The following is a 108070-nucleotide window of genomic DNA, read 5'->3' as shown; positions in this document are numbered from 1 at the left end:
ATGATGCCGCGCGGGCGGGAGTACTTGAAGCTGCGGCCCACGACATCGACGCCGTTGGCAAGCAGGGCCGAGGCGAGCGTGTCGCCGGCGAAGCCCTGGTAGTCGACGCCGTTGAAGCTGAAGCGCAGCGGGCGGCTGCGGTCGATGCGCCCGCCCGTCCCCAGTCGATTGCTCTGGCTCATTTTGCCGCCCCCTTGTCTGCGGACTGGCCGGCGACCACCGAAGGCTTCTGGCCGACCTTGTAGGTTTCGAGGATCTGGTAGCTCACGGTGTCACGCGTGACGTTGAAGAACTTGCGGCAGCCGGCGGCGTGGTACCACAGCTCGTGGTGCAGGCCGCGCGGGTTCTTGCGGAAGAAGAGGTAGTTGCCCCAGTCCTCGTCGCTGGTCGCTTCCGGCTCCACCGGGCGGGCGATGTGGGCCTCGCCCTTGGGGCGGAATTCTTCTTCCTCGCGGGTTTCCGCGCAGTGCGGGCAGTAGATGTGCAGCATGGTGTCCTGCTCCTCCTCAGTGCGCGACGCCCGCGGCGCCGTGTTCGTCGATGAGTTTGCCGCTGATGAAGCGGTCGATGGAGAACGGCGCCGCGAGCGGATGCGCCTTGCCCGCGGCGAGCGTCGCCGCAAAGACGTTGCCCGAGCCCGGGGTGGCCTTGAAGCCGCCCGTGCCCCAGCCGCAGTTGAAGAACAGGCCGCCGACGGGGGTGGCCGAGATGATCGGGCAGGCGTCCGGGCAGGTATCGACGATGCCGCCCCACTGGCGGTTCATGCGCACGCGCGAGAACATCGGGAAGAGCTCGACGATGGCCTGCAGCGTGTGCTCGATGGTCGAGTAGCTGCCGCGCTGGCCGTAGCCGTTGTAGCCGTCGATGCCGGCGCCGATCACGAGGTCGCCCTTGTCCGACTGGCTGACGTAGCCGTGCACCTTGTTCGACATCACGACGGTGTCGAGGATGGGTTTCATCGGCTCGGACACCAGCGCCTGCAGCGGGTGCGATTCGATCGGCAGCTGGAAGCCGGCCATCTTGGCGAGCACGCCGGAGTTGCCGGCGGTGACCACCCCCACGGTGTCGGCGGCGATGAAGCCGCGGTTGGTCTCGACGCCCACGACCTTGTTGCCGTTCTTGCGGATGCCGGTGACTTCGGTCTGCTGCAGCATGTCGACGCCCAGCGCATCGGCGCCGCGCGCAAAGCCCCAGGCCACCGCGTCATGACGGGCGACACCGCCGCGCGGCTGCCACGAGGCGCCCAGAACCGGGTAGCGCGTGTTCTTCGACAGGTCCATGATCGGCACGATCTCCTGGATCTGGTTCACGTCCAGCACCTCGCCATCGATGCCGTTCAAGCGGTTGGCATTGACGCGGCGGTGGATGTCGCGCATGTCCTGCAGCGTGTGGCCGAGGTTCATGACCCCGCGCTGGGAGTACATCACGTTGTAATTCAGGTCCTGGGAGAGGCCTTCCCACAGCTTCATCGCGTGCTCGTACAGCCACGCGGCCTCGTCCCACAGGTAGTTCGAGCGCACGATGGTGGTGTTGCGCGCGGTGTTGCCCCCGCCCAGCCAGCCCTTCTCGACCACGGCGACGTTGGTGATGCCGTGTTCCTTGGCGAGGTAGTAGGCGGTGGCGAGACCATGGCCGCCGCCGCCGACGATCACGATGTCGTACTTCTTCTTCGGCGTCGGATTGCGCCACGCGCGCTGCCAGTTCTCGTGGTAGGTGAGCGCGTGCTTGACGAGCCCGAATCCCGAGTAATGCTGCATGTCCTATCTCCTCGTCTTCAGCATTCGATGACGTTCACGGCGAGTCCCCCGCGCGACGTCTCCTTGTACTTGTCCTTCATGTCGCGACCGGTGTCGCGCATGGTCTTGATCACCTTGTCGAGCGACACGAAGTGCTTGCCGTCGCCCCGCAACGCCATGCGCGCGGCGTTGATCGCCTTGATCGAGCCCATCGCGTTGCGCTCGATGCACGGCACCTGCACAAGCCCGCCCACGGGGTCGCAGGTGAGCCCGAGGTTGTGCTCCATGCCGATCTCGGCGGCGTTCTCGACCTGCTCGGGGGTGCCGCCCATGACTTCGGTCAGCGCGCCGGCGGCCATCGAGCACGCGACGCCGACCTCGCCCTGGCAGCCCACTTCGGCGCCCGAGATGGAGGCGTTCTCCTTGAACAGGATGCCGATCGCGGCCGCGGTGGCGAGGAAGCGCACGACGCCGTCCTCGGTCGCGCCGGGGATGAAGCGGTAGTAGTAGTGCAGCACCGCGGGGATGATGCCGGCCGCGCCGTTGGTGGGGGCCGTCACGATGCGCCCGCCCGCGGCGTTCTCTTCATTCACCGCCAGCGCGTAGAGATTCACCCAGTCCATCGTGGTGAGCGGGTCGCGCAGGCTCGCTTCGGGGGCGTTTGCGAGCTTGCGGTACATCTCGGCGGCGCGGCGCTTGACCTTCATGCCGCCGGGCAGCGTGCCTTCGATCTCGCAGCCGCGGCGCACGCAGGCCTGCATCACCTTCCAGATGTGCAGCAGGCCGTTCCGCGTCTCGGCTTCGCTCCGCCACGCCTTCTCGTTCTCCAGCATCAGCTGGCTGATCGAGAGTTCGTTCACGGCGCACTGGGTGAGGAGCTGGTCGGCGCTGTGGAAGGGGTACGGCAGCTCGGTGGCGTCCTCGACGATGCGGTCCGCACCGGCGGCTTCCTCATTGACGACGAAGCCGCCGCCCACCGAGTAGTACACGCGGCTCGCGAGCTCCGCCTCGCCCTCGCCGAAGGCCGTCAGGCGCAGGCCGTTGGGGTGGTAGGGCAGTGTCTGGCGGCGCAGGAAGACGAGATCGGTCTTCTCGCAGTACTCGACCGGGTGCAGGCCCAGCAGCGTGAGGCGCTTGCCCTCGCGGATGCGCGCGAGCCGCGCCTCGATGGTGTCGGGGTCGACGAGATCGGGCGCCTCGCCTTCCAGGCCCAGCAGCACCGCCTTGTCGCTGCCGTGGCCCTTGCCGGTGGCCCCCAGCGAGCCGTACAGCTCGGCCTTCACCCGCCGCACGCGCGGCAGCAGCCCCGCGTCCTTGAGGCCGGACGCGAAGGTCAGCGCGGCACGCATGGGACCCACGGTGTGGGAACTGGACGGGCCGACGCCGACCTTGAACATCTCGAATACGCTGATCGCCATGACGGGTCGCTCCGGAGGCCGGTTCAGCGGGTGGCCGGATAGACCGGGAAGCGCGCGCACAAGGCCGAGACCTTCTCGCGCACCGCGGCGCTCACGGACTGGTCGTCGATGTGGTCGAGCACGTCGCAGATCCAGTGGGTGAGCTCCTTGGCTTCGGCTTCCTGCAGGCCGCGCGTGGTGATCGCCGGCGTGCCGATGCGGATGCCGCTGGTGACGAAGGGCGACTGCGGGTCGTTGGGCACGGCGTTCTTGTTCACCGTGATGTGGGCCGCGCCGAGGGCCGCGTCGGCCGCCTTGCCGGTGAGGCCCTTGGCGACGAGATCGACGAGGAAGAGGTGATCATCCGTGCCGCCGGAGACGATCTTGTAGCCGCGCTCGATGAAGACGCCCGCCATCGCGCGGGCGTTCTTCAGCACCTGCTGCTGGTAGGCGCGAAACTCGGGCTGCAGCGCTTCCTTGAGCGCGACCGCCTTGCCCGCGATGACGTGCATGAGCGGGCCGCCCTGGATGCCGGGGAACACCACGGCGTTGAGCTTCTTCTCGAGATCCGGGTTGGCGCGGGCGAGGATCAGGCCGCCGCGCGGGCCGCGCAGGGTCTTGTGGGTGGTGGTGGTGACGACGTCGGCGAAGGGGATGGGGTTGGGATACAGGCCCGCGGCGACGAGGCCCGCGACGTGGGCCATGTCGACGAAGAGATACGCACCCACGGCATCGGCGATCGCGCGGAAGCGCTGCCAGTCGACCACGCGCGAGTAGGCCGAGAAGCCGGCGACGATCATCTTCGGCTTGTGCTCCTTCGCGAGCTGTTCGACCTGGGCGTAGTCGATCTCGCCGGTCGCTTCATCGAGGCCGTACTGGATGGCGTTGTAGAGCTTGCCGGAGAAGTTCACCTTGGCGCCATGCGTGAGGTGGCCGCCGTGGGCGAGGCTCATGCCCAGCACGGTGTCGTGCGGCTCGAGGAGCGCCATGTACACCGCGGCGTTGGCCTGCGAGCCCGAGTGCGGCTGGACATTGGCGAAGTCGGCGCCGAAGAGGAGCTTGGCGCGGTCGATCGCGAGCTGCTCGACCACATCGACGTGCTCGCAGCCGCCGTAGTAGCGCTTCGCCGGGTAGCCCTCGGCGTACTTGTTGGTGAGCACGCTGCCCTGCGCTTCGAGCACGCGCGGGCTGGTGTAGTTCTCCGAGGCGATCAGCTCGATGTGCGATTCCTGGCGCTCGAACTCGCCCTCCATCGCCGCCTGCAGTTCGTCGTCGAAATCGGCAATGCGGTCGGTCAGTGCAAACATTCGTATTGTCTCCTCGGTTTTGGACTGTCGTTGCCGACAGCGGCCGCAGCGGATGGCGGCTTCATGGGAAGAGATGTTAGGAAGTTCGCCCGCGGCGCTTTTGCCTGTATCCGTCACGCGTTTGCTTGATATGGACCGTCGGGGAGGAACGGAATCCCCGCCCCAGGCGCCCTGCCGTTTCAGCCCGCCGCGAATTCCTGGGGTGGATGTGCCGAAGGCGACATGCGTCGCATGTGGCCATGCAAGGGGGGCGGAAGCATTCGGGAATGGCTCCGGGCACAAGGAATGCTGTATCGTCCGGGCCACCCGACACAGCCCCTTGAATGCCGACATGCACTGTCTGTCACCCCCCGGCACGATCCGCCCCCTCCGCCGTGCTGGACAGAGAGCCGGCACCGATGGCCATACACGTTCATGACCTGGATTACGGCCCTGAGCAGCCTCTTCGTATTGATCGGCGCGGCGATGCTGATTGCCGGCGGGCGACAGTTCTCACGGACGCGCGTATTCGTCCGGCAGTCGGTCGTCGCCCCGGGTACGATCGTCGCGCTGACCGAAAACCGTGAGCGGGATGAGGTCAGCTACTTCCCGACCGTGAAGTTCAGGATTGTCACGGGGCGTGAAATCACTTTCCAGTCGGCAATGGGTAGCAGCCAGGATGCCGGACGGATCGGGGACAGCGTCGTGGTGCGCTACCGCGCCGACCAGCCGCACATCGCCGCGATCGACCGCTTCATGCCGCTGTGGGGGCAGGCGCTGCTGTTCGGGGGACTTGGCCTTGTGTTCCTCGTGGTGGGCCTTGGGATCCTCGCCGGCCTGTTGCCCGTCTGAAAGCCGGCCGGGTGACAGCGGCCCACCTTCGTGCCTCCACCCACGACCGGCATTCAATCGCGTCCGCGAATACTTATTCCTGCGGTGACCGAGCGTGCAGCCGCCGGCTCGACTCCGAATGCGCCCACCCGCGGCGAAACTGCAAGGTAATCACTGCCCCCACCGCCAGCAAGCCTGCGATCAGATACAACCCATTCTCCAGGCTTCCCGTCGTCGTCTTCACCCAGCCGAGCATGGTCGGGCTGGCGAAACCGCCGATCAGGCCCAGGCTGTTGATGAAGGCGATGGTGCCCGCCGCGGCCTTCGTGCCGCCGAGGAAATCCGTCGCGATCGCCCAGAAGAGCGGTTGCAGCGTGAAGATGCCGGCCGTGGCGATGCTCATCACCAGCAGCGATAGCGGCAGGTTTCCCGCGGTCTGCGAGATGGTGGCGAGCGCGGCGGCGCCGATCAACGCGCAGGCAACGGTGTGGCGACGGCGCTCGCCGCTGCGGTCGGAGTGGCGGCACACGAGGATCATCGTCAGCACCGCGACGCCGTAGGGGATCGCCGAGTACAGGCCGATCGAGAGCACGTCGGTGACGCCTGCGCCCTTGATCAGGGTCGGCAACCAGAAGCTGATCGCATACACGCCGCAGATGAAGGTGAACCACGCGAGCGCCATCGCATACACGCGCGGCGACTTCACGGCGTCGCCGAAGGAGTGGTTGTGGAAGAAGGGGCGCGCGGCGTGGTCGCGCTTCAGTTCGGCGACGACGACGGCCTTCTCCTCGGCGCTGAGCCACCTCGCCTGCTGCGGCCGATCGTCGAGGTAGAAGTACGCGATCACGCCGAGCAGGCAGGACGGCAGGCCCTCGATGAGGAACATCCACTGCCAGCCACCCAGCCCGTTGAACCCGTCGAATGTCCGCATGACCCAGCCCGACAGCGGGCCGCCCACGACGCCGGCGGTGGCCACCGCGGTGAGGAACAGCGCCATCACGCGCGCCCGCCGGTTGGCGGGGTACCAGCAGGTGAGGTAGAAGATCATGCCGGGGAAGAAACCGGCCTCGAACACGCCGAGCAGGAAACGCAGCACGTAGAAGACGGCCGGCGAGGTGATGAACATCATCGCCGCGGACGTGAGCCCCCACAGCACCATGATGCGCACGAGCGTCTTGCGCGCGCCGATCTTCTCCAGGATCAGGTTGCTCGGAACCTCGAACAGGAAGTAGCCCGCGAAGAAGATGCCGGCGCCCAGGCCGTACACCGCGTCGCTGAAGCCCAGCGCGTCCTTCATCTGCAGCTGCGCGAAGCCGACGTTGATGCGGTCGAGGTAGGCGGCGACGTAGCAGATGAACAGGAAGGGCATCAGGCGCCAGGTTATCTTGCGATAGGTCGCGTCCACCCTCTGCTCCAGCACGCCCTCACGAGGCCCCGCGGCGCAGGGCATCTCCAGTACCGTTGTAGTCATTCGTGTCTCCTCGTTCGAATATTTTTTCGAATCGGTGTGGATCGACGGTGCGCCGGTGATGGCCGGCACGTCCGCCGGTGCTGCGGCTCAGTTCGGTTCCGCCCTCCCTTCAGTCCTTGACGGCGCCGAACAGCAGCGCCGCGTTGGTACCGCCGAAGCCGAAGGAGTTCGACAGCGCGGTGCGCACCGTGCGGCGCTTCGCGACACGGGGGACGAAGTCCATTCCGGCGAATTCCGCCGGCGGTTCGGCAAGGTTCAGCGTCGGCGGCACGATCTGGTCGCGGAGCGCGAGCATGCACACGATGGCCTCGACGGCGCCCGCGGCGCCGAGCAGATGCCCCATCGCCGACTTGGTCGAGGATACCGACAACCCGCCCTCCCCGCCGCGCGTGGCATGTTCCCCGAAGACCTCGCGCAGCGCGCGCAGCTCGACGAGATCGCCGAGCGGGGTCGAGGTCGCGTGGGCGTTCACGTAGTCCACCTCCTCCGCAGCAACGCCCGCCCACGCGAGCGCGGCGCGCATCGCACGCAGGGCCCCGCTGCCGTCCTCGGGCGGCGCGGCAATGTGATAGCCGTCGCCCGACAGGCCGTAGCCCAGCACCTCGGCGTGGATGCGCGCGCCGCGCGCCCGTGCGTGCTCGTAGTCCTCGAGCACGACGATGCCGCTACCCTCGCCGATGACGAAGCCGTCGCGCGCGGCGTCCCACGGGCGCGAGGCGGCCTGCGGGGTGTCGTTGAAGCCGGTCGACAGCGCGCGGGCGGCGCAGAAGCCGGCGATGCCCAGGCGCGACACCGCAGCCTCGGTGCCGCCGGCCACCATCACGTCGGCATCGCCCAGCATCACCATGCGCGCGGCGTCGCCGATCGCGTGGGCGCCGCTCGCGCAGGCGGTCGCGACGCCGTGCGTGGGCCCCTGCAGGCCGTGACGGATCCCGACCTGGCCGGCGGCGAGATTCACCAGCGCGGACGGAATGAAGAAGGGCGAGATGCGCCGTGCGCCCTGGCGTTCCAGCGTCAGTGCGCCCTCGGCGAGCGCCGGCAGGCCGCCGATGCCCGAGCCGATCAGCACGCCGGTGCGCTCGCGTGCGCGCGTGGTCGTCGGATGCCAGTCCGCATCCTGCAGCGCCTGCTCGGCCGCGCACAGCGCGTACATCGCGAAGCGGTCCATCTTGCGCTGGTCCTTGGGCGGCACCCATTCGTCGGCATTGAAACCGCCGTCGTCACGTGGCCCTTCGGGCAGCAGGCCGGCGATGCGCGAGGGCAGATCCGCGACCTCGAAGCGGTCGATCGCGCGGATGCCCGACTCGCCCGCGAGGAGCCGCGCCCATGTGTGCTCCACGCCGACACCGAGCGGGGTCGCAAGCCCCCAGCCCGTCACGACCACGCGCCGCAGCGCCCTGCTCCCTGCCCCTGCTCCCGCCATCTTACTTCCTCATGCAAGTCTGCCGCGCGACCGCAACTGCAGCCGCCCCGATGTGTGAATCCTAGTCGACACTATTTCCAATATTATTTACAGTTGATGCGCGATTATTGCCTTCAGCAATCACTATCCACTCACCCGAGCCCCGCCCATGCGCTTCGAAATCCGCCACATGCGCGCCTTCATCGCCGTCGCCGAGGAGTTGCAGTTCCGCCCCGCCGCGGAGCGCCTGCACATGACGCAGTCGGCGCTCACGCGCACGATCCAGCACCTGGAGGAAGCCGTCGGCGCGGAGCTGCTGTCGCGCACGACGCGCGTCGTGCAGCTCACCGAGGCCGGGCGCACCTTCCTCTACGAATGCCGCCTCGCGCTCGGCCACATCGAGAAGGCCTCGCTGCTGGCGCAGGCCGCCGCCGACGGCAAGGTGGGTTACCTGCGCATCGCGTACATGGACTTCGCGATCAACGGCAAGCTGCCGATGATCATCGAGAAATTCCTGCACACGCATCCGGGCATCAAGGTCGAGCTGTTTCACATCCCGAGCTCGAAGCAGAAGGAGGCGCTGCTCGAGTCGCGCATCGACATCGGCTTCCTGCTCGGCCCCTTCGAATCGCCCACCGTGAGTCAACTCCTGGTCGCGCGCGAGGAACTGGTCGTGCTGCTGCCGGCCACGCATCCGCTCGCCGAAAAACCGTCGATTTCGATCCGCGACCTCGCAAACGAAAAATTCATCCTCGGCTCGAAGGAGTCGTGGGAAGCCTTCCGCTCGCACTTCTTCGCCCTGTGCCACGCCGCCAACTTCTCGCCCCTCGTGGCACAGGAGGCCTCGACCAGCGACGGCATCTTCGGGCTGGTCGCCGCGAACATCGGCGTCGCGCTGTACGCGCGCTGCGCGGAGAACATCCAGCGCAAGGGGCTGGTGATCCGTCCGCTCGCCGGTCGGCAAAAGCCGCTGGAGACCCTGGTGTGCTGGCGCAAGGACATTCCGACTCCCACCGTGGACCGCTTCGCGCAGTTCCTGCACGACAACGCCGAGGAATTCGGCATCGCGAGCGAAGCACGAGAATAGCCGCGCACCGCGCCGGAACTGTTGCCGCTTGCGGGGCGATTGTTGTTTCAACGCGCAATAATCGCCATCACTCCTCACCCGCATGAAAAAAGCGACCCGCAGGCCTGGAGTACCTGCGGATCGCCAAGGGGGAGGACGGTGAGCGCGATCAGAAGAAGCGGTTGGGGACGAAGGTCACGATCTCCGGGAAGGCCGTGAACAGCCCGATCACGCCGAGCATGATCAGCCAGTAGGGGACGGTCGCCCACGACGCCTCGCCCAGGCTCACCTTGCGCCTGGAGATCGTCACCAGCACGAAGAGGTTGAGCCCCACCGGCGGCGTGATCATGCCGACCTCCATCAGGATCGTGACGACGATGCCGAACCAGATGGGGTCGAACTGCATCGACATCATCAGCGGGAAGGCGATCGGCAGCGTCATCAACAGCAGCGAGATGCCGTCGAAGAAGCAGCCCAGCACCAGATACACGAGCACGATCGCGAACAGCACCTCGTAGCGGCTGAGGCCCATCTTCGCGACCCAGTCGACGAGCTCCTTCGGCAAGCCAAGGACGCTGATCGCCTGCGCGAGGATTAGCGTGCCGAGCAGCACCATCGCGATCGTGCCGAACATCAACACCGAGGTCTTGAACGACTGCCACAGCTTCGGCAGCGTCAGGTCGCCCCACACGAAGCCCAGCACCGTCGCCGCGACCACGCCCAGTGCGGCGGCCTCGGTGGTCGTCGCGAGCCCCATGTAGATCGTGCCGAGCACGAAGAAGATCAGGATCGGCAGCGGCCAGATCGCGCGCAGGCCGGTGAAAATCTCGCCCCAGCTCGGGCGTTCGTCCTCCTTCGGCGCCAGATCCTTGCGGAAGTAGCACAGGCCCGCGATGTAGGCCGAGAACAGGCCGGCGATGAGCAGCCCCGGCACGATGCCGGCGAGGAAGAGCTTGCCGATCGACACGTCCTGCGTGGCGCCATAGATCAGCAGCGACAGACTGGGCGGGATCAGCAGGCCGAGCGTGCCGCCGGCCGCGAGCGAGGCGATGACGGTCGCCGGATCGTAGCCGCGCTTCACCAGTTCGGGATAGCCGACCGAACCGATCGCCGCCGCTGTCGACGAACTCGAGCCGCTGACCGCGCCGAACACCGTGCACACCGCGATGTTGGTGTGCAGCAGCTTGCCCGAGAAGCGATGGAACAGCGGCGTGAGGCCGTTGTAGATGCGCCCGGAGATGCCGCTCGCCATCAGGATATCGCCGAGGAAGATGAACAGCGGCACGGCGCTCAGGGTGAAGTCGGTGAAGGTGTTCCACACCGCCTGCACCGCGAGCGAGGTCGCGTCCCCCACCTGGAACTGCAGCAGGATCAGGCCGGTGAGCCCGAGCGCTGCGCCCAGCACCGCGCCGGTCACCATCAGCACGAGCATGCTGGTCGAAAGGATGCCCCAGGTCATAGCACTTCCTCCTCGCCAGCGAGGGAGAACAGCGACGGGCGGCCGGCAAGCTGGCGCAGGCTGTCGAAGAGCTGGCCGAGGCTGACGAGCACCATCACCACGGTGCACAGCGGCAGCATCGCCATCCACGGCCACAGCAGCATCGAGCCGATGTCCGAGCGCGCGTCGAGCAGGCGCGAGAAGTCGGCGAAATCGTAGGAGAGCGCGAGGAACCACACGCAGAAAGTCGTGAGGATCACGGTGGCGCCGATGTCGACGAAGTGGCGCAGCGGCCCCTGCAGGCCGCGCGTGACGATGTCGAGGATGATGTGACGGCGCATGACGAGGCCCAGCGGCATCGCGAGAAAGGCCATCGTGGCGAACAGCAGGCCGATGAATTCATCGGAGAAGGCGAAGGGTGCGCCGACGAAGTAGCGCATCACGACGCCCAGGAACACGAACAGGCTCATCAGCACGGCGGCCACGGCAGCGAGCCGGTTCATGCCGAGCGCGAGCCTTTCCAGGCAGCGGATCAGGAAGTGCATCAGGGTCTCCAGCGATTGATTCCGGAACGATCCGGGCGTCCGCAACACGTTGCGGACGCCCCTGCGACGCCGCTCAGGGCGTCAGCTTGGCGATCGCCTCCCTCATGCGCTGGTAGTACTCGATACCCTTCGGCCCGGCCGACTTCGCCATGTCGGCCCAAGCCTTGTCGGATGCGGCGACGAAGGTGCTGACGTCACCCTGCGAGAAGGGCTGCAGCATCGTGATGCCGAGCGCCTTGCGCTCCTCGATGGCGGCGCTCTCACGATCGGGGCTCACCGCGGCGTCGCGCGTCTTCGCCCACATCGCCTCGCCGGCCTCCACGAGCACCGACTGCAGGTCCTTGGGCAGGCGCGACCAAGCCTTGTCGCTGACGCCGAACATCCACGGCACCGCTGCCCACGGATGCATGTAGGCCTCGTACTTCGCCACCTCCTGGATCGACACGGTCTTCGCAACCGTCGACAGGTAATAGGCGCAGTCGACGACACCGGTCTGCAGCGCCATGTACATGCTGTTCTGCGGGATCACCTGCGCGGCGACGTCCAGGCCCTGGAAGGTGCCGACGAGGTGGCTGCCCCACACGCGCAGCTTCTTGCCCTTCAGTTGCGCGAGGCTGTTCACCGGCTCCTTGCAATGCACGCCGACGTTGAACACGGGGCTGACGACGCCGCCGACGGTGTGGATGCGCCACTTCGAGTAGCCCTCCTCGTAGATCGCGCGCATCGTTGGCAGTAGCTGCAGGTGCTGCTGCGGGTTGCGGATCGCGCCCTGCACGTACACGACGCCCAGCTCGGGCGCATCGCGCGTGAAGTACTCGCCGTACAGCATCGCCATGTCGACGGCGCCCGCCTGCATGATGCGAAGCAGGTCCGCGTCCTTCAGCCCGAGCGAGCCGGCATGGAAGACGTTGATCTTGAGCCGCCCGTTGGAGCGCGCCGCAACGTCCTCGGCGAACTGTTGCAGGTACTTCGCCTCGGGGCGGGATTCGACGATCTGGCTGTGCATCTTCAGCTCGATCGTCTCGCTCGCCACCGCGCCGCCGGCCACGACGCACAGCGCGCCGAGCAGCAGCTTCCTGAAAATCGACAAACCACTCATGACAAACACTCCTTTGGTGATGGGCGCGCGCCGATCGCGCGCACCTGCCGCCACGCGTCGGTCGTCGCTTGTTTTCATTGTTACGGGTCCCGGCTCGCGGGCGGGTGAAGCACGGTGGGGTCGGCGGGGGCCTGCGCACCCCCGCCGTATGCCCGATCAGCCCTTCATCGAGTACAGGTAGTCGACGCAGCGGTCGACCGACTCGACGTCGGCGAACTTGGCGTCGATGTCGAACAGGTTCCACTCGACGGCACCGGGCACGCGGTCGCCGATGCACTCGCGCACGGCGATGGTGCGGAAACCTTCGGCGAGGCCGTCGCACAGGGTCGTGCGCACGCAGGCCGAGGCGGTGACGCCGGTCACAAGGATGGTGTCGACGCCGGCCGCACGCAGGAAGCCCGCGAGATAGGTGCCGTGGAAGGAGCTCGCGCGCTTCTTGATCAGCACCTGCTCACCGGCGATCGGCGCGATGCGCGAGTCGATCGCCCAGATGTTCTCGTCTTCCTGATTCACGACGTCGACCGGGATCTTGTTGTGCCACAGGCCCATGTCGGTGTGCGGATTCTTGCGGTCCGTGACCTGGTAGCAGGTCGTCACGTGGATCACCGGGTGATTGTTCTCGCGGCAGGCTTTCAGCAGGCGCTGCACGCCGGGGATGATCTCGTCGTCGATCTTCTCGCAGGTGAAGGGATTGCCGGGGCGGGTCCAGGCGTTGGCGAGGTCGACGTTGATCAAGGCCGGCTTCTTGCCGAAGCCCACGCGGCGCTGGAAGCCGCGTTCCTGGTACAGCTTGGTGGCTTCGGCGAAGGCTTGCTTGAGCATGTCGTTGAGTTGGCTTTCCATGTGATTCGTCTCCAGACAATGGTGGTTTCGGTTGGCGACAAAGGCGTCTTTGTCTGGAGGAATACTAGCCAATACTATTGATCTGAATATTTACAATTGACGATCTATTATTGTCCTTTACGCACATAAAGCGATAGACACGGTCTCGTATGCCCCTGCCCGGCACGGAACGAGCACCGGGCGTCGCGGCGAGTCAGCGCGGAGCATCACCGACCACATTGCAGAGCGCGCTGCAGCCGAGATGTAAAGCGGGAAGTGACAAGCCATCACAATTCTGCACAAACGCTCGAAACCCCGTTTACAAGTGCTTGCTAGCCTCCGTATCGACAGCGAAAAAATCCAGCTGTCCTCGACGGTCCCGGACGATCGTCGGGTCATATATTCGGAGACAAAACAATGAGTGATCTGCGCACCGAGAGGCCCTCGCTCGGCCTCGCCCTGCTGCCCATCGTCCTCACGCTCGGCGTACTGGGCGTGCAACTCTTCTACTACAAGGACTTCACCCCCCACGTGCCGCTGGCGATCGGTCTTGCGATCACCGCGGCGATCGGCTGGCTGCAGGGCCATCGCTGGCAGCAGATGGAACAAGGGGTGCTGCACATCGTCAGCATCGGGCTGCAGTCGATTGCGATCCTGATTGTCGTCGGCATGATCATCGGTACGTGGATCGCGAGCGGCACGGTGCCCTACATCATCCACGCGGGACTCAACCTCCTGACCCCGCAGTGGTTCCTTGCCGCGGGGATGCTGCTGTGCTCCCTGGTGTCGGTATCTCTGGGGACGTCCTGGGGTACGACCGGCACGGTCGGTCTCGCACTGATGGGCATCGGGGCGGGTTTCGACATTCCGCCATACTGGACTGCCGGCGCCGTGGTGTCGGGCGCGTTCTTCGGCGACAAGGTATCGCCGCTATCGGACACGACAAACCTCGCTCCCGCCGTAACCGGCGTAGGCCTGTTCGATCACATCCGCAACATGATGCCCACGACGGTCCCGTCGATGCTGATCGCATTCGCGCTCTACCTCGTCGCGGGCTTCAGCCTGATCGGGGGCGAAGGGGCGGATTTCAGCAAGATCGAGACGATCACGTCCGGTATCGAGAAGAACTTCACGCTGTCGTGGACGGTCCTGCTGCCCGCCGCCCTCGTGCTCTTCCTCGCGCTGCGCAAGATGCCCGCGATTCCGTCCTTGTTCGCCGGCGCCATCGCCGGAGCACTGGTCGCGATGGTCGTGCAAGGCGCCAGCGTGCATGACGTGTTCGCCTACATGCAGGACGGCTACAAGCTCAAGTCCGGGGTGAAGGAGATCGACAGCCTGCTCAACCGCGGCGGCATCCAGTCGATGACCTGGGTCATCACGCTGGTCATGATCGCGCTGGGTTTCGGTGGCGCACTCGAACACACGCGCTGCCTCGAAGTGATCGTCGACGCGATGCTCAAGCGTACGCGCCGCTTCGGCTCGATGCAGGCCGCTGCAACGGGCACCGCGATCGCGACGAACCTGGTTGCGGGCGACCCCTACCTTTCGATCGCCCTGCCCGGCCGCATGTACGCCCCCGCATATCGCGGCAAGGGTTATTCGACGCTGAACCTGTCGCGCGCGCTCGAGGAGGGCGGCACCCTCGTGTCCCCGCTGGTGCCCTGGAACGCGGGCGGCGCCATCGTCATCACCGCGCTCGGCCTGGGCGTGGCCGAAGGCAACTTCGAGAACCTGCTGTATATTCCTCTGTCGTTTGCATGCTGGATGTCGCCGGTGATCGGCATCTTCTACGGCTACATGGGCTGGTTCTCGCCGCGCGCCAGCGAGGCGGAAAAAGCGCGCTGGCACGCTGAAGGCGAAGCGATCCAGACCTTCGACCACGATGAATCGATGGGCGGCCTGAAGCCGAGTCCGGCGGCGGCCTGACGTCTATCTGGCAAGGCGGCGCCCCGATGCGCCGCGAAGCCCCGGGCACGGCCCCTCCTCGAGGGGCTCGTGCCCTTATAATTTGATCTTCCAGCAGACAAAAGCCTCGACACGACGGGACCGGCATGGCTGACAAACCGCTTCAGAATCAGCGCAAGTTCGACAGTCGCCTGCGTCACAGCAATCAACCCCACCTGCCCGGACAGCCGGCCGAAGGCATACCCACGACGATCCACAGGCGCATCGGTTTCCTGCTGCTCGAACATTTCTCCATGATGGCGTTTACCGGCGCCGTCGACGCGATCGTCACCGCCAACCTCGTCAGCGGCAAGCCGCTATACAGCTTCGAGACCTACAGCCTCGAAGGGTCGACAGTTCGCAGCGACCTCGCGATCAATATCTCGGTCGATGGCGACTTGCGATCCATCCCCGTGAAGACGCTCGACGTCCTCATCGTATGCGGCGGCTACCGCTCGAAGCTCGAGCCCGCGCGTCCGACAGTCGAGAAACTCCGCGAGGCGGCGCGGCATCGCGTCATGCTGGGCGGCCTGTGGAACGGCAGCTATCTGCTCGCGCACGCGGGGCTCCTCGACGGCTACGCCTGCACGGTGCACCCCGACAGCCGCGCCGGGTTGGAGGAGGTGTGTCCGCAGGTCAAGCTCCTGGCGCAACCATTCGTCATCGATCGCGACCGCATTTCATCTGCCGGCGCCAACAGCGCCCTGAGCATGATGCTGGCCGTGATCCGCAACCATCACGGCGAGGAGGTGGTGCGCGGCGTGGAGGAGATCCTCTCCTGCGACCGGACCCTCGATGACCTGCCCGACCTTCCGATGACGGCGCTGGCGGACGACCCCACGCTGCCCGCTGCGCTCAGCACGGTGCTGCAGCTGATGAAGAACAACATCGAGGAACCCCTCAGCATCGACGACCTGGCGCAGCACGCACAGGTGTCGCGCCGCCAGATCGACAGGATGTTCCAGCGCTACATGAATACCACGCCGGCACGCTACTACCTCGAGACCCGCATCACGCGCGCCCGGCGCCTCCTGCAGCAGACGAACGAGCCGATCACCAGCATCGCGATCGCCTGCGGCTTCAGCGGCGCGCCGCACTTCAGCCGTTGCTACCGGGAATTCTTCGGCGTCTCCCCGTCCCAGGTCGGCGCGCGGCGGCGCCGCCCCTGACGGGATTCACGCTGCCCGGCCCTGCGTCTCGTCCCGGCCGGCCGGAGCCGGGGCGGGCTCGTCGGGCTGCAGGCAAGCGCCCGCCTCCTCCAGCTCGCGCGCCAGGATGACCCCAAGCCCGTCCTGCGTGCCACGGCAGCCGACGACGTCGTCCGCCCCTGCCTTCGCCTCCAGCGTGCGCAAGCGCTCGCTGCTGTCGATCAGGCCCAGCATCTCGCATGCGCCGGCGAGTTTGTGCGCCAGTTCCTGCACTTCGAACAGATCCCCCTGCTCGAGCGCCTCGGTGATTTGCGGCAAGGTGGCGTCTGCCTGCTCGTGCAGCAGCGCCACCAGGCTCAGGACACGGGCACAGCCGAACACCCGCGCGTGAGCCACCAGCAGGCGCCTGTCCACCGTGACATTGCGCTCAGCCTCGTTCTCGCGCATCGGGGCCGGGATGTGTGGCTCCTTCGGCCCGAGCACTTCGGCAAGGGTCTGCAGCAGGTGCTCGATCCGGACGGGCTTGGCCACGACGGCGTCCATGCCGTGGTCGAGACAGTGCCGGATGTCTTCGGGGCTCACGCTGGCGGTCAGCGCGATGATCGGCGTGGTCCCGTTCAGATTCCCGGGATCGCTGCGGATCTCCCGGCTCACTTCGCTGCCGCTCATGATCGGCAGGTGCATGTCCATGAGGATCGCGTCGAACCCCTGCTGCCTGCAGATATCGAGCGCCTGCCGGCCGTCCACGGCCGTGCACACCAGGTGTCCGGCATGTTCGAGCAGGCCGCACAGGACCAGACGATTCACCTCGACATCCTCGACGAGGAGCAGGCTCAGGCTCGGCAGGTGCGCCGGCGCCACCGACGGGATCACGGACGCCTCCGGCGGCAAGGCCCGTACCGGGACTTCGACCCGGAAGCGGCTCCCCTCCCCCGGCACGCTCGCGACGCCGATCGTTCCGCCCAGGCCCTCCACCAGCTTCCGGCATATCGCCAAGCCGAGGCCGGATCCGCCGAAACGCCGTGTGATCGTGTCGTCGGCCTGGGTGAAGCGCTCGAAGATGCGCGCCTGCTGGGTTTCGTCGATACCGATGCCGGTGTCGCAAACCTCGAAGCGCAGGCGGCTCGCAGCTCCCGCCTTGTCGTCGGCGTCGACACGCAGCCTGACCTCGCCCTCGAGGGTGAATTTGATCGCATTCGACAGCAGGTTGCCGAGGATCTGCCGCAGGCTCCCCGCGCCGCCGATGTAGCGCCCCGCCAGCCCCGGCGCGATGTCGGCCGCAAGCGTCAGCCCCTTTGCACCGGCCGAGCCGGCCACGAGCAGGAGCTGATTGTCGACCAGCTCCTGAAGGTCGAAGGCCTCCTCCTCCGGCATCTCCCCACCCTCCTCGATGCGGGCGTAATCGAGGACGTGGTTGAGCGTTGCGAGCAGCAATTCGCCCGACCGCTGCAGGACATCGAGCTGGTTCCGCGACGTCTCAGGCATCTCGCTGTGGCGCAGGAGTTGCAGCATCCCGAGCATGCCGTTCATCGGCGTGCGGATCTCGTGGCTCATCGTGGCGAGGAAGGCGGATTTCGCGCGGTTCGCCGCCTCGGCCGCATCCTTGGCCGCCTGCAGGCTGCGTGTGCGCTTCTCGACCATTTCCTTGAACTGGTCGCGGCTGTACAGCAGCCGATCGTGAGCAAGCTGGCGCCGGCTGATGTCCTGGCGGATCGCCAGCTGCATGTCGTTGAGGGCCGCGACCACGGCGTCGAGCTCGTCGGGCACCGCCGAAGGCGGACGCGCCAGCTTCAGCGGCGCATCCAGGCGTCCTTCGCCGAGCAGCCGGGCGAAGCGCGCCATGCCCTCGAGGTGGCGCGTGACGAACCACTGGAACACCACGACCAGCGCCGCCGCGATCAGCAGGACGGTGAGCGTCTGGCTCAACAGGATGATGAGCCCGCTCCAGCCGAGCCGCGCGAACACCGCCCCGCGATCGGTCTGCACCACCAGTCGCCCCAGGCTTCGGTCGCCTTCGGGCGCGGGATAGATGAGCTCGAAGCTGTGCTCGATCGGCGCGATCACGCGGCGGCGGGCGGGAATCTCGAACGGAGTCACGAAGCCGGCGCCATCCAGCCGCAGGCCGCCGATGTCGGGAAAATCGGAGATCCCCTGCAATTGCAGGCGCAACTGCTCCTCGTCGAGGTCCCACACGCTGCGCGCGAGACTCGCGAGATAGCTGCTGCGGATCAACTCGATCCGTTCCTCGATCGAACGCATCTCGCGCCGGTACTCGATCGCGACCTGCAGGGCGGTCGACAGCAGCGCGAAGCCCAGGCTGCAGGCCAGCACGTAGATCGTCACGCGATGCGCGAGGGGATGCTCGCGCCGGTAGCCGGGAAGGCGCCTTAGCCAGCGTTCAGCGGTACGCAGCATCCGGTTCCGTTCCTTTGAGTTCCGCCAGGTAGGCGTCGGCGTGCGCGCGCTCCAGTCGCTGCAGGCTGCCGTCCGCATGCATCTCGGCGAGCCGCCGGTCGATGTACGGGAGCAGCGATTCGAGCGGCGAGCCCCGGCGCACGGCGACGTAGTAGTGCTCGGTGACCAGAGGTTCGGGCAGGCGCATGATCTCGTCACCGTAGCCCAGACGCTGACCCTGCAGATGCCAGGTGCGGAGCCCGACGGGCATGAAGTCGATACGCCCGAGCGCGAGCTTGCGCACGTTCTGCTCGCTGCGCGACACCCGCTCGACCTTCAGGCGGGCCTCGGCGAACCGGTCGAAGCGCTCGCCGAAGCTGTCGCCGAGCAGCAGGCCGACGGTCTTGCCCTCCAGGTCGCTCCAGCGCGAGAAGGCGAATTGCCGGTCGCGCCGGACGAATAGGACGATAGGGTCGGCGACGAGGTATTGCGTCGAGAACGCGAGCCGCCGCTCCCGCTCCGATGTGCGGTAGGCCGCGACGACGACGTCGATGCGCCCCTCCTGCGCTTCCAGCAGGCAGCGCTTCCAGTTGCCCAGCGGCTCGGTACGCAGCTCGTGCCCCATCTCGCGGAAGATCCCGCGTACGACCTCGGGCGCGAGTCCGCGCAACTGGCCCTGCGTGACCCACGACACCGGCGGATAGGCGGGATGGCCGCAGGCGCTGAACGTTGCTCCCTGCGCACCGGCGGCGAGCCCGCACAGGGCCAGCGCCACGCTCGCGCGCCTCATGGGCGTTCGCGTGGAACCGGAGTGAAGCGGTATCCGGCCCCGTGCACGGTCAGGATGACTTTCGGGCTCGCGGGGTCGTCCTTCAGCTTGCGGCGCAGGCGGCCGACCAGCACGTCCACGGTGCGGTCGCTCGGCACCCATTCGCGGTTGCGGATCTGGTCGAGCAGCTGGTCGCGGCTCATCGTCTGACCGGGATGACGGAGAAACGCCCTCAGAAGCTGGAACTCGCCTTCGGTGAGCTCGGCCTCGACGCCCGACGCATCGACAAGCTGGCGGCGGTCGGGGTGCAGCGTCCAGGCGCCGAACGCCACCTCCTTCGCGCGCGCGGTGCCGGGAGACATCGACCTGGACTGTTTCACGCGCCGGATAAGGTTCTTCGCCCGCGCGAGAATCTCCCGCGGGTTGAAGGGCTTGGTCACGTACTCGTCCGCCCCGCACTCGAGGCCGACGATGCGTTCGATCTCGTCCTGCTTGCCCGACACGAGGATGATGCCGACTTCGCTATTCACGCGGAGCTCGCGCGTCAGGGTCAGCCCGTCCTTGCCCGGCAGCCGGATGTCGAGCAACACGAGGTCGATGTTCTCCCCCGCGATAAGGTCCTCCGCCTCCTCTGCGGTCGCCGCGCACAGGACACCAAAGTCCTCGGCCGCGAAGTACTCCGCCAGGCAGTTTCTGGTCACGGGGTCGTCATCGACCACCAGCACGATTGCTTCACCGGCCACGCCTTCGCGCTCCTACATTCGCGATGTCCTGCGTGCGTTCATGACGACATCCACCGGACGGCAGCGTCAACCAAGGACCGCAATCGCCTCGATCTCGACGCGCACATCACGCGGCAGCTTCGCCACCTGCACCGTCGAACGCGCCGGACGATGCTCGCCGAACGCCTCGGCATAGACCGCGTTCATGTCGGCAAAATCGCCCAGATCCTTCAGGAACACGGTCGTCTTGACGATGTTTGGAAGATCTGCGCCGGCCTGCGCAAGCACCGCCTTGAGGTTCGTAAACACCTGACGGGTCTGCGTGCCAATGTCCTCGCCGGCAATCGATCCGTCGGCCGCGAGCGGGATCTGGCCGGAAACGAACAGGAGGTTACCGCTCTGGACGGCAGGAGAGTACGGTCCGGCCGGGGAGGCTGCGGACGAAGCAGTGATGAACTTCATGAACAGGTGTCTCTTTATGATTCGACTGTCACCGTCTGTTGACCGGTGACTTGTATCGAGAATAGGCACAAAGGTGTCGCGTCATTTGCCGGACGGCGCCAAGTCCTTATCTGTACGCGCCAATACTGGTGCGTCGCTCGGCCACGCGACGAAAGAGTCCCGACCAGCGAAGCCGCACTCGCGCACGCTGGCCGGGAGGCCCTCAAGGAGATCGAAGATCAGTGGCCTGCCGCTGACGCGGCAGGCCTGTCACTGATGGATTAGCGACGGATGATGTTGTGCTCCGGCCCGTACTTGAAGCCGGTGATGTTCTCGGCGCCGTTCTCGGTCACGACCAGGATGTCGTGCTCGCGGTAGCCGCCGGCGCCGGGCATGCCTTCGGGCAGCATGATCATCGGCTCGATCGACACGACCATGCCCGGCTCCAGCACCGTCTCGATGTCCTCACGGAATTCGAGACCGGCCTCGCGGCCGTAGTAGTGCGACAGCACGCCGAAGGAGTGGCCGTAGCCGAAGGTGCGGTACTGCAGCAGGCCGTGCTCGGCGAAGATCTCGTTCAGTTGGGCGGCCACGTCGCAGCAGCGGATACCCGGCTTGACCAGCTTGAGGCCGGCTTCGTGCACCTTGACGTTGACCTCCCACAGCTTGAGCGAGGCGTCGTCGCAGTGGTCGAAGAACATCGTGCGCTCGAGCGCCGTGTAGTAGCCCGAGATCATCGAGAAGCAGTTCAGCGACAGGATGTCGCCCTTCTGCACCTTGCGCGTGGTCACCGGGTTGTGCGCGCCGTCGGTGTTGATGCCCGACTGGAACCAGGTCCAGGTGTCCATCAGCTCCGAATCCGGGAAGCGCTTGGCGATCTCGCGGATCATCGCCTGCGTCGAGGCCAGCGCCACCTCGTGCTCGGGCGCGCCCTCATGCACCGCCGCCGCGAGCGCCGCACCGCCGACGTCGCACACCTGCGCGCCGTGCTTGATCAGCGCGATTTCCTCGTCCGACTTGATCATGCGCATGCGCATCGTCGGCGCGCCGATGTCGGTCAGCGTGACGTTGGGCAGTGCGGCCTTGAGCTTTTCCAGGCGCTCGACAGGGATGTGGTCGTATTCGACGCCCACACGGCCCTTGTTGGCGATCTCCTGCTGGATCGCGCGGAAGTAGTTGTCGCGGCGCCAGTCGGTGTAGACGATGTTGTAGTCGCCCACGGTACGGCGCCACGGCTGGCCGCCGTCGATGTTGGCGCTGATCGACACGACCTTGTCCTGCGTCACCACCAGGCCGTAGGGGCGGCCGAAGGAGCAGTACAGGAAGTCGCTGTAGTAGTTGATGTTGTGCATCGACGTGAACAGCACCGCATCGATATTGTTGTCGGCCATGTACTTGCGCAGCTTGGCCTGGCGGTTGTGATACTCCTGCTCCGAGAAGGTGTGCTTCACCTTCTCGCCGTTCTCGATGCGCAGCAGGTCCTTCATCTCCGAAATCGACTGAATGCCGGTAACCAGATTCGTCATGTCCATCCGCTCCTGTTTGTTGTGGGGTGTTCCGATAACCATCGCCGACCGCTTGAAGATTCGCGCAGCAGCAACGTGAGTCCATGCTAGAGAAGGGGCCGGGGCGCCGGTTTCCGCACTTCGACGGGCGTTTTCGTGAAAACGACGACCGCCGAAATCGCAGGTGAATGCGCCCCGACGAGGTCAGGCCGCGCCTCCGAAAAAGTGCGCGGCAGCAGCGGGCCAGGACGCCACGACCGAGTCGCCGGGCTGCAGGCCGAGGCAGTCGTATGTCCTTTCGGGCAGGATCACCTTGAGATCGTCATCCATGCCGGGAACCTCGAGGAATAGCGTGACCATGTTGCCGATGAACTTGTGGCTCAGGAAACGCGCACGCACGTGGTTCTCGTGCCGTGGTTCGTCGCCGATCACGATCTGGTCGGCGTTGACGTAGAAATCCGCCTGGGCACCGTGCGAACCGGAGAAGTTGCCGCGCGACACACTCATGCCCCCGTTGGCCGTGTTGAGCCGCACGGACTGCTCCCCGACATCCGCCACGCTGCCGCGCAGGATCGTCACGTTGCCGATGAATTCGGCCACGAAACGGTTCGCGGGATGACGGTAGATCGCCTGCGGCGAACCAATCTGCTCCACCTTGCCGCGGCTCATGATCACCACGCGGTCCGCCATCGAGAAAGCCTCGGTCTGGCTGTGCGTGACGTACACGAATGTGATCCCCAGTTCGCGCTGCAGCGAGCGCAGCAAGGCCTGCATGCGCACGCTGAGGTGAGCATCGAGTGCACTCAGGGGCTCGTCGAGCAGCAATACCTTGGGTTCGGTGACGAGGGCCCGCGCCAACGCGACCCGCTGCCGCTGGCCGCCCGAGAGTTGCATCACGTTGCGGCTCGCGAACTCGCCCAGCTCCAGTTTTTGCAGCCAGGCAAGCGAGCGCCGGTCCCGCTCCGGCTTCGCGACACCGCGCATCTTCAGTCCGAAGCCGACGTTGTCGAGCACACTCAGGAAGGGGAACAGCGCGAGGCTCTGCCACACCAGCGGCAAATCACGCCCCCACGGCGGCAGCCCCTTCTGCGAACGGCCTTCGAGACGGATCTCCCCGGCGCTCGGCTCCTCCAGCCCGGCGAGCATGCGCAGCATGGTCGTCTTGCCGCAGCCGCTCGAACCCATGATCGCGAGGAACTCGCCCTGCCCGATGCTGAACGAGGTCTCGGTCACCGCCGTGTAGTCGCCGAACCTCTTCGATACGCGATCGATCTCTACCAGTGCTTCACTCATGGTCGTTCTCACAAGGACAAACCGTTGTTGGATACCAGCGTGCCGCACGCTGGCTGCGCGGGAGCGTCGGCGGCAGCGCGTTTCGCCTTGCCCATGCCGGAAAACGCCATCCCGATCGCGACGAGGAGGATCGAGGAGGTGAATACCGCCGTGCCGATGGCATTGATCACCGGACTGACCTGCCCCTGCAGGAACACCAGCACGCGCACCGGCACCGTCTCGTTGAGGCCCGACACGAACCACGCGACCGCGAACTCGTCGAACGACACCGCGGCGGTGATCAGGAACGCGGCCACCAGGCTCTGCTTGCAGAATGGAAGGACCACGTACCACAGCGTCTGTACGGGCGTGGCGCGGAGATTCCACGACGCCTCCTCCAGTGCGCTGTCCATCTGCGCGAGACGCAGCCGGATCATCGCCATCGCGAAGGGCAAGGCGATGACCACATGGCTGATCAGCACGGCCCAGATCTCGCCAGCGAGGCCGATGCGCGAGAGGTAGGACAGCATCCCCAGGCCCATGATGACGGCGGGGATCGTCGGCGGCAGCAGCATCAGCAGGCTGAACAGCGACTTGCCGCGAAAATCGAAGCGGAAGTCGCAGTAGGCCGCGCAGAAGCCGAGAATGGTCGATATCAGTGCCACCGGGATCGACACCATCACGCTGCGCTGGAACGACTCGATCACCAGCGGATCGGTGAAGGTGCCGCCGTACCAGTCCGTCGTGAACCCTTGCAGCGGCAAGGACGGGAAGCGGTCCGCGTTGAACGAGAAGACGAGGCTGGCGACGATGGGCGCCATGATGAAAATGAAGGTGTAACCCGTGTAGGCCCACCCGAACCAACGACCAAGTCTGAGCATCATTTGCGCCTCCCGTAGGCAAGCCGCACCGCCGCGAGGGACGTGAGGACGAGGGTCAGGATCATCATGATCGCGACCACCGCGGCCCTCGGCCATTGCTGGCCGGACTTCGTGGTATCGATGATCAGGTTGCTCAGGGTCGGCGGAGCGCCGCCGCCGAGATAGGTCGGCGCGACGAAGTCGCCGAAGGCGAGGATGAACGCGAACAACGCGCCGACGACCAGCGAAGGCTTGGCCAGCGGGATGATCACCTCGAACAAGGTGCGCACCGGCCCCGCGCGCAGGTTATGCGCCGCCTCGATCAGGTTGCGGTCGATCTGCGCCAAACCCATCGTCTGCACCAGCGTCACGAGCGGCAGCGCCAGGGTCACGTAGCCGACCAGCGAGCCGAAGTCCGAATTGAGCATCGGCAGACCGTCCAGGCCGAAGAGCCCGAGCAAGGCATTGACGATGCCGTTATCGGACAGGAAGGCCTGCCACGAATACACGCGCACGAGATAGCTGGTGAAGAACGGCACCACCAGGAACATCAACGCCAGCTTGCGTGTGCGCTCCGACACGGTGAACGCCAGACTGCAGGCGGCAGGAAAGGAACAGCAGGTCGTGACGACCGCCGCCCCCAGGGCCAGCGCCCAGGTGTGGCTGTATGCCGACCAGAAGGAGCTGCGACTGAGCATGAAGTCCCAGTTCTTCAGGGTCATGTCCGGCTCGAGCCGGAAATTGACGACGCTCCAGAACGAAATGACGAAAAGGAAGAGCAGTGGCAGCAGGAAGAATGTCAGCTGCCACAGCAGGGGAGGCAGCAGCAGCGGCCACCTCCTACGGCTGGTGTTCGACGACATGGCGATGGCTCCGGGATGTCGCCGGACGGACGCGGGTCCGCCCGGCGTTGCGGGAAGGCTTAGGCCTTTTCCTTGTACTCGGACCAGAAGTCGTTCCAGTCCTCGATGCTCTGCTGCACGGGCAGTTGGCGGAAAGTGATCTTCCCGGAGCGGATGTCATCCATGACGTTGTGCCCTTGCAGCACCATCCCCTGGCGGCGCGCCTCGGCCGGGTCGCTCTGCCCCAGCAGCTCCCAGCCCTTGCGGTTCGGGATCAGCGCCGGATACGCCGCCATCTTCGCCGACTTCACCTGCCCCTGTGCGGAGGTGATGTACTGGATGAAGGCCTTGGCAAGATCGGCGTTGCGCGTGCCCTTGCCGATCGACAGCGACTCGGTCCATTGCAGGCCGCCCTCGTCGGGAACGACCGAATTGACCTTGGCTCCCGAGCGCGCCAGCGTGCCGGTGATCCAGTCGCCGATGCCGCACACCAGCTGGAGCTGCCCGTTCTTGAGGCCGCTGAAGGTGCCGCCGTAGTCGAAGAAGCCCGCGACCTGCGGACGCAGCGACTTCATGACGCTCTTGAGCTTGGCGAATTGTTCCCCTTCCAGCTTATAGGGCGCCTTGTGGCCGGCGTAGAGGCTGATCTCGCCCATGTTCGGCAGATACCAGTCGAAGTGCCCGACCTTGCCCTTGTACGCCGGATCCCAATACACCTTGAACGAGCGCGCCTTGCTCTCCGGCACCGCATCCGTGTTGTACGCGACCCCGAGGAAGCCGAAGCGGACCATCACCGCGTAGAGGTCGTTGCCGTCCCAGTGCCCGGGGAACTTCTGGAACTCGGGGAAATAGTCGTCGAACGCATAGTCCTTCGCGTCGAGGCGCTCGAGGTAGCCCGCCTTGCGCAGCTGCGGCACGTACTCCGCGTCGGACAGGATCAGGTCGTAGGTGCCGGCGGGCGACTGCGAGATCAGCGCCAGCATGTTGTCGCCGCCCGTGTAGTACTTCGGCTTCACCTTGCAGTTATGCTTGGCCTCGAACTCGGCAACGATGTCCGGTTCCGCGTGGCCGTACCACGCGAGCATCGTCAGGGTGCGCGGCTGGCCTCCCGCTTGCGCAAGGCTGTTCGCGGAAACGAGCGACAGCGGCAATGCGCCGCCCACTGCGAGGGCGCCGCTGCCCTGCAGGAAGCGGCGGCGGAACGGCGACTGCAGGTTCTTGTCTTCCTCTTTCATTTTGGTCTCCTTTGGCACGAACGGTTCGGCGGCCATGGCTGCTATTGCAGCTCTCTTGATCCGCCGGAAATGTTTGCAACACGATCGCGACCAGCCGCGCACGCCCTTGCGGGCGGGCGCCGATCACGAATTGCGGGAAGTCAGAAATTCCAGCGCACCAGCAGCGTCGGAGTCGTGCGCGAATAGGTGCCGCCGCCCTCGCCCGCAGTCTTGCTGTAGGTCGCGTATTCGTGGCGGTAACCGACGTCAAAATGCTTGTTGAGCTTCAGCCATAGGTCAGGCTGAACGAAGACGGTGTTGTCGCGCTGCTTGTTGTTGAAATTGACAAGCAACAAGGGGGACCAGGTGAACTTGAGGCCGCCGATCTCGAACGGCAGCATTGCGAAGGTGCGCCAGAACAGGGTGTGGATATCCTTTCCGCCATCGCCGGTAAACCTCGCGCTGCGAGCGTAGAGATCGGTTTCGAAGAAGCTGAAACCGGGCACTTTCAGGTCAACCGCAATACCGAAATTATTGGCGCGGAAATTCGCATAGGAGCCCCGCTCGAGTCGCGCCGCGAGATACACGTCCTGGATGAAGCCGAACGAGAGATTCGCGCCGGTGATCTTGGACAGGCTCAGCCGCGGATTGAACACACCGAAGTATTGGTCCTTCGTCTGCTCGCCGAAGGAGCCCGCGCCGAATCCGAAGAAGCTGCCCACCTCCTTGCCGTGATAGGTATCGAAGAAGAAATAATTGTCGCCGTATTCATGCACACCGAAATGCTCGAGGCGAACGGTGGTCAGTTTCTTGTCTGCAGTTCCGGTGCCGAACACGGGATCGAATTTGGATTCGGTCGTATAGCCGACGGTGAGGTTGGTGTTCTGCCAGCTTTCCGTGGCGAATGCGCTTTTCCCCGCTGTCATTCCAAGGGCGACGCAACAACCCGCAATGAATGCGGCGCCGGATTTCCGTCCAATGGCCTTGCTCATCATTCGCTTTCCTTTGGTGTGAATTTCATTGTTTTGATTACCGGGACACGACCGCTATTGCAGTTCTCATATGGCAACCCGGAATATCTGATACCGCTCGACGCGCGAATCGATCTGCGAGAATCCCTCCTCCTTGAACGAGAGTCGCATTGCGCCAGCGGCGCCCCCCTGATCCGAGCTGTTTGTTGCTGTACTTTTTCCGGATCCGGTGGAGCCAAGTATGGAAATGCACGGCCTCCAGGCATTTCCTGATATCGACAGCTCTTATCGTGTTGCCGACATGGCTCTATTGCCGAAACATGCGTAGAAATCGATTCCCAACAGCAAAGCCGACGGCCGCCAGGCGGTGCCGATTGCGATCGAATCGGAATCGGGGGACGAGACGAAAACAGAGGTCGTAAACGCAAATCGGCCCTGCCGCGTCATCAAACGCAGGCAGGGCCGATTCGTTCATGGCGGCCAGGCCGCCATGGGTGTTTCAGTCGAATGCGGTCATCAACTCCTTGCTTATGCCATCCACGCAGACCTTCAGCAGGGTCTCGCCATGCTGGGCGCTGGCACGCTTGGCCGATGACAGGCAACCCGAAGCCGGCGTCCATTCCGGCTTGATCGGGAAGAAGTCATAGGGCGGGAATTGCGCCGGCGCGTGGTCGCACACCTTGTGCATATCGACCAGGTGCGGATGCAGATGCAGCATCAGCGAGGTCTCGAGCACACCGCCGTGCTCGACCGCCCAGCCCGGAAATTCGCCTTGATAGATCGCATCGATCGCGTCCTGGGTCACGAAATCCCAATACGACAGGACTACGGTGGAAAAATCGCGGATGCCGTCCCAGCGCAGCTCGCGCTGCGCCAGATCGACCCCTTCGACGATGAATGCGGAATTCTCGTAATGGCCATTGACCAGCACCGTGCGGCGCACGCCGTGACGCGCAAGCTCCTTGAGCACGTCGCGAATCGTGCACGTCACCGTCATGCCGTCGAGGCTCGTCGTCCCCGGCATGTGATTGCCGCCCCCGCTCTTCTGCTGCGACTTGTAGCCATACGCGATCGGCGGGGCGACGAGTGCGCCGATACGATCGGCGACGCGCTCCGAGATTGCCGTCGGCAGCAACACGTCGGGGTTCATCGACATGTGGGGACCGTGCTGTTCGAGTGCGCCGACCGGGATCAGTACCGGGGTCCGCCCGTCGCGGACCCGGGCATCGTATTCCGGCCAGGCGAGCTCGGAAATATGCACACTCTTCATGAAATCGTCTCCTTATTCCGGCCCGACCACCCGCCCTTGCGGCGAGCGGGTATCGGGCCGTTCTTGTCAATCAATGTCGCTCACGCGCGTTTCAGCATCGATGATTGTGCCGGGACGCCCTTCACGACGACCAGCAACAGGTAGGTCACCGCGGTGACTGCAATGGCGGGCAGCGAGGCCGTGGTCACGATGGCGATTTCCTTGAACCCGTAGTGCAGCAGGTAGAACACCGCCAGCCCGACGATCATGGCCACCCAACCGCAGATGTTCCAGTCGCCCAGCGCGCTCTTGGTGCGACCAAGGCTGTCCTCTCCTGCAAACAGATCCTCGTCGCGGACACGCGCACGGCGCACCACGAAGTAGTCCAGCACGACCAGGGTCCACAAGGGGATGAAGATACCGCCGACGATCCCGAGGAAGAACTCGAAGTAGTGGATGAAGCTGTCGAACACGAGCGGCAGGAAGCACATGACCAGCTGCAGGATCGCGATGAAGTACAGGAACTTGCGCGGATTCGACGTGCGCGAGGCACCGACCAGCCCCATGCCTGCGCCGTACAGGACGGTCACGTTGGTACTCACCGTGGCGAAGAACACCACCAGGAAGGCCACCACGCCGAGGCCGAGCGAAGCAATCGTCGAGCTCGGATCGGCATTGTTCGGATCGAAGACACCCGTCTGGAGTACGACGCCGATGACGCCGATGGCACCGACGATCATGAACCAGCCCTGACCGAGGTTAACACCGATCCAGCTGCCAATGGTCGCCGAGGCCGAGTTCTTGGAGAAACGCGAGAAATCGCAGATCTGCGCCCAGCCCCAGCAGAAACCGAAGGCGAGGTCGATGTAGAACGCCGGCGAATGCTGGGCGGCAGGCAGCGTGAAGTTGGCGATCTTGTCGTAGTCCCAGTGCTCGAGCACGACCTTCGTTTCCCAGACGCCGAGGACGAGCAGCAGCACGACCGCCAGCCATTCCAGGTACTTGATCGCGCTGTGTCCGATGCACACGATGATGCCCTGCAGCAGCGCCGTCACGAGGATGCCGGCCACGAGCGGCCAGGTCGAGCCGGGCGAGCCGTAGGCCGGCCAGTCGAACATCGCATGGAACACGTGCGTCAGCGAGATCGCGGCAATGAAGGTGTTGATGCTGGGCCAGCCGATCAGCCCGAAGAATTCGCCGATCCCCATGAAGCGCGCGCCCTTGACGCCGAGCGCGGGAATGGTCGATGTCACGGTGGAAGCCCCGTGCTTCCATCCGATCCACGCCACCATCGCCCACGGGATCATCATCAGCGGCAGGTACACCGCGCTGTACCACCACACGAACGACATCCCCAGGGCCGCCGCCATGCCGCCGAACACCCACGATCCCGTATTGACCCCGGAACCGAACCACGTGAATACCGTGTCGACGAACCCGTATTCCCGCTTGTCGTGCGGGATCCTTGCCGTACCGTACTCCATCGTACTGCCTCCTTTGTAGTGGTCCTGCTGTCTTGTATTTGTTATGCGACTCCCCGCCCGCAGGGGGGAGCCGGGCATGCCGGGAGTCTTGAGTCGCCCCGGTCATGCTCCGCGCCCGTCGTCTTCATCGGCGGGCCGTATTTGAGACTATCGTAGATGCGACCACTGCGTGTCGATATCCGACGCCCGACACGGATTTTCGCGAAACCGACGCAAGAAAAACCTCCGACCGAGACCGGCCGGAGGCTTGCAACCCGGTCGCGGAACGACCGTGGGAGAGGGGGATCAGGAAGCGGCGCGACGCGTGCCGGTCATTTCGACCCGGCCGCGTCCGTCGTCTGGCGCCGCCGCTCGGCGCTCGGCGAGATGCCGAAACCGGCGTGGTAGCGATGCGAGAAGTGCGCGAAGGAGACGAAGCCGCAAGCCATCACGATGTCGGCGATGGGGCGGTTGGTGCGCGTCAGGAGTTGGCGCGCGCGCTCCAGGCGAATCTGCAGGTAGTACTGACGCGGCGTGCAGTTCAGGGTCTCGCGGAACAGGCGTTCGAGCTGGCGCGCCGAGAACTGCATGTGCGCGGCGAGCTCTTCCATCGAGAGTGGCTCCTCGATGTTGCACTCCATGATCTTGATCGCCTCGACGAGCTTGGGATGCGATGCGCTGGAGACGTCGCGCAGCGAGGTCTTCTGCTTCTCGTCCGGGCCGCGGGTCTCGTAGATCAGCAGTTCGGCCACCGCCTTGGCGACCTTGCGGCCGCCCCCGCCGAGGCCGATCAGGTGGATCATCATCTCCACCGGCGCGATGCCGCCACTGCACGAACAGCGGCTGCGGTCGACCTCGTAGATCTTGTTCGACACCACCAGGCGCGGGAAGCGGTCGAGCAGCGCATCCATGTCCTCCCAGTGGATGGTGGCGCGATAGCCGTCCAGCAGTCCGGCGCAGGCGAGGAAGTAGCTGCCGGTATCCACCCCGCCTAGCGCGACACCCCGCCCAGCGAGCGTGCGCAACCAGCGCTGGATGGGCTCGGTGCCGGTAATCGGCAAGGGATTCGGCCCCACCACGAAGACGCCATCGAGCTCGACCGCATCGGCGGCGGCGCAGTCCGGCTGCACGCACACACCGGCGCTCGATCGCACCGGCTGGCCGTCCATCGTGATCGTTACGAACTCGTACAGCTTCCTGCGCGCCACCATGTTCGCAAGGCGCAAGGGATCGATTGCGGCGCCAAAGCCGATCAGCGTGAAATCGGGAACAAGAAGAAAGCCGAAACGGATCGGCGCATCGCCGCCCCGTCCGGCCCAGTGGCCCGGACCCTGGCCCGGAGTCGCATTGCTCATCAAGATATCCTGAAAGTCGTAATTCCTTTTTCAAGTCTATAGCACTGCCGGTGCCATCAAGACGCCGGCAGGCGGGAATCGGTACGCTCAGGGCAGGACGACCGTCCGGGTGCCGTTGAGGAAGATGCGGCGCTCGATATGGAAGCGCACGGCGCGCGCCAGCGCCTGGCACTCCATGTCGCGGCCGACCGTGAGCAGTTGTTCCGGGCTATGCGCATGCGTCACGCGCTCCACGACCTGCTCGATGATCGGCCCCTCGTCGAGATCGCCGGTGACATAGTGGGCCGTCGCCCCGATCAGCTTCACGCCACGCTCATGCGCTTGGTGATAGGGCTTCGCCCCCTTGAATCCCGGCAGGAAGGAGTGATGGATGTTGATCGCGCGGCCATGCAGACGCCGGCACAGATCGTCGGTCAGCACCTGCATGTAGCGCGCCAGCACCACCAGCTCGGCCCCCGTTTCCTCGACGATCGCCATCAGCTTCGCTTCCTGCTGCACCTTGGTTTGCGCAGTCACGGGAAGATGGTGGAAGGGCAGCCCCTCGGCCACCGCGAGGTGCTCGAGATCGGGGTGATTCGAAACCACGGCGACGATGTCTATGGGCAACTCACCAATGCGCCAGCGGTACAGCAGGTCGCGCAGGCAGTGATCGAGCTTCGACACCATGATCAGGACCTTGGGCCGCTCGCACAGCGCGTGCATCGCCCAGTCCATGCCGAAACGTTCCGCCAGCGGCGCGAACTCGCGACGCAGGGTCGCGACGTCGATCGCTCCCTCGGTTTCATGGCTGAAGACGCAGCGGACGAAGAAACGGTCGTTCAGCTCGTCGTCGAAACACGAGTACTCGTTGATGTAGCACCCCTGACGATCGAGGAAGCCCGAAATCGCGGCGACCTGGCCTGCGGCGCTGGGGACCGAAACGGTCAGCGTCCAGCGCTTCTCTTGTGAGTTGTGCATGTCTCTCCTCCTGTTATGCGTCGTAAAGTTACGTCAGACATGCGACACCGACTTGTCTGCACGCGACAACGGATCCACGATTTTTACCGCGCAGCAGGCGGGGGGTGGCCGAGCGCCTCGGACAACTTCTTGATCCTGCCTGGCATTGGCAAAGAGCTCGTCGTCGTTCGCCCGGACAGTGGGGCGGAATGCCGCGTTGAATGCGGCCGCTCCGTCTCGAAGTCATTGATGAACCACAGGTGTGTCGAGCTTGCCGCGGTGGTCGAGGCCTCGCATGGACCTGGCGAGAATTATTCACTAGAATAAATAAGCAATAATTCATCCAGGAGAATGCGATGCGAAGGCAATCCGCGCCCTCCCCGGCCGATCGCGCGCAGGTGTTGGGACACGCAGTGAGTGAAGCCGCAAGACGGCTCCACATCGGCCCCACCGACCTGGGGCAGATCATCGGCGTCAGCCAGCCGACCGCCTCGCGCCTGCTGAAGGGCGAGTACGGGCTGCGCACATCGACCAAGGAGTGGGAGCTCTCCGCGTTCGTCGTGCGGCTCTACCGGTCGCTTTTTTCCCTGGTCGGCGGCGACGATAACCTCGCTCGCGGCTGGCTGCATGCTCCGAACCGGGCTTTTCCGGGTCAGCGCCCGATCGACCTGATCAAGCGCGTGGACGGTCTGATCCATGTCTGCGAGTACCTGGACGCCTACCGCGCTCGCGTCTGAAGCCCGGCCGTGGTCCGGCTCGGGCTGGCGCGCGGTCGAGGCCCAGCACAAGGTCGCCACGATGGCCCTCGTCGGCGGGGATCTTGCACGCCAAGCCTTGCTCGAAGACATCCTCGAAGAAGCCAAGCCCCGGTTTCCCGAGTCGACAGAGGGGCTGCACTGGCTTCTCGCGACGCCTTTCCGCTACTGGCCGCTGCCGGGCGGCTCACGCTTTCGCCGGCGACACGATCCCGGCGTGTTTTATGGCGCGGAGGAACGTCAAACCGCGTGCGCCGAAAGCAGCTATTGGCGCCTGCGCTTCTGGACGGACAGCGAATTTCTTCAGGGACAGTCGAAATCGGTGTCCATCACGCTCTTCGAATTCTTCGGCGCGACGCCGCGGGCCCTGGACCTCTCGAAGTCTCCGCTGCTCGAAGACCGCGCGGCCTGGATGCACCCCTCGGACTATTCCGCCACGCAGCAACTGGCCGAGACGGCGCGCGAGGCCGAGGTCGAGGCCATCCGCTACGAATCCGTGCGCAATCCCGGCGGATACTGCCTCGCGCTGCTTGCCCCGGACGTCTTCAAGGCCGTTGCGGAACCGTATCGCAATACACAGCAGAGCTGGATGCTTCTGATCAAGCCGCCTCACCGCGTCGTGTGGCAACGGGAACTGTCGGGTGAAAACTGGCTGTTCGAGTTTGCCGGTTAGGATTGCTTCCGGAGCTGGCACCGCAGCGTAGTCCCGCCGGAGCGGCCGCGATACTCAAATCGCGGGTTGCGCCCCCGGCGTCGCGGAACACTTGCCGCACACCGTCTTGTGCATCTTGCCGAGCACCCGCAGCGACACGTCGCTGCGCGGATAGACGCGGCACGCGAGCACGCGGCCCTGCGCCTCGTCGTCGGCGCTGACGTGATCGCGGCTCATCGCGCGCGCTTCGAAAACGCCCGCGATGATCTCCACCTTGCACACGCCGCAGCCACCACCGCAACACCCTGCGGGAATCCCCCGCCGGCCCAGGCGGACCATGCCGGCGAGGAGCGACTCGTCGGGCGCGCAGTCGTAGCGCTCCGACGTGTCTTCGATCGTGACGGCGAACTTCACGATGCGTCCGCCACTGCCTCAGGCCGCCACGCCCTTCAGCAGACCACGTTCCTTCGCCATCGTCATCGCGGTGTCCTGGATCATGTCTTCCTGACCGCCGATCATCTTCTTGCGGCCGAGTTCGACGAGGATGTCGCGCGCGGGCACGCCGAAACGCTCCGACGCACGCTTGGAGTGCAGAAGAAAAGTCGAGTAGACGCCCGCGAAACCCAGCGTCAGCGACTCTCGATCGACGCGGACGATGTGGTCCATCATCGGTACGATGACGTCTTCAGCGACGTCCATGATCTTGAAGAGGTCGACGCCGGTCTCGATGCCCATGCGCTCGCACACCGCGGCGAAGACTTCGAGCGGCGTATTGCCGGCGCCGGCGCCGAGGCCCGCGACCGAACCGTCGATGCGCGAGGCGCCCGCCTCGATCGCCGCGATCGAGTTGGCGACGCCCATGCCCAGGTTGTGATGGCCGTGGAAGCCGATCTCCGTCTCAGGCTTCAGTACGTCGCGCAGCGCGGCGACGCGGGCCTTCACATCCTCGGGCAGCATGTAGCCGGCCGAATCGGTGACGTAGATCGTGTGCGCGCCGTAGGACTCCATCAGCTTGCCCTGCTGCGCAATGCCGGCGGCGTCATTGAGGTGCGACATCATCAGGAAGCCGGTCGTGTCCATGCCGAGCTTGCGCGCAAAGGCGATATGCTGCGGCGAGGTGTCGGCCTCGGTGCAGTGGGTCGCGACATGCACGCTGCGCGCGCCGGCGTCGTACGCGGCCTGCAGTTCCTTCATCGTGCCCAGGCCGGGAATCAGCAGCACCGACACCTTGGCCTGCTTCATCTTCGACGCAACGGCCGAAATGTATTCTTCGTTCGGGGCCATCGCGAAGCCGTGCTGCAGGGAGTTGCCGCCGAGACCGGCCCCGTGGGTGACCTGCACGTAGGGGATGCCGGCGTCGTCGAGCGCAGTGGCGACCTTGACCATCTGCTCGACGCTGATCTGCTCGCGCTTCGCGTGCATGCCGTCGCGCAGGCACATGTCGTGCAGGATGACCTTGCGGCCCTTGAGGCTGGAAGAAGTTTGGCTCATCAGACGGTCTCCACGGCTTTCAACTGGATCTTTCCGGCGAGGATCTCCTCGGCGAACATCTCGGCGGTGCGCGTCGCGGCCGCGGTCATGATGTCGAGGTTGCCGGCATACTTGGGCAGGTAGTCGCCGAGACCGGCGACCTCGAGGAAGACGGACACCTTGTTGCCGTCGTAGATCGGGCCATTCACGAGTCGGTAGCCCGGCACGTATTTCTGCACTTCGCCGATCATCTGCAGGATCGATTCCGTGATGCGGGCATGATCCGGTTCGTCGTCCGTCAGGCAGTAGATCGTGTTCCGCATGATCATCGGCGGCTCGGCCGGGTTGATGATGCACAGCGCCTTGCCGCGACGCGCGCCGCCGACCTTGCAGATCGCGTTCGACGTCGTGTAAGTGAACTCGTCGAGGTTCGCACGGGTGCCGGGGCCGACCGACTTCGACGCGAGGCTCGCGACGATCTCGGCGTATTCGACGCTCTGGATGCGCGAGACGGCATGCACGACCGGGATCGTCGCCTGGCCGGCGCACGAGATCATGTTCACGTTCATCTCGAGCTTGTCGGCGTGCTGGCGCAGGTTCACCGGAGGCACGCACAGCGGGCCGATCGCGGCGGGCGTCAGGTCGATCATCATCACGCCCAGCTCGTTGAGCTTGCGGCTGTTCTCCGCGTGCACGTAGGCGCTGGTGGCGTCGAAGGCGATCTGGATGTCGTCCGCCTCGACATGCGGCAGCAGGCCATCGACGCCGTCCGCGGTGGTCTTCAGTCCCATCTGGCGGGCGCGGGCGAGACCTTCGGATTCGGGGTCGATGCCGACCATCCAGACGGGCTCGAGCACAGGGCTGCGCTTGATCTTGTAGATCAGGTCGGTGCCGATGTTGCCGGACCCGATCAGGGCGCATTTGATCTTCTTCATTGGCCTTGCTCCACGAGTGCGGCGACGCGCTGCCGTTCGGCACGCTCCGCCAGGGTTTCGCCGGCAACGTAGAACTCCTCGTTGCCGTGTTCGGTGATCAGGACGCGCACGGCTTCGGACTTCACGCCGAGCGCCTGGATGACGGCTTCGGTCACGGCGTTCGCGACCCGGCGCTTCTGCTCGGGCGTGCGTCCCTCCGCGAGGTGCATTTCGATGATGGGCATGGTTCTCTCTGTAGTTGTGGGAGTCGGGGGTCAGACGAAGCGCATCGACACGCTGCCGAGTTCCTGGAAGCGCGCGACGATGCTGTCGCCGGGCTTCACGGGGACGGCTTCGGTGATGCCGCCGCTCATCACGAAGCTGCCGGCGGGGAGGTATTCGCCCATCCCGGCGAGGATGTTCACCAGCATCGCGATCGCCTCCGCCGGATGGCCGAGCACCGCGGCCGAGGCGCCCATCGTGACGATCTCGCCGTTCTTTTCCATCACGACGCCGAGCGTGCGCAGATCCAGTTCCTCGACATAGCGTGCGCGGCCGCCGCCGACGAAGCGCGCCGACGAGCCGTTGTCCGCGATGACGCTGGCGAGGTCGAACTTGAAGCCGGAGTAGCGCGAATCGATGATCTCGACCGCGGGCAGCACATAGTCGGTCGCATCGAGCACGTTCTGGCGGGTGCAACCCGGTCCCTGCAGGTCCTTCTTCATCACGAAGGCGACTTCGCACTCGACGCGCGGATGCACGAGGTCGGCCGTCGAGATCGCGCTGCTCTCGGGGCGCGCCATGCGGTCGGTCAGGAAGCCGATCGAGGGCACGTCGACGCCCATCTGTTGCATCTTCGCCTTCGACGTGAGGCCCGCCTTCCAGCCGACAAGGCGGTGTCCCTGCGCGAGGTAGCGGCGGCGCAGCTCGCTCTGCACGGCGTACCCGTCGGCGATCGTCATCGACGGGTATTCGTCGGTGAGCTTGGTGATCGCGTAGGCGCCGCGCTGGGCGCCCTCGACGCGCTCGCACAGGCGCACGATGTCCTCGCGCGACAACGTCAGTTCATTGTTCCGGCTCATACCGCGCTCCTTCCGGCAAATTTCACGCGGCAGCTACCCAGGCCGCCGACGGTACACACGAGTTCGTCGCCATCGACGACGGGCACCAGCGGAGACTGCGATCCCGACAGGATCACTTCGCCGGCCTTGAACGGGATGCCCAGTTCGCCCAGCGTGTTCGCGAGCCACGCCACCGCGTTCGCCGGCGAACCCTGCACCGCCGCGCCGACGCCCGTCGAATGCAGCTCGCCGTTCTTCTCCAGCACCATGCCGGCGAGCGTGATGTCGAGCTTCCTCGGGTCGCCCTTGGTCTTGCCGAGCACATACACGCCGCACGACGCGTTGTCGGCGACCGTGTCCTGGATGCGGATCTTCCAGTCGGTGATGCGCGAATCGACGATCTCGAAGCACGGCACGACGTAGTCGGTCGCACGGATCACGTCCATCGCGGTCACGCCCGGGCCCCGCAGGTCGTGCTTGAGCACGAAGGCGAGTTCGGCTTCGGCCTTCGGCTGGATTAGCGAGCCGAGGTCGATGACGTCGCCTTCCTGGTACACCATGCCGGACGTGAGCTGGCCGAAGTCCGGCTGGAACACGCCGAGGAAGTCCTGCACCGGCTTGCTCGTTACGCCGATCTTCTTGCCGACGATCTTTTCGCCCGCCTGCACGCGGCGCTCGATGTAGCGCAGCTGGATGCGGTAGGCGTCGTCGAGCGTGATATCCGGCTCGCGCTCCAGCAGCGGCTGCAGCGTGCGGCGCTCGCGCCAGGCGTCGAAGAGCTCGTCGCCGTATTGCCTGATCTTTTCTTCGTTCATGTTTGCCTCAGAGCTTCACGCAAATGTTTCGCGTTTCCGTATAGAACTCGAGCGAATGGACACCGCCCTCGCGGCCGATTCCGGACTGCTTCGATCCGCCGAACGCGGTGCGAAGATCGCGCAGGAACCAGCTATTCACCCAGGTGATGCCGACATCGACGCGCGCAGCGACACGATGGGCGCGGGCAAGATCCTTCGTCCAGATCGTCGTCGAGAGGCCGTATTCCGTGTCGTTCGCGAGCGCGACGACTTCGTTCTCGCTGTCGAAAGGCCGGATGTGGCAGCACGGCCCGAAGATCTCCTCGCGCACGACCGCCGCGTCATCAGGCAGCCCCGTCCAGATCGTCGGCTCGACCCACGCGCCCTCCGCCAGCTCGCCCGGCATCTGCGGCACACCACCGCCGGTGACAACCGTCGCGCCCTCTTCCACCGCCTTACGGTAGTACGAGAGCACCTTCTGGCGATGCTCCTGGCTGATGAGCGGGCCATAGTTCGCATCGTGGTCGTCGGGACGGCCGAACTTCACGCCTTCTGCCTTCACCTTCAGCGCCTGCACGAAACGCTCGAAGATCGGGCGCTCGACATATACGCGCTCGGTGCCCAGGCAGACCTGGCCGGAGTTCAGGAAGGCCGAGCGGAAGATGCCTTCGACCGCCGCATCGAAGTCCGCATCCGCGAACACGATGCCCGCGTTCTTGCCGCCGAGCTCGAAGGACACGTCGCGCATGCCTTCCGCGGCGACCTTCATGATCGCGGTGCCGGTGCGCGTCTCGCCGGTGAAGGTGATCGCATCGACGCCGCGGTTCTGGGTCAGGAACTCGCCCGCGGAATCCGGCCCGAAGCCATGCACGACGTTGTACACGCCCTTCGGCACCCCGACGGTGTTCATCACTTCGCCCAGCAGCGTTGCGGTATGGGGGGATTCCTCCGACGGCTTCACGACGACGGTGTTGCCGCACGCGAGCGCCGGGCCGACCTTCCACGTCATCAGCATGAAGGGCGCGTTCCACGGGCAGATCACGCCGATCACGCCCTTGGGCACGCGGATGCCGTAGTTCAGCGCGCCGCGTCCGTCCGGCGTCGCCATCTGGAAGGACTCGTTCGGCACGTTCTTGACGACGTCTGCGAACACCTTGAAGTTGGCCGCGCCACGGGGGATGAAGGCGCTGGTCATCACGTGACGTGGTTGGCCCGTGTCAGCCATCTCGGCTTCAACGAAGTCCTCGAACCGACGCGTGATCTCGTTGGCGACGCCGTACAGCAGCTCGACGCGCTGTTCCGTCGTCAGGCCGCCCCACTCGCCATGCAAGGCAGCGCGCGCGGCGCTCACGGCGGCGTCGACTTCAGTCCGCCCGGCTTCGGCGATCGACGCGATCACCCGATTATCGAGGGGCGAGCGCTTGTCGAAGCGCCTGCCACTCGCGGCGGCCACGAACTCTCCGCCGATGAAATTCTGAATCTGACGCATGGTCATCCTCGCTCCTTGTCTCTGTTATCCCGGTCGCATGATGCTCGGCACATTCCGGGCTTGAGGATCAGTCTATGAACGGGGTGGTTATACCGTCCAATACTTTTGTTTTCTTTTAGCCATACCTTTCAGGTATGGCGTATCCGACGAAGTGCCGTTGCCGATGAAAGCGTATAGGCACTCCCTCCCCTTCAAGGGGGCGGAGGCGGGGTTTCGCAGAGCACCCGCTCTGCGCCGCTGTAGCTGCGGAGCGAAGCGAAGACTCCCGGGCTGGGGTGGGGATGGGTTAACGCGGACACGGCCGAAACCCATCCCCCTCCTAACCGGTAGTCTCGGCTGCGCCTCGCCGCTCGACAGGCGGCGAGCAGTGCTCGCCGAAATCCCTGTTCCGCCCCCCTTGAAGGGGGAGGAACAGACACGGTCGGGGCACCTCATGCACCCGATGGCGGGATACGCTTCGCTTCTCCCGCCCTACGTCCTTGCCACCGGACCGAAACGTAGGGCGGGAGGAGCCGCAGGCGGATCCCGCCGCTCGATGGCACGGCTCAGATCGCCTTGAACAGCGGGCTCCGGACCTGCTGGGCGTCCGCGGCCGAGATGAACTTCTCGGTATAGATGTCGCGCTCGAAGAGTCGGCCTCGCATCAAGGTGCCGATGCACGCCTCGATCATCAGCGGGGGGCCGCACAGATAGGCCTTGTGCCCGCGGAAGTCGTTGTCGAAATGGTTCTTCGCCGCGTCGTGCACGAAGCCCCTGAAACCCTGCCAGTCCGATCCTTCCGGTTCGTGCGACAGCACCGGCACGTAATGGAAGTTCTGGTGCTGCTCCGCCAGCGCGAGGAATTCGTCATGGTAGTACAGCTCCTCGCGCGTTCTCTGCCCGTAGACCAGGGTGATCGGGCGCTCGAAGCCTTCCGCCAGCAGATCGAGGATCATCGAGCGCGGGCTCGACAGCCCGGAACCGCCGGCCATGAAGATCACCGGCACGTCGGCCGACTTCTTCACGAAGAAGCGTCCGTAGGGTGTCCGCGCGCGTTGAATTTTGACCCCCCGTGTGCACCGAATTCTGACCCCGGGGGTTTAGCCGTTCATCATTGATTGGCTGGAGTGAAGTGTAGTCGTATCGACCGAGGGGGAGGAAGCGGCGAAGGGCGTAGCCCGCAGCCGCTTCCTCCCCCTCGGGGCTCAGAATGGCGCGTCCGGCTCCGCGGTCACATCCAGGGACTCGACGGGCCGCGCCGCTCGGCTCACCTCGCGCGCCCGGACGCGCGCCTTGGCCGTCTGACTGCTTTGCTGGAAACGGAAGGATTCGTTGCCCGTTTCCACGATGTGGCAGTGGTGCGTGAGACGGTCGAGCAGCGCAGTGGTCATCTTCGCGTCGCCGAACACGGCGGGCCATTCGGCAAAGGTCAGGTTCGTCGTGATGATCACGCTGGTGCGCTCGTAGAGCTTGGAGATCAGGTGGAAGAGCAAGGCTCCCCCGGCCTGGCTGAAGGGTAGATAGCCCAGTTCGTCGAGGATCACGAGATCGACGTGCATCAGCGCGTGCGCGAGCCGCCCCTGTTTGCCTGCGGCCTTCTCCAGTTCCAGACTGTTGGCGAGCTCGACGGTGGAGAAGAAGCGTACCCGCTTGCCGTGCTCAGTGATCGCCTTGACGCCCAGTGCGGTCGCCAGATGAGTCTTGCCGGTCCCGGTGCCGCCGATGAACACGACGTTGGCGGCGGCATCGGTGAAGGCGGCGGTGGCGAGTTCATCGATCAACTTCGCATCGACTTTCGACTTGCCGAAGTCGAAGCCGGACAGATCGCGGTGCATGGGGAAACGCGCCGCCCCCATCTGATAGCGGATTGAACGCACATGCCGGTCGGTGACCTCGGCCTCGAGCAGACACTGAATGAGCCAGCCGGCGCTCTGGATGCCGACCCCGCCTTCCGCGAGCAATTCATCGTAACGCTGGGCCATGCCGTGCAGACGCAGCGATTTCAGTTCGGCGACAATCTCACGCATGATCGTTCTCCGCGTGCAGACGGTCATAGCGGCCGGCGTCGGCAAGCGGTGCCTCGGTCACCGCGAGTACCGTGTCGAGTGGTGTCGGTGGGGGCGCCTGGCGCAGGCGGGCGAGCACATTCTTGACGTGCTCCGCGCTGGGCGTGCCGGATTCGAGGATCAGTTCGACCGCCACCAGCACGTTCTCCAGGCCGTGTCGGGGGACGTGCGCCAGAATGTCGGCCATCAGCCGATCGCCGCCCGGGCGTTTGACGAGCAGCGCCCGCAGTCGCTGTAGCGGCGCCGGCAAGCCCTCGAAGGGCGCACCGTTACGCAAGGCACCCGGCTTGCGTTCGAGCAGCGGCAGGTAGTGCTGCCAGTCGTAGATGACCTGGCCGCGCTCGAAGCTGCGCGCATGGGTGGCGACCAGGCCGTCCTCGGCATGGATCTCGATCCGCTCGGGGTACAGCCGCAGGCTCACCTTCTGGTTGGCGAAGGCGCACGGGACCGAGTAGCGATTGCGCTCGTTCGTCACGAGACTGGTACTGGACACCGGCACGATCGCCTCCACGTAGCCATCGAAGCTCGGCACCATTGGCATCAAGGCATCGCGCTCAAGCGTGAGGGCGTCGGCGATGGTGAGGTGCTCGGCGTCCGGGTACGCCAGTTCCGACCACAGCGCCTGGCAGCGCACCTCGAGCCAGGCGTTCAGTTCGGTGAAGCTGCCGAAGCGCCGTTGCAGCGCCTCCTGCCACAGGCGCCGCCGGCTGTCCTGCACGTTCTTCTCGACGACCCCTTTCTCCCAGCCGCTGGCGACGTTGCAGAAGTCCGGATCGAACAGGTAGTGCGACGCCATCGCCGCGAACCGCGTATTGACGATGCGCCGCTTGCCCACGCCAACCTTATCGACGGCGGTCTTCATGTTGTCGTAGATGCCGCGTCGGGGAATGCCGCCGAACACCCGGAACGCACGCGTGTGCGCATCGAACAGCATCTCATGGCTCTGCGTCGGGTAGGCCGCGAGCATGAAGGCGCGGCTCGCACAGAGCTTCGTGTGCGCGAGCAGCACCTTGCGATGGAAGCCGCCGATCACCAGCGACTCCTCGCTCCAGTCAAACTGGAAGGCCTCGCCGAATTCGAATTTGAGCGGGATGAAGCTCGATTTCGCCGGCTTCCCACCGGCCTCGCGCCAGCGTCGCACGTACTCGCTCACCCGCGAGTAGCTGCCCGTGAAGCCCAACTCCTGCAACTGCCGAAACAGCACCAGCGCCGTGCGCCGCTCCCGCTTCGCCCGGCGGGCGTCCGCCTCGAGCCACTGAACGAGGCGCGTCTCGAAGGGCGCCAGCACCGTCTCCCGCGCCGTTCGCCGGTACTTCGGTTCGGCCCCTTCGCCCGCCCTCAGCCATTGCCGCACCGTGTTGCGCGACAGCCCCGTGCGCCGGCAGATCTCCTTGATCGACAGCCCGTCGCGAAAGTGCAACCGCCGAATCTTGCCCAGCATGTTCATGGTGATCATCTCCTCGAACCCTGCTCAAACATCGAGCAGGCAGGTTAATCACCGGGGTCAATTTTCAGCGCGCATAACCCGCGAAAGGGGGTCAATTTTCAATGCGTAGCAACAGGGCTGCGTGAACACCGTCGCGTAGCCGTAGCCGCAGATCAGCGTGTTGTTCTGGTTCGCGCCCCAGGCGGCGTGGCGCAGCGGCACGAGCACCTTCAGCGCGGTGTCGCGCAGCGCGGGCGGCAGCATGTCCGCGAGCCCGCGCGACTCGACGAAGGCAAAATTCGCTTCCGTCGTGTCCTGCTGGCGGGCGCGGGCCAGCGTGTAGGTGCTGTAGTAGAACTGGCGCGGGTCCTTCAGCGCGTACCAGTCCTTCATCACGATCTTCGTGATCTTCGTGTCGTAGAGATCCTGGTCGGGATCCCAGGTCGGCTTGTAGTGCAGGTTTTCGGCGGCCTGGATGTCGTAGCTGCCTTCCTGATAGCGCGATGCGGGCTTGTCGCCGAAGCGGCGCGCGAGGTGGTCGAAAGTGTTGCGCAGCGGCTGAATGCTCACCGTGCGAAGGTCGATCTGCATGGATGTCTCCTGGCGCTCCCGGTCGGGGAGCGCTGTTCTCGATTTATCGGAAGCGGGTGCGGGTCGCGTCGGCGAGGCGCCAGTCCCAGTCGGTCTTTTCGGTCGAATCGGGCTCCCCCTGCGGCTCCAGCATCTCGACCGCGTTGCACTCGCAGAACTCGGCGAAGGCCTCGCGCGTCAGGATCATCTCGACCGCGAGGTCCGGCTCGCCCACCGCGAAATCGAACTCGACGAAACCGTTGGGACGCTCGCCGGTGACGCGCACGAATTTGCGGCGGGTGTCGAACGCGGTGGGAGTCGCAAGGCTGCTCATCGCCCTGCCCCTCAGCTCACGACCGTCAGGAAGGTCTCGTGGAGCTTGCGCTGGGGGTAGTCCAGGCCCTGGCCGAAGTTGTCGAAGGTCCAGGTCAGCGGCTCCGTGTTGTCCGGATAAGGCTGGTAGCCGCCCATGAAGGTCTCGAAGCGGTTGCCGGACGGATCCCATGCGTAGATCGTGCAGCCGCGCGTCACGCCGTGGCGCGTCGGGCCGATGTCGACCGCCACCTTGTTCATCGACATGATGTCGCCCGCGCGCAGCACCTGCTCCCAGCTCTCCATCAGGAAGGAGCAGTGGTGCAGCTTGCCCTTCTCCGGGTACTCCGCGAAGGCGATGTCATGCACCTTGTGCGAGCACGACAGCCAGATCGCGGCGTTGTTTTCGCCGTCCGGCGTCAGCACGCGCTCGACGAGGTAGAAACCCAGCACTTCCGTGAAGATCTTCTGCACTTCCGCGACGTTCGGGCCATACAGCAGCGCGTGGTCGAGCCGCACCGGGCCGATGCCGTGCTCGCGCTGGCGCGTCCAGGGCGCGGGATTCACGATCGGCAGGCCGTTGCCGATCACGGTCTTCTCCGCGTAGAGCTCCATCACGTGACCCGACGGCAGCTCGAAGCGCACGCGCTCGCCCGTTTCCAGCATCTCGCCGGCCGGGATGCGCTCGGTCTTGATTCCGTACACCTGCAGATCCGCGTCCAGCTTGTCGAGCGTGGCCTTGTCGAGCACCTTGAACGCGAAGAAGTCGATACCCGCACGGTCGGCTTCGCGGATCACGTAGCTGTTGTGATCGCGCTCGTCCCAGCACTTGAAATACACGCGGCCCTGCGCGTCGCAGCCCGTTTCGACGAGGCCCAGTACGTCGCGATAGAATTTCACCGCCTCTTCCAGGTTCAGAACGCGCACCTGGGCGTGGCCCGGGCGAAGAACGCCAGTCATTGCCATGTCTCTTGTCTCCATTGTTCTATGTGGAACGGTCTCGGCGACTCATCCGCCATCCGGGTCCTTGGGTCGTCTTCACGCCGCTCGAACCGGAACTGACGATTTCGTCACTCGGGGCGATCAATCAATCCGTCTTATGCCGCCCTCAGGCCCACTAACGCAGCGGCCGTGCCATGTTCGACAAGTGATTGTTTTTTCGAGATTCTTTGGAAACAATGGAGAAGTGGGTGAAATTCCCCACTGACACTTTTGTCCATCGGGCGTTTCCGCCTTACAAAAACGTCACGATGCAGTGCACAACCCGTCGGCCCAGGGCATGACCGACGGAGCGACGGGTGACTCATCGGCTTTGCTGACTGCCACGGGTTGGTCGGCGATAATGGCGGCCAACTTTTTGCACGCCATTTCAGGATTCCGCATGGAAATCAAGGTCAATTTTCTCGACAAGCTTCGCCTTGAGGCCAAGTTCGACGACTTCACGGTAATCGCCGACCAGCCTATCCGCTATAAGGGCGATGGCTCGGCGCCGGGGCCGTTCGATTACTTTCTGGCTTCGTCGGCCTTGTGTGCGGCTTACTTTGTGAAGTTGTACTGCGACACGCGCAATATCCCGACCGAGAACATCCGCCTGTCGCAGAACAATATTGTCGATCCGGAAAACCGCTACCAGCAGACCTTCAAGATCCAGGTCGAGTTGCCGCCGGATATCTCCGAGAAGGACCGCCAAGGCATCCTGCGCTCCATCGAGCGTTGCACAGTCAAAAAGGTCGTGCAAACCGGGCCCGAGTTCGTGATCGAGGAAGTCGAGAATCTGGATGCCGACGCCCAGGCCTTGCTGACACTGAACCCGGCGTCGGAAACGAGCACCTATATCGCCGGCAAGGATCTGCCGCTGGAGCAGACCATCGCCAATATGTCCGGGGTGTTGGCGGACCTGGGCATGAAGATCGAGATCGCCTCGTGGCGCAATCTGGTGCCCAACGTGTGGTCGCTGCATATCCGCGATGCGCACTCGCCGATGTGTTTCACCAACGGCAAGGGCGCGACCAAGGAAAGCGCCTTGGCCTCGGCCCTGGGCGAATTCATCGAGCGGATGAATTGCAATCACTTCTACAACGACCAGTTCTGGGGCGAAGACATCGCCAACGCGCCCTTCGTGCATTACCCCGAAGAGCGCTGGTTCAAGCCCGGCCGCAAGGATGCGCTGCCGCGTGAAATACTCGACGACTACTGCCTGCAGATCTACAACGCCGATGGCGAGCTGCGTGGCTCGCATCTGTACGACACCAACTCCGGCAATGTGGAGCGCGGCATCTGCACCCTGCCCTATGTGCGCCAGTCGGACGGCGAGGTGGTGTATTTCCCGACCAACCTGATCGACAACCTGTTCCTCAGCAATGGCATGAGTGCCGGCAATACGCTCGCCGAAGCGCAGGTGCAATGCCTGTCGGAAATCTTCGAGCGGGCCGTCAAACGCGAGATTCTCGAAGGCGAAATCGCCCTGCCCGATGTGCCACGCGAAGTGCTGGCGAAATATCCCGGCATCCTGGCCGGCATCGAGGAGCTGGAAAAACAGGGCTTTCCGGTGCTGGTGAAGGATGCGTCGCTGGGCGGCGAGTTCCCGGTGATGTGCGTCACCCTGATGAACCCGCGTACGGGCGGTGTGTTTGCATCGTTCGGGGCGCACCCGAGCCTGGAGGTGGCGCTGGAACGCAGCCTGACCGAGTTGCTGCAGGGGCGCAGTTTTGAAGGCCTGAACGATCTACCCCGGCCCACCTTTGAAAGCAACGCCGTCACCGAGCCGAACAACTTCGTCGAGCACTTCATCGATTCCAGCGGCGTGGTGTCGTGGCGCTTCTTCAGCGCCAAAGCCGATTACGAGTTTGTCGAGTGGGATTTCTCCGGCCACGGTGAAAACTCCAATGCCGACGAAGCCGCGACCTTGCTCGGCATTCTCGAAGACATGGGCAAGGAAGTGTACATGGCCGTGTATGACCAGCTCGGCGCAACGGCCTGCCGCATATTGGTGCCGGGTTATTCCGAAATCTATCCGATCGAGGATCTGATCTGGGATAACACCAACAAGGCGCTGCAGTTCCGCGCCGATATCCTGAACCTGCACCGCCTGGACGATGCCGGCCTGGAAGCACTGCTCGAACGTCTGGAAGACAGCCAGCTCGATGACTACACCGACATCATCACCTTGATCGGCATCGAGTTTGACGAGAATACCGAATGGGGTCAGCTGACGATTCTGGAGTTGAAGCTGCTGATCAACCTCGCCTTGCAGCAATTTGAAGCGGCGAAAGAGCTGGTCGAAACCTACCTGCAGTACAACGAAAACACGGTCGAGCGCGGATTGTTCTATCAGGCCTTGAACGTCGTGCTGGAGGTGCTGCTGGACGACGAACTGGAACTGGACGATTACGTGGTCAATTTCCGCCGGATGTTTGGCAACCCGCGGATGGACGCGGTGCTGGGGTCAGTGGACGGCAGCGTGCGCTTCTTCGGCCTGACTCCAACGAGCATGAAACTGGAAGGGCTCGACAGGCACCAGCGCCTGATCGACAGCTACAAGAAACTGCACGGGGCGCGGGTCAAGGTGGCGGCTTGATCCAGCGATGATCCGGCGTGGCCGGAGGCAGGCGTCGAACACACCTGGACCGCTGGCGCAGCCAGGAAGAGCTGACCGGCCGGTTACAGCGACGAAAGCTGAACTCGTGCTCCCGGCCACAACCGGACAATCATCATTCAGGCACTGCCGCCGAAAGAACGACAACGTCGTCCTGAAGCCGGTCAGACAACTCATCACGTTACTTGATCCAATGGGCTGTTCACCCCCTTGAGTGCCTGTAATCAGCCCTGCTCTTGTTGTTAAGTAAGCGCCCTAAGACAGCCCACCATGCCTTGCATTTACTGAGCGATTCCAAAAGGCGTATTATGCATTACGCGTTCAACAGCTATCCAAGACACCTATCTGATCGGAAGACCAATGCTGAACCGCTTTCAAGGAGTCGCCCCCGTTGCAACGCCCTCGCCGTATCGCGTTGATCACGGGCAGCCTGAATGTATCAGCGTTGCCAGCAGGGGTGTCCAGTGAAAGATGCTTTGGAACGCAAAATGACAATCACCCGGCGCCTGCTGCAGGCACTCGCCTTGAATGGGCACCCGAATATCAAGCCGCTGCCTTGTTGGGCAACGCTCATTTTTCTAGCGATTCTATATTCATACCTTCTGAGCCCATTACTCACTTATTATGTGAGAGGCGTTCCGACAAAAGAAAAATTAGAGATTCTTGATGGAACGTGGAGACAAGAAGGCGAAGTGCGCTCAGGAAAAAACAGGATATTGCCGCCTCTCTACTTTATTGACGGAGAGTTTGGCTCACGACAAATGCACTGTGGATTTAAGCTACAACAAGCATTATGTGGATTCCCTTACGGGCCAAGTCTTCAGACTGGGGATAAGGTGCGCCTCTACTACGACCGCTCCTTTGGAATACTCGCCTATTATTTTCCGGACCACCCCGTAAAAAGCGGAATGGATTACCAAACTGGCGTCTATACATACGCACGTCCAGAAAGGCTACTTCTCCATAACGGCAAAGCACATGCACTCCTTCCGTTGCTTATTTTGGCGTATGCGCTACTGGCTTTTCTTTGTTGGCAGGAGCTAAAAGAGAAGGATTTATCGTAAATCGCCAATAACAAGGATCCTGCAAGTCAAATGCGGGCATGGATAGTTTGTAAGAATAAGCCAGACCATGAGCGATCAGGCTGGCAATGCAACCCAATTGGCTTTAACGCTATTGTCGGCCAGTGGCGACCTATAACTAATTGGGGCAAATGTTCGGCAGTCGTGAGAAGACGATGTTGAATTTCGGTCGCACTGAAGTTCACGCACCTATGCAATGGATGTCCAACCGGCAGCGACAACTCCACTCGAGAGGCTGACCTCGAGTCGTTGAGGGACTGATCGGCAGCAGGGGGTCGATACCACCAATTCCGCGAATCGGGGGACCTGCCGTTCGACGGTACTGCGCGCCGGGCGGCGGATTTCCGCAACTACTCAGCCGCGTTGGCATCCTGCTTCAACCGATACGCAAGCTGCCGCCGCGTAATCCCGAGCAAGCGCGCCGCATGCGTCAGGTTGCCGTTCGCGCGGCGGACGGCGAGTTCGACGAGGCGGCGCTCGTGGGCGTCGAGGTCGAAGCCTTCGTCGAGCAGGGCCTCGTACAGGCGCCCGCGGTTCGATTCGACGATGTCGGCGACGAAGCCCTCGCGCCCGATTTCGGCGCCGGGCTGGTTGCCCGGAGCGCCGGCGGCGAAGAGGTGTTCGAGCTCGATCTGGCCGCCGGGCTCGGCGAGCAGCACGCCGCGTTCGATCAGGTTTTCCAGTTCGCGCACGTTTCCCGGCCAGTCGTGCGCGAGCAGCGCCTGCATCGCGCGGTCGGTGATGCCTTCGATTTTCTTGTGGTACGTAGGGGCGATCTTGTCGACCAGCGCAGTCGCGAGCAGCGGAATGTCCGCCTTGCGCTCGCGCAGCGGCGGGATGGTGACCGGATAGGTCGCGAGGCGGTAGTAAAGGTCGGCGCGGAAGCGGCCTTCGGCGATGGCCTGCTGGAGGTTGACGTTGGTCGCCGCGACGAGGCGCACGTTAACCTTGCGCGTCTGGTCGTCGCCGAGGCGTTCGATCTCGCCGGTCTGCAGCACGCGCAGGAGCTTGACCTGGGCGGCAGGTGACAGGTCGCCGACCTCGTCGAGGAACAGCGTGCCGCCGTTCGCGCGCTCGAAGCGGCCGGGGCGGGAATGCTGGGCGCCGGTGTAGGCGCCCTTCTGCACGCCGAAGAGTTCGGATTCGATCAGGTCGTGCGGGATCGCGGCGCAGTTGATGGCGACGAAGGGCTGGTCGGCGCGCTCGCTGTGGTCGTGCAGCCAGCGCGCAAACATCTCCTTGCCGGCACCGGTCTCGCCGAGCAGGAGCACGCTGATCGGGCTCTTGGCGGCCTTGTTGACGAGGTCGAAGGCGCCGCGGAAGGCCGGGGAGTTGCCGACGAGCTGGCCGCCCGGCCCCTGTTGCGCGGACAGCGTGGCCTTGAGCTGGCGCACGTCTTCCTGCAGCTGGCGCAGCTTGCATTCGACGTTGTCGGGCCGGAAGTAGTCGAGGTAGTCGTCGTCGAACTTCCAGTCCTCGGCGGGCTTGCCGACGATGAGGCAGCGCGGGTCGCCCTTGCCGGTGCATTCGACTTCGCGGAAGACGATGAACCGCTTGAGGAAGTAGCTCGAATAGCCGGATGCGTAGCCGACGAGGCTCCAGCAGGCGACGTCGTCACCGACGCCGAAGTGCTGGATATGCGATTCGGCCTCCCAGGAGTTCTCCCACAAGACCTCGCCGTAGAAGGTGCCCCGCTCCCAGTCGATTTTGGCGTCGAGGATGGTGGGTTTGACGAGCCCTTCGAAGGCGTGCAGTTCGGGGCCGATCTGGAAGGCGTCGTAGGCGTTGAGCTGGTTCGAGAGTTTGCCGGCGAGTTCGGCGTCGTGACGGCCGGAGGCGAAGCCCATGCGCAGCAGCAGCCCCTTCGCCCGTTTCGCGCCGAGCGTATCGAAGAGTTCCTTGCGCAGCGCGCCGAAGGCCTGCGCATGGAACATCAGCATGCGGTTCTCGCCGAGCCAGATGTGGCCGCTGTCGACATTGAACCGCAGCCGCGAGCGCAGGTTGAACTGCTCGATCAGCTTCTCGTGCATCCGGCTATCTCTCCTCGCCGGGGGCCGTACGTGCGGCGCCCTACTTGTATTGATTGACGTCTAATTATCGCTCGAAGCGGTCACGTTCATCAGTCTGGCGAAGAGTTTCCTGAGACTTTCGTCGTATTCGCCGCCCACGCGGAAGTCGCCGTTGTCGCGGAAGGCGCGCTCGATCATCCGCCAGTCCTCGTCGGCGAGGTGCCGGCGCGCGGCGGGCAGGATCTGCTCCTCCTCGGTGTTCAGGTGCCGCCACTGCGCCTCGACGAAGGCGTCGATGACCTGCGCGAGTTCGCCGACGTGTTCGGCGTGCTGCCGGCAGCGTTCCACCGCGGCCTCGACGGCGGCGATCTGCGCGGCACCCGCTTCGTGCTCGCGGCGCAGGGCGGCGAGCACGTCGTCGGCCTCGTGGGTGCGTGCGGCGAGCTTCGCGAACAGGAACTGATCCTCCTTCGGGTGATGCAGGACTTCGGGGAAGGCCTTCATGTACCGCAGCAGTCCGGCGATGAAGTCGAGGTCGGGCGCTTCGCCGCGTTCGCTCGCCTGCCGCATCGCGGCGCGCAGGCCCGTCAGCACGGACGCGATGGAGCGGTGTTCGTCGCGGATGATGCCGATCGCCGCCGTCGCCGCGTCGTCCGCGGCGTTGCGTTCGACGGTGGCGACGAGGACCGGCAGGCGGGCGTGCGCGAGCACCTTCTGCGTCTGCGATCCGGGCACCAGCGTGCGCAGGCCGCGCAAGCAGTGCGAAGCCATGAAGATGAGGTCGCAGCCGCGCTCTTCGGCGACCTGCAGGATCAGCTCCCACGGCCGGCGGCCGGTGCGTACGACCGTGTCGCATGGCAGGTCGTGCTGCCCCGCGGCCGAGCGCGCCTTGGCGAGGATGGCGTTGGCGTCGCCCGCGGCCTGCTCGGCGAAGTCCTGCGGCGCGAGGGTGCGCAGCAGCGCGCCCTCGTCGGTCCCGCCGAGGTCGTCGCGGGCGGTGAAGAAGGTGATGCGCGCGCCGAGCGATCGGGCGAAATCGACGGCCTGGGTGACCAGGTTGGTCGCGAGCTCCGAGCCGTCGAGCGGCACCAGCAGATGACGGTACATGTTGTATCTCTCCGAATCTCGTCAGACCGCGACCGTCTTCTTCGGACGCAGCAGGAAATGGCCCAGCGCAGGGAGCAGGATCAGCGCGCCCAGCATGTTCCACACGAACATGAAGGCGAGCAGGATGCCCATGTCGGCCTGGAACTTGATCGGCGAGAAGGCCCAGATGGCGACCGCGATGCCGAGGGTGATGCCGGTGAGCACGACGACCTTGCCGGTGAAGAGCAGCGCCTTGTAGTACGCCTCCGACAGGCTCATGCCGTTCTTGAGCTGGGCGAGCGTGACGGTCATGACGTAGAGCGCGTAGTCGACGCCGATGCCCACCCCCAGCGCAATCACCGGCAGCGTCGCGACCTTGACGCCGATATTGAGCCCGACCATCAGCGCCTCGCACAGCACCGAGGTCAGCATCAGCGGCAGCACCGCGCAGATCACCGCGCGCCACGAGCGGAAGGTGACGAAGGCGAGGATGATGACCGCACCATAGACGAGGAACAGCATCTCGACGTTGGCCTTCTTCACGACGATGTTGGTCGCCGCCTCGATGCCGGCGTTGCCCGCGGCGTTGAGGAAGCGGATCTCCTCGCTGCCGTGATTGGCGGCGAAGGCCTCGACCGCCTGCACGACGCTGGTCAGCGTGTCGGCCTTGTGGTCCTTGAGATACACGTAGACGGTCGTCAGGTCGCAGTTCTGGTTGAAGAGTTCGCGCGGCGCGCGGGTGATGATGGCGTTGAGCATGTCCTGCGAGCGCGGCACCTCGAACCACTTGAGGCTGCCTTCGTTCATGCCCGCGTGCGACACCTTGGCGAGGCCCGCGAGCGAGCTCGTCGCCTCGACGCCGGGCAGTTGCTGCAGCTCGCGTTCGAGCGCATCGACCGACATCAGGGTGTCGTAGTGCGCGCAGGCGTATTGCGGCGTCTTCACCATCACGATGTACACGTCGCTGCTCGCGGCGTAGTTGGCGACCATGAAGGCGTTGTCCCGGTTGTAGCGCGAATCGGCGCGCAGCTCCGGCGCTCCCGGCGCGGTGTCGCCGATCTTGAGCTGGAAGCTGATCGCGAGCCCCGCGAGGCCCATGACGACGCCCGCCGCGACGGCGATGCTCGCCCATTTGCGCTGGGTGAAGAGGTCGAGGAAGGCCCAGAACGGATGCTTGCCGTGCCCCGCATCGTTCGCTTCCATCGTCTCCGCGCGCAGGCTGCGCTCGGCGGCCACGGGGCTGACGCCGGTGTACGACAGCAGGATCGGCAGCAGCACGAGGTTGGTGAAGATCAGCACGGCGACGCCGATGCTCGCGGTAACGGCGAGATCCTGGATGACCTGGATGTCGATCACCATCAGCACCGCGAAGCCGACGGCGTCGGCCAGCAGCGCGGTGACGCCTGCGAGGAAGAGGCGGCGGAAGGTGTAGCGCGCGGCGACCAGCTTGTGCGTGCCGCGGCCGATGTCCTGCATGATGCCGTTCATCTTCTGCGCACCGTGGCTCATGCTGATGGCGAAGACGAGGAAGGGCACCAGCACTGAGTACGGGTCGAGCTCGTAGCCGAGCGTCGGCAGCAGGCCGAGCAGCCATACGACCGCGACCATCGAGCACAGCACGACTAGCAGCGTGCTGCGCAGGCAGCGCGTATACCAGTAGAGCACCGCGGTGCAGATGCCGATCGCGATGGCGAAGAAGATGATCACCTGTTGCAGGCCGGCGATGAGGTCGCCGACGACCTTCGCGAAGCCGGTGACGTGGATGCCGACGCGGTCGCTCTCGTACTTGGCGCGCAGCTCCTCGATGCGCGCCGACAGCTTCGCGTAGTCGATGCGCTCGCCGGTCTCGGCGACCTTGTCCTGCAGCGGCACGAGCACGATGCTCGACTTGTAGTTCGCGGCAACGAGCTGGCCGATCTCGCCGGAGCGTTCGACGTTGAGCCGCACCTGTTCGAGGCTGTCGGGCGAAGCGTCGTAGTCGTCCGGGATCACCGGGCCGCCGTCGAGTCCCTCCTCCGTCACGCCGGTCCAGCGCACCGCCGGGGTCCACAGCGACTTCATGTACGGCCGATCGACGCCGGGCAGCAGGAAGAGCTCGTCGTTGATCTTGCGCACGGCGTCGAGGTAGTCGGGGTCGAAGATCGTGCCGTCCTTCGCTTCCACGGCGATGCGCAGCGTGTTGCCCATGCCGGCGAGCTGTTTGCGGTTCTCGAGGAAGTTCGCGATGTAGGGATGACCGGTCGGGATCATCTTCTCGAAGGCCGCGTTCAGCGACAGCCCGCGCGCCTGGAAGCCGAGGACGAGGGTCGCGGCGAGGCACAGCAGGACGATCACGAGGCGGTTGTTGAACAGCAGGCGTTCGCCGAGCGAACCCGAGCGGGAGTCGAAGGCGGCAACGTCGGCGACGACGGCGCCAGCTGGCAGGGCGTGCGCGTGGCTCATTTTTTCAGTTCCGAAACAAGGAGGTCCGGCTCGACGCGGGTCAGGCCACGTGGACCGGAGAGGATCAGGGCACCATCGGCGGCCTGCACGAAGCCGGTCAGGCCGCCGGCGGGTGGCACGGCGAGCGCGGACAGGCTGTGGCCGTCGTCGGTGCTGCGCAGCAGGCGGCCGCTCTCGTCGCCCAGCAGCAGGGAGCCGTCCTTGAGCGGATGCCCGGCTGCGATCGTGACCGGCTGGCCGGTGTCGACCCGTTCCCAGCTCGCGCCGGCGTCCGTGCTGCGCCACGCGTTGCCGCGCAGGCCGAACGCCATCAGGGTCTCGGCGCGCGTGCGCAGGATGCCGAAGTAGGTGCCTGCATACGGAGTGCGCACTTCGACGAAGCTCGCGCCGCCGTCCGTGGAGCGGAACAGCGCGCCCTGCTCGCCCGACACCAGCAGCAGATCGCCGTCGCCGCGCACCTGGTAGAGGTGTTTGCCGCGCTGGTTCGGAATGCGCCCCATCAGCGAGTGCCAGCTCTTGCCGCCGTCGGTGGTGCCGAGCGCGAGGCCGTAGGCGCCGACGACCCAGCCCCGTTGAGCGTCGACGAAGTGCACGCCGAGGAAGGGCTTGTCCGGGCCGTCGGCGACGAGCGATTCGGCCTCGCGCACGCGGCGTGCCGCCTGTGCGCCCTCTCCGGCCTGCGCCTGCGCGTCGTCGAGGACGAGTTGCGCCGCCAGCTTGCCGTCGAGCTGGCGCTGCCAGCTTTCGCCGCCGTCGGCCGTGTGCAGCACGACACCGCTGTGCCCCACCGCCCAGCCGAGCTGCGGCGTGGGGAAATGGACGTCGGTCAGGGCGACGCTGACGGGCACGCGCGTTGCCTGCCGCCAGCTGCGGCCGTGATCGTCGGACAGCAGCACGGTGCCGCGCTCGCCGACCGCAACGAGGCGTTCGCCGGCGCGCGTCACCGCGAGTTGCAGGGAGCGGACCGCGCGGGCATTCACGGCCGCCGGCAGCTCGAGCAGGTCGGCCACCGGGGCCGAGGCCGCGGGCACGGTGAAAGTCAGCGCGGCCGCGAGGAGCGCGGTGGCAGGCACCACGCTGCGGCTGGACGAAAGAAGTGGGCGCATCATCGGGACTCGGATCGAAGACAGGGAAAGCGGAACCCGACCCCGGCGGGAGGAGAAACCGGGATCGGGTCCGCAACCGGACAGGCGTCAGCGCACGCCTTCGGCAGCGACGGCGTCACCGGTGAAGTAGGTTTCCTGCTTGCGCGGCACGACCTTGAAGTCCTCACCGTTGAGCGCCTGGATCACGCTCATCGTGCCGGCCTGCAGGTTGAACACGGTCGCGGTCTTCATCAGCGTCGCCGGCACCGACGGGACGACGAAGGGCGTGACCTGGGTGGTGCGCCACAGCTTGCCTTCGGCGTCATAGCCATCGACCAGCGCGATCAGCCAGGTGTCCTCGTCGAGGTAGTAGCGGCGCTTGGGCACGGCATGGCGCTTGCCCGGCGCGACGGTGGCCTCGACGACCCACACGCGGTGACGCTCCCAGCGCACCTGGTCCGGGTTCAGGTGGTGCTTGGCGATCGCGTCTTCGAGCTTGGCGCCGATGAGGCCGTTGTTGTTGTACGGGATCAGCAGCTCCTGCTTGCCGACGAGCTTCCACTGGAAGCGGTCGAGCGAGCCGAAGAAGCCCTGCACTTCGTCGAAGTAGTTCGCCCCCGAGGCGACGAAGTCCGGCGTGTCGTAGGAGACGGTCGGCGCGCGGCGCACTCGGCGCTGGCCGACGAGGTATTGCCAGGCCTGGCGCGCGTTCTTCTGGTCCACGCTGTCGCGGATCACCAGCGACTCGCCGGCCTTGAACGGAGGCTCCAGCGTGTTGAAGCGGAACATCGCGTACTCGCCCGACCAGCTCTCCGGCGTGGCGTCGTCATAGTACTGCGGGTACTGGAACGCAATCTCGTTGCGCGTCGCCAGCGTGTGCGTGCCGTCCGCGTTGCCGACGATGTTCTTGAAGCGGTACTCGATCGACGGCGCCTCGACGCGCATCAGGTAGTTCCACATCACCTCGACGCCTTCCTTCGGAATCGGGAAGGGCGTGCCGCCGATGCAGCCCTCGATCGAGTAGCCGCCATCCTTCAACTTGCATCGGGTCGCGTTCCTGGCGACGTTGTCATACACCTTCTGCGGCGCGGCGGCCGTGCGGTGGGTCGGATAGACGTCGAGCCGGAAGCTCTCCGGGTACTTCTGCAGCAGCGTCTTGGTGCCTTCCGAGAGCAGCGCGTCGTACTGGGCCATGTTCTTCGCATTGACCTGGAACGCGGGCTTCTCGCCGGCGAAGATCTCAAGCGGGATGTCGCCCATCTTCTTGCCGGACAGCGGCTTGGTCTGGCCGCCCTCCCACGACGGGATGCTGCCGTCCTTGTTGCCGGCCTTCTCCGCGCCGAGCGGCGTGAGCGTGTTCTTGAGCTTCGCCGCCTCGTCGGCGCTCACCGCCGCGTACGCACCCTGGGTGCCGAGCAGCGCTGCTGCAAGGGCAGCCGAAAGAATGAGTTGTTTGTGCATGGTCGTCTCCTCGTTTTATGAATGCCGGGAATCAGAACGTCCGCTGGATCGACAGCGAGACGAAGTCGCGGTCGCCGTGGAAGTTGTCGTACGAGAGCTGGGGCACGGCGGTGTTGTAGCGGATGACCGAGCCGGGCGAGCCGATGTAGTGGGTGTAGTTGATGCTGGCCTGCCAGGTCTTCTGGTACTCGCCCTTCACGCCGATGCTGATGTTGCCGCCATGCTCGGCCGGGAACAGCGCGCCGTTCACCGACGAGCGTCCGCTCAGTCCGTAGCTCACGCCGATCGGCACCTGCAGGTCGAGGCCGGGCAGCACCTGGAAATACTCGGGCTGGAAGATGAACTGGAGCGCCGTGGCGTCGCGCGTGGCACGCGGATCGAGCTGGCTGGCGTTGTCGGTGATCTTCAGGCGGCGGTTGAACGCGAATTCGCCGATGAAGGAGGCGCCGTCCCACATCTCGTTGCCCGCCAGCACGCTGATCGCCGAGAGGTTCAGGTGCAGCGTGCGGCCCACGGGGAAAGCGGCATTGCTGTCGCCGTCGGCCGTCGTGTTGCCCGGCAGGATCACGGTGTTGCCGCTGGCGACGAGCGGCATGTTGTCGCGGAAGGAGAGCTCGCCGGCGACGTTGGTCTCGCCGACCAGCGTGCTGAAGCTTCCGCCGATCGCGCGGATGTTTTCCGCGAACACCTGTACGTAATCGCCGATGCTGCCGTTGCGCGGATTGACGCCCGGGCGCAGGTAGAACTGCGGCATCTTGTCGTGCCATTGCGCGGCATACACGCCGTACTCGGTGTCGCCGGCCTTGAACTTGAGCTGCAGGCCGCCCTGCCCCGAGTCTTTCGCGTCGATGTCCTTGCCGCGGTGCGTGAACACGCCCGGCCCGAGGATCACGGTCTCGCCGCCCTCGTCGACGAAGTCCGCGAAGCTGAAGTAGGAGCCCGCCGCGGGAAGGCGCGTCTTGCGCCATTCGGCCTGGTAGTAGGCACCGATGGAGAAGCTCGGGCTGATCTGCAACTGCGCGGCGACCTGCCCGATCGGACGGAGGATCTCCTTGAACTGCGAGTTCGGCACCGACAGCGCCTTGATCAGGTCGAGCGAAGTCTGCGCGGCAGCGATGCCGTTGCTGCCGAAGAACAGACTCTCGCCGTAGAGCTGGGTGAAGCGGCCGGCCTTGAGGTTCAAGTTCATGTCGCCCGGCGTGAGGTTGGTCCACACGAAGGCGTCGAGGAATTCGGCCTTGCGGCCGTGCAGGTCGCGCGTGTCGTCGGTGAATTCGTCGTAACGTGCCGAGCGGGAATTGACCAGCGCGCCGCCGAGCGCCCCCGGGTTGTCGTTGCGGCGGTTGTAGACCTCGTCGTACCAGGCGGCGCCGCTGACGCGGAAACCGACGTTGCGCTTGTAGCGGAAGTCGAACTCCGAGAGCAGGTCGATGCGGTTCGAGATCACGCCGCGGTCGAAGTTGAGGTCGCCGTCGTTGGTGTTCGCCTGCACGCCCAGCGAGTTGTCCGCGACGCTCGAATCGGCACCGCGCAGGCGCGCTGCCGCGCTGTACTTGACCGTGTTGTCCCACGTCATCCGAATGTCCGGATTGCCGCTGTCGATCTGGAACGCCAGTGCCCCCTGTGCCGCCGAAAGGGCCGCGAGCGCACCGATCACCGCAGTGGCAGCCTGCTTCCTGCGGACAACCGTGACGCCGCGCTGCGCGGTCTTCTTGATCCCCATGTCTTCCTCCGTGAACGATGACCTTGATGGCTCTTGTCGCGACGCCTGCCCGGTGGGGTGGGCGATGCGCCTTGTGTGCAGGCAGGAAGTTATCGGGGGCGAGAGTTACCGTCCAATACCATTAATTGGCAACGACAATACCTTCAAGGTATCGTGTCGGCGACGCGCTCGGCGCACGCATCCGGGGAAGACATGGACCTCAGACACCTTCGTTACTTCATCGCCGTGGCCGAGGAGGAGAACATCGGCCGCGCCGCCGCCCGGCTGCACATCTCGCAGCCGCCGCTCACGCGCCAGATCCAGCAACTGGAGGAAGAACTGGGCGTGCGCCTGTTCAACCGCACGCCGCGCGGCATGGAGCTGACGCAGGCGGGCGAACTGTTCCTCGACGAGGCGCGCAACATCCGCTCCGTCGTCGAGCAGGCGACCGAACGCACCCAGCGCGCGGGTCAGGGAAAACTCGGACGGCTGGACGTCGCGATCTTCGGCTCGGGCATCCTCGGCACGATCCCGCGGCTGCTCCTCGCCTTCCGCAACGAGCATCCCGAGGTCAAGATCGTCCTGCACACGATGACCAAGGCGGAACAGATCGACGCCCTGCGCCAGCGGCGCATCACGGTCGGCTTCAACCGCATGCTCGCCCCCCTGTCCGACCTCGCGACCGAACTCGTCGCGACCGAGCCGCTGCTGCTGGCCGTGAACGAAAGCCACCCGCTCGCCCGCGAGGAGTCCGTGTCCTTCCCGATGCTCGCCGAACATCCCATGGTGCTGTTCCCGACCGGTGTCCGCCCGAATTTCATCGACAAGGTGATGCGGCTCTGCGAGGAAGCCGGCTTCGTGCCCCATGTGTCGCAGGAAGTCGGCGATGCCGTCACGGGGGTCGCGCTGGTGGCGGGTGGCTTCGGCATCTGCCTGGTGCCGGAATCGGTCACGGCGCTGACCCTGCCGGGCGTGGTCTTCCGCCCGCTCCACGACACGCCGCCCAACTGCCGCATCGACCTGAGCTGCCTGTACCGCGCGGACGACCAGTCGCCGATCCTTTCGGAGTTTCTGGAGACCGTGCGCGCATACCGCGAAACGCAAGTTTCCGTGCAGTCTTCCGGCATCCGAACGGAAATCGCCTGGGATGCGGGAATCTGAGAATGGGGAGCGCCAGAGGGAAAGCCGCACAGGGCCCCCGGCTCGAAATCCGTCACGCATGCGAGAACTTCACCACACCGCTCCTTGCGGCGAAGGATGCATGTCTTCCGCGCTGCGACGCGAACCCCGACACCAGGCGGAGCAGGCGCGGCTGCATCAAGGATGGTGTACCGCTCGCCCCCCGGGTTGTCTTCGAAGACAATAGCGCCTTTGTCATCCACGCCGACCGGTTTGCGTTTCCGTGGCAGCCGCTTGATCAGACGGAGATCGGAAATGGATGGCGACAAATGACGGCAATTGCGCGCAAACGGCGACATCAAGAATTATCAAGGCATTGAATGAAAAGAATTTCAGCAGCTGAATCGGGAGGCGGACAGGTGACCGCAGAGCACACCCCGATGATGCAGCAGGGCAAACGTCAATAACGGCGCAGCATTGCGCCTAGCACATCCTTTCACTTACGCCGAAAGCTACGCTGCACGGTCACCCGTGCGAATCAAGCCCCGGAACCATGGCGACCGCCAGATCCGACACGGGCTGCCGCTTCTTCCGCCTCCGGTCCTGCATCGTCGCGAGATCCAGCCGCCAGTGCCCGGCGAAATCACCCGCCGTCAGGTACTCCGCCATCGGAACCACGTGGGCATCCGTCCGCGTCGCGTAGAGCGTCTTGAACCCCTCGTCGCGCAGTAGCTGCGCCAGAAGCCACATGTGCCCGCGCGAAATCTCGCCGCACAGGCCGATCAGCTTCGCGACCGTATCGGACATGCGCACGATCTGTGCGATGGCCTTGTACGGTGGCTGCGGGCCTTTCGGGATGTGGTCGATGGCGCGAACGGTGGCTGCGCCCCATTCGAATGTCACGGCTACCGAGCCGTTGTCGATGCTCTTCATGCCTCACCTCCGTGCGGGGCTAGTACCTGCAGATCACCGTGATGGACGCGCCGTCAATGGCGTCACGCAGCGTGATCCTGTCCTGAATCGTAATCGTCGGGTCGAACAGCGGACGAATCCCGGGCCGGCAATCCCACCTTGGCGCTGGTGGCGGCGGTGAGGTAAGCGTTGAGCAGCCCGACAGCAACAGCGAGGCCACCAGCAACAGCCTTCTGGTCGTCATGGCTCATCTCCACCGGTACGAAGTAGGCGACGGCGCCGAGCAGTCCCATCAGTGCATTCAGGAGCAGCTGCCGGTTTTTCCAGACTGCCGGGTCTGTCAGGCTGCTGCCGTAGCGAAGGGCCGCGAGAGCGGCGAGCATCTTGTTCATGGGTCATACCCTCCAGAAAGCGCGCCACAGCATCCGCTGCCAGGCGCACAGGATTCGCAGATTGCTGGCCGTGACGCTCTCGAATGCCTCGTGCCAGCGACAGGCGTCGGAGACGGCCGGCTGCTGTGGTTTGATCGGAACGACGTTGAGTTGCATGGCTGCCTCCCTATGCGGCAACAATGCCGCGCTCGTACTTCACCCCGGCCGGCCCAAATTTGGCCGTCAGCACGTCGCCGCGCGCCCGCTCCCCGACTCGGGCGATGCCGACGTGCACCCACGATCCTTCGAAGATCAGCTGGTCGAGGACGATGCCCGCAGCCTGTATGGCTCGTGCGACCTGTAGCGCCGTCATGCCGCGCACGACGATGTCGGCCGCGCGGCCGTCCATGTGGGCGCTGGTGCGACTCCCACCGATGCGCTGGTTGAGCGCTGGCGACCGGTAGCCGCTCGTCACGGTGACGGTGCGATTGCCGACAGCTGCGCGGATGCGCTCGAGCGTCTCGGCGAGCCGCGCAAGGTTGATCTGCACTGAGCCCCCAGGGATGTTGTCGAGGCAGTGCCGTGCGGCTTCCTGCGAGAACAGCAGCTCTTCCAGGCTGAAGTGGGTCGTGAGCTTTGTCCTACTCATCGTCGCCACCATCCAAAGCGGGAATTCCCGCTTTCGCCCGCGCGATCTGCAGGTGCTGGTACTTGAACCAAACGTTGATCGCGTGCCCGATCACCATCGAGAGAACCGCCACAATCAGCCCGCCGATCGCCGCTAGTTCGTTCGCGGTGAGCCCGAGATAGATCGCATTGCCGGCCGCGGCCAGCGTTGCCGTGTTGGCGGTCTTCGTGAGCACAGTCCCCGCCCCTGCCTCTGCGGCCATGCCGGAGCGAGGGGCAAGGCAGAGGAAGATCGCCACCACCCCAACGATCGACGGCGGCAGGACGATGAGCAGTAGATGCATGATCATGAGGCTCCCTTTGCGAAAGAATCAGTTGGCAACGACCTTCAGCGCCCCCGGCGGGAAGTTCGGCGGCAGCGCGCCGAGCGGCAGAGTTCGGACGGCGGCGAGCGGGATCGTCAGCAGCGTATTGCCGGCTGTCAGCGCGTCCGCGAGAATCACTTTCTCGGCGTCGATCCAGTCGGTCGTCGGGCTCGCCCACTGGACGTAGTCGGCGTTGCCGCTTCCGCCCTCGTCGGTCGGCGCGGTCCATGCGGCGGTGCTCGGGCCGATCGCCTTGCGGACGTAGTCGGCGCCCGCGACTTCTGCGCCGAGGCCCGCGCCGGCGACGCTGGTGAGCAGGCCGGCGAAGATCGCCGCCGGAGCCGTCCATTCGCCCGTGCGCAGCAGGTGCGTGCCGATGGCCTCGATGAGGGCGTCGGAGAGGTGGCCGCTGAACACGAGGCGCAGCTCGCCCGCGGCGAAGCTCGTGGCCGGTGCGCCGCTGCCGATGGTGGTCGGTGTATCCAGCGCACCAGAGGCGAGGCAGATGCCGCCGGTCGAGGCGTCGCAGATGCCGAAGTGCGTGACGTCGCCCCATGCTGCTGTCGGCGCAGGGAACGTCACAGCTGCGGCATTGGTGAAGGTCGTGTCGCCTCCGACCGGGAGATTCCACGTCGCATCGCTCGGGCCGCACGCGACACGCGCGTAGCTGCCGCCGGTGACCTCCTGCGCGAGGCTGCCGGTCTCGCCCGGGTCGGCGGTGAAAAGCGCGACGTAGAGCGCCAGCGGCTTCGGCCAGGCGGTCGCGCGCAGCAGGTGGCTGAGGATCGCGGCTTCGGTGTAGTTGGATAGGCTCATGTCGTGATCGCCTCAGAAAAGCAGGAAGAAGTTGCCGGTGCCGGGGGTAGCAACGGCGCCCGCGAGACGGCCGCGCGGGGCTACGTCGATGCGGCCGGTGGCGGAGAGGTGGGTGCCGGTCCAGAGGTCAGCGGTGCCGGTGATCGCTACATTGGCGTCGCCGCTCAGTGATGTGCCGAGCTTTAGGTCTGCGACGCCGGCCAGGCTGACGGTTGTCTCGCCTGCGATCGGCGTTGTCAGATCCTCCGGCACGTTGAGGCTGAGCACCTCGACCGCGATCTGATCGAGACGGGCCAGCTTCGGATCGGTGCGCAGTACCTCGACCGCGATCTGCGACAGCAGCGGATCCGGGTCCGGGCTACGCAGGACCTCGACCGCGGCTTGGGTCAGGAGGGCGGCTGTCATCGCATCAGCTCACGACCTCGGCGCCCGCCTCGAGCGCATTGATCGCCGCGGTGAGCCAGGCTGCTCCGGTCGCGGGGTCCGCCTCGTGGATCGACGAGCTGTAGAGGTAGGAGGTCGACGGAGCGAAGGTCTGTCCGCTCGCCTCGCTGCTGCCAGATCTGATCAGGTTCTTGATCGTGCAGGCGCCGGCATCGGTCTTGGAAACAGCGTTATTGACCTGAATGCCGAGGATGGCGCCATTAACCGAGAGATCCTGCAGGCCGAGCGTCTCTTTCGTTCCGGCCGCGCCGCCAGTCAGGTAATCCGTCGTGTTCGGCGCGGTTTCATCGACGAGCGCTGCGTGATCGGTGCCCGTCGATGGCGTCCAGGACTGATGCGTGCCGGCACCGTTCGGGAAGATGGTGTCGATACGGACATCACCAAGGAAATCGTTATTCGTCAGCCCTGCCGAGTCGCACGCGTAGAAATCGTCGAATAGGGAGATGTGCCCATTTGTTCCGGTATTGCCAATACGCACTGCATTGACCGACGCATTCCCGGCGTTTCTAGTATCAATACCACTCGCGGAGAGCGCAGGAACACCGTTAATCCGAAGCTCGTAGGCGCCAGTCGTGTCGTGTATGGTGGCTTTGAATTCGACATAGGCATAACCGGACGCAACGGCAATTGAAGTGGTTGTCGTTGCTATTACTGTCGATCCAAGCAGGACTGAAATCATCCCAGTCGACGCATTGTGTCGCAGAGCGAGATGTAGCGTCGCGCCGTCCATCAGCTCAAACATGTTGCGATCACTAAAGCCTGCCGTGATCGGACTAAAAGCAAACCCGCAGATCAGAGTGCCGACAGAAAATGGCAACGTCTTCGATACAAACCCTGATCCGGCTGCACTCTTTAGTGCATTCCCCCCCCTGCGTCCTGTACCTTCCTCAATTGTCGCGCCGTTGTTAACAGACCACTTCTTTACAATGTCTGCGGTCGCGTAATGGTCGAACCCATCCATGAAAAGCAGCGCCATGATCAGAACCCCCGCTGAAGCGCCACGACGTCATACTTCGCCGCGGATGCGTTGTAGATCAGCCCGACGCGGTCGAGCGCACCGCCGGCCGTTGAAAGCGTGATGGACGGGAGATCGGTGCCGTAGCGCACGTTCGCGCTCCAGGTCACGGCGCGACCGCCGGTTGCGTCCTGCTTCAGTTCGAGCACGCACTTTTGCCCGTCTGCAGCCCCGGCCAGCGTGATCGTCGGATTGCCGGCGAGCGTGATGCGGATGACGTCGGCGTCAGCGAAGTCGGCGGTCATCGACGCGGCGTAGGTGACGCTCGCGATCTCCGGGATGTACGGCTTCGCACCTGCGCTTGCAGCCGCTGCGATGGCCTCGAGGATGGCGTCGAGGGTTTCGTAGGTCGCCCCCATCGCCGTCGAGTCCTGCGCGGCGATCTGGTCCGCTGCGCCCCACACGACCTTTGCGGTACGCGTGATCGCGCCGAATGCCGAGCCGGTCCAAACGACGCTGTAGAGGGCGTCCGTCGCCGACGTGTTGCGCACCGGCGTTCCAGTGGCATCGGCGCTCACGTAGTAGGTCGCGGCAGCCAGGCCGTTGAAGTCGATCGTCGCGGACGCGGCGCGGGATACCACGAGCGCCGCAGCCGGCAACCACGCGTAGCCGGCCTGAACCGTCAGGATCGTGCTGGCGCCGGTGCATTTGTAGCTGTTGGCGCCGATCACTGCAGCGGAGGAGCCAAAGAGCGCAGGAAACGCGGCGCCGAGCGAGACGGCTGCGCCGAATCCAGCGGCAAGCGACTGTCGTACGCTCTCCGCCTCCGCTTCCAGCGCATCCGCGTTGCTGTTGTGCTTTGCGACGTAGTTGGTGTCGCCGTTGGCGAACCGGAGCAACGAGAGAGTCATCAGACTTTCACCTCAATCAGCGCGCCACCTTGAAAGATGCCGGTGGCGCCATAGGGAGCGGAGCCGTACCCGCCGGGCAGCGTGGCGAGTTCGGCATAGGTCAGGGGGCGGGCATCCACACCGAAGGCCACGGTCGGGCCAATAGCGAACGTGCCCAGATCGACAGAGAACCGGTCGTAGCGGCCCGGCATCTCTTTGCTGAATCCGACAACCTCGAATCTCCCGTCAGCCGTGCGGCGCAGTCGGCAGGCGTTGCCCGGCTCTGCGTACAGGAGGTCGTGATTCGCGCGGGCGAGCGGAACATTCTTCAAGACCTCGCCCTTGGCGCCTATATCGACGTCGACCGCGTAGATCAGCGCGACGCCGTCCGTGACCAGAAGCGCAGGCCGCGTCAGAACCTTGCCGTCGAGATCGGTCTTGTTCGCGTTGATCTGCGCTTGCGTGATGTTGGTCAGGAGACTCATGCCGCGAAGCCCTCCAGTTCGAGCACGGCCGGCGCGCCGGGAGACAGGTTGCGCCGGTAGCCGGTGACGTAGAGTCGGGCGCCATCTGGCGTGGCGATGATGTCGCCGGGCTCGATGCGCGGGTCGTCGACGATGGTCATTCCGTAGGACCGCGCCGAGCGGGCGCGGTAGATCAGCTCGCGCGCGGCGATGGCCTGAGCGTGGGCATCGTTCTGCACAAGGTCGGTTTCGATGATCTCGGCCGCCTCGAGCCATTCCGGCGCGGCCGGGTCGTATGCTTCCGTCGTGTGGCGGGCGTGCACGAAGTCGTAGGGGGTGCCCCACACCTCATAGACGCCGGTACCGATGCTGGCCATCGTCAGTAGTACGCCGAATTCGAGGCCAGCGGCGATTTGTTTGCCGAGGGTGGCAGTCGGCCCGCCGAACGGCGGCGCGATATCGGGTATTGCCCAAGCGATCTTGAGCCCGAGGAAGGCGCCGATCAGGCCCGGGACAAACGCGGACGTCGTGAGCGTGATCCGGCCACCGGTGTGCGCCGTCTGGTCGTAGTCCTCGTCGCAGACGGGCAGAATCCCAGAGTTCGCGCTCTGCTTCACCACGAGCCGAGTATTCTTCGCGCGCTGGGTGCGGTCGTCGGACCAATAGACGTCCTGCCGCTGGCGCAGCTGGAAGAATCCGGCCGTGATGTTCGCATTGGCGAGCGCTTGATCCTGCTGTGCGACCTCGGTCAGCAGCGGGTCGAGCCACTTCACTTTCAGGCTGCTGATCGGCGGGCGCGAGCGGGATCCGGTCACGGAGACGATACGGTCTTCGGTGATGGTTTGGTCGGCCGCCCGGGTGACGTCGCGGCTGCGCGCCTTGAGCCGGCCGCGCGCGTCGATGAACGGCGACAGGCCGGCGGGCAGTAGCAGCGATTCAAGCATGTCCCACGCCGACAGGTCGGCGATCTGGACATTGCTGTGAGGCACTGCATACAGAATCGCCGGGAGATCGATCTCCGCCTCGGTCAGACCGCATTCGTCCGCGATGTCCCGCGCGATAATCTCCAGGCGCGTCGCCATCGGATAGATGTCGGTCACGCGCCGAACGCTGCGCCAGAACGGGAAAGCGTCGCGGCTGCGTGCGGTGATCGTCATGGAGCGCTCGCCAGACTGTAGGCGGTAGTCGTTGATTCCCTCCACGATGCCGACGAAGATGCTCACGCCGTTTTGCGCGATCTTCAGCAGATCGCCGGATGCCGGCTGGTTCGCGCCATACAACTCGGAATGCCACGACAGGCGGAGACTCGCCTCCTGCGCCGTCTGGCTTCCACCTGACACGAACGGCGAGAGGTCGAAGCCCCCTCCCGCCGTTCCGCTCACGATCTCCGCGAGCGTCGCGCTTTTGTAGAGCGTTACCGTCACGGACCGCAGAGTGTCGGCGGAAAGTGCAGAGCAATCGATCCGCATCAGCTCACCCGATCGATGATCCGCATCCGCAGGATCACGCCTTCGGTGACGAACGAATGCCGGCGCGAGATCCAGTCGAGCGTTACCTCCTCGCCGCCGACCTCGAGCCCCACCATCGCAACCTTGAATCCCTGCGCGCTGGTGTAGTTCGGCCACCACTCAACGAAACCGTTATCCGGGTCCGGCGGGTTCTGCCAGAACAGCAGCAGCGCGCGAACGTGGGCTATCTTCGTGGCGAAGGCCGTCCATTGCTCCGTGACGGTGACATCGCGGATATGCCCGGTCATAAGGGTGTTCGACGCGCCAAGCAGGGTCTTCTCGCTCGCCCAGATCGGGGGAACGATTAGATCGCCGTCGATGTTGGTCCAGTGGTCCGGCTGGTGCTCGTAGTCGTAAGTCCCGAGCGTCGGGTGAACGAGTCGCCCGCGACCCGTGCCGCCGGCCAGGGCCGGAAGAATCGTGACGGTCGCAGATTCGACGGTCGAAGCGCCTGCCCCGATCGTGAAAGACGCGGATGCGGTCAGAGTTGGCATGGAATATCCATCGAAAGGGAAAGCGTGTCCGAGCCTGCGGAGACGGCATCAACGACCGCGACACCCTCCCCTGCGCCATCCAGCGCGACGACGTTGCGCGGCGACGACAGCGCGGGGCCGACGACGCTGACGGAGACGGCCGACGGGATGCCTTCGCCCATGTCGCCGACGGCCTTCACGAGCACTGGCACGGATTCACCTGCGCGCAGGCGCTTCAACGGGATCGGCGTGCAAAGGTGCGTGGCAACGGGGCGCATGGAGAAGCCGACGGCGCCGACCTGATTCGTGTAGCCGATCGGTGCGGCAGGTTGCTCGATCGCGGCGAGACGGCGGTAGCGCTTGTCCCAGGCGATGCGTGCGTTGGCGCCGCTGATGCCGGTGAGCTTCACGGCACCCATCCAGCGGCCGGTCATGTAGTCGAGCAGGAGCACGTCGCGCGTTTCGGTGAGGACATAGCAGCGCGAGCCTTCCTCGTGGCAGATATCGCGCGGGCGACTCGGCGGGATGATCGTGTGCAGCAGCGTGCCGGTATCGAGCGCGCGAACCTCGATCGTGATGGCTGTGTCACGCGTCATCACGATGCGGTTGCGCATGCGATCGACGAGCACGGCGCGGAACGTGATTGCGCCGTACGTTGCCGGCAGCAGTTGCGTCCCGCTCGGCTGGTAGTCCGGGCCGAGCAACTGCAGCGGCCCGGTGACAAGCAAGAGCCACAGCTCGCCGCCAGCCCCCTGGTAGACGTCCTGCGCGTAGTAGCTTCCGGGCGTGTCTGCGCGACGCAGAAAGGCGCCGGTTTCGGCGTCGAACTCCCAGCGGTAACGACCCCAGCCGGGCCACCATCTCTGTCGCGTCCAGCCAGTAACAACCAGCGCCCCAGAATCTGCCAGCGCCCCTTCGTCGGCTGCAAAGTAAATCCCGTCGACGCGATCGATACACTCGAAGCCGTCGGCGCCGAGGATGTCCTCGTTGTAGCTCGCGCTCGGGATTAAATGTGCCGTGCCGGCCATCTCCGCAACGGTGCGATGCGGGATCAGATCGCCTTCGTAGGTCTGGCAGAGCATCAGATGGCGACCTCCGCAGTGATGTCGATCGCGGCGCTGGCGCCGTCGAGCGGGGCCTGGTAGTAGGTTTCTGCGTAGCCGTCGGCGTCCGTGTAGCTCGCCGCCTGCGTGAGCGCGCCGACTCCGGTCAGCGTCCAGGCGACGACCTCGCCTTCACATGGGTCAGAGTTCGCGCCGAGCACGCGCGCCGTAATGCGGGTGCGCAGTCCTGCGGTGATCGTGGCGTCAGGCGCCGGGGGGCTCACGCTCGCCGGCCGAACGGTTGCCGCCCACACGCGCAGCTCGAGCGTCGAGCCGACATCGTGCAGGGAGAGATAGACGCCGTGCAGCGCACTCCACCAGATCCCCTTGCAGGTCAGACCGATGGTCTGGATTGCACCGCGAAAGGCCTTCGCGACCCAGTCATACCGCACGACACGGCCGTCAGAGGTGCCAACGATGATCTCGTCGCGCAGCGTTCCCCAAGACAGCGATGCGGCATTCGCGAGGCCGGCGAGTGAGGCTTCCGCAACCCATCCTGCGGACAGGTCAAGCGGCTTCCAGTCGATGCGCCCGCCGATCGGGTAGATGTAGCGGTCATGCAGGCGCGCGTAGTTGTGCCCGAGCGGCGACGGAGTGTCCGACGCGAACTGATCGCTCTTGTAGAGCGTCACGCCGTCGATATCCCACTCTCCGAACGTCCCCAGTTCATCAGCGAGACCGTGCCACCGTCTACGACCGATCGGGTCGCTGCCCGTCCCGATGAGGGCGAGTCCGTATGTGAGCGACCTGTCATCGATCACCGAATATGCCGCCCCGTCAAGCTGCACGACATAGACGCCTTCGTTGATGATCGGCAACACGAGCCCACGACCGTCGATCCAGATCGGGGAGCCCGAGATGCTGTCGCCGACAGCAGCTGCGGTCAGCTTGTTCGTGACCGCGAACGGCCCGGCGAGCAGTTCAAGTGCCATCGTCAGGCCCCGCACTCAACGGTGAACGTCACACTCCCGGCGCCAGCCGGAACGAACCGTGCGGCAGCCTGCCCGTTGTGATCGGTCATGCCGGACAGCGGCGTAAGTGCTCCAAGGCCAGCGAGCGTCCATTTGACGACGCGATCAGGCGTACCGGAGAAGACGACGAGTGCAGCCTGGCCGTCGCGGATCAGCGCGGGATAGGTGCGAATGCTCATCAGCCCCCCGCCAGTTCGCGCGCGAGCCAGCCCTCGACCCATTCACGCATCGTCATGTTCGCCATTTCGGGGGAGATCACAGGGCGAATAACTGTCGGCTGCTGGCCCCGCTGCCTGCCGCTTTGGCCTTCCATGTACACGCCGAGTTTGCCGTTGGCCATGCGCTTCAGCGGGAGCGCCGCCTCGGGGCCGGCCTCCCCTGCCACACCGTTGCGCCAAGCGCCGCCCGAGGCGAACCGGAAGTACGTTGGGCGATCGAGCACCTCGCCATTTCCGAATGCGCCGCCCTTGGCAAACGGCTCAAGGTCTTTGCCTGCGAAGGCGTTCCCGAGAGCAGACGGGACAGGGGTGAAAGACCGCTCAGAGACCGGAGCACCCCCACCGAGGCCCGTGAGGAAGCTCAGGCCGGCACCGAGCAGACCACCTCCCTGGCCGCCGCTCACGAGACTGCCGAACAGTTTCTGCGCCAGTTCCGCCGCCAAGGCTTCGGCGATCATGCGCCGCACGACACGCGCAAAGCCGTCGAGCATGCCCTCGATCCCCTTCGAGAACGGATCGAAGAGGAAGTCGGCGAACGCGTCCTGCATGTTGCGTGCGGCCTGCTTGGCGAATTCGTCCATCACGCCGGTTGCCTCGTCCGTCTTGGTCGCGACGTTGCCGAGAACATCGTTCACGGTATCGCCGTACTTCTTCATTGCCGCTTCGCTTCCGACGAGTCCGAACCTGCCTTTCTCGTAGGCTTCTGCGAGCAGGAGCATGTCCGCGCGCTGGCGCTTAAGCGAAGGGGATTCGAGAAGATCGTTCAGGTCTGCCTGCTTCTTCGCAAGACGCTCCGCCCCGTTCGCAGCGTCGAATTCAGCCCGCACGAGGTCGCGGTAGGACTCGGGCATCCGCTCCCATTCCGGGGAGTTCGCGATCTCGAGGAAGGCCCGTTCAGATTTCGTCAGCTCAGCGCCGGCCGTGGCGGCGTCGAGCTGGATGTCGCGGAATCGGGCGATGGCGTCTTCCGCAGGCTTCACCGCGGCTTCGACGTCCTTCAGGAAGTCGCCGAGTACGTCTTCAGCCTTGAGGGCTTTTGCGGCCTTCGGCGTGCCCGTGCTGCCGATCGGCGGCAGCTTGATCTGGGTCCGCGTGCCGCCCTGCGCCAGCCGGTCGAGGCGGTCTGCGTTGTCCGCGGAGATGCCGGCCTGCGCCTGGATGCGCTCCTGCGCTGCGAGCACGTCGCGCAGATCGCGCAGACTGGATCCGCGCACGCCGACCATCATCCCGATCAGCCCGCCGGGGAAGCGCTTCTCCCATTCGTCGGTCTTGGCGATCATGCGATCGACGTCGGCGATGCGCTCGCGGATGTTCGCGCCATCGCCGACGCCCATCGACGCGTTGATCTGCGCGTTCAGGGTCGATGGGAGGTTGCCGATCTCCCGGTTCGCCTCCAGCGTGACGCGCAGCAGTTCATTGATCTGCGGAATCAGGCCGTTGCCGATCTGCGTCGCCGCGCCGTTCGCGAGGGTCTGCAGGCGGTCGAGATTGTCGTTGAACTCCGCGGACTGCTTCGCCATCTCCGCGGTTATCGGGTTCAGCCGCTGGCCTTCCTCGATCATCCCCTGCAGGCCGGCGCGCCCCTGCGCGAGCAGCGGCACGAGGGCGGCGTAGGACTTCCCGAGTAGATCGTTCCCGACGCGGACTTGATCGGCCTTGGAGAGCCGCGGGAACACGTCGGCGAGCTGCAGCAGCGCCTCTTCCGCCGACTTGGCACCGATGCCGAGCGAGCGGAACAGCGCCGTGCTGGATTTGTCGCCGGCGGCGACTTCGGAGAGCCGCTTGTTCAGGTTCTGGAGACCCTTCTCCAGTTCCTCGGACGATCCGCCCGAGAGCTTCATGGCGTAATCGAGGCCGTTCAGGGTTTCGACGGCAACGCCCGTGCGCTCCGAAAGCTCGTCAAGGCGGTCTGCAGCATCAACAGCGCCCTTGACCCACACGGCGAACTGCGAGGCCACGGCGACACCGCCAAGGCCAGCCAGCGCCGTGCCGACGCCTGCAAACGCCTTCGCCATCTTGTCGGCGTTGCGCTGGGCAATCTGCGCCGCCTTGCCCATGTCGCGCTCGATGTTCGCGAGCCGGGCATTGATGTCGATGGTCAGTGTGGCCAGTGCCATGTCATTCCCTGTTCTGGTTCTGGTGGTCCCTGATCGCGACCAGCTGTGTGATCAAGGTTTCCACGTCGGACACGCCGAGCATTTCGCAGACGATGGGGAGTGCGGCCCAGTCGATGCCGCCCATGAGGTTCCATGCGCGGATCGCGAGGCCGACTCCGGGGGGTTGCTCACGTGGCCGGACCTGCTCGGGCAAGTCCTGCGAGTCCAGCCACGCCGTCAGTTTTTTTGCGCTTCCTCCAGCGCGGCGACGTGCGCCTTGAATGCCTCCATGACGCGGTCGATCACCGGACCGTAGAGGTCCGGCCGGTCGCGCAGCCATTCGGCGCAGGCGTCGGCATCGAAGGTCAGCGGGTGCGGGTCGCCGCCGGGGACGATGTCCATCTCGCGGACCTTCTCCCACCCGACGACGGCGGAGGTGAAATCCCGCGTGCGCGACATGTCGGCCATCTCCACCGGCGTCGGCCGGCGGACGATGAACGCGAAGTCGGCGACCTCGACGCGCGCCTCGCGCGCGCGCCGCATCTTTTCGAGGAGCGCGCTCATGATCAGGACGCGTAGTAGTTCGGACGACCGAACATCGTCACGACGGCGCCCGTCGTCACGAGCTGCTGCGCCGCTCCGCCGGGCAGCAAGGTCGCACCGACGTAGCCGGCAAAGACCATGATCTGGCCGCCGGTGCCGAACGTGAATTTGAAGGCGCGCATGTCCTGGCCGTCCGATGCGGACTTCATCGCCACCAAGCCGGCGTCCGACACGTCCCAGATGTTGTCCATCGTGAAGTTCGACGGGTTCGCAATGCCAGGAATCTGCGTGCGGACGTTGCTGTGGATCGTGGTCGTGTCGATGAAATCGAAATCGCCGCCGGACGCGGAGATCGTCGTCGCCGTGGTGATCGACGTCCCGAAGGTGATCTTCTCGGCGGTGCCACTGGTGAAGGTGTCGAAGTCGGTCGTATTGACGCCCTCGAGCTGGAACGTGTCGGCAGTGACGCCAGCGACGCGCGCGACCATGCCGTCGATCTGGAACATGCCCTGCGCGGTCAGCAGGACATAGTCGCCGTTGCTGTAGCCGTGGGCAGTCGAGGACGCGACGCCGGGGTTCGCCTTGGTCACGGCGGTGACGGTCTTCGCGGCAGCGAGGGCCGACTGCATCGCCACTGCCACATTGCTCCATTTACGTGCGGTTGCCATTTTTGCGGGCTCCTGAAACGAAAAAGCCCGCACGCGGCGGGCAAAAAAAATCCCGCCGGAGCGGGATGGGTCTGGGGTGTTGCTGGCTTACAGGGCCAGCAGGGTTACATCGATCGTCGTGGCAAACAGCCCGGCTTCCGGGTCGAATCCGCCGGCGCGGCCGGTCGGCACTTCCTTCGCTGCGACCAGCGCGGCATTCACCGCAGCGGCGACGGCATCGGCAGATGTCCGGGTCTTCCCCCAGCACTCGACGCGCATCGAGGCAAATTCGCCGTGCGTCGTGCCGTGGATGGTCCCGATCGGCTCGGTCCCGGCGCGCGTGAAGACGACGACCGGATAGGCTGTGCCTTCGGGCATCGCGTCGGGGTAGATCCGCGTCGAGACGAGCGCCGTCAGGGCCGCATGGCCGGACAGGATCGTGTAGAGGTCGGATTCAGCGGACACGGGATGCCCTCTCGTTCAGCTTCTGGATCTGCGGGACAACGGACTGCATGAACTTCGCGATGGCAGGCGGCCCCTTTTCCTTTGCGGCATTGGTCATGAAGAACTTGCCTTCAACGAACCCCACCGGATGGCGCCGACGGCCCGTTATCGACTGCAGGTTGTACTTGCGCTTCCGGGTGACGATTCGCCCGTTGACGAGTCGCTGCTGATAGACGGTCGTGCCTGTACCGGCCGCTGCGCTTCGCGGGACAATGTTGTGACCGAACTCCACCCACCACCAGTAATAGGGATCATTGGGGTTTTGCGACCCGCTGAATCTCTTTCCTGCTGCCGCCTGCGAAGCCTTGAACTTCCGGATCTGCATCGCCTTCAATGGGCGAACCGAAACGAAGACTCCCTCGTTGCCGTCCTGCCGCGCGAACTTTGAGGCACGCACGGAAATGGCCCGCTTCACGGTGCCCGGCTTGCGCGTCTTGGTCGCCGTCCGCAGCACAGGGGCCTTCAGGCGCGCTTCCGCCTGAATGACCTTGCCGGCCTCGCGCAGCGCACCGCGCACCGCCTTCGTGCGGATCGTCTTCGCTGCGCCAGCGAGCGCCCGCTTCAGCTCCTCGATGCCTTCGAGCTGTACCGTGACGCCGTTCATGCTGCAGTCCTCACGCCCGAGATACACATCAATTCGAGGTTTTCCTTCCGGGTATTCACGTCGATGACGGAGACGATATCCAGCGTCAGCGACCCCCACACGACGCGCATCTCGCGCACGACGCCCGTCCGATACCGGATCGTCACGCGGTGGTCGGTCGCGTCCTGCATCTGCGCAGCCGCGAAGAATTCGCGGCCGCGGATCGGTTCAACGCGCGCCCATACGGTCGCAACATCAACCCACGAAACGACCTCCTCGCCGATGCTGTTCCGCGTGACGGACTTCGACTGGAGGGTGACGCGCTTGTCGAACTGGCCGGCTCCGAGTCCCATCAGAACACCCGGTAGCGATCGAGGAGTCCGTCGCCGAACGGCGTGACGACCATTTGCCGATCGGTCGCCGCCTCGCGGTTGCGATACCAGTGCCCGACCTGCAGAAGAATCCACTGCTTCAGAGCCTGCGGGCAGGATGTGCCGTAGCCGGCCGTGTAGCGCACCGTCACCGCGTTCTCAGTGTCGCGCGGCGTCGGCCATTCGGTGTCGAACACCGGGACGACGCGGCCAGGTTCGAGATGCGTGTCGAGGGTGTAGGCACTCGCATCCAGCGTCTGCAGCACGCCGGCCGCATCGATGTACTTAACGTGGGTCACGGTCGCGATGGGCGGCCACAGCAGCTCGATCTCCCGCGATGGGAAGGCGTCGAGCTTCAGCTCCCACGTCGCCAGCGCGATCGACCGCCCGGTCTGCTGCTCGCACATCTCGCGCGCAGCGGTGATCATGATTCCGAGGTCGACGTCGTCGTCCGTGCCGTCGATGCGCAGGCGCGTCTTCGCCTCGGCAACCGTGACAGGCTCGGTCGTCGTGCTGATGAGTCGGGTGGTCATGTGTGTGCGCTCCTCTGCAAAGAAGGCTCCGAAGAGCCCTCTTCACGCAGGGGCCTGAAATCAGGCCGGCGGGTTGGCGGTGGGCATGAGGTTCGGGCAGACCACGCACACCGCTGCCAGCAGCGCAGCCGTCGCGTTGTTCGCAGGCGTGATGGTCAGGCGGGTGTAGCGCTTCACGCCCTTGTAGCCCAGCTTGAAGCACTTGTCGTCGTCGCTCTGGATGAAGCTGGCGAGCACCTCGGTGCCGAGCAGGTCAGCATCAGCCACCGCCGTTGCGCCGGTCATGTCGGAGGCGTCCGACTCTTCCAGCAGCGTCGTGAATTCGGCGCCTGCATCGCCCAGCGATCCTGTCGCGATGAGGTACACGGCGGCATGGGTGTTCTGGTGATCGATGATCTGGCCGACTTGTGCGGTGTTGTCCGCGACCGAAGCGGGCGACAACACGCGCTTCACGTTGATGCAGTTGAAAAGTTCCATGATGTTGATTCCTTGAAGAGAATGAGGTGGATGGCGCCGCCGGAAAGCGGCGCCGTGCCGATTAGGCGGAGAACTTCAGGAACTTGATGGCCTCGAAATTGACCGCGCCACCACCGGTCCGCTTCGTGCTGTAAAACACCACGTACGGCTTGGCGGTGAAGGGGTCGCGCAGCGTGCGGATGCCCATGCGATCGACGATCTGGTACGCCTCCTTGAAGTCGCCGAGAGCGAGAGAAAGACTGTCCGTAGCCAGCGCGGGCATGTACTGATCGATGCGCACCGGGTATCCATTCAGGCGATCCGGAGTTCCGGCCTGCATGGAGGGCTCCCACAGATAGCGGTCGGTCGTCGCTTCCTTCAGCTTGCGGATCTTGGTCCGCACCTCGCGACGCATCACGAAGTTCGCGTTCTGCAGGTACTGATCCTTGAATGCACCGATCAGATCGTGCAGCGGGTCGCCCTTGGTGGTTGCATTGAAATCGCCGTTCGTCCCAGTCTTGACGTGCTCGAAGGTGCCCCACGAGCGACTGGAGTCGGCAGTGGCGGCCGTTGCGTAGGACGCCAAGCCCATCGGCTTGCCGGCGCCGTTGCCGGTCCAGAATGCCGTCCCTTCAACGCGCGCGAACTTGTCGGCGATCTTGCCGGCAAGCCAGGCTTCAACATCGGTGGCGGCGTCGTCGAGGATCTTCTGCGACGCCTTGGGCATGGCGTACATCTCGAAGGCCTCGATCTTCCACTTGCCCACTTGCGGCGTGGTCGTATCGGAGCGCGTACCGAGTTCAGACACCCAGCCGGCGTCGGCTTCGTTGTTGTCGACGATGCCCTCGATGTCGTTGGTGCTGATGGTCTGCACCGATGCGATCTGGCGCATCACCGACTGCTCATAGACCTTGCCCACGACGCGACCTATGGTGGCGTGCGGCAGGAAATAACCGCCGTCCGGATCAGAGCCGGCCTGCAGCGCCTTGCGCTCATTCGACTCCAGGTTATCGACCGGCACGCCGGCCACCAGCTTGAAGAATGCCGACTTATAGAGTCGGTAGCCCTCGGCATCGAATTCAGCCGGGACCGCCTTCCCCTTGCTCGCGCAGTCGGCGCGCAGGGCGATGTTGAAAGATTTCAGCTCGGAGGCGAAATCCGCTTCGGCCTTCACTTCGCTGTCGGTCTTCGGGCGGGCGAGTTTCTTCTCGATGGCATCGAACTGCTCTTTGAGGTCGGCGAGCTTTTCCATGTCGGCGCTGATCTTGGCGAGTTTGGTCTCGAGATCTCCGACAGCCTTCCCTTCGGCTTTCGCCTTCAGGATCTCGTCGTTTGTCTTCTTGAACTCGGCCCACGCCTCGCCTTGCTGGTCGATGATCTTTTTGATCTCGATCAACTCAATGTTGCCGACGACGCCGAGCAGCGCGAGGCTTGCCATGATGTCGGGCGAGAAGATGGGAACGCCAGCCATGGCGGAACCCATGGCCAGCAGAAGGACGGCAGCAATGCCGAATTTGAAGTGCGTTGCTTTCATTTTTGCGGTCTCCAGAATGAAAAAACCGCCTTGCGGCGGTCGGTTTGGTTGATGCTGTTGGCAGGCTTTCAGGCCAGCGCCGCGCCTCTGCGCCGTAGCGCTTCGACGATTTGCTGCATGTCGCCCCCATCAGAATCGCTCTGTCCGAGGCTTTTCACCCTGGCGATAAACGCCTTGGCTTCCGTGCGGCTCAAGCCTGCCTCACGCAGGTATTGCTCCGCGGATTTGAGATCTTCCAGCGTTTCGATTTGCCCCTTTACCGACGACACGCGCGAGGCGTCATTCATCGGGAAGGTGACCAGCGAAAGCTCGATCAGATCGGCTTTCTTGATGGTGCGCACGCCCGTGACGCGGTCCCAGCTGTCGTCGCGCACCCGGTAACCGATCGACAATCCGCTGAGCGCCCCCATCTTCATGAGTTCGTACGCTTCGGCGCCGCGTGCCGTCTTGAGGGCAAGTTGCCCTTTCACGCGCAAGCCGACGCTGTCTTCTTCCATCGATGTATAGACGCCGATCGGCTCGGCCTGGCGGTGCTGCCACAGCATCGCAGGCATCCTCCCGGCGGACTTTGCCGCCGACAGCGTTTCGGTGAAGGCGCCTGGCGCGACGATGTCACCGCCACGATCCTCGATACTGAAGACCGAGCCGTACCCCTCGAATGTGCCGCTGTCGCCGGTCGCCTTGAGGTCGTAAGCGAAGTCGATGGTCTTGGTAGTCATGGTCTCTTCCTTCAGTCCGCAGGGGCGGGGTCTGGCTGGCTTCCAGTGGGCGCGTGCAATGCCGAAGCGTCTCCGCCCATCGGATTGAATTCGAGTAGTGCGCGGATCTCGTCCTGCGTCAGCACCTGGCGAGTACCTCCGGCGCCGAGCATGCGGGCGAAGAATTCGCCCTGATCCTTCATGGAGCCGCGAAGCAGGCCGGCGGCGACAAACTTGAAGTACAGGCCCTGCTTGCGCTCCTTCTCCGTGAGCAGGCTCGCGTCAGCCGATTGCTCGATACGGGCATACCACGGGCTCAGCGTGTGCACGACGTGCTGGATCTGGAACTGCTCCGCGCTGGCGTAGGTTGGCGCCTTCTCGGTATGGAACACCATGAACGGCGATACGCCTGCGAACCGGCAAACCTCTTCGATCTGGAAGCGACGCGTCTCGAGGTGCTGCGCATCCATTCCGGTCATGGTCGTGGCGAGCCACTTGGCGCTGCGGTCCAATACCATTGGAGCGCCGACGTTCTCCCGCGCTTCCTTTTTCAGCCAGGCGACCAGCTTCGCCTGCTGATCAGTCGAGAGGGTCCCGTCCACGGAATAGACACCAGACGACTTGACCCCGTTCGCATGCAGACCGGCATGACTTTCCTCGGTGGCAATCGCCAGGCCGAGCGCCTCGCGCGCCAGCTTTAGGACATCCATGCCAGCGTAGCCGATCCAGGACGAGCCGCGGACGTGCCAGATCTGTTCCGCAGGGAACAGCAGCACCTGCCCGTTGCGGAGCGAGTATTTGTACTGCGCCGGCCCGAACTCGTCGGGCTGCTCCACGCACATTCGGCCCGGATCCAGCAGAATCATCTCCGCGATGCCGCTGGATATCCGATTCTTCCATGCGTACGCGTTGCCGTGCATGGCGTGGATCACCAACTGCTCGCGAAATTCGAAACTGGTCTGCCAGTCGTTCGGCTTCGTTGCAAGCAGGTCGTACAGCGGCATGTCGCGCGCGGGCTTGATCTTCGTCAGGCGATCTTCCTCGGACTCGCGGAACAGTTTGAACGGCACCTGTGCACATCCCTGCGAAACAACCTTCACGCAGGCGAACCACGTCGCCACGCGAAGCGCAGTGTCCAGGTTGATCGTCGCGCCGGCCTTTGACGATCGGCCAGACTTGGCGATCTCCGCCCACAGCGCAAGCGGGTCACTCGCCTTACGCTCCAGCGCTCGCGAAAGGAATCCCATTACCGACGGCTCCCAAGCACGCCCGCGGCGATCCCGAACAGCCCGCCTATGATCCAGCCCGCAGGCGCATACACCATCCATGCACCGTAAGAGACGGCCACGGCCCCGGCGGCCATCAGTGCGTCCGGACACCAGTCGGCCGCCACGGCGATCAGCTTTGCTTTCATGCGGCCACTTCCCAGAATGATTTGCCGGCAGAGGCCGGATTCAGCGCCATCAGCGACACCGCGTCGAACGTGGCCATCAGCGGATCGATCTTGGCTTTCCCGCTGGCCTGCTTCGTGATCGTGATCGCATTGCCCTTGTCTTCGATGCGTGCATTCCCGACGCACCACGCCATCAGCGGCGATGCACCGTGCAGCATCTCGCCGCCGGCAATCTTCCGCTCCGTCGTCTTGATCGCGCCGTTGAGCTTCCAGCCCTGCGAGACGGCGACGATCTGCTTGCGGTCGATGCCGCGCTCATCGGTCAGGAGCTCGTCGACGATGTCGCCGATCCCCGCCGCATCGACGCCGATCGCGTTTTCCTCGGGCAGCAGGCCCAGGTCGCGGATGCGGCAGACGATGTCGGCGACGGCCACGACGTCATCGCCCGGGCGCTCGACGATGGTCAGGTCGCCTTGTGCTTCGAAGTCACGCAGCCGCGGGGCAATCTCTTGCCGGCGCTGCAGGACGATCCGGTGCGCCCACGCATGCGCCCAGTGCAGCCACTTTCCTGTTCCGCTCTCGCGGCCTACTACGGAGAGCCCGAGAAGGTCATCCAGGCCACCGCCGTCGATGCCGACCACAGCCACTTCGCAGCGCGCGAGCAGGCTGTCGAGCGTCAGGCCTGACTGCCCTGCGTCTTCCCAGAAGTCGGCACCAGCCCATCGGTCGGACTGCAGCGCGAGGCCGATCTCGACGTTCGCATGCTTCGCCATGAAACCGCGGAACGATTCCTCGCCGCCGGCCTGTGCCTTGCGGAACTCCCGCTCGATGAACTCGCGATCAACCGAATACCCGAGGTTCGGATTCACCATTGGGATGTTTTCGAGCAGCAGATGTTCTTTCCGCTCGACCATCTCCGGCGGGTGCTCGAAGATCACCGGCACGAAGCGCGGGTCGTCGATCTTCCCGTCGCGCACGTCCCGGGCGTACTGCAGCTTCTGCTTGAACACGCCCGCCGGCGGATCGTCCGACTGCGTCGTCAGGTAGATGACGAAGCCTTCTGGCCGCGACGCCAGGCCGCCGATCGCCTCGCGCAGCATGTTCTCGGCGTCGGCCTGCTTGCCGAAGAGCCACAACTCATCGACCAGCGTGCCGACCGACTTCTTCCCGCCGACCGTATTGCTGTCGGCTGCGACGACCTTCAGCATCGCGCCGCTCTCGCGGTGCGTGATCGTCTTGATGTGTGTCTGAACGTGCATCAGCGCGTCCAGGTCGTCGTCCTTCTGCACCATGTCACGAGAAGGGGCATAGCTGTTGTTCGCAATCTCGATCGTCGGCGCGAGGATCGCGAACTCGGCCGACTGCCGCCAGTTCAGGATCAGCGCCGTCATCATGATCCCGGCCGCAATCGTGGACTTCGAATTCTTCTTCGGCAGGCAGATGAACCATTCGGTGATCACCCGCCGGCCGCTCTCCGGGTCGTAGGCGCCGAAGATCGACGCCACCAGGTCGAACACCCACTGCGCGCACGCCTCGCCGAAGGTCGGGCTGCCCGGAGCATCCACGATGCGCAGCTCGCGAAAGATCGCAAGCGCCTGCTCTGCCGTCTCCGGGAATACCGGCGGCGGGATGATCGATCGGCCCGAGCGCAGCCGCTCCGCCCAGTCAGGGCAGGAGGTTTTCCATTCCGGCATGGTCAGCGGTTATTGACGACCAGCTTCGGCGGCAGTGCGGAGGCGAACTTCCCGGCCGCCTTCTTCGCCTTTTCGGCCTGCTCATCCTTCTTGCCGCCGTCGTGCCGCTTCGTGTGCGTGTATTGCACCGCCGCGATGGCCGCACGAACCTGCAGCGAGGTCGCTTCGGTCTTGCCGAGGGCGATGTCCTGCAGAAGCTCGAGCATGTCCTTTTCGCCCTGCTGGATCGGGACGGGCTTCTTCTGCTTCGTGCTCGCCACGTCGCCGTCGACGCGCTTCTTGGGCTTACGGCCGGCGCCAGGACGGGCGCCGCCGCTCCTGCCTTTTACTCCGGCCATTTGATTGCCCTTTTGAAATGGGGGTTTGATTCCGTGCGTGCGAGGGAGCGCGGTTTCCAGCCTAACAGGCTGCAGACTTTTACCCCCCCCTACCCCTCGCTGAGTTCTCGCGCGCCGTCTTCACCTTGTGGCAGTCGCCGCACAGCGACTGAAGGTTGCTGTCGTCGTCAGCGCCGCCGTCGGCCAGCGCCACAACGTGATCCACCTCCGTTGCAGCAGTGACAAGCCCGAGCTTCTCGCACTCGACGCACAGCGGGTGCTCGCGCAGCCAGCATGCTCGACGCTTCATCCATCCCGAGCCGCGCTGCCGTGGCGTTGCACCGATGCGCGGGAGCGTCTTCATCGTCCCACCGCCGAGCGTCTGGAGCCTCGGCTTGAGCGTCTGGAGCCTGCCCATCAGTGCCGCACCACACGGCGCATGTAGTCGCAGATCTCGGCGGTCAGCACGTCGAGTGCTTCCTGCTCGGTCTCGCCGCCTCCGCAGATGTCCGGAAGGTCCGGACAGGTAGCGATCCACTCGCCGTCTTCCGTCTCGTGCAGCCAGCATTCCGCGTGATCGAGCTGCATGGCGCCACCTCGCGATGTATGGGTCCGGGTGCCGGATGATGCGTCTCACGACGACTGCAGGCCTTCCACCTGCTCGGATCGATCAACCTCCTTACGGGGTGATGCATCCTGGAACTGACGTAGTCGGCTTGACTGTTCCGATTAAGCGATCGCCACTCGCACGCTACCTGCTCCCATACGGGTACATCCGCAGCAAGCCCGGCCTTCGGATGGAAACAAAAAAGCCCACGACCTTTCGGAGGCGGGCTGCATCGGGACTTCTCCCGTGTATCTGATTTCGGCTTATACGCTGATCGGAATGCACAGTCAATAGACGTGGATGTTTCTGTCAGGCGATCCAGTTCGACCCCGGCTGCATCATCATTTCGATCTCGACACGCCGGGAGAGCTGCCGCCTGACGTCATCAATGCCGGTTGTCTCGATGTTCTCGACTGAAAGCCTTTCCACAATCATCCCGGTTTCAGATTCAAGCTTCGCCAGTATCGCGGCGATCTGCTTTTCTGCCTCAATGATTCGACGGTTCGTATCCATCACTCTTCCCCCACCATCCCGCAATTCCGCAGCCTATCATCGATCGCGCGCTGCGCCTTGGCCTCGATCTCCCGCATGCACTTCTGCACGCGCTGGTTCTGGTCGCTCACCGTGTTCCGATGCACGCTCGCGATATCGGCGAGTTCGTCCAAGCTCGCAGCCTTCCGCCCGAATGCCCGCATCACGAGCGCCTGGCGCAGCCGATGGTGCGACACGCACCCGGCGAGGGCCGCGCGCATGGCGTAGGAGGTCAGCCACTCGATGGCGCTCGACCACTCCCGGCCCGCCGTCTTCCCGCTGCAGCAAGCCCGGCCGCAGTCGCAATCCTCGAAGGCCGGCGCGAAGCGGGCGGCGATCACCATCTGCTGCTCGACGGGGAGCTGCCCGACCTCCGCGCGAACGAACCCAGACTGCCCGGCGCCGTCGAGCCCGACGAGGCCCTTTCCGCTGCCGATAGCGCCGCGCATGAGCTTGGACATCGGCGGGGCGTCGTACTGCTGCAGGGAGTAGTTGTACGCGAAGGTCAGCGCCGCGTGCGTGCTGTGGAAGACCGGGGCGAGAGATGTGGTCATCGGTGGGGGCCTGTCGTCGTTGTTGGGGCGCAGATGGAAGGGGTTCGAGCCTTATGCCACGCACAAGGGTCGTGCATCGGATGACGCTCAACGCACCGGCAGCGCTGCACGCCATGTGTCGTGCGCTGCTCCAGGTTCCGGCAGTCGCGGCATCCGGGCGGCGCTGGGATGGTCAGTAGCTCGTCGGCGGTGTTCATTGCTGCGCCCCGTACAGGCGCTCGAGCGTCTCGGCGACGAGCTCCAGCTCCGTCACCCCATAGGTGCGCTCGAAGGCCCTCACGCCGAGCCCGTGCACGCCGTTTGCGCCGCGATGGTGCTCGGGGCACAGGCCAGTCACGATCCAGTCGCTGTTGCGCTGCCCGGCTCCGACCCCGTCGCGGGCGTGATGGACCTCTGCGGGCGTGTGCCCATACCCGATGCGCCGGCAGATCGCGCAGCCGTCAGCAGCCACGCGGCCCATGTGTCGTTTCGCTGCGCTACTCATGGAAGATCACCCCCAGTTCGGTCGCCGCTTCGGCCTCGACCGTGTTCATGTACTCGCTGAACTCCGAAACAGTCAGCTCTGCCGTGCTCTTGCGCCGGGAACGGATCTCGCCGTCCGGCATCACGAATTCGGTCTTGGGCATGTGCTTGTCGGCAAACCACTCGTGCCATACATCCTTCGAGAACTGACGGCCATTCACCCAGGCCTGCGCCGCGATCTGCTCGTACACGGCCTTCCACAGGCGCTTGTTCTGCTCGCTGTTCCTCTTCTTTTCGTCGTCGGTAACGATCACGCGCAGCGGGCGGCCGGAATCGACTGCGGCCCCGGCGTTCTGCTTCAGGAAGGCGACGAGCGCCTTCGCGGAGTCGGGCGCGCGGAGCACGAATTCGCGGTACAGGGCAGTCATCCCCGCACCTTCGCGCAGTCCGCGCAGATCCACCGCTCGCGGTTGTTCTCGATCCCGAGCACCTTGCCGCCCTTGCGCGGCTTCGTCTTCCGGCATTGCGAGCAGTAGCGAGGCTCTGCGCATAGATCGCGCATGCTGGCGCGGTAGCTGGTGCCGTTCATCCCGTCTCTCCCATCATCACGACGAGCCGCGAAGCCATTACTTGTACGCTGCCAAATTGCTTTTCGTCGGCCACGACATAGAGCCGTAAATCCGTCGCAGGCACTCATTCACACTGCCGCAGATGAACAGGTTTTCCGGCCTGTTATCGTCTATGTCATTGTTGATATGCAGTACATGCTCATGGCGATCCAACAGTCTCCCGATCGCAGCCGACGCAATCTTGCGGTGCGTGCGGATGTAATTGGCGACAACGCCCTTCCGTGGCATATAGGTAATCTCAGCGCCATCTGAATCAATGGATATGCCACCTTTCCATCGCGGGTGTTGCTCACGCACCATCACAATGCGTTGGCACCCGTCGGAGCAAAACCGGCGTTGGCTCTCAGGATTCCACGACTTGAGCCGCATGAAAGTTTCGCCGCAGCACTCGCACATGAACGTTTCACGCTCACCAGTCGTCTGTGCCATGTCATAACAAGCCTTCGAGCAAAAGCGCGCGCTTTCTGTCATCTGCGAGGCCGGACGCGTGAAATCACCTCCGCAGTGCTCACACTTTCTGGTCACACGGTTCATGAGGCACACCCTAGAGCAGTACCGAAACTTTTTCATGAGCGACGGTGCGCGCGTAACGGGTTTGCCGCAGCGCATGCATTCCTTTGTCACTTTCTCGAATGAAGGTGGCGCTCTCATTTAGCCTCCAACATCTACTTATCGCCCGCATCGGAACCGAACACCCGCATCTTCAGATACTCGCGGTCCTGCGCGTAGAGCACTTCGGCAATGCGGACGAGTTCGGGGTGGGTCATAGCGGCTCCGGCTACATCCAGAACTTCAGGTACGAGACCCAGGCGAGCAGCACGATCGACGCGATAAACCCGAAGGCGTCGGCACCGATCGACGTCTTGACGATTCTCGGATGCTCGCCGTGCAGCCAGAGCGAGCGAATGAACACGGACAGGCAGCCCATCCAGAACATGAAGGTGATGTAGGTTTCCACTTTTTCTCCTCAGCGCGCAGACCGCGCATGTAGTTCAACCACCCGGACAAAGACGCCCGGACGCTCCCCGTACCGCTTCCCCTTCACCACCCGGCAGGCCTGCGCGTCGTCGCGGAAAACGATCTTGTTCATGCCGTCCATGACCGCCTTCTCGATGTTGTCCAGGTCGGGCTTTCCGGTCGGCATCACCTCGCCCATCAGCGCGGCGGCCTGCTTTTTCTTCGACCAGCTTGCCGGCACCGAGCAGGTCGCGACGAGCTCGACCAGTACCGGTAGTTCGCTCGGCGCCCGGCCCGCCATCGCTCGGCTCGCCGCCATGCGCACGAGGTTTTCGTACTCGACGGTTTCCTTCGGTGCGTAGTTGGCGATGAACTGCTTGCCGTCGCCCATCTTCGCGATGCGCGAGCGGTGCCGGCCCTTGCCCTTCGGCTCGCCGGGGATCACGAAGCTGATGTCGAGCGGTGCGCCCGCTTCACATCCTCGAGCAGCGCCCTCGCCGACGCTTCCCCGTGCCGCTTCGCCCAAGTCACGTAGAAGGCCTGCCGTGCTTCCTTCGGCTGCCTGGCGACCCAGCGGCAAAGACAGGTTCGTTTCCATTCCGCGGTCCATGTCGGTCCTCTCGTTGTCATGCAGCGGCGGCATCTGCCGTCTCCCTGCCCAGCGCCGCCCGGGCACGCTCGCTGCGGATTACGCCGTTCGCGACGTGCTCCTGCAGGATCGCAATGAACCGCGGATCGCCCTTCTCGGCGAGCTCGATGATCGCGCTCTCCCATGGGCCGCGGACGAACGGCGGCTCGCCCCTCGCCCACCCCGTGTCGCCGATCTGCGGCTTCGCCACCTTCCGCGCGAGCTCTGCGATGCGCGGGGCAACCTCGTCAGCAGACAGCCGCGGAGCTGGGAGCGCTTTCGGCGCGTCGCCGTGCTGTTGCCGGCAGAGGTCGAGGAACTCGGGCAGCGTCGGAGGCATGTTCCGATGCCGGCATGCCTCCAGCGCCTTCGAGATCCGATCGGGCATGTCGCTGAAGCCGGCAAGCTCTTCGGCCCACGTCGCCTTCGCCAGCAGCAGACCGCGGTCGAACGTGCGGCCAGCACGCTCCACCGTCTCCCCGGTGCGCCAGCGATCAACCCACAGCGAGCCGTACAGGCCCTGCATGCGGTCGAAGATCCGCTCAACCCACGAGTCGCGGAGGGGCGGTCGCTTCGATGGTGCGTTCATCTGCGGCTCCTTGCTCTTCGGCGCACGCGGCGCGGAAATCGGATAGGCGGGTCGATGCGGCGATCGTTCGGCTCTCGTCGCGAGTCATGCGGCGACCTGGCGGGGAGCCGCGGGCGTTCGGGGTGATCGGCGTGGGGTCTTCAAGGAGCCCGGGAGCGAGGTACTTCAGCCCGATGCGATGGCCTTGCTTGGCGCTGAGCTTCACCTTCGCGAACTCGACGATCTCCTCGTCAGTTCGCTTCGTGAGCAGCGCGTCCCATGTCTCGTCGGCCAGGTGGTGCGGGGCTGCATCCGCGATCCCTGCATCACGGAGCAGTCTGCAGACGAGTCCCTTGCGGGAGAGAGATGGCAGCGGCTCTTCGCGCCCCCCCTCTCCAGAGACAGTGACTTCTCTCTCTGGAGGGATAGGTTTTTCTGCTTCTGTATCTGCTTCTGCTTCTGGTGCGTGACTCTGCGTGACATCGCGTGACTGCTCGTGACTCTGCGTGACATCGCGTGACATTCGCTCACGCTCGCGCTGGTCACGTTTCCGCTCGGCGGCTGTTTTCGCTGTCGGGGTAATTGCGTCTTCCCTAGCGGGCTGATGCTTTTCCCACCCGGTAAGTCTGAGCGTCTCGGGGTCGATCGCGCGCCCGATCAGGACGTCCCAGATCGCCTGAATCGCCTCTTCATCCTCATCGAGTGCGGACGCGATGTCCTCGATGTCTGCACCTTCGAGACTGCCGCGCGGATCCGATTCGTTGGCGATCATCAGAAGGTGCGTGAACATCGCGATGACGAGGCTGCGGCGCTGTCCGCTCTTCCTGGCGATCGTTTGCCACTTCGCATTGAGTGTCATGCCGGCCCATAAGCGGACCCAAGACTCAGCCATCTCAGAGCCGCTCCGCCGTCAGAATTGAGACCGCAACACCCGTCCCGGCGAACTCCCCGGTGTAGGTCTGCGACCATGCATGCGCCCACCCTGGCAGCAACGCCTTTCCCTGCATGCTGGCCGGCAGGATTGCGACGATCCGACCGCCTTCCTTCATGAGTGCCGCAGCGGCCTCCAGGTGCGCCAGCGCCATGCCTTCCCTGAATGGCGGGTTCATCACGACACGGTCGAAGCGGTCGCGCGTCCTCGTGTGCCAGTCCATAAAGTCGGCGCGTGTCGCGTCGTACCCTTTCGCCTGCAGCACCTTGCAGTGCAGGTCGCTGATCTCGATGCAGCGCATGCGGTCATGCGGAAGCAGGTCGGCAATGCCTCCGATCCCTGCAGACGGCTCGAGCACGGTATCGTCCGGCCCGATCTCGGCCAGCTCGACGGCGATACGCGCGAGCCGCTCGGGGGTCGGGTAGAACTGGTGCGTCTTCTGGTCCGGCATGCATCCGCTGCACACGATCTCGGTAATGACGTCCTGCGGCGGATAGTCGAACTGCCAATGCCCTTCCTTGGCCTTCACGCCACCGATCGACGCGAGGATGTGTTCAGCCTCGCTGCGTCCGGCCTTCGTGTCCGCGCCGTAGCGAAAGCGTGCCGCGTTTGGGATCGGAATGTGCCGATGCGGATTGCGCCAGTTGTCGGTTTTCTCGACCGTGTAGGCGGGCTCCATATCGGCCAGCACCTCCAGTACCGCGAACGGCAACGGGCGCTGGATCATCTCGAATTCCTTGAGCTTCTTCTTCGGCTTCTGGCGGAACTCGGACGGGATTGCGGTCGGATAGAGCTGCGCGAGCACGCAGTTCAGACGCCAGGCCATGTCGGGGTGCACTTCGAGGTGTGCCGTGCCCTTCAGATAGACGCGCAGGCGAAGCGCCCCGCCGTCAATCGTGATCCACTCTCCATGGTCGCGGCGCGCGGCATCCACGACGGCGTTCGATGCATTCCAGCCCGGCTCGTCGCGCCCCATGAACTTTGCGATGACACAGCGCAGGTCGTTGATGTAGCCGACGCGCTCGGTGCTGTTGTAGCCGTTATGGATGCCCGCGAGGATCATGCGTTTGCCGAATCCCATCGGGCTGTTCGTGACGTGCTCGCCCGAGAGCGCCCGGAAGATCCCGTCGACGCGCTCGGCGAAGAACTTCGAGCGCGACATCAATAGATCCTGCAGCGTCGCGCGCACCGTCTCTTCCTCGAATTCCGGCGTCGCATGCTCGCGGATGGATTTGTTCCACTCGTCGCGGCGGGCCTGCGGCATGGCGTCGAGCACGTCGGTCAGGTTCATCGCCTTTGACCAGTACGCGGCATTCAGCGCAGCAAGGGCGCGATCAACCTGGAACAGCCCGCCAATGCTCGGCGCGCCGTAGCGCTGATCGCGAGCGTTCGCCTCAAGGAAGTAGCTGAGCGCCCCGGCAGTCTCGCCGGTCATCATCTCGGCCATCTCTTCAACGCGGCGGCGCATGCTGAGGTATTGGCCCATCAACCCGTCGACCATGTCGGTCGCGGCCGGCGCGAAGAACTCGGAGGCGATCCAGTCGGACTCGTCGCCGCCGATCAGGTCTGAGGCACCCATCACCGCATCCCCATCCAGAACCCGAACCACCCGCGCCAGATCTCGACCGGATCGAAGGTGATGGCGCAGCGCACCCGCGCGCGGCGTTCGCGCACATCGGCCAGGAAAATGATCTGTGCGGTCATCACATCCCCGCCCACATCATCACGCTCAGCAGCTCGCCGAAGCCCTTCACCCCGACGAACACGCCGACGAACATCAGGACCATCATCGCCAGCAGGAGGAAGAAGTACGCGATCGTCGGGCCGTCTCCCTTCGGGATCTTGGGCATGTTCATTCCTCCGAAATCGGCATGAGCCAGAGAAGTGCGGCGTGGACGCGCGCGGCAAGCCAGTGGGCGATGGTGGTCATGCGGCCTCCAGGGCGGCGAGTTCCGCCATCAGTTCCGCTTTCCGCTGCGCCTTGCTGTCGGCGCTGAGTTGGTAGCCCATCGCCTGCGCCTCCCACTGCATCGGGGCGATGTTTCCGCACAGCTCCATGAGCTTGATCGTGCGGGTGTCAGGGAAGTACGCCTTCCCCTGCAGGATCCGGCAGAGGTGCCCCTTGTCGAGCCCCAACTCCTCCGCGATCGTCTCGTGAGACAGGCCGGAAAGCTGGATGCACAGCCGGATCGCGTCGAGGCGGTGCCGGCACATTTCGAGCAGTTTCGGCTCGACCTCTTTGGGCCGTCGCGCCGCTGCCATCATGGGCATTTCGCGTTGCATGGTGTCCTCTCCTCTCTCTGTTGCCGCTACTGCTGTTGCGAATCTTTGACGCCGATTGCATGGCGTTGCATGTCCCTCTTGGTCCAAAAAAAAGTGCCCGGGGATCAGATGACCCCCAGGCACAGCCCGCGACAGCGGGAGAGGAGACAGCAATGGTTTTTCATGCGACACCCAGATCAGGAGGCCACGTTCGAGGCCTGCGTGCATCGCTGCTGATGAAGCTCATGCAGGCGCTTCCCGATTTCAAACCCGATCCGCTTGCCGCGCTCGCCGCGCGACAGGTCGGAGATATGCGCCTGGGACACACCGACGAGAGCAGCGATTTCGTGCTGCTTCAGTCCGGTCGCCATCAGGTCGGAGATGATTTCTTTCCACATGGGAAAAACAATAGCAGTTGCTGTTGCGAAAATCAACAGCAGTTGCTTGTTCAGCATTTGCTATTGCCTGCCCACAATGGTCAGATGGACATGGCCGAAATTCGACGCCGCCGGCTGCGGCACTGGATCGATACAGACCCGCATTCCCTTGGGAACGTGGAGAAGTGGTGCGATTACTACACGCAGCTCGTGCCGGCAGGAGAGCGCCCGCTCAATCCGAGCTACATCCGCCAGCTAGCGCCCGAAGTAGGCAAGGCAGCGCGCAATATTGGGGAGAAGGCTGCGCGCCGCCTGGAGCGCGCCGGAGGGCTTCCGGTTGGCTGGTTGGATACCGAAGGCCCCGAGTTTCAGGAATCCGCTGTTAAATACGACACGCGCGTATTACCTTCGACCAATTTACCGGCCGAGGAAGGAGCAGCAAAATATGTTTCTCGCGAGGTTACCTACGAGGTGGTCAAAGCGGCGGTGTCTGGAGTCTTGGGCGCGCTTGGGGTGACCTTCGACGATCTCGTCGGTGATGAGTCAGCCGCCAGGGACCGGATCCGGTCAATTCTTTCAGGGCCGCATGCGATGCCGGAGCATGTGCGCTCGAAAAACGAGTTGGATTTGCCTGGCGGGGAAATCGTGAAGGACAGAGACTTAACGGTCGAGATGGGTACCGGCGAAGCGGAGGCGAACAAAAAGAAACCCGCGTGAAGCGGGCGGAGTGGCATGCAGTTCGCCTGTGCCGGGGGACTCTTGAGGGTCCCGCAGCCGTCTGGACGCAGGCTACGCGGAGTGTCCGCTCCGCGCCTGCATTACTTCTTCCCGATCGCCAGCTTTGTCGCCTTTCTGAAGGCTGAGAACAGCGCGAGGTTTTCGTCCTTCGCCATGACGCCAGAGGCCCCCGACAGAACCTTTCTGTCGTCAGTCACGATTGACCAATTGATCCCGGTGATTCGGCCCGCTTTCGCGAGAGCCAGGAGCTCAGTTAGGAGCTGCTCGCATTCTCTGGCGTGTCTGGATTGTATGCTGTATAGGCGCGGCTTACGCATTGCCGCCTGATGTCGTGCTGCTCATGGCGCCGGAGCATACCACGAGCAGCCGCACGGCTCAGCCATGCAGACATCAGGGTTTTTTATGAGGTGATCTCAGTAGGAGTACGAAAATCCTCCGGTTTTCTTCCATCCTGGATTGACCCTCGCCATACCCCGCTCGATCATGTCCTGGCGGGCTAGCTCGGAATCGATCTCCGCTTCTTCGGTAGAATTGCCTGCCTGCCTGTCATCCTCTGGGCATAACGCCCTGCTCGCCACTCGCTGCATGAAGAGCCGCGCATCGCCGTCCGGCACATAATAGACGTCGCTCTGACGCGCCACGAATCGATTTTGCTCGGCGATCGTCGTCGTGACGATGATCTCGCTGCGGGTCGGCCTCGCCGCATAGCCCGCCCACCATTCCGCAAGCGCGACGCCGCTCAGCGTGGCAGCGACCCCCTCGCCTCCGATTGCCAGTTCTCGCACGACGGCCACGCCTGACGCCAGCACCGTGAGGGCCGGCGGCTGGTATGCAGGGGCGCGGTCGCTGTGCACGACGAGCTGAGTATCGTAGATGATCTCGACGTCCCGCCCGTCAGCGGCAAACCCGCCCGCGCCGGTGCTCTTGGTCCGGCATACCGCCACGTTCGCGCCGGCATTGACTAGGCGCGTCACCATGAAGTCGCGGAACGCGGCGTTGAATGCCGTGCTCTTCGCGGGCGCGACATACACGCCACGCGACTGCAGCTGCGGTTTCGCTGAAATCGCCTGGAGCGTCTGCCCGACGACATCCTCGGCGACGACATCCCAGTGATGAGCGGTACGTGCAACCTTCTGGTGCGACAACGGGAAATTCGTCGCGACTGGCGCCGGCGATGCGCATCCGACGGCGACGACGGCGACCGGGATAAGCAGAAGGTATTTGGTTTTCATGACCCCTCCATGACACGGTTATCTGTATTTACACCGTAGTTTCATCGGCGCGTATCCACCATAGCCAAATGCGCCCTCGATGCGCGTGACATTTGTCCCGTTTTGTGCCGGGATCGAATCTGGCCGAACACGTCTGTGACATAAGCCCGCCTCAACAGCAGTTGCTATTGACACACTCAACAGCAGTTGCTATTGTTCGATCAACAGCAAGCGCACCCACGCTGTCGATCGGAGTAGCAAATGTCGAACCTCCCCCGTCACCACATTGAATCCCGCCGCCGCGATCGCGGCCTGATGGTGGTGTTCGGCGTCATCGCTGCGCTGCTGGTCGCGTGTGTGGTCGGCTCTGCATTCGTGGCGGCAGCCGAGAAGGTCACGGCAGCCATCACCGGCAGCCTGACGCGGACGATCCGGACGGAGCGCCGCTGATATGGCTCTACCCCTCAAAGGCGACGCGAGCGACATCACGGCGACATGCCACGGGAAGCACCGGTTCGTGTCCCTGGCGCAGGCCCGCAAGGTCGCTAAGCGCAGCGCGAGCAAGCACTGCCAACGCATCACCCCGTACCACTGCCCGCACTGCGCGGGCTGGCACATCGGATCTCACCTTCACCGGAGGACCTGAGCATGTTGCTGACGCACAGAAAAGCCCGCGAGGACCTGAACGACGGCCGGGAGCACAAAGCCCCCGCGTTCTCCCCGCTGAAAGTGATTCAGGCGCTGCATATGGCCCACGGCCGCAGCCCGATCAAGACCGCGAAGAAGGCGCTGCCGCGATGACCGAACAGCGTATCGACTGGCACATGCGCCAGTTCTGCGACGAGATTTCCGCCGGCCTCGCGTTCGGCATGAGTCCGAACGCTGCACTACGCCGCATGACCGCTCGCGGCGTTCCATTTCACGTCCAGCGCCGGATCTGCGGCGCACTTCAACCGGAGGCAATCCAATGCTGATCCAGAACCACCGGCACGTGCCGGGCCCTGGCGACCGCATGCCGCCCGACATGCACCGCGAAGAAGCCCGCCGGGAGGCGAGGCCCGAGGCGGTGAAGGTCATCTCCGACTTCATCTTCGCCGAGCGCATGGCGTCGCTCGCGTGGATCTCGGATGCGCAGGGCGACTTTCTGCAGGCCGAATACAACGCGATGGACGCGACGATCGCAGAGATAGCGGCCAAGACCGCCGCAATTCTGGAGAACGGACAGACAGGTAGCTCCCAGCTCGGCCTGCTGCTGCAGAAGCTCGGCGGGCAGCTGTTCGCGGCGACAGAAGCCTCGATCCGCCGCGGCGCAGACAAGGAAGCGGAGATCCGGCTCGACCGCATGGAGAGAGAGGATGAGGCGGGGTATCTGGTCGAGCAGGAGGCGTCATGAAAAACGCCCTCCTCATCGCCGCCCTGCTTGCCCTCGTGGCCTTCATGCAGTGGCTCGACGCCGACACCGCCAACAAGATCGCGGCGCGCGAGCACGCAAGCCGGCAGCAGGCGATCGAGGCCATCAACGCGATCAACTGCGGTGAGAGTCCGTTCTATCTGGCGCAGGCGCCCGCAGAAGTCGAATAGCCCCACCTGAAAGAGGATTGCCATGAGCAACGTCACCGCGCTGCAAGCGCAAAAGCAGAACTTCTCACTCGCCCCGAAGGATCTCGATGAGGCCATGCGCTTCGCCGACATGCTGGCGAGTTCCGTCCTCGTGCCGAAGGACTATGTCGGTAAGCCGGGAAACTGCCTCGTCGCCATCCAGTGGGGCATGGAACTCGGCCTGCAGCCGATGCAGGCCATGCAGTCCATCGCCGTCATAAACGGGCGCCCCAGCCTGTGGGGCGATGCGATGCTCGGCCTGGTGAAGTCGCACCCCGCTTTCGAGTGGATCAAGGAAGAGTGCGACGGCAACGTCGCAACCTGCACCATCAAGCGCCGCGGCGAGCCGGAAGTCACGCAGGTTTTCTCGATGGAAGACGCCAAGCGCGCCGGCCTGACCGGCAAGCAAGGCCCTTGGACGCAATACCCGAAGCGGATGCTGCAGATGCGCGCCCGCGGCTTCGCGCTGCGCGATGCGTTCCCGGATGCGCTGCGCGGCCTGATCTCCTCCGAAGAGGCGCGCGACACCCCGATCGAGCGCGACATGGGCGCCGCCGAAGTCGTCGAGACGAAGCGCGAAGAGCCGAAGGCCCTGCCCGCCTATTCCGACGCCGACTTGAAGGCGAACATCGGCGCATGGTCTGGCGCCATGCAATCTGGTCGCACGACGCCGGACCGCGTGATCGCCACTATCAGCAGCAAATACACGCTGTCCGAAGCCCAAAAAGCCTCGATTCGCGACGCTGCACAACCCAAGGACGAACCAAAACCGGCCGGCGAGGCGCCTGCCGGCGACGATGGCTGGCTCGGAGATTACGACAAAGCGGAGGCAGCGCAATGATCATCATCAACGTGCAGCAGGGCACGCCCGAGTGGCATTCCGCCCGCGCGAAGTGCTTCAACGCTAGCGAAGCGCCCGCAATGATGGGCGTGAGCCCGTACATGACCCGCAGCGAGTTGCTGCGCCAGAAGGCGACCGGGATCGTCCCGGACGTCGACCCCGCCACGCAGCGCAGATTCGATGACGGCCACGCCGCCGAAGCGATGGCACGCTTGCTGGTCGAGCAGAACATCACCGGCGAGGACCTGTATCCGATCGTCGCCACCGATGATACCGGCCGCCTGCTGGCCAGCTCCGACGGCGCGACGATGCTCTACGACACCGGCTTCGAGCACAAACTCTGGAACGAAGAGCTCGCCGCCCAGGTTCGCGACGGCATCGTGCCAGAGTCGCACCGCTGGCAACTCGACCAGCAGATCGCCGTCTTCGGCTTCGAGAAGATCATCTTCGTTGTCTCGGACGGCACAACGGAGCGCTTTGTGTGGTGCGCATACCGCACGACGCCCGAACGCATCGCTCGCCTAATGGCGGGGTGGGAGCAATTCGAGCGCGACCTCGCCGAGTACGTGCCCGAGCCTGCCGCCGAAGCCGCCCCGGTCGGCTGCGCACCGGAAGCGCTGCCCGCCCTGCGGATCGAAGTGACCGGCATGGTGACGGCCTCGAATCTCGAAGCCTTCCGCGAGCATGCCCTCGCGGTGTTCTCTGGCATCAAGACCGACTTGCAGACCGACGCGGACTTCGCCGACGCCGAGCGCACGGTGAAATGGTGCAAGGAAGTCGAGGACCGACTGGACGCGGCCAAGCAGCACGCCCTTTCGCAGACGGCCACCATCGACGAACTCTTCCGCACGATCGACGCGATCAAGGAAGAGGCCCGCCAGAAGCGCCTGACGCTCGACAGGCTGGTGAAGTCTGAGAAGGAAGCTCGGAAGCTGCAGATCGTCACGCAGGCGCACCAGGCGCTCGTCGCCCACGTCCAGCAGCTCAATGCCCGCATCGCCCCGGCATCCATCCCGTCGAGCATGTACGCGCCGCAGATGTTCGGCGAAGCAGTCAAGGGCTTGAAGTCGCTCGACAGCATGCGCGACAAGGTCGGGACGCTCCTCGCGAATGCGAAGGTGGAATGCAACGCCGTCGCCGACCGCATCGACGCGAACCGGAAGACGGTCGAGGACATGAGCCTGATGCCGGACTTCGCCGTTGTGTGCACGAAGAGTACCGAGGACTTCGCCGCCCTGCTCGCGATGCGCGTCAATGCCCGCCGCGAGGCTGAAGAAAAGCGGCTCGCCGCCGAGCGCGAGCGCATCCGTGCCGAAGAAGAGGCGAAGGCGCAGCGCACCGCCCGCGAAGCGCAGGCCGAGATGGATCGTCAGGCCGCGGCAGCCCGCGCAGCCGAACAGGCGAAGCTTGACGCCGAGCGTGCGGAACTGCGCCGGCAGCAAGAGTTCATCGAAGCCGAGCAGCGCCGGCAGCGTGACGCAGCGACTGTGCAAGCGGCGAAGCCGGCGGAAAAGCCTGAGATCGTGGTTGCTGCCGTCTCCGAAGAAAGCGACGAGAAGATCACCCTCGGCCAGATCAATGCACGACTCGCGCCGGTGAAGATCGACGCCGCCGGCCTCGCGCAGATCGGGTTTCACCCGGTCGGCAAAGAGCGCGCAGCCGTGCTCTACCGCGAGTCGGATGTGTCGCGCATCTGCGCTGCACTGGTTCGGCATCTGTCGGCGGTATCGGGACAGATGCGGGAGGCAGCATGAGCGCCAAATTCCGCTTCCTCGGCAAGGTTCAGATCACGCATCTGAACACGCGCAAGGAAGGCCCCGACGAAGAGAAGGAGCTCGCCGTCGACATCAAGTGCGAGGCTATCGTCTCGCACGACATCTGCAGCTTTTTCGAGCCGATGCTCTCCGATCTCCTGTTCCTGCCGGGCGGGTCCGTGCGCAACCTGATGTTGCAGCCGGTGGAGTTCTCGAACGAACTGGAGAACTACCGCGCCGTCATCGCTGGCAGCACGCACTACGGCTGCAAGGTGAAGAAATTCCGCCTGCAGCCGAAGGACACGTACCAGATCCGCCTGACGTTCCAGGTGTCGTTCAAGCCGAGCGGAGACGAGGTCGCACGCATCGCCGAGTACCTGCAGGATGAGATGGACATCGAACTCGATCCGGCGAATGACGAACTGGACTTCGGCGCAGAGGGGGCTGAGGGTGAAGGTGTGCTCACGAACCTGAACGACCGCCTGTGCGACCTACTGGGTGACGACTCGGCATACGAAGAGGCCAAGCGTGTCGTCCTCGAACAGCGCCGCCCATCCATCAGCCTGATCCAGCGGCGCCTTCGCATCGGCTACAACCGCGCCGCGCGCCTCCTCGAACAGATGGAGATCGACGGCATCGTGTCCGCAATGAATGCGGACGGAACTCGGGAGGTAATCGCAGCATGACCACCACCGTAGAACAGGCCCTCGAGGCCTCCCATACCCTCATGACCGTGCGCGAGATCATGCGGGATACCGGGCACGCCGAGCCGGTCGTGCGCGCAGAACTGCGCCGGCTGGCCGGCGTCGGGCAGATCGAGCACATCCCCGGGCGCGGGCGCTACGACGGTCGGTACGGACTGCTGCGGCCGATCGCGAAGGACGTTCCGGACGAAGCGGACAGCGAAGGCGGCGAGGCGGACGTTCAGGCAAGCGTGCCGGAGCAGGCCAAAAGTGACGAAGTAGGCACGATGCGCGACGCTAAAGCCGACCTCGCCGAGATCCGCCAGCGCCTGTCGCCCTTCGTCGTCGAGCGCGACCCGGAAACCATGACGGAGGTGGAGCTTGCCGAGCACGCTGCAGCGGTGATCCGCGACGGCATGGAGCGCATCTTCTCGCGAGACTCCGGCGATACGGTAAAGGCGGGGGATGAGCTCGCCAACGCCCATGCCCTCTCCGATAAGCTCGAGCACCTTCTCGGCGTGGAGCGACAGACCTCGGCAGCCCTGCGCGAGCAGCTCGAGCACATCACCACCGGCGGCGAGCCGACGGCCAAGGGGCTCTGCGCGAGCCAGATCGACAGCTACGCGGTCATCGCGCCGAAGCGCCCGATCCGCCGTTTCACCGGGCACGACAGCGCCGTGAAGTCCGCGATGGCTGCCGCCTCCAACGGCTCGAAACGCGGCGAAGTGTTCGCCCTGGTGCATGTCGGCAGCGCCAAGCGCGGCGCCGTGTGGAGGCCGGCGAAATGAAAGAGCGGCCGATTTTGTTCAGCGCGCCGATGGTGCGCGCGATCCTTGCGGGTACGAAGACGCAGACGCGGCGCGCTGTGAAGCCGCAGCCGGAGGTCAGCGAGCAAGGAAATCTGTGCGGCGCGTGGCTGAGCCGGCCGCTCGGCGGCCTTCTGCTGCCGAAGGTCGGAGACATTGCGATGCACTGCCCCTACGGCAAGCCCGGCGACCGGCTGTGGGTGCGCGAGGCGTTTCGCTTCCTCAACTCGTTCGACGCCGACAGCCCCGCCGCGATCGGCGTGAAATGCATCTCCGCCGGTTATCCGAAACCGTGGGCGCCGATCCAGTACAAAGCAGACGGCAATCGCGACAACTGGCTCGCCGTTTGCACGCCGCCTGCGGATATGCCGACGCCGGGAAAGCTCCGCCCCGGTATCCACATGCCACGCTGGGCCTCGCGCATCCTCCTCGAAGTCACCGCCGTCCGTGTCGAGCGGCTGCATGACATCAGCCAGGCCGATTGCATCGCCGAAGGCGCCACTGGCGGTCACGGATCAATCGCCGGCTACCCCTATGCCGCAACGCCGGACGAGCATTACCGGCGCATATGGGAACAGATCAACGGCGCCGGCGCATGGGACGTCAACCCGTGGGTCTGGGTCATCGAATTCCGGAGCGTGCAGTCATGACCCTCCTCGCCGAACTCGAATCCGCAGCGCGACCCGCCACCGAACCCGAGCCGACCATGACCGGCCCACTCGCCATGCTCTTCGGCGTTGCTCGCCCGATCTCGCGTCCCGCCTGCGCCCCGGTGCGCACCCACCGCATGCGCATCAACCCGGCCAAGCTGCCCGACCTGCCGCCGGCCTCGAATGCGCACCCGGCCGTGATCCGCACCCGAGAGCAGCGGCAGGAGATCGTGCGCCTGATGGCCGAGTCCGGACAGGCGATGCGCCGTTCCGACATCGCGGACGCGACGGGCTGGATGGAAGAGATGGTCGGCGAACGGCTGACCGAACTCCGCAAGCTCGGCGTGCTGCGCATGGAACGCATCGGCCGCACGGCGCTGTGGGAGCTGGTCGAGGATACCGAGGAGGATGAGGAATGAAATGGAAGCTCGTGAAGGCCGCGCTCGTGCTGTTCGCGGCGGGTGGCGGGGTCGGGCTGATCGGGATGCTGGTCGGGACTGGGCTCGCGGAAGTGCTGTCGCTGGCGTTTGGAGGATAGGTCATGCAGACCTTGCCATACGACTACTGCCGGTGCATGGGTGAAAACTGTGCCCGCAAATCCGAATGCCTGCGGCACGCCGCGGTAACCGACATGGACCGGAATACGCCGTGGGCAGGCCGGTACTGCCGAGAGGTGGGCAGGGAGTCGGAAGGGTTCATCGCCATCAGCGAGGAGGAACAGCAGAAATGAACCGCCGCCTCTCCCACATGCTCAACCGCCGCGACGAATCCCGGCAGGCTCGTCTGCAGAACATCCAGCACGGCCGCCACATGATCGGCCAGTACGACGAGATCGAGATGCTCGAGCGCACGGCCGTCGACGCCTTCCGGTTTAGCTACGCTCGCGGCGGGCACTGGAATGTCCTGTCCGACAGCCGCAATGTCCTGATGCTGGCCGCCTGCCACAAGATCGAGACCTCCACGGTGAAGGCGGATCACGAAGCCGTGCGCGAGGTCACGCGGATCGCGCTGGAAGCGCTGAAGTCCATCCGCGACCGCGAGCAGAAAACCGGCAAGTTCGGGTGCAATGCCGCCGAGCTGAACGCCCTGCATGCGCTGGTCGAGACGAGTCGCGACTTCTGGAACAGGCAGCCGGCGGAACTCTTCCAGAACGCTCTCGACGCGAACGCCAAGGTCACGAAGGACCTTGTGCGCGAACGGAGGACGCAGGGATGACCGCCCCGCCGATCAAGAGCAAGTCGCTGAAGAACTGCCGTGCCAAGCGGCGCTATGCGGACGAACTCGCGGCACGAGCAGCCGGAATGGATGCCATACACCGGTATCATAACGCGCCGCGCCTCTACGTCTATCAGTGCCACCACTGCCATGGTTGGCACCTGACCCGCCGCGCGAAGCATACGCCGGCGGTGCTCGAGAACAATCCGATTGCGGAGGCGGCATGAAGCGCGACCTCTTCACCCTCCAACTGCTCCCCGACGAGCTGATCATCGACAACTTCGCCGGTGGTGGCGGCACGTCGACCGGCCTCGAAGCCGCCTTCGGCCGCCCCGTCGATATCGCGATCAACCACGATCCGGAAGCGCTCGCGATGCACGCGGCGAACCACCCACACACGAAGCACCTGTGCGAATCGGTGTGGGATGTGAATCCGCGCGAGATCACCGGGCCGGTCGGCCTGGTGTGGCTGTCGCCGGACTGCAAGCACTTCAGCAAGGCCAAGGGCGGGAAGCCGGTCGAGAAGCGCATCCGCGGCCTCGCGTGGATCGCCCTGCGCTGGGCAGCCGTGAAGCGCCCGCGCGTGATCATGCTGGAGAACGTCGAGGAGTTCACGACGTGGGGCCCGCTGGTAGAGCAGCCGGACGGGACGATGCGCCCTTGCCCGAAGCGCAAGGGCCGCGAGTTCGCGTCCTTCACGAACGCCCTGCGCCGTCAAGGCTACGCGGTGGATTGGCGCGAGCTGCGCGCCTGCGACTTCGGCGCGCCGACGATCCGCAAACGCTTTTTCATGATTGCGCGCCGCGATGGGCTGCCGATCCGCTGGCCCGAGCCGACGCACGGGCACCCGCACAGCCGGGAGGTGCTCGCGGGCCATCGTAAGCCGTGGCGGACCGCCGCCGAGTGCATCGACTGGACGATCCCCTGCCCGTCGATTTTCGAGCGCTCCCGACCGCTCGCGGATGCGACGCTGCGCCGGATCGCGAAGGGCATCATGCGCTACGTCGTGGAGGCCGCCGAGCCGTTCATCGTGAATACCCGGAATGGCGAACGCACTGGCCAAGCGCCGAGAACGCGCAGCGCAGGTGAGCCGTTCTGGACCGTCACGGCGCAGGGCTCCCAGCATGCTCTCGTCGCGCCGGTGCTGACGGAATGTGCGAATGCATCCTCGCCGCGATCGATGCCTGCGGACGAACCGCTGCGCACGATCTGCGCCGAAACGAAGGGCGGACACCACGCGCTCGTCGCGGCCTTCATGGCGAAGCACTACGGGGGCGTCGTCGGGCATTCGCTGCACGGCGAGCCGCTGCATACCGTGACCAGCCAGGATCACAACGCACTCGTCGCCTCGCACCTGGTGAAGCTGCGCGGGACCAGCAGCACGGCCGGCACCGACGAGCCTTTGCACACGATCAGCGCAGGCGGGATGCACCACGCTGAGGTCCGCGCCTTCCTCGTGAAGTATTACGGCACCGATCAGGATCCTCGCCTGGAGGAGCCGCTCCACACAGTGACGACGAAGGACCGCTATGGCCTCGTCACCGTCGCCGGCGAGCAATACGAGATCGCGGACATCGGCATGCGGATGCTCACCCCGCGCGAACTGTTCCGCGCACAGGGCTTCCCCGAGCACTACATCATCGGCGACGACCCGACGCAGGGCCTGAGCCTCACCAAGTCGGCCCAGGTGCGGATGTGCGGCAACTCGGTTTGCCCTCCGGTCGCTCAGGCGCTGGTCGCTGCGAACTTCGAGCACGAGAAGGCGTGGAGGATTCAAGCATGACCGCAACACCCATCACCACCGTCAAGCGCATCTACGTCGATCTCCCGACCGCCGCCGAGGCCGTCTCGCTGTCGCCCACGACGGTGCAGGAACTCGTCCGGCAGAAGCTGTTCCCGGAGCCGCGCCAGCTGTCCGGCCGCCGCGTCGGATGGCTCCTGCGTGAGATCGAGGAATGGGCCGAAAGCCGGCCGACGTCGACGTTGTTGCCGCCGCCGAATACGGGGGCGAAGAAGCCGCGGAAGGTGGCTGCTTGAGTTTCTACGGAGTGACGATGACAAACGACGAAATCGAAGCACTCGCGCGCAGGGAATGCTGGCGATACAAGAAAAGCGGCGACCCGCATCACAGCGACACCTACACGTTCAACACTCTCACGCTGCGCGAATTCGCACGAAAACTCGCGGCTGAACGCCTGGACGTTTGCAAGGAGGCGGCGACAGTACTGCGCATTGAGGCGGCTTCACTGCGGCAATGCCACACGCTCAACGGAGAGTGGGGCGAAGACGAGCAGGAAGCGCGCGAGGAGTACGAGAGGATGGTGGCACTGGCAGACCGGCTTGCGCAGCCGACATCGCCTGCCAACGCCGGCCATGAGCGGACCCCAACTGCGTAGCAGTTGTGGGTCCGCTCGATGAACTTGTTCGCCGGCATGCCCGGCAGTTGAGGAGAAACACGATGTTTGGAACGAAGAAGCGCAACGCGGTTGAACTGGGCGACAAGGTGCGGGATGCCGTGACCGGATTTCAGGGGATCGCAGTGGCGAAAACGGAGTGGCTGAACGGCTGCATGCGAATCACGGTTCAGCCGCCGATCGACAAGGACGGCAAGGTTCCGGAGAGCTACACGTTTGATGAGCCGCAGCTCGTGCGCGTCGAAGCCGAGGTGGTTCCGGCTGGCTCGCGCGAGACGGGAGGCCCCGCACCGAACCCGGTGCAGCACCGTGGGCCGACCCGGTGACGGCGAACAACCAAGTTGAGGGGCGCCGATAGGCGTCCCGCTCGAATGACGAGTTGGGCGTTTGCCCGAAGGAGAGAACGATGGAACTTTGCTACAGCGTCAATGAAGAGGAATTCAACCTCACCAGCGTCGGGGACGTGTTCGATACGCTTGAGGACGAAGGGCGCATGGAAGAGGGCGCCGTCTATTACGAGGCCGACTGCCGGCGCATGCAGGCCAGCGACGTGGTTTCGGTTGAACAGCTACTCGAAGACATGGGCGAGAGGCTGTACGAAGAGGTTGGCGAGATTGCCGACGACTACCCGGCGGTGACGCCCGAGGCGAAGGCGGAACTGAAAGAGTTTCTGCATGCGTGGGTGGAGAAGCATGCGGACCCCAGCCAATACTGGCTTGTGGTCGGGAAGCATCGCGAGAAGCTCGTGACCGCCGACGACCTGACGCCCAACTCCAATTAACAGAGAGAAATCGTCGGTTAACGTTCCACTGCGACCCCTGAGCCCTTGCCATGCTTGAAACCATCGAACGAAACGCGACACCCGCCGCGGCGGCACAGCAGCCCGGTCTGATGGCTCACGTGCGCGAGACGCTCCGGGTGAACCGCTACGCCCTTTCGACCGAGCGAAACTACTGCCACTGGATCTGGCGGTTCATCCTCTTCCACGGTAAGCGCTCACCTCGCGAGATGGGCGCCGCTGAGGTGGAATCCTTCCTGTCACACCTCGCAACCGCGGAGAACGTGAGCGCGAAGACCCAGAATCAGGCACTGCACGCGGTCTTGTTTCTCTACAAACGCGTGCTCGGGATCGATCTACCGTGGATCGATGGCATCACCCGCGCTCGCGAAAGCAAGCGCATCCCGGTCGTGCTCACTCAACGGGAGACACAGGCCCTACTCCGCCATGTGCATGGCACGTCCGGGACAATCATCAAGCTGCTGTACGGCACCGGGATGCGGCTGCTCGAAGGCCTGCGCCTACGGATCAAGGATCTCGACCTCGAGCGCCGCGAGATCATCGTGCGCCAGGGCAAGGGCGACAAGGACCGCGTGACGATGATCCCGGCCAGCTTGGTCGAAGAGCTGCGCGACCATCTGCAGGCCCGCCGCATGATGCACGATCGCGACCTCGCCACCGGTCACGCCGATGTCGAACTGCACGACGCCATCCAGCGCAAGTACCCGGCCGCAGCACAGCAATGGGCATGGCAGTACGTGTTCGCCGCTGCGAGCTACAGCACCGACCCGCGCACGGGCGCCTATCGGCGTCACCATGTCGGCGAGTGGGTCATCCAGCGGGCCGTGAAAGCCGCGGCGCAGAAGGCCGGAATCCCGAAACTGGTGCATCCACACACACTTCGACATTCGTTCGCGACTCACCTCCTGGAGAACGGCAGCGATATTCGCACCGTTCAGGAGCTGCTCGGGCACTCCGACGTGAAGACGACAATGATCTATACCCACGTGCTGAACCGCGGCGGACGCGGCACCGTCAGCCCGCTGGATCGGATCGCCTGACGCTACCTACGCGCCAATGTCTCCAGGTGCGCATCCAGCCGTCTGAGCCATTCGACCCGCTCGGCGTCGTAGGAATGCAGGTTGTACGTCCCGACAATTCCCGGCTGCATGTGCCCGATCACCGCCTCGCCGACTTCGTTCGGGCACCCGATCGCCGCCAATATAGTCCGCGCCGTGCGGCGCAGATCGTGCGGCGCCCAATGCGTCACCGGTAGCCGCGGGCGCGGCTCATCCGGCCGCGTGCGGCTATAGGGCTGATGGTGATAGACGGCGACTTGGACCGTCTTCTGCTCCACCGGCTTCACTTCCTTAGTCCTCGCTGGAAACAAGTACCCTGCCCCGTACAGGTCCTTCCGCCGCAGTACAACGGCGCGCGCACGCCCGAAGAGCGGCACGCGCAGATCTGTCGCGTTCTCGTGCCGAGCGTTTTTCGTCTTCGCCTTCGGGCACTGCCACCAGAGGATTCCGTCCGCTTCCTCGCGCAGCTCGCTGCCGCACATGCCGCAGATCTCCGCGCCGCGTGTCGCCGTCCAGAGGTAGAGCGTCAGCACGTCCTCGACGAGCGAAGAGAAGTTCGGCAGCCAGCGAATGATCGCGCCCGTCTCGTCTGCCGTCAGCACCCGCTTCGCCGTGCCGACGTGCTCGCCGTTGATCCTCTTTCCCCTGCTCTTGATCTTGCCGCGCAAGATGAGCCGCCACCAGTTCGCGGCGGTATCCGGGAGCCTCCCGGAATCGATGGCGTAATCCCACGCCGCGCCCAGCTCCGAGCGCAGGTTCTGCGCCTGCACCGGGGCACGCTCGGCAATTGACCGGATGAGGTCGAAAGCCTGGCTACGGGTGATGGTTGCGGCCGGTAGCCTCGCGCACTCTCCGAGCATCGTATCGAACATGCGCCGGATCTCGGTTGCGCCCTTCCGCTGCCGGGTGATCCGAACGTGTCCCGCGAAATAGTCGTTGCACACGTCGAGCACGGTATAGGCATCCGCCGCGGCCTTCTGGCGCGCCGCGTCGGCCTGCCGGCGTTTTTCTGCCCGCGCCTCTTTCGCGGCGAGCGCCGGGTCTTCTCCAGCGTCCCGCGCCTTGCGCAGTCGATCCCACTCCGCGACGGCCAGATGCAGCGACATCGCTGGCCAGTCGCCGAGCTTCGTCTGCCGCATGCGCCCGTCGACGGGGCTCTTGTACCGATAGGTCCACGCCCGGCCGCTCTCCGTGGAGACGATCCGCAGCCCGGGAAATTCAGGGCTGGTAAGATGCTCGCCCGCAGGCAGGAGCTTGATGGCGCGCGCGTCGAAGACCATGATCGGCGTAACTTCGGCTATGACGTTACCGTCCCGGCGTAACCTCGGATTTGGAGGGCCGGCGTAAGGTCGGGTTCTGGAAAGCCGAAAAGCTACGCCAATCTGCCGAGTGTTGGCAAGTTTAGACGAGCGATGCCGCTATTCCGCACAAAGCGGAGAGCCGCGCAGATTCACATACAAAACAACGGGCTAGGCTGTAAATTGACGGCAAAACAAGATGTTACGAGCGGGCGCGAAACGAGTCATACTCCCGTGATGCAGCAGGGCAAACGTCAATAACGGCGCAGCATTGCGCCTAGCACATCCTTTCACTTACGCCGAAAGCTACGCTGCACGGTCACCCGTGCGAATCAAGCCCCGGAACCATGGCGACCGCCAGATCCGACACGGGCTGCCGCTTCTTCCGCCTCCGGTCCTGCATCGTCGCGAGATCCAGCCGCCAGTGCCCGGCGAAATCACCCGCCGTCAGGTACTCCGCCATCGGAACCACGTGGGCATCCGTCCGCGTCGCGTAGAGCGTCTTGAACCCCTCGTCGCGCAGTAGCTGCGCCAGAAGCCACATGTGCCCGCGCGAAATCTCGCCGCACAGGCCGATCAGCTTCGCGACCGTATCGGACATGCGCACGATCTGTGCGATGGCCTTGTACGGTGGCTGCGGGCCTTTCGGGATGTGGTCGATGGCGCGAACGGTGGCTGCGCCCCATTCGAATGTCACGGCTACCGAGCCGTTGTCGATGCTCTTCATGCCTCACCTCCGTGCGGGGCTAGTACCTGCAGATCACCGTGATGGACGCGCCGTCAATGGCGTCACGCAGCGTGATCCTGTCCTGAATCGTAATCGTCGGGTCGAACAGCGGACGAATCCCGGGCCGGCAATCCCACCTTGGCGCTGGTGGCGGCGGTGAGGTAAGCGTTGAGCAGCCCGACAGCAACAGCGAGGCCACCAGCAACAGCCTTCTGGTCGTCATGGCTCATCTCCACCGGTACGAAGTAGGCGACGGCGCCGAGCAGTCCCATCAGTGCATTCAGGAGCAGCTGCCGGTTTTTCCAGACTGCCGGGTCTGTCAGGCTGCTGCCGTAGCGAAGGGCCGCGAGAGCGGCGAGCATCTTGTTCATGGGTCATACCCTCCAGAAAGCGCGCCACAGCATCCGCTGCCAGGCGCACAGGATTCGCAGATTGCTGGCCGTGACGCTCTCGAATGCCTCGTGCCAGCGACAGGCGTCGGAGACGGCCGGCTGCTGTGGTTTGATCGGAACGACGTTGAGTTGCATGGCTGCCTCCCTATGCGGCAACAATGCCGCGCTCGTACTTCACCCCGGCCGGCCCAAATTTGGCCGTCAGCACGTCGCCGCGCGCCCGCTCCCCGACTCGGGCGATGCCGACGTGCACCCACGATCCTTCGAAGATCAGCTGGTCGAGGACGATGCCCGCAGCCTGTATGGCTCGTGCGACCTGTAGCGCCGTCATGCCGCGCACGACGATGTCGGCCGCGCGGCCGTCCATGTGGGCGCTGGTGCGACTCCCACCGATGCGCTGGTTGAGCGCTGGCGACCGGTAGCCGCTCGTCACGGTGACGGTGCGATTGCCGACAGCTGCGCGGATGCGCTCGAGCGTCTCGGCGAGCCGCGCAAGGTTGATCTGCACTGAGCCCCCAGGGATGTTGTCGAGGCAGTGCCGTGCGGCTTCCTGCGAGAACAGCAGCTCTTCCAGGCTGAAGTGGGTCGTGAGCTTTGTCCTACTCATCGTCGCCACCATCCAAAGCGGGAATTCCCGCTTTCGCCCGCGCGATCTGCAGGTGCTGGTACTTGAACCAAACGTTGATCGCGTGCCCGATCACCATCGAGAGAACCGCCACAATCAGCCCGCCGATCGCCGCTAGTTCGTTCGCGGTGAGCCCGAGATAGATCGCATTGCCGGCCGCGGCCAGCGTTGCCGTGTTGGCGGTCTTCGTGAGCACAGTCCCCGCCCCTGCCTCTGCGGCCATGCCGGAGCGAGGGGCAAGGCAGAGGAAGATCGCCACCACCCCAACGATCGACGGCGGCAGGACGATGAGCAGTAGATGCATGATCATGAGGCTCCCTTTGCGAAAGAATCAGTTGGCAACGACCTTCAGCGCCCCCGGCGGGAAGTTCGGCGGCAGCGCGCCGAGCGGCAGAGTTCGGACGGCGGCGAGCGGGATCGTCAGCAGCGTATTGCCGGCTGTCAGCGCGTCCGCGAGAATCACTTTCTCGGCGTCGATCCAGTCGGTCGTCGGGCTCGCCCACTGGACGTAGTCGGCGTTGCCGCTTCCGCCCTCGTCGGTCGGCGCGGTCCATGCGGCGGTGCTCGGGCCGATCGCCTTGCGGACGTAGTCGGCGCCCGCGACTTCTGCGCCGAGGCCCGCGCCGGCGACGCTGGTGAGCAGGCCGGCGAAGATCGCCGCCGGAGCCGTCCATTCGCCCGTGCGCAGCAGGTGCGTGCCGATGGCCTCGATGAGGGCGTCGGAGAGGTGGCCGCTGAACACGAGGCGCAGCTCGCCCGCGGCGAAGCTCGTGGCCGGTGCGCCGCTGCCGATGGTGGTCGGTGTATCCAGCGCACCAGAGGCGAGGCAGATGCCGCCGGTCGAGGCGTCGCAGATGCCGAAGTGCGTGACGTCGCCCCATGCTGCTGTCGGCGCAGGGAACGTCACAGCTGCGGCATTGGTGAAGGTCGTGTCGCCTCCGACCGGGAGATTCCACGTCGCATCGCTCGGGCCGCACGCGACACGCGCGTAGCTGCCGCCGGTGACCTCCTGCGCGAGGCTGCCGGTCTCGCCCGGGTCGGCGGTGAAAAGCGCGACGTAGAGCGCCAGCGGCTTCGGCCAGGCGGTCGCGCGCAGCAGGTGGCTGAGGATCGCGGCTTCGGTGTAGTTGGATAGGCTCATGTCGTGATCGCCTCAGAAAAGCAGGAAGAAGTTGCCGGTGCCGGGGGTAGCAACGGCGCCCGCGAGACGGCCGCGCGGGGCTACGTCGATGCGGCCGGTGGCGGAGAGGTGGGTGCCGGTCCAGAGGTCAGCGGTGCCGGTGATCGCTACATTGGCGTCGCCGCTCAGTGATGTGCCGAGCTTTAGGTCTGCGACGCCGGCCAGGCTGACGGTTGTCTCGCCTGCGATCGGCGTTGTCAGATCCTCCGGCACGTTGAGGCTGAGCACCTCGACCGCGATCTGATCGAGACGGGCCAGCTTCGGATCGGTGCGCAGTACCTCGACCGCGATCTGCGACAGCAGCGGATCCGGGTCCGGGCTACGCAGGACCTCGACCGCGGCTTGGGTCAGGAGGGCGGCTGTCATCGCATCAGCTCACGACCTCGGCGCCCGCCTCGAGCGCATTGATCGCCGCGGTGAGCCAGGCTGCTCCGGTCGCGGGGTCCGCCTCGTGGATCGACGAGCTGTAGAGGTAGGAGGTCGACGGAGCGAAGGTCTGTCCGCTCGCCTCGCTGCTGCCAGATCTGATCAGGTTCTTGATCGTGCAGGCGCCGGCATCGGTCTTGGAAACAGCGTTATTGACCTGAATGCCGAGGATGGCGCCATTAACCGAGAGATCCTGCAGGCCGAGCGTCTCTTTCGTTCCGGCCGCGCCGCCAGTCAGGTAATCCGTCGTGTTCGGCGCGGTTTCATCGACGAGCGCTGCGTGATCGGTGCCCGTCGATGGCGTCCAGGACTGATGCGTGCCGGCACCGTTCGGGAAGATGGTGTCGATACGGACATCACCAAGGAAATCGTTATTCGTCAGCCCTGCCGAGTCGCACGCGTAGAAATCGTCGAA

At 64.8% G+C, this 108070-nt stretch carries 129 protein-coding genes and 2 pseudogenes (2 of these 131 only partly in view); 31 read left to right on the top strand and 100 right to left on the bottom strand.

The features are described from left to right. The 5 genes in view from U5817_RS10390 to glyA are tightly spaced (at most 23 nt apart) and all read right to left on the bottom strand, a layout consistent with a single transcriptional unit that may run on beyond the window. Window positions 1–182: the 5' end (the start) of a sarcosine oxidase subunit alpha family protein gene (locus U5817_RS10390; protein ID WP_407280670.1), read on the bottom strand. It extends 2848 nt beyond the left edge of the window; only the first 182 of its 3030 coding nucleotides appear in the window; its start codon is at window positions 180–182; its stop codon lies off the left edge, out of view. Further along, the gene (locus U5817_RS10385) at window positions 179–490 is read right to left on the bottom strand and encodes a sarcosine oxidase subunit delta (RefSeq protein ID WP_407280669.1); all 312 of its coding nucleotides are present in this window, start codon (window positions 488–490) and stop codon (window positions 179–181) included. The genes U5817_RS10390 and U5817_RS10385 overlap by 4 nt, the downstream gene beginning before the upstream one ends. A gap of 16 nt (window positions 491–506) precedes the next feature. Next, window positions 507–1757, bottom strand: a complete 1251-nt coding sequence (locus U5817_RS10380) for a sarcosine oxidase subunit beta family protein (RefSeq protein WP_407280668.1) — start codon at window positions 1755–1757, stop codon at window positions 507–509. Window positions 1758–1774: 17 nt separating this feature from the next. Continuing rightward, window positions 1775–3154, bottom strand: a complete 1380-nt coding sequence (locus tag U5817_RS10375) for an L-serine ammonia-lyase (protein WP_407280667.1) — start codon at window positions 3152–3154, stop codon at window positions 1775–1777. A gap of 23 nt (window positions 3155–3177) precedes the next feature. After that, window positions 3178–4440: a serine hydroxymethyltransferase gene (glyA, locus tag U5817_RS10370; RefSeq protein ID WP_407280666.1), complete on the bottom strand. Its 1263-nt coding sequence runs from the start codon at window positions 4438–4440 to the stop codon at window positions 3178–3180. Window positions 4441–4854: 414 nt separating this feature from the next. Between glyA and U5817_RS10365 the strand changes: the two genes are divergently transcribed. After that, window positions 4855–5271, top strand: a complete 417-nt coding sequence (locus U5817_RS10365; protein WP_407280665.1) for a DUF3592 domain-containing protein — start codon at window positions 4855–4857, stop codon at window positions 5269–5271. A gap of 73 nt (window positions 5272–5344) precedes the next feature. Here the strand turns inward: U5817_RS10365 and U5817_RS10360 are convergent, their stop codons facing one another. Both U5817_RS10360 and fabF read right to left on the bottom strand, forming a co-directional pair. After that, window positions 5345–6721, bottom strand: coding sequence for an MFS transporter (locus U5817_RS10360; RefSeq protein WP_407280664.1), 1377 nt, complete (start codon window positions 6719–6721; stop codon window positions 5345–5347). 109 nt (window positions 6722–6830) lie between these two features. Then, complete coding sequence (gene fabF / locus U5817_RS10355; RefSeq protein ID WP_407280663.1) at window positions 6831–8144, bottom strand: beta-ketoacyl-ACP synthase II; 1314 nt, start codon at window positions 8142–8144, stop codon at window positions 6831–6833. A 148-nt stretch (window positions 8145–8292) separates the two neighbouring features. Between fabF and U5817_RS10350 the strand changes: the two genes are divergently transcribed. Then, window positions 8293–9210 carry a LysR family transcriptional regulator gene (locus U5817_RS10350; protein WP_407280662.1) on the top strand — a complete coding sequence of 306 codons (918 nt, stop codon included), beginning with the start codon at window positions 8293–8295 and terminating at the stop codon, window positions 9208–9210. Between the two features lie 148 nt (window positions 9211–9358). Here U5817_RS10350 and U5817_RS10345 read toward each other — a convergent pair whose 3' ends face one another. The 4 genes from U5817_RS10345 to U5817_RS10330 form a co-directional block, all read right to left on the bottom strand. Continuing rightward, on the bottom strand, window positions 9359–10648 hold the full coding sequence (locus U5817_RS10345; protein ID WP_407280661.1) for a TRAP transporter large permease: 1290 nt from the start codon (window positions 10646–10648) through the stop codon (window positions 9359–9361). Beyond that, window positions 10645–11172: a TRAP transporter small permease gene (locus U5817_RS10340; protein WP_407280660.1), complete on the bottom strand. Its 528-nt coding sequence runs from the start codon at window positions 11170–11172 to the stop codon at window positions 10645–10647. Before U5817_RS10340 ends, U5817_RS10345 begins: the two co-directional genes overlap by 4 nt. Before the next feature lie 73 nt (window positions 11173–11245). After that, window positions 11246–12271, bottom strand: coding sequence for a TRAP transporter substrate-binding protein DctP (gene dctP, locus U5817_RS10335; RefSeq protein WP_407280659.1), 1026 nt, complete (start codon window positions 12269–12271; stop codon window positions 11246–11248). 156 nt (window positions 12272–12427) lie between these two features. Continuing rightward, window positions 12428–13114: an isochorismatase family protein gene (locus tag U5817_RS10330; RefSeq protein WP_169131238.1), complete on the bottom strand. Its 687-nt coding sequence runs from the start codon at window positions 13112–13114 to the stop codon at window positions 12428–12430. Between the two features lie 396 nt (window positions 13115–13510). On the opposite strand from U5817_RS10330, the gene nhaC reads away from it, so the two are divergent. Further along, on the top strand, window positions 13511–15019 hold the full coding sequence (gene nhaC / locus U5817_RS10325) for a Na+/H+ antiporter NhaC (protein ID WP_407280658.1): 1509 nt from the start codon (window positions 13511–13513) through the stop codon (window positions 15017–15019). A gap of 125 nt (window positions 15020–15144) precedes the next feature. Continuing rightward, window positions 15145–16206 carry a GlxA family transcriptional regulator gene (locus tag U5817_RS10320; RefSeq protein WP_407280657.1) on the top strand — a complete coding sequence of 354 codons (1062 nt, stop codon included), beginning with the start codon at window positions 15145–15147 and terminating at the stop codon, window positions 16204–16206. A 6-nt stretch (window positions 16207–16212) separates the two neighbouring features. Here the strand turns inward: U5817_RS10320 and U5817_RS10315 are convergent, their stop codons facing one another. The 14 genes from U5817_RS10315 to purU all read right to left on the bottom strand — a co-directional run bounded on the left by U5817_RS10315 (window position 16213) and on the right by purU (window position 32199). Then, a complete protein-coding gene (locus U5817_RS10315; RefSeq protein ID WP_407280656.1) occupies window positions 16213–18600 on the bottom strand; it encodes an ATP-binding protein in 2388 nt (795 codons plus the stop codon). After that, the gene (locus U5817_RS10310) at window positions 18584–19369 is read right to left on the bottom strand and encodes a substrate-binding periplasmic protein (protein ID WP_407280655.1); all 786 of its coding nucleotides are present in this window, start codon (window positions 19367–19369) and stop codon (window positions 18584–18586) included. Before U5817_RS10310 ends, U5817_RS10315 begins: the two co-directional genes overlap by 17 nt. Next, on the bottom strand, window positions 19366–20091 hold the full coding sequence (locus tag U5817_RS10305; RefSeq protein ID WP_407280654.1) for a response regulator: 726 nt from the start codon (window positions 20089–20091) through the stop codon (window positions 19366–19368). The genes U5817_RS10310 and U5817_RS10305 overlap by 4 nt, the downstream gene beginning before the upstream one ends. Before the next feature lie 66 nt (window positions 20092–20157). Next, on the bottom strand, window positions 20158–20532 hold the full coding sequence (locus tag U5817_RS10300) for a RidA family protein (protein ID WP_169131250.1): 375 nt from the start codon (window positions 20530–20532) through the stop codon (window positions 20158–20160). Window positions 20533–20792: 260 nt separating this feature from the next. After that, a complete protein-coding gene (locus tag U5817_RS10295; RefSeq protein WP_407280653.1) occupies window positions 20793–22037 on the bottom strand; it encodes a M24 family metallopeptidase in 1245 nt (414 codons plus the stop codon). Between the two features lie 183 nt (window positions 22038–22220). Next, window positions 22221–23309, bottom strand: a complete 1089-nt coding sequence (locus tag U5817_RS10290; protein ID WP_407280652.1) for an ABC transporter ATP-binding protein — start codon at window positions 23307–23309, stop codon at window positions 22221–22223. Between the two features lie 8 nt (window positions 23310–23317). Continuing rightward, window positions 23318–24172, bottom strand: coding sequence for an ABC transporter permease (locus U5817_RS10285; protein ID WP_407280651.1), 855 nt, complete (start codon window positions 24170–24172; stop codon window positions 23318–23320). Next, window positions 24169–25011: an ABC transporter permease gene (locus U5817_RS10280; protein WP_407280650.1), complete on the bottom strand. Its 843-nt coding sequence runs from the start codon at window positions 25009–25011 to the stop codon at window positions 24169–24171. The genes U5817_RS10285 and U5817_RS10280 overlap by 4 nt, the downstream gene beginning before the upstream one ends. A 59-nt stretch (window positions 25012–25070) precedes the next feature. Beyond that, window positions 25071–26225: an extracellular solute-binding protein gene (locus U5817_RS10275; protein ID WP_407280649.1), complete on the bottom strand. Its 1155-nt coding sequence runs from the start codon at window positions 26223–26225 to the stop codon at window positions 25071–25073. A gap of 140 nt (window positions 26226–26365) precedes the next feature. Next, window positions 26366–27199: an outer membrane protein OmpK gene (locus U5817_RS10270; protein WP_407280648.1), complete on the bottom strand. Its 834-nt coding sequence runs from the start codon at window positions 27197–27199 to the stop codon at window positions 26366–26368. A 475-nt stretch (window positions 27200–27674) separates the two neighbouring features. Further along, window positions 27675–28445: a creatininase gene (locus tag U5817_RS10265; protein WP_407280647.1), complete on the bottom strand. Its 771-nt coding sequence runs from the start codon at window positions 28443–28445 to the stop codon at window positions 27675–27677. Window positions 28446–28525: 80 nt separating this feature from the next. Further along, window positions 28526–29908, bottom strand: coding sequence for a purine-cytosine permease family protein (locus U5817_RS10260; protein ID WP_407280646.1), 1383 nt, complete (start codon window positions 29906–29908; stop codon window positions 28526–28528). 311 nt (window positions 29909–30219) lie between these two features. Continuing rightward, window positions 30220–31242, bottom strand: a complete 1023-nt coding sequence (locus U5817_RS10255; protein WP_169131266.1) for a GlxA family transcriptional regulator — start codon at window positions 31240–31242, stop codon at window positions 30220–30222. 87 nt (window positions 31243–31329) lie between these two features. Next, a complete protein-coding gene (gene purU, locus U5817_RS10250; RefSeq protein WP_407280645.1) occupies window positions 31330–32199 on the bottom strand; it encodes a formyltetrahydrofolate deformylase in 870 nt (289 codons plus the stop codon). 335 nt (window positions 32200–32534) lie between these two features. On the opposite strand from purU, the gene U5817_RS10245 reads away from it, so the two are divergent. Then, window positions 32535–32915 carry an antitoxin Xre/MbcA/ParS toxin-binding domain-containing protein gene (locus U5817_RS10245; RefSeq protein WP_407280644.1) on the top strand — a complete coding sequence of 127 codons (381 nt, stop codon included), beginning with the start codon at window positions 32535–32537 and terminating at the stop codon, window positions 32913–32915. Window positions 32916–32976: 61 nt separating this feature from the next. Continuing rightward, window positions 32977–33606, top strand: a complete 630-nt coding sequence (locus U5817_RS10240; protein WP_407280643.1) for an RES family NAD+ phosphorylase — start codon at window positions 32977–32979, stop codon at window positions 33604–33606. 54 nt (window positions 33607–33660) lie between these two features. Here the strand turns inward: U5817_RS10240 and U5817_RS10235 are convergent, their stop codons facing one another. From U5817_RS10235 to U5817_RS10175, 13 genes and pseudogenes are all read right to left on the bottom strand, one after another. Beyond that, entirely contained in the window at window positions 33661–33999 is a 339-nt protein-coding gene (locus U5817_RS10235; RefSeq protein ID WP_407280642.1) for a 2Fe-2S iron-sulfur cluster-binding protein, read from the bottom strand. 18 nt (window positions 34000–34017) lie between these two features. Further along, window positions 34018–35076, bottom strand: coding sequence for a 4-hydroxy-2-oxovalerate aldolase (gene dmpG / locus U5817_RS10230; protein ID WP_407280641.1), 1059 nt, complete (start codon window positions 35074–35076; stop codon window positions 34018–34020). Beyond that, entirely contained in the window at window positions 35076–35990 is a 915-nt protein-coding gene (locus tag U5817_RS10225; RefSeq protein WP_407280640.1) for an acetaldehyde dehydrogenase (acetylating), read from the bottom strand. The genes dmpG and U5817_RS10225 overlap by 1 nt, the downstream gene beginning before the upstream one ends. Next, the gene (locus tag U5817_RS10220; protein WP_018992904.1) at window positions 35987–36214 is read right to left on the bottom strand and encodes a 2-hydroxymuconate tautomerase family protein; all 228 of its coding nucleotides are present in this window, start codon (window positions 36212–36214) and stop codon (window positions 35987–35989) included. Before U5817_RS10220 ends, U5817_RS10225 begins: the two co-directional genes overlap by 4 nt. A 30-nt stretch (window positions 36215–36244) precedes the next feature. Then, window positions 36245–37051, bottom strand: a complete 807-nt coding sequence (gene dmpH, locus U5817_RS10215; RefSeq protein ID WP_407280639.1) for a 2-oxo-3-hexenedioate decarboxylase — start codon at window positions 37049–37051, stop codon at window positions 36245–36247. Then, entirely contained in the window at window positions 37048–37845 is a 798-nt protein-coding gene (gene dmpE / locus U5817_RS10210) for a 2-oxopent-4-enoate hydratase (RefSeq protein ID WP_407280638.1), read from the bottom strand. The genes dmpH and dmpE overlap by 4 nt, the downstream gene beginning before the upstream one ends. Window positions 37846–37852: 7 nt before the next feature. Continuing rightward, complete coding sequence (locus U5817_RS10205; RefSeq protein WP_407280637.1) at window positions 37853–39313, bottom strand: 2-hydroxymuconic semialdehyde dehydrogenase; 1461 nt, start codon at window positions 39311–39313, stop codon at window positions 37853–37855. 545 nt (window positions 39314–39858) lie between these two features. Beyond that, window positions 39859–40347: pseudogene (locus U5817_RS10200) on the bottom strand (phenol hydroxylase); the annotation flags it as partial. A 150-nt stretch (window positions 40348–40497) separates the two neighbouring features. Beyond that, window positions 40498–41322, bottom strand: a complete 825-nt coding sequence (gene istB / locus U5817_RS10195; RefSeq protein ID WP_407281012.1) for an IS21-like element helper ATPase IstB — start codon at window positions 41320–41322, stop codon at window positions 40498–40500. Next, on the bottom strand, window positions 41312–42805 hold the full coding sequence (istA, locus tag U5817_RS10190; RefSeq protein WP_407278191.1) for an IS21 family transposase: 1494 nt from the start codon (window positions 42803–42805) through the stop codon (window positions 41312–41314). The genes istB and istA overlap by 11 nt, the downstream gene beginning before the upstream one ends. A gap of 105 nt (window positions 42806–42910) precedes the next feature. Then, window positions 42911–43375: pseudogene (locus U5817_RS10185) on the bottom strand (phenol hydroxylase); the annotation flags it as partial. Window positions 43376–43418: 43 nt separating this feature from the next. Beyond that, on the bottom strand, window positions 43419–43688 hold the full coding sequence (locus tag U5817_RS10180) for a phenol hydroxylase subunit (protein WP_407280636.1): 270 nt from the start codon (window positions 43686–43688) through the stop codon (window positions 43419–43421). Window positions 43689–43699: 11 nt separating this feature from the next. Then, window positions 43700–44632 carry a catechol 2,3-dioxygenase gene (locus U5817_RS10175; RefSeq protein WP_407280635.1) on the bottom strand — a complete coding sequence of 311 codons (933 nt, stop codon included), beginning with the start codon at window positions 44630–44632 and terminating at the stop codon, window positions 43700–43702. A gap of 415 nt (window positions 44633–45047) precedes the next feature. Between U5817_RS10175 and U5817_RS10170 the strand changes: the two genes are divergently transcribed. Continuing rightward, window positions 45048–47243, top strand: a complete 2196-nt coding sequence (locus U5817_RS10170; RefSeq protein WP_407280634.1) for an OsmC domain/YcaO domain-containing protein — start codon at window positions 45048–45050, stop codon at window positions 47241–47243. Between the two features lie 482 nt (window positions 47244–47725). Next, on the top strand, window positions 47726–48325 hold the full coding sequence (locus U5817_RS10165; RefSeq protein WP_407280633.1) for a hypothetical protein: 600 nt from the start codon (window positions 47726–47728) through the stop codon (window positions 48323–48325). A 368-nt stretch (window positions 48326–48693) separates the two neighbouring features. On the opposite strand, the gene U5817_RS10160 is transcribed toward U5817_RS10165, so the two are convergent. From U5817_RS10160 to U5817_RS10135, 6 genes are all read right to left on the bottom strand, one after another. Continuing rightward, window positions 48694–50373 (bottom strand): sigma 54-interacting transcriptional regulator, encoded by a 1680-nt coding sequence (locus U5817_RS10160; protein ID WP_407280632.1) that lies wholly within the window; start codon window positions 50371–50373, stop codon window positions 48694–48696. A gap of 60 nt (window positions 50374–50433) precedes the next feature. Further along, entirely contained in the window at window positions 50434–51459 is a 1026-nt protein-coding gene (locus U5817_RS10155; RefSeq protein ID WP_407280631.1) for a universal stress protein, read from the bottom strand. A gap of 21 nt (window positions 51460–51480) precedes the next feature. Continuing rightward, window positions 51481–53880, bottom strand: coding sequence for an efflux RND transporter permease subunit (locus U5817_RS10150; RefSeq protein ID WP_407280630.1), 2400 nt, complete (start codon window positions 53878–53880; stop codon window positions 51481–51483). After that, window positions 53877–54989 carry a WD40/YVTN/BNR-like repeat-containing protein gene (locus tag U5817_RS10145; RefSeq protein ID WP_407280629.1) on the bottom strand — a complete coding sequence of 371 codons (1113 nt, stop codon included), beginning with the start codon at window positions 54987–54989 and terminating at the stop codon, window positions 53877–53879. Before U5817_RS10145 ends, U5817_RS10150 begins: the two co-directional genes overlap by 4 nt. A gap of 84 nt (window positions 54990–55073) precedes the next feature. After that, complete coding sequence (locus U5817_RS10140; RefSeq protein ID WP_407280628.1) at window positions 55074–56426, bottom strand: DUF1329 domain-containing protein; 1353 nt, start codon at window positions 56424–56426, stop codon at window positions 55074–55076. 31 nt (window positions 56427–56457) lie between these two features. Further along, entirely contained in the window at window positions 56458–58149 is a 1692-nt protein-coding gene (locus U5817_RS10135; RefSeq protein ID WP_407280627.1) for a DUF1302 domain-containing protein, read from the bottom strand. 192 nt (window positions 58150–58341) lie between these two features. Between U5817_RS10135 and U5817_RS10130 the strand changes: the two genes are divergently transcribed. Then, the gene (locus tag U5817_RS10130; protein ID WP_407280626.1) at window positions 58342–59289 is read left to right on the top strand and encodes a LysR substrate-binding domain-containing protein; all 948 of its coding nucleotides are present in this window, start codon (window positions 58342–58344) and stop codon (window positions 59287–59289) included. 483 nt (window positions 59290–59772) lie between these two features. On the opposite strand, the gene U5817_RS10125 is transcribed toward U5817_RS10130, so the two are convergent. From U5817_RS10125 to U5817_RS09900, 46 genes are all read right to left on the bottom strand, one after another. Beyond that, entirely contained in the window at window positions 59773–60180 is a 408-nt protein-coding gene (locus tag U5817_RS10125; protein ID WP_407280625.1) for a hypothetical protein, read from the bottom strand. A gap of 62 nt (window positions 60181–60242) precedes the next feature. Beyond that, window positions 60243–60551, bottom strand: coding sequence for a hypothetical protein (locus U5817_RS10120; RefSeq protein ID WP_407280624.1), 309 nt, complete (start codon window positions 60549–60551; stop codon window positions 60243–60245). A 3-nt stretch (window positions 60552–60554) separates the two neighbouring features. Then, entirely contained in the window at window positions 60555–60707 is a 153-nt protein-coding gene (locus U5817_RS10115; RefSeq protein WP_407280623.1) for a hypothetical protein, read from the bottom strand. A gap of 10 nt (window positions 60708–60717) precedes the next feature. After that, the gene (locus U5817_RS10110) at window positions 60718–61179 is read right to left on the bottom strand and encodes a D-Ala-D-Ala carboxypeptidase family metallohydrolase (RefSeq protein ID WP_407280622.1); all 462 of its coding nucleotides are present in this window, start codon (window positions 61177–61179) and stop codon (window positions 60718–60720) included. Then, window positions 61172–61501 (bottom strand): hypothetical protein, encoded by a 330-nt coding sequence (locus U5817_RS10105; protein WP_407280621.1) that lies wholly within the window; start codon window positions 61499–61501, stop codon window positions 61172–61174. Before U5817_RS10105 ends, U5817_RS10110 begins: the two co-directional genes overlap by 8 nt. A gap of 27 nt (window positions 61502–61528) precedes the next feature. After that, a complete protein-coding gene (locus tag U5817_RS10100) occupies window positions 61529–62338 on the bottom strand; it encodes a hypothetical protein (protein WP_407280620.1) in 810 nt (269 codons plus the stop codon). Between the two features lie 12 nt (window positions 62339–62350). Beyond that, a complete protein-coding gene (locus tag U5817_RS10095; protein ID WP_407280619.1) occupies window positions 62351–62743 on the bottom strand; it encodes a hypothetical protein in 393 nt (130 codons plus the stop codon). Window positions 62744–62747: 4 nt separating this feature from the next. Continuing rightward, window positions 62748–63758 (bottom strand): hypothetical protein, encoded by a 1011-nt coding sequence (locus U5817_RS10090; RefSeq protein ID WP_407280618.1) that lies wholly within the window; start codon window positions 63756–63758, stop codon window positions 62748–62750. Between the two features lie 2 nt (window positions 63759–63760). Continuing rightward, entirely contained in the window at window positions 63761–64648 is an 888-nt protein-coding gene (locus U5817_RS10085) for a hypothetical protein (RefSeq protein ID WP_407280617.1), read from the bottom strand. Further along, window positions 64648–65112 (bottom strand): hypothetical protein, encoded by a 465-nt coding sequence (locus U5817_RS10080; RefSeq protein ID WP_407280616.1) that lies wholly within the window; start codon window positions 65110–65112, stop codon window positions 64648–64650. Before U5817_RS10080 ends, U5817_RS10085 begins: the two co-directional genes overlap by 1 nt. Continuing rightward, window positions 65109–66560 carry a hypothetical protein gene (locus U5817_RS10075; RefSeq protein WP_407280615.1) on the bottom strand — a complete coding sequence of 484 codons (1452 nt, stop codon included), beginning with the start codon at window positions 66558–66560 and terminating at the stop codon, window positions 65109–65111. The genes U5817_RS10080 and U5817_RS10075 overlap by 4 nt, the downstream gene beginning before the upstream one ends. Further along, complete coding sequence (locus tag U5817_RS10070) at window positions 66560–67093, bottom strand: hypothetical protein (RefSeq protein WP_407280614.1); 534 nt, start codon at window positions 67091–67093, stop codon at window positions 66560–66562. The genes U5817_RS10075 and U5817_RS10070 overlap by 1 nt, the downstream gene beginning before the upstream one ends. Further along, the gene (locus U5817_RS10065) at window positions 67081–68154 is read right to left on the bottom strand and encodes a hypothetical protein (RefSeq protein ID WP_407280613.1); all 1074 of its coding nucleotides are present in this window, start codon (window positions 68152–68154) and stop codon (window positions 67081–67083) included. The genes U5817_RS10070 and U5817_RS10065 overlap by 13 nt, the downstream gene beginning before the upstream one ends. Continuing rightward, entirely contained in the window at window positions 68154–69107 is a 954-nt protein-coding gene (locus U5817_RS10060) for a hypothetical protein (protein ID WP_407280612.1), read from the bottom strand. The genes U5817_RS10065 and U5817_RS10060 overlap by 1 nt, the downstream gene beginning before the upstream one ends. A gap of 2 nt (window positions 69108–69109) precedes the next feature. Next, window positions 69110–69325 (bottom strand): hypothetical protein, encoded by a 216-nt coding sequence (locus U5817_RS10055; RefSeq protein ID WP_407280611.1) that lies wholly within the window; start codon window positions 69323–69325, stop codon window positions 69110–69112. Then, the gene (locus U5817_RS10050; RefSeq protein WP_407280610.1) at window positions 69325–71481 is read right to left on the bottom strand and encodes a hypothetical protein; all 2157 of its coding nucleotides are present in this window, start codon (window positions 71479–71481) and stop codon (window positions 69325–69327) included. The genes U5817_RS10055 and U5817_RS10050 overlap by 1 nt, the downstream gene beginning before the upstream one ends. 1 nt (window position 71482) lies before the next feature. Continuing rightward, window positions 71483–71605 (bottom strand): hypothetical protein, encoded by a 123-nt coding sequence (locus U5817_RS10045; RefSeq protein WP_407280609.1) that lies wholly within the window; start codon window positions 71603–71605, stop codon window positions 71483–71485. A gap of 92 nt (window positions 71606–71697) precedes the next feature. Next, a complete protein-coding gene (locus U5817_RS10040) occupies window positions 71698–72024 on the bottom strand; it encodes a hypothetical protein (protein WP_407280608.1) in 327 nt (108 codons plus the stop codon). A gap of 2 nt (window positions 72025–72026) precedes the next feature. Then, window positions 72027–72671: a phage tail tube protein gene (locus tag U5817_RS10035; RefSeq protein WP_407280607.1), complete on the bottom strand. Its 645-nt coding sequence runs from the start codon at window positions 72669–72671 to the stop codon at window positions 72027–72029. An 87-nt stretch (window positions 72672–72758) separates the two neighbouring features. Beyond that, entirely contained in the window at window positions 72759–73115 is a 357-nt protein-coding gene (locus U5817_RS10030; RefSeq protein ID WP_407280606.1) for a DUF3168 domain-containing protein, read from the bottom strand. Further along, window positions 73105–73758 carry a hypothetical protein gene (locus tag U5817_RS10025; RefSeq protein WP_407280605.1) on the bottom strand — a complete coding sequence of 218 codons (654 nt, stop codon included), beginning with the start codon at window positions 73756–73758 and terminating at the stop codon, window positions 73105–73107. The genes U5817_RS10030 and U5817_RS10025 overlap by 11 nt, the downstream gene beginning before the upstream one ends. Further along, a complete protein-coding gene (locus tag U5817_RS10020) occupies window positions 73755–74090 on the bottom strand; it encodes a phage head closure protein (RefSeq protein ID WP_407280604.1) in 336 nt (111 codons plus the stop codon). Before U5817_RS10020 ends, U5817_RS10025 begins: the two co-directional genes overlap by 4 nt. Next, the gene (locus U5817_RS10015; RefSeq protein ID WP_407280603.1) at window positions 74090–74641 is read right to left on the bottom strand and encodes a phage head-tail connector protein; all 552 of its coding nucleotides are present in this window, start codon (window positions 74639–74641) and stop codon (window positions 74090–74092) included. Before U5817_RS10015 ends, U5817_RS10020 begins: the two co-directional genes overlap by 1 nt. A 60-nt stretch (window positions 74642–74701) precedes the next feature. After that, window positions 74702–75118: a hypothetical protein gene (locus U5817_RS10010; protein WP_407280602.1), complete on the bottom strand. Its 417-nt coding sequence runs from the start codon at window positions 75116–75118 to the stop codon at window positions 74702–74704. Window positions 75119–75179: 61 nt separating this feature from the next. Continuing rightward, window positions 75180–76631 carry a phage major capsid protein gene (locus U5817_RS10005; protein WP_407280601.1) on the bottom strand — a complete coding sequence of 484 codons (1452 nt, stop codon included), beginning with the start codon at window positions 76629–76631 and terminating at the stop codon, window positions 75180–75182. Between the two features lie 68 nt (window positions 76632–76699). Continuing rightward, window positions 76700–77350, bottom strand: a complete 651-nt coding sequence (locus U5817_RS10000) for an HK97 family phage prohead protease (RefSeq protein ID WP_407280600.1) — start codon at window positions 77348–77350, stop codon at window positions 76700–76702. An 11-nt stretch (window positions 77351–77361) separates the two neighbouring features. Then, a complete protein-coding gene (locus tag U5817_RS09995; protein ID WP_407280599.1) occupies window positions 77362–78576 on the bottom strand; it encodes a phage portal protein in 1215 nt (404 codons plus the stop codon). After that, window positions 78576–78743, bottom strand: a complete 168-nt coding sequence (locus U5817_RS09990; RefSeq protein WP_407280598.1) for a hypothetical protein — start codon at window positions 78741–78743, stop codon at window positions 78576–78578. The genes U5817_RS09995 and U5817_RS09990 overlap by 1 nt, the downstream gene beginning before the upstream one ends. After that, window positions 78740–80416: a terminase large subunit gene (locus tag U5817_RS09985; protein ID WP_407280597.1), complete on the bottom strand. Its 1677-nt coding sequence runs from the start codon at window positions 80414–80416 to the stop codon at window positions 78740–78742. Before U5817_RS09985 ends, U5817_RS09990 begins: the two co-directional genes overlap by 4 nt. Before the next feature lie 2 nt (window positions 80417–80418). Next, a complete protein-coding gene (locus U5817_RS09980; RefSeq protein ID WP_407280596.1) occupies window positions 80419–80754 on the bottom strand; it encodes a hypothetical protein in 336 nt (111 codons plus the stop codon). A gap of 79 nt (window positions 80755–80833) precedes the next feature. Then, window positions 80834–81151, bottom strand: coding sequence for an HNH endonuclease (locus U5817_RS09975; RefSeq protein ID WP_407280595.1), 318 nt, complete (start codon window positions 81149–81151; stop codon window positions 80834–80836). Continuing rightward, a complete protein-coding gene (locus tag U5817_RS09970) occupies window positions 81151–81321 on the bottom strand; it encodes a type II toxin-antitoxin system HicB family antitoxin (protein ID WP_407280594.1) in 171 nt (56 codons plus the stop codon). The genes U5817_RS09975 and U5817_RS09970 overlap by 1 nt, the downstream gene beginning before the upstream one ends. Before the next feature lie 328 nt (window positions 81322–81649). Further along, window positions 81650–81853, bottom strand: a complete 204-nt coding sequence (locus U5817_RS09965; RefSeq protein WP_407280593.1) for a hypothetical protein — start codon at window positions 81851–81853, stop codon at window positions 81650–81652. Continuing rightward, window positions 81853–82425, bottom strand: a complete 573-nt coding sequence (locus tag U5817_RS09960; RefSeq protein WP_407280592.1) for a hypothetical protein — start codon at window positions 82423–82425, stop codon at window positions 81853–81855. Before U5817_RS09960 ends, U5817_RS09965 begins: the two co-directional genes overlap by 1 nt. A gap of 193 nt (window positions 82426–82618) precedes the next feature. Then, window positions 82619–82909 carry a hypothetical protein gene (locus U5817_RS09955; protein WP_407280591.1) on the bottom strand — a complete coding sequence of 97 codons (291 nt, stop codon included), beginning with the start codon at window positions 82907–82909 and terminating at the stop codon, window positions 82619–82621. Next, complete coding sequence (locus U5817_RS09950; protein WP_407280590.1) at window positions 82902–83315, bottom strand: recombination protein NinB; 414 nt, start codon at window positions 83313–83315, stop codon at window positions 82902–82904. Before U5817_RS09950 ends, U5817_RS09955 begins: the two co-directional genes overlap by 8 nt. Further along, window positions 83312–83476: a hypothetical protein gene (locus U5817_RS09945; RefSeq protein WP_407280589.1), complete on the bottom strand. Its 165-nt coding sequence runs from the start codon at window positions 83474–83476 to the stop codon at window positions 83312–83314. Before U5817_RS09945 ends, U5817_RS09950 begins: the two co-directional genes overlap by 4 nt. Before the next feature lie 37 nt (window positions 83477–83513). Next, on the bottom strand, window positions 83514–84050 hold the full coding sequence (locus U5817_RS09940) for an HNH endonuclease (protein WP_407280588.1): 537 nt from the start codon (window positions 84048–84050) through the stop codon (window positions 83514–83516). A gap of 244 nt (window positions 84051–84294) precedes the next feature. Next, a complete protein-coding gene (locus U5817_RS09935) occupies window positions 84295–84474 on the bottom strand; it encodes a hypothetical protein (RefSeq protein WP_407280587.1) in 180 nt (59 codons plus the stop codon). Window positions 84475–84483: 9 nt separating this feature from the next. Next, complete coding sequence (locus tag U5817_RS09930) at window positions 84484–85071, bottom strand: RusA family crossover junction endodeoxyribonuclease (protein ID WP_407280586.1); 588 nt, start codon at window positions 85069–85071, stop codon at window positions 84484–84486. A 28-nt stretch (window positions 85072–85099) separates the two neighbouring features. Next, window positions 85100–85627, bottom strand: a complete 528-nt coding sequence (locus U5817_RS09925) for a hypothetical protein (protein WP_407280585.1) — start codon at window positions 85625–85627, stop codon at window positions 85100–85102. Between the two features lie 16 nt (window positions 85628–85643). Then, window positions 85644–86561 (bottom strand): hypothetical protein, encoded by a 918-nt coding sequence (locus tag U5817_RS09920; protein WP_407280584.1) that lies wholly within the window; start codon window positions 86559–86561, stop codon window positions 85644–85646. 1 nt (window position 86562) lies between these two features. Next, window positions 86563–88179: a DUF4942 domain-containing protein gene (locus tag U5817_RS09915; RefSeq protein WP_407280583.1), complete on the bottom strand. Its 1617-nt coding sequence runs from the start codon at window positions 88177–88179 to the stop codon at window positions 86563–86565. Continuing rightward, window positions 88179–88304 (bottom strand): hypothetical protein, encoded by a 126-nt coding sequence (locus U5817_RS09910; RefSeq protein WP_407280582.1) that lies wholly within the window; start codon window positions 88302–88304, stop codon window positions 88179–88181. The genes U5817_RS09915 and U5817_RS09910 overlap by 1 nt, the downstream gene beginning before the upstream one ends. After that, window positions 88304–88450, bottom strand: coding sequence for a hypothetical protein (locus U5817_RS09905; protein WP_407280581.1), 147 nt, complete (start codon window positions 88448–88450; stop codon window positions 88304–88306). The genes U5817_RS09910 and U5817_RS09905 overlap by 1 nt, the downstream gene beginning before the upstream one ends. Before the next feature lie 76 nt (window positions 88451–88526). After that, on the bottom strand, window positions 88527–88883 hold the full coding sequence (locus tag U5817_RS09900) for a hypothetical protein (RefSeq protein ID WP_407280580.1): 357 nt from the start codon (window positions 88881–88883) through the stop codon (window positions 88527–88529). A gap of 215 nt (window positions 88884–89098) precedes the next feature. Here U5817_RS09900 and U5817_RS09895 point away from each other — a divergent pair, with 215 nt between their 5' ends. Then, entirely contained in the window at window positions 89099–89956 is an 858-nt protein-coding gene (locus U5817_RS09895) for a hypothetical protein (protein ID WP_407280579.1), read from the top strand. Window positions 89957–90390: 434 nt separating this feature from the next. Here U5817_RS09895 and U5817_RS09890 read toward each other — a convergent pair whose 3' ends face one another. Next, entirely contained in the window at window positions 90391–91209 is an 819-nt protein-coding gene (locus tag U5817_RS09890; protein WP_407280578.1) for a hypothetical protein, read from the bottom strand. 240 nt (window positions 91210–91449) lie between these two features. On the opposite strand from U5817_RS09890, the gene U5817_RS09885 reads away from it, so the two are divergent. The 21 genes from U5817_RS09885 (at window position 91450) to U5817_RS09785 (ending at window position 102989) form a co-directional block, all read left to right on the top strand. Then, window positions 91450–91638, top strand: a complete 189-nt coding sequence (locus U5817_RS09885; protein ID WP_407280577.1) for a hypothetical protein — start codon at window positions 91450–91452, stop codon at window positions 91636–91638. Window positions 91639–91836: 198 nt separating this feature from the next. After that, window positions 91837–91989: a hypothetical protein gene (locus tag U5817_RS09880; protein WP_407280576.1), complete on the top strand. Its 153-nt coding sequence runs from the start codon at window positions 91837–91839 to the stop codon at window positions 91987–91989. After that, a complete protein-coding gene (locus U5817_RS09875) occupies window positions 91986–92162 on the top strand; it encodes a hypothetical protein (protein WP_407280575.1) in 177 nt (58 codons plus the stop codon). The genes U5817_RS09880 and U5817_RS09875 overlap by 4 nt, the downstream gene beginning before the upstream one ends. After that, window positions 92156–92581, top strand: a complete 426-nt coding sequence (locus U5817_RS09870; protein WP_407280574.1) for a hypothetical protein — start codon at window positions 92156–92158, stop codon at window positions 92579–92581. Before U5817_RS09875 ends, U5817_RS09870 begins: the two co-directional genes overlap by 7 nt. Beyond that, entirely contained in the window at window positions 92578–92769 is a 192-nt protein-coding gene (locus U5817_RS09865; RefSeq protein WP_407280573.1) for a hypothetical protein, read from the top strand. The genes U5817_RS09870 and U5817_RS09865 overlap by 4 nt, the downstream gene beginning before the upstream one ends. Before the next feature lie 22 nt (window positions 92770–92791). Next, window positions 92792–93628 (top strand): recombinase RecT, encoded by an 837-nt coding sequence (locus U5817_RS09860; protein ID WP_407280572.1) that lies wholly within the window; start codon window positions 92792–92794, stop codon window positions 93626–93628. Next, on the top strand, window positions 93625–95382 hold the full coding sequence (locus U5817_RS09855; RefSeq protein ID WP_407280571.1) for a YqaJ viral recombinase family protein: 1758 nt from the start codon (window positions 93625–93627) through the stop codon (window positions 95380–95382). The genes U5817_RS09860 and U5817_RS09855 overlap by 4 nt, the downstream gene beginning before the upstream one ends. Continuing rightward, the gene (locus tag U5817_RS09850) at window positions 95379–96068 is read left to right on the top strand and encodes a DNA translocase FtsK (protein WP_407280570.1); all 690 of its coding nucleotides are present in this window, start codon (window positions 95379–95381) and stop codon (window positions 96066–96068) included. Before U5817_RS09855 ends, U5817_RS09850 begins: the two co-directional genes overlap by 4 nt. Then, window positions 96065–96853 (top strand): hypothetical protein, encoded by a 789-nt coding sequence (locus U5817_RS09845; RefSeq protein WP_407280569.1) that lies wholly within the window; start codon window positions 96065–96067, stop codon window positions 96851–96853. The genes U5817_RS09850 and U5817_RS09845 overlap by 4 nt, the downstream gene beginning before the upstream one ends. Further along, on the top strand, window positions 96835–97521 hold the full coding sequence (locus tag U5817_RS09840) for a hypothetical protein (RefSeq protein WP_407280568.1): 687 nt from the start codon (window positions 96835–96837) through the stop codon (window positions 97519–97521). Before U5817_RS09845 ends, U5817_RS09840 begins: the two co-directional genes overlap by 19 nt. Beyond that, entirely contained in the window at window positions 97518–97940 is a 423-nt protein-coding gene (locus U5817_RS09835; RefSeq protein WP_407280567.1) for a helix-turn-helix transcriptional regulator, read from the top strand. The genes U5817_RS09840 and U5817_RS09835 overlap by 4 nt, the downstream gene beginning before the upstream one ends. Beyond that, window positions 97937–98059 carry a hypothetical protein gene (locus U5817_RS09830; protein WP_407280566.1) on the top strand — a complete coding sequence of 41 codons (123 nt, stop codon included), beginning with the start codon at window positions 97937–97939 and terminating at the stop codon, window positions 98057–98059. The genes U5817_RS09835 and U5817_RS09830 overlap by 4 nt, the downstream gene beginning before the upstream one ends. A 3-nt stretch (window positions 98060–98062) precedes the next feature. Further along, complete coding sequence (locus U5817_RS09825; RefSeq protein ID WP_407280565.1) at window positions 98063–98251, top strand: hypothetical protein; 189 nt, start codon at window positions 98063–98065, stop codon at window positions 98249–98251. Further along, window positions 98248–98736: a hypothetical protein gene (locus tag U5817_RS09820; protein ID WP_407280564.1), complete on the top strand. Its 489-nt coding sequence runs from the start codon at window positions 98248–98250 to the stop codon at window positions 98734–98736. Before U5817_RS09825 ends, U5817_RS09820 begins: the two co-directional genes overlap by 4 nt. Continuing rightward, complete coding sequence (locus U5817_RS09815; RefSeq protein ID WP_407280563.1) at window positions 98733–98963, top strand: hypothetical protein; 231 nt, start codon at window positions 98733–98735, stop codon at window positions 98961–98963. Before U5817_RS09820 ends, U5817_RS09815 begins: the two co-directional genes overlap by 4 nt. Beyond that, on the top strand, window positions 98960–100519 hold the full coding sequence (locus U5817_RS09810; protein WP_407280562.1) for a DNA cytosine methyltransferase: 1560 nt from the start codon (window positions 98960–98962) through the stop codon (window positions 100517–100519). The genes U5817_RS09815 and U5817_RS09810 overlap by 4 nt, the downstream gene beginning before the upstream one ends. After that, on the top strand, window positions 100516–100773 hold the full coding sequence (locus U5817_RS09805) for a helix-turn-helix transcriptional regulator (RefSeq protein WP_407280561.1): 258 nt from the start codon (window positions 100516–100518) through the stop codon (window positions 100771–100773). Before U5817_RS09810 ends, U5817_RS09805 begins: the two co-directional genes overlap by 4 nt. 17 nt (window positions 100774–100790) lie before the next feature. Next, window positions 100791–101132 (top strand): hypothetical protein, encoded by a 342-nt coding sequence (locus tag U5817_RS09800; RefSeq protein ID WP_407280560.1) that lies wholly within the window; start codon window positions 100791–100793, stop codon window positions 101130–101132. A gap of 62 nt (window positions 101133–101194) precedes the next feature. Next, complete coding sequence (locus U5817_RS09795; RefSeq protein WP_407280559.1) at window positions 101195–101476, top strand: hypothetical protein; 282 nt, start codon at window positions 101195–101197, stop codon at window positions 101474–101476. An 80-nt stretch (window positions 101477–101556) separates the two neighbouring features. Then, window positions 101557–101931 (top strand): hypothetical protein, encoded by a 375-nt coding sequence (locus U5817_RS09790; protein WP_407280558.1) that lies wholly within the window; start codon window positions 101557–101559, stop codon window positions 101929–101931. A gap of 62 nt (window positions 101932–101993) precedes the next feature. Continuing rightward, window positions 101994–102989, top strand: a complete 996-nt coding sequence (locus tag U5817_RS09785; RefSeq protein WP_407281046.1) for an integron integrase — start codon at window positions 101994–101996, stop codon at window positions 102987–102989. Between the two features lie 2 nt (window positions 102990–102991). Here the strand turns inward: U5817_RS09785 and U5817_RS09780 are convergent, their stop codons facing one another. From U5817_RS09780 to U5817_RS09740, 9 genes are all read right to left on the bottom strand, one after another. Continuing rightward, entirely contained in the window at window positions 102992–104287 is a 1296-nt protein-coding gene (locus U5817_RS09780; RefSeq protein ID WP_407280557.1) for a tyrosine-type recombinase/integrase, read from the bottom strand. A 337-nt stretch (window positions 104288–104624) separates the two neighbouring features. Further along, entirely contained in the window at window positions 104625–105032 is a 408-nt protein-coding gene (locus tag U5817_RS09775) for a hypothetical protein (RefSeq protein ID WP_407280625.1), read from the bottom strand. A gap of 62 nt (window positions 105033–105094) precedes the next feature. Further along, window positions 105095–105403: a hypothetical protein gene (locus tag U5817_RS09770; protein WP_407280624.1), complete on the bottom strand. Its 309-nt coding sequence runs from the start codon at window positions 105401–105403 to the stop codon at window positions 105095–105097. Between the two features lie 3 nt (window positions 105404–105406). Next, window positions 105407–105559 carry a hypothetical protein gene (locus U5817_RS09765; protein WP_407280623.1) on the bottom strand — a complete coding sequence of 51 codons (153 nt, stop codon included), beginning with the start codon at window positions 105557–105559 and terminating at the stop codon, window positions 105407–105409. Between the two features lie 10 nt (window positions 105560–105569). After that, entirely contained in the window at window positions 105570–106031 is a 462-nt protein-coding gene (locus tag U5817_RS09760) for a D-Ala-D-Ala carboxypeptidase family metallohydrolase (RefSeq protein WP_407280622.1), read from the bottom strand. After that, a complete protein-coding gene (locus U5817_RS09755; protein WP_407280621.1) occupies window positions 106024–106353 on the bottom strand; it encodes a hypothetical protein in 330 nt (109 codons plus the stop codon). The genes U5817_RS09760 and U5817_RS09755 overlap by 8 nt, the downstream gene beginning before the upstream one ends. Window positions 106354–106380: 27 nt before the next feature. Further along, window positions 106381–107190, bottom strand: coding sequence for a hypothetical protein (locus U5817_RS09750; RefSeq protein WP_407280620.1), 810 nt, complete (start codon window positions 107188–107190; stop codon window positions 106381–106383). A gap of 12 nt (window positions 107191–107202) precedes the next feature. Further along, window positions 107203–107595, bottom strand: coding sequence for a hypothetical protein (locus tag U5817_RS09745; RefSeq protein WP_407280619.1), 393 nt, complete (start codon window positions 107593–107595; stop codon window positions 107203–107205). Window positions 107596–107599: 4 nt separating this feature from the next. Further along, window positions 107600–108070: the end of a hypothetical protein gene (locus U5817_RS09740; protein ID WP_407280618.1), read on the bottom strand. It continues 540 nt past the right edge of the window; 471 of the gene's 1011 nt are visible here — the last part of the coding sequence; its start codon lies beyond the right edge, outside the window; the stop codon is at window positions 107600–107602.

The sequence above is a fragment of the Aromatoleum evansii genome, assembly GCF_045689615.1.
In the GTDB taxonomy this organism is placed as follows: Bacteria; Pseudomonadota; Gammaproteobacteria; order Burkholderiales; family Rhodocyclaceae; genus Aromatoleum; species Aromatoleum evansii.
Note: the sequence above shows the minus strand (reverse complement) of the source record. Positions and strands in the feature narration are given on the sequence as shown.

Bases quoted from the DNA above. Each gene is read 5' to 3' on its own strand.
- U5817_RS10115 (WP_407280623.1), bottom strand. From the start codon at position 60,707: ATGCAACTCAACGTCGTTCCGATCAAACCACAGCAGCCGGCCGTCTCC.
- U5817_RS09885 (WP_407280577.1), top strand. From the start codon at position 91,450: ATGTCGAACCTCCCCCGTCACCACATTGAATCCCGCCGCCGCGATCGC.
- U5817_RS09815 (WP_407280563.1), top strand. From the start codon at position 98,733: ATGACCGCCCCGCCGATCAAGAGCAAGTCGCTGAAGAACTGCCGTGCC.
- U5817_RS09960 (WP_407280592.1), bottom strand. From the start codon at position 82,425: ATGACCACATCTCTCGCCCCGGTCTTCCACAGCACGCACGCGGCGCTG.
- U5817_RS10005 (WP_407280601.1), bottom strand. From the start codon at position 76,631: ATGAAAGCAACGCACTTCAAATTCGGCATTGCTGCCGTCCTTCTGCTG.
- U5817_RS09825 (WP_407280565.1), top strand. From the start codon at position 98,063: ATGCAGACCTTGCCATACGACTACTGCCGGTGCATGGGTGAAAACTGT.
- U5817_RS10345 (WP_407280661.1), bottom strand. From the start codon at position 10,648: ATGACCTGGGGCATCCTTTCGACCAGCATGCTCGTGCTGATGGTGACC.
- U5817_RS09835 (WP_407280567.1), top strand. From the start codon at position 97,518: ATGACCCTCCTCGCCGAACTCGAATCCGCAGCGCGACCCGCCACCGAA.
- U5817_RS10220 (WP_018992904.1), bottom strand. From the start codon at position 36,214: ATGCCCATCATCGAAATGCACCTCGCGGAGGGACGCACGCCCGAGCAG.
- U5817_RS10090 (WP_407280618.1), bottom strand. From the start codon at position 63,758: ATGGCGCTGCTTTTCATGGATGGGTTCGACCATTACGCGACCGCAGAC.
- U5817_RS10145 (WP_407280629.1), bottom strand. From the start codon at position 54,989: ATGATGCGCCCACTTCTTTCGTCCAGCCGCAGCGTGGTGCCTGCCACC.
- U5817_RS09965 (WP_407280593.1), bottom strand. From the start codon at position 81,853: ATGGATACGAACCGTCGAATCATTGAGGCAGAAAAGCAGATCGCCGCG.
- dmpG (WP_407280641.1), bottom strand. From the start codon at position 35,076: ATGAGCCAAACTTCTTCCAGCCTCAAGGGCCGCAAGGTCATCCTGCAC.
- U5817_RS10025 (WP_407280605.1), bottom strand. From the start codon at position 73,758: ATGAACGGCGTCACGGTACAGCTCGAAGGCATCGAGGAGCTGAAGCGG.
- U5817_RS10100 (WP_407280620.1), bottom strand. From the start codon at position 62,338: ATGAGCCTATCCAACTACACCGAAGCCGCGATCCTCAGCCACCTGCTG.
- U5817_RS09755 (WP_407280621.1), bottom strand. From the start codon at position 106,353: ATGCATCTACTGCTCATCGTCCTGCCGCCGTCGATCGTTGGGGTGGTG.
- U5817_RS09770 (WP_407280624.1), bottom strand. From the start codon at position 105,403: ATGAACAAGATGCTCGCCGCTCTCGCGGCCCTTCGCTACGGCAGCAGC.
- U5817_RS09905 (WP_407280581.1), bottom strand. From the start codon at position 88,450: ATGCCCAAGATCCCGAAGGGAGACGGCCCGACGATCGCGTACTTCTTC.
- U5817_RS09940 (WP_407280588.1), bottom strand. From the start codon at position 84,050: ATGAACCGTGTGACCAGAAAGTGTGAGCACTGCGGAGGTGATTTCACG.
- U5817_RS10385 (WP_407280669.1), bottom strand. From the start codon at position 490: ATGCTGCACATCTACTGCCCGCACTGCGCGGAAACCCGCGAGGAAGAA.
- U5817_RS10365 (WP_407280665.1), top strand. From the start codon at position 4,855: ATGACCTGGATTACGGCCCTGAGCAGCCTCTTCGTATTGATCGGCGCG.
- U5817_RS09995 (WP_407280599.1), bottom strand. From the start codon at position 78,576: ATGGGATTCCTTTCGCGAGCGCTGGAGCGTAAGGCGAGTGACCCGCTT.
- U5817_RS10135 (WP_407280627.1), bottom strand. From the start codon at position 58,149: ATGGGGATCAAGAAGACCGCGCAGCGCGGCGTCACGGTTGTCCGCAGG.
- U5817_RS10350 (WP_407280662.1), top strand. From the start codon at position 8,293: ATGCGCTTCGAAATCCGCCACATGCGCGCCTTCATCGCCGTCGCCGAG.
- U5817_RS10290 (WP_407280652.1), bottom strand. From the start codon at position 23,309: ATGAGTGAAGCACTGGTAGAGATCGATCGCGTATCGAAGAGGTTCGGC.
- purU (WP_407280645.1), bottom strand. From the start codon at position 32,199: ATGCACAACTCACAAGAGAAGCGCTGGACGCTGACCGTTTCGGTCCCC.
- U5817_RS09830 (WP_407280566.1), top strand. From the start codon at position 97,937: ATGAAATGGAAGCTCGTGAAGGCCGCGCTCGTGCTGTTCGCGGCGGGT.
- U5817_RS09845 (WP_407280569.1), top strand. From the start codon at position 96,065: ATGACCACCACCGTAGAACAGGCCCTCGAGGCCTCCCATACCCTCATG.
- U5817_RS10055 (WP_407280611.1), bottom strand. From the start codon at position 69,325: ATGAGCATTCGCACCTATCCCGCGCTGATCCGCGACGGCCAGGCTGCA.
- U5817_RS09775 (WP_407280625.1), bottom strand. From the start codon at position 105,032: ATGAAGAGCATCGACAACGGCTCGGTAGCCGTGACATTCGAATGGGGC.
- U5817_RS10010 (WP_407280602.1), bottom strand. From the start codon at position 75,118: ATGGAACTTTTCAACTGCATCAACGTGAAGCGCGTGTTGTCGCCCGCT.
- U5817_RS10255 (WP_169131266.1), bottom strand. From the start codon at position 31,242: ATGAGCAATGCGACTCCGGGCCAGGGTCCGGGCCACTGGGCCGGACGG.
- U5817_RS09795 (WP_407280559.1), top strand. From the start codon at position 101,195: ATGTTTGGAACGAAGAAGCGCAACGCGGTTGAACTGGGCGACAAGGTG.
- U5817_RS09875 (WP_407280575.1), top strand. From the start codon at position 91,986: ATGACCGAACAGCGTATCGACTGGCACATGCGCCAGTTCTGCGACGAG.
- U5817_RS10310 (WP_407280655.1), bottom strand. From the start codon at position 19,369: ATGAGGCGCGCGAGCGTGGCGCTGGCCCTGTGCGGGCTCGCCGCCGGT.
- U5817_RS09950 (WP_407280590.1), bottom strand. From the start codon at position 83,315: ATGACTGCCCTGTACCGCGAATTCGTGCTCCGCGCGCCCGACTCCGCG.
- U5817_RS10045 (WP_407280609.1), bottom strand. From the start codon at position 71,605: ATGGGCGGCATCGACTGGGCCGCACTCCCCATCGTCTGCGAAATGCTC.
- U5817_RS09810 (WP_407280562.1), top strand. From the start codon at position 98,960: ATGAAGCGCGACCTCTTCACCCTCCAACTGCTCCCCGACGAGCTGATC.
- dmpH (WP_407280639.1), bottom strand. From the start codon at position 37,051: ATGAGCCGGAACAATGAACTGACGTTGTCGCGCGAGGACATCGTGCGC.
- U5817_RS09870 (WP_407280574.1), top strand. From the start codon at position 92,156: ATGCTGATCCAGAACCACCGGCACGTGCCGGGCCCTGGCGACCGCATG.
- U5817_RS10170 (WP_407280634.1), top strand. From the start codon at position 45,048: ATGGAAATCAAGGTCAATTTTCTCGACAAGCTTCGCCTTGAGGCCAAG.
- U5817_RS10280 (WP_407280650.1), bottom strand. From the start codon at position 25,011: ATGTCGTCGAACACCAGCCGTAGGAGGTGGCCGCTGCTGCTGCCTCCC.
- U5817_RS10040 (WP_407280608.1), bottom strand. From the start codon at position 72,024: ATGAGCGCGCTCCTCGAAAAGATGCGGCGCGCGCGCGAGGCGCGCGTC.
- U5817_RS10080 (WP_407280616.1), bottom strand. From the start codon at position 65,112: ATGAGTCTCCTGACCAACATCACGCAAGCGCAGATCAACGCGAACAAG.
- U5817_RS09765 (WP_407280623.1), bottom strand. From the start codon at position 105,559: ATGCAACTCAACGTCGTTCCGATCAAACCACAGCAGCCGGCCGTCTCC.
- U5817_RS10300 (WP_169131250.1), bottom strand. From the start codon at position 20,532: ATGAAGTTCATCACTGCTTCGTCCGCAGCCTCCCCGGCCGGACCGTAC.
- U5817_RS10120 (WP_407280624.1), bottom strand. From the start codon at position 60,551: ATGAACAAGATGCTCGCCGCTCTCGCGGCCCTTCGCTACGGCAGCAGC.
- U5817_RS10275 (WP_407280649.1), bottom strand. From the start codon at position 26,225: ATGAAAGAGGAAGACAAGAACCTGCAGTCGCCGTTCCGCCGCCGCTTC.
- U5817_RS10295 (WP_407280653.1), bottom strand. From the start codon at position 22,037: ATGACGAATCTGGTTACCGGCATTCAGTCGATTTCGGAGATGAAGGAC.
- U5817_RS09895 (WP_407280579.1), top strand. From the start codon at position 89,099: ATGAAGCTCATGCAGGCGCTTCCCGATTTCAAACCCGATCCGCTTGCC.
- U5817_RS10270 (WP_407280648.1), bottom strand. From the start codon at position 27,199: ATGATGAGCAAGGCCATTGGACGGAAATCCGGCGCCGCATTCATTGCG.
- U5817_RS10015 (WP_407280603.1), bottom strand. From the start codon at position 74,641: ATGACCACCCGACTCATCAGCACGACGACCGAGCCTGTCACGGTTGCC.
- U5817_RS09990 (WP_407280598.1), bottom strand. From the start codon at position 78,743: ATGAAAGCAAAGCTGATCGCCGTGGCGGCCGACTGGTGTCCGGACGCA.
- U5817_RS09805 (WP_407280561.1), top strand. From the start codon at position 100,516: ATGACCGCAACACCCATCACCACCGTCAAGCGCATCTACGTCGATCTC.
- U5817_RS09975 (WP_407280595.1), bottom strand. From the start codon at position 81,151: ATGGGCAGGCTCCAGACGCTCAAGCCGAGGCTCCAGACGCTCGGCGGT.
- U5817_RS10065 (WP_407280613.1), bottom strand. From the start codon at position 68,154: ATGCTCTGCCAGACCTACGAAGGCGATCTGATCCCGCATCGCACCGTT.
- U5817_RS10075 (WP_407280615.1), bottom strand. From the start codon at position 66,560: ATGCGGATCGATTGCTCTGCACTTTCCGCCGACACTCTGCGGTCCGTG.
- glyA (WP_407280666.1), bottom strand. From the start codon at position 4,440: ATGTTTGCACTGACCGACCGCATTGCCGATTTCGACGACGAACTGCAG.
- U5817_RS09780 (WP_407280557.1), bottom strand. From the start codon at position 104,287: ATGGTCTTCGACGCGCGCGCCATCAAGCTCCTGCCTGCGGGCGAGCAT.
- U5817_RS09880 (WP_407280576.1), top strand. From the start codon at position 91,837: ATGTTGCTGACGCACAGAAAAGCCCGCGAGGACCTGAACGACGGCCGG.
- U5817_RS10020 (WP_407280604.1), bottom strand. From the start codon at position 74,090: ATGGGACTCGGAGCCGGCCAGTTCGACAAGCGCGTCACCCTCCAGTCG.
- U5817_RS09980 (WP_407280596.1), bottom strand. From the start codon at position 80,754: ATGGCCGGAGTAAAAGGCAGGAGCGGCGGCGCCCGTCCTGGCGCCGGC.
- U5817_RS10360 (WP_407280664.1), bottom strand. From the start codon at position 6,721: ATGACTACAACGGTACTGGAGATGCCCTGCGCCGCGGGGCCTCGTGAG.
- U5817_RS10320 (WP_407280657.1), top strand. From the start codon at position 15,145: ATGGCTGACAAACCGCTTCAGAATCAGCGCAAGTTCGACAGTCGCCTG.
- dmpE (WP_407280638.1), bottom strand. From the start codon at position 37,845: ATGAACGAAGAAAAGATCAGGCAATACGGCGACGAGCTCTTCGACGCC.
- U5817_RS10375 (WP_407280667.1), bottom strand. From the start codon at position 3,154: ATGGCGATCAGCGTATTCGAGATGTTCAAGGTCGGCGTCGGCCCGTCC.
- U5817_RS09745 (WP_407280619.1), bottom strand. From the start codon at position 107,595: ATGACAGCCGCCCTCCTGACCCAAGCCGCGGTCGAGGTCCTGCGTAGC.
- U5817_RS09800 (WP_407280560.1), top strand. From the start codon at position 100,791: ATGACAAACGACGAAATCGAAGCACTCGCGCGCAGGGAATGCTGGCGA.
- U5817_RS10125 (WP_407280625.1), bottom strand. From the start codon at position 60,180: ATGAAGAGCATCGACAACGGCTCGGTAGCCGTGACATTCGAATGGGGC.
- U5817_RS10070 (WP_407280614.1), bottom strand. From the start codon at position 67,093: ATGCCAACTCTGACCGCATCCGCGTCTTTCACGATCGGGGCAGGCGCT.
- U5817_RS10060 (WP_407280612.1), bottom strand. From the start codon at position 69,107: ATGGCACTTGAACTGCTCGCCGGGCCGTTCGCGGTCACGAACAAGCTG.
- U5817_RS09850 (WP_407280570.1), top strand. From the start codon at position 95,379: ATGAGCGCCAAATTCCGCTTCCTCGGCAAGGTTCAGATCACGCATCTG.
- U5817_RS10150 (WP_407280630.1), bottom strand. From the start codon at position 53,880: ATGAGCCACGCGCACGCCCTGCCAGCTGGCGCCGTCGTCGCCGACGTT.
- U5817_RS09750 (WP_407280620.1), bottom strand. From the start codon at position 107,190: ATGAGCCTATCCAACTACACCGAAGCCGCGATCCTCAGCCACCTGCTG.
- U5817_RS10105 (WP_407280621.1), bottom strand. From the start codon at position 61,501: ATGCATCTACTGCTCATCGTCCTGCCGCCGTCGATCGTTGGGGTGGTG.
- U5817_RS09820 (WP_407280564.1), top strand. From the start codon at position 98,248: ATGAACCGCCGCCTCTCCCACATGCTCAACCGCCGCGACGAATCCCGG.
- U5817_RS10095 (WP_407280619.1), bottom strand. From the start codon at position 62,743: ATGACAGCCGCCCTCCTGACCCAAGCCGCGGTCGAGGTCCTGCGTAGC.
- U5817_RS10180 (WP_407280636.1), bottom strand. From the start codon at position 43,688: ATGAGCAGCCTTGCGACTCCCACCGCGTTCGACACCCGCCGCAAATTC.
- U5817_RS10035 (WP_407280607.1), bottom strand. From the start codon at position 72,671: ATGGCAACCGCACGTAAATGGAGCAATGTGGCAGTGGCGATGCAGTCG.
- U5817_RS09855 (WP_407280571.1), top strand. From the start codon at position 93,625: ATGATCATCATCAACGTGCAGCAGGGCACGCCCGAGTGGCATTCCGCC.
- U5817_RS10050 (WP_407280610.1), bottom strand. From the start codon at position 71,481: ATGGCACTGGCCACACTGACCATCGACATCAATGCCCGGCTCGCGAAC.
- U5817_RS10315 (WP_407280656.1), bottom strand. From the start codon at position 18,600: ATGCTGCGTACCGCTGAACGCTGGCTAAGGCGCCTTCCCGGCTACCGG.
- U5817_RS10000 (WP_407280600.1), bottom strand. From the start codon at position 77,350: ATGACTACCAAGACCATCGACTTCGCTTACGACCTCAAGGCGACCGGC.
- U5817_RS09900 (WP_407280580.1), bottom strand. From the start codon at position 88,883: ATGCAACGCGAAATGCCCATGATGGCAGCGGCGCGACGGCCCAAAGAG.
- U5817_RS10340 (WP_407280660.1), bottom strand. From the start codon at position 11,172: ATGCACTTCCTGATCCGCTGCCTGGAAAGGCTCGCGCTCGGCATGAAC.
- U5817_RS10160 (WP_407280632.1), bottom strand. From the start codon at position 50,373: ATGCACGAGAAGCTGATCGAGCAGTTCAACCTGCGCTCGCGGCTGCGG.
- U5817_RS10205 (WP_407280637.1), bottom strand. From the start codon at position 39,313: ATGCGTCAGATTCAGAATTTCATCGGCGGAGAGTTCGTGGCCGCCGCG.
- U5817_RS10380 (WP_407280668.1), bottom strand. From the start codon at position 1,757: ATGCAGCATTACTCGGGATTCGGGCTCGTCAAGCACGCGCTCACCTAC.
- U5817_RS09790 (WP_407280558.1), top strand. From the start codon at position 101,557: ATGGAACTTTGCTACAGCGTCAATGAAGAGGAATTCAACCTCACCAGC.
- U5817_RS09955 (WP_407280591.1), bottom strand. From the start codon at position 82,909: ATGAGTAGCGCAGCGAAACGACACATGGGCCGCGTGGCTGCTGACGGC.
- U5817_RS09910 (WP_407280582.1), bottom strand. From the start codon at position 88,304: ATGACCGCACAGATCATTTTCCTGGCCGATGTGCGCGAACGCCGCGCG.
- U5817_RS10285 (WP_407280651.1), bottom strand. From the start codon at position 24,172: ATGATGCTCAGACTTGGTCGTTGGTTCGGGTGGGCCTACACGGGTTAC.
- U5817_RS10240 (WP_407280643.1), top strand. From the start codon at position 32,977: ATGGCCCTCGTCGGCGGGGATCTTGCACGCCAAGCCTTGCTCGAAGAC.
- U5817_RS10330 (WP_169131238.1), bottom strand. From the start codon at position 13,114: ATGGAAAGCCAACTCAACGACATGCTCAAGCAAGCCTTCGCCGAAGCC.
- dctP (WP_407280659.1), bottom strand. From the start codon at position 12,271: ATGAGTGGTTTGTCGATTTTCAGGAAGCTGCTGCTCGGCGCGCTGTGC.
- U5817_RS10225 (WP_407280640.1), bottom strand. From the start codon at position 35,990: ATGAAGAAGATCAAATGCGCCCTGATCGGGTCCGGCAACATCGGCACC.
- U5817_RS10140 (WP_407280628.1), bottom strand. From the start codon at position 56,426: ATGCACAAACAACTCATTCTTTCGGCTGCCCTTGCAGCAGCGCTGCTC.
- U5817_RS10265 (WP_407280647.1), bottom strand. From the start codon at position 28,445: ATGAAGAGTGTGCATATTTCCGAGCTCGCCTGGCCGGAATACGATGCC.
- U5817_RS10155 (WP_407280631.1), bottom strand. From the start codon at position 51,459: ATGTACCGTCATCTGCTGGTGCCGCTCGACGGCTCGGAGCTCGCGACC.
- U5817_RS09930 (WP_407280586.1), bottom strand. From the start codon at position 85,071: ATGGAAACGAACCTGTCTTTGCCGCTGGGTCGCCAGGCAGCCGAAGGA.
- U5817_RS09970 (WP_407280594.1), bottom strand. From the start codon at position 81,321: ATGCAGCTCGATCACGCGGAATGCTGGCTGCACGAGACGGAAGACGGC.
- U5817_RS09920 (WP_407280584.1), bottom strand. From the start codon at position 86,561: ATGGCTGAGTCTTGGGTCCGCTTATGGGCCGGCATGACACTCAATGCG.
- U5817_RS09860 (WP_407280572.1), top strand. From the start codon at position 92,792: ATGAGCAACGTCACCGCGCTGCAAGCGCAAAAGCAGAACTTCTCACTC.
- U5817_RS10175 (WP_407280635.1), bottom strand. From the start codon at position 44,632: ATGGCAATGACTGGCGTTCTTCGCCCGGGCCACGCCCAGGTGCGCGTT.
- U5817_RS10245 (WP_407280644.1), top strand. From the start codon at position 32,535: ATGCGAAGGCAATCCGCGCCCTCCCCGGCCGATCGCGCGCAGGTGTTG.
- U5817_RS09985 (WP_407280597.1), bottom strand. From the start codon at position 80,416: ATGCCGGAATGGAAAACCTCCTGCCCTGACTGGGCGGAGCGGCTGCGC.
- U5817_RS09760 (WP_407280622.1), bottom strand. From the start codon at position 106,031: ATGAGTAGGACAAAGCTCACGACCCACTTCAGCCTGGAAGAGCTGCTG.
- U5817_RS10130 (WP_407280626.1), top strand. From the start codon at position 58,342: ATGGACCTCAGACACCTTCGTTACTTCATCGCCGTGGCCGAGGAGGAG.
- fabF (WP_407280663.1), bottom strand. From the start codon at position 8,144: ATGGCGGGAGCAGGGGCAGGGAGCAGGGCGCTGCGGCGCGTGGTCGTG.
- U5817_RS09925 (WP_407280585.1), bottom strand. From the start codon at position 85,627: ATGCAGGGCCTGTACGGCTCGCTGTGGGTTGATCGCTGGCGCACCGGG.
- U5817_RS10260 (WP_407280646.1), bottom strand. From the start codon at position 29,908: ATGGAGTACGGTACGGCAAGGATCCCGCACGACAAGCGGGAATACGGG.
- U5817_RS09945 (WP_407280589.1), bottom strand. From the start codon at position 83,476: ATGAACGGCACCAGCTACCGCGCCAGCATGCGCGATCTATGCGCAGAG.
- U5817_RS10110 (WP_407280622.1), bottom strand. From the start codon at position 61,179: ATGAGTAGGACAAAGCTCACGACCCACTTCAGCCTGGAAGAGCTGCTG.
- nhaC (WP_407280658.1), top strand. From the start codon at position 13,511: ATGAGTGATCTGCGCACCGAGAGGCCCTCGCTCGGCCTCGCCCTGCTG.
- U5817_RS09915 (WP_407280583.1), bottom strand. From the start codon at position 88,179: ATGGGTGCCTCAGACCTGATCGGCGGCGACGAGTCCGACTGGATCGCC.
- U5817_RS10085 (WP_407280617.1), bottom strand. From the start codon at position 64,648: ATGACTCTCTCGTTGCTCCGGTTCGCCAACGGCGACACCAACTACGTC.
- istA (WP_407278191.1), bottom strand. From the start codon at position 42,805: ATGAACATGCTGGGCAAGATTCGGCGGTTGCACTTTCGCGACGGGCTG.
- U5817_RS09890 (WP_407280578.1), bottom strand. From the start codon at position 91,209: ATGAAAACCAAATACCTTCTGCTTATCCCGGTCGCCGTCGTCGCCGTC.
- U5817_RS09865 (WP_407280573.1), top strand. From the start codon at position 92,578: ATGAAAAACGCCCTCCTCATCGCCGCCCTGCTTGCCCTCGTGGCCTTC.